The sequence below is a fragment of the Pseudoxanthomonas sp. CCNWLW251 genome, assembly GCF_037402255.1.
Classification (GTDB): Bacteria; Pseudomonadota; Gammaproteobacteria; order Xanthomonadales; family Xanthomonadaceae; genus Pseudoxanthomonas_A.
This window is the reverse complement of sequence record NZ_JBBEGA010000005.1, coordinates 57,276-170,975: the sequence shown is the minus strand read 5'-3', so window position 1 is coordinate 170,975 and position 113,700 is coordinate 57,276. Positions and strand designations below refer to the sequence as shown.

The 113,700-nt window shown below is 67.3% G+C and carries 105 protein-coding genes, 1 tRNA gene and 1 pseudogene (2 of these 107 running past the window's edge); 63 read left to right on the top strand and 44 right to left on the bottom strand.

The annotated features are described in order from the left end of the window. Window positions 1-1,400: the 3' portion of a DNA polymerase I gene (gene polA, locus WBN46_RS17335; RefSeq protein WP_337732665.1), read on the top strand. Its footprint begins 1,366 nt before the window's first position; only the last 1,400 of its 2,766 coding nucleotides appear in the window; the start codon falls outside the window, past its left edge; it ends in the stop codon at window positions 1,398-1,400. Between the two features lie 366 nt (window positions 1,401-1,766). Then, on the top strand, window positions 1,767-2,255 hold the full coding sequence (locus tag WBN46_RS17330; protein WP_337732664.1) for a YetF domain-containing protein: 489 nt from the start codon (window positions 1,767-1,769) through the stop codon (window positions 2,253-2,255). Window positions 2,256-2,427: 172 nt separating this feature from the next. Here WBN46_RS17330 and hemF read toward each other — a convergent pair whose 3' ends face one another. From hemF to WBN46_RS17315, 3 genes are read right to left on the bottom strand one after another with little or no spacing between them, the layout of a single operon-like run. Beyond that, window positions 2,428-3,357, bottom strand: a complete 930-nt coding sequence (gene hemF, locus WBN46_RS17325) for an oxygen-dependent coproporphyrinogen oxidase (protein ID WP_337732663.1) — start codon at window positions 3,355-3,357, stop codon at window positions 2,428-2,430. Window positions 3,358-3,367: 10 nt separating this feature from the next. Then, window positions 3,368-3,937, bottom strand: coding sequence for a hypothetical protein (locus WBN46_RS17320; protein ID WP_337732662.1), 570 nt, complete (start codon window positions 3,935-3,937; stop codon window positions 3,368-3,370). 3 nt (window positions 3,938-3,940) lie between these two features. Further along, entirely contained in the window at window positions 3,941-6,307 is a 2,367-nt protein-coding gene (locus WBN46_RS17315; RefSeq protein ID WP_337732661.1) for a S9 family peptidase, read from the bottom strand. A 162-nt stretch (window positions 6,308-6,469) separates the two neighbouring features. Between WBN46_RS17315 and WBN46_RS17310 the strand changes: the two genes are divergently transcribed. Both WBN46_RS17310 and WBN46_RS17305 read left to right on the top strand, forming a co-directional pair. Then, window positions 6,470-6,727 carry a YcgL domain-containing protein gene (locus tag WBN46_RS17310; protein WP_337732660.1) on the top strand — a complete coding sequence of 86 codons (258 nt, stop codon included), beginning with the start codon at window positions 6,470-6,472 and terminating at the stop codon, window positions 6,725-6,727. After that, window positions 6,720-10,016, top strand: coding sequence for an ankyrin repeat domain-containing protein (locus WBN46_RS17305; RefSeq protein WP_337732659.1), 3,297 nt, complete (start codon window positions 6,720-6,722; stop codon window positions 10,014-10,016). The genes WBN46_RS17310 and WBN46_RS17305 overlap by 8 nt, the downstream gene beginning before the upstream one ends. Here WBN46_RS17305 and WBN46_RS17300 read toward each other — a convergent pair. Next, window positions 10,013-11,809, bottom strand: coding sequence for a monovalent cation:proton antiporter-2 (CPA2) family protein (locus tag WBN46_RS17300; protein WP_192202864.1), 1,797 nt, complete (start codon window positions 11,807-11,809; stop codon window positions 10,013-10,015). The two genes, WBN46_RS17305 and WBN46_RS17300, sit on opposite strands and share 4 nt — an antisense overlap. Window positions 11,810-11,925: 116 nt before the next feature. Between WBN46_RS17300 and WBN46_RS17295 the strand changes: the two genes are divergently transcribed. Then, window positions 11,926-12,816 carry a hypothetical protein gene (locus tag WBN46_RS17295; protein WP_337732658.1) on the top strand — a complete coding sequence of 297 codons (891 nt, stop codon included), beginning with the start codon at window positions 11,926-11,928 and terminating at the stop codon, window positions 12,814-12,816. Window positions 12,817-12,978: 162 nt separating this feature from the next. Here the strand turns inward: WBN46_RS17295 and WBN46_RS17290 are convergent, their stop codons facing one another. Further along, window positions 12,979-13,848, bottom strand: a complete 870-nt coding sequence (locus WBN46_RS17290) for a DUF2306 domain-containing protein (protein WP_337732657.1) — start codon at window positions 13,846-13,848, stop codon at window positions 12,979-12,981. 182 nt (window positions 13,849-14,030) lie between these two features. On the opposite strand from WBN46_RS17290, the gene WBN46_RS17285 reads away from it, so the two are divergent. Together WBN46_RS17285 and WBN46_RS17280 are read left to right on the top strand one after the other, a co-directional pair. Next, window positions 14,031-15,995, top strand: a complete 1,965-nt coding sequence (locus WBN46_RS17285) for a winged helix-turn-helix domain-containing protein (RefSeq protein ID WP_337732656.1) — start codon at window positions 14,031-14,033, stop codon at window positions 15,993-15,995. Between the two features lie 195 nt (window positions 15,996-16,190). Next, on the top strand, window positions 16,191-17,057 hold the full coding sequence (locus tag WBN46_RS17280) for a protein tonB (protein ID WP_337732655.1): 867 nt from the start codon (window positions 16,191-16,193) through the stop codon (window positions 17,055-17,057). A gap of 94 nt (window positions 17,058-17,151) precedes the next feature. Here WBN46_RS17280 and rho read toward each other — a convergent pair whose 3' ends face one another. Both rho and trxA read right to left on the bottom strand, forming a co-directional pair. Further along, on the bottom strand, window positions 17,152-18,840 hold the full coding sequence (gene rho / locus WBN46_RS17275; RefSeq protein ID WP_337732654.1) for a transcription termination factor Rho: 1,689 nt from the start codon (window positions 18,838-18,840) through the stop codon (window positions 17,152-17,154). A gap of 213 nt (window positions 18,841-19,053) precedes the next feature. Further along, window positions 19,054-19,395 (bottom strand): thioredoxin TrxA, encoded by a 342-nt coding sequence (gene trxA / locus WBN46_RS17270; RefSeq protein ID WP_055939299.1) that lies wholly within the window; start codon window positions 19,393-19,395, stop codon window positions 19,054-19,056. 225 nt (window positions 19,396-19,620) lie between these two features. Here trxA and rhlB point away from each other — a divergent pair, with 225 nt between their 5' ends. From rhlB to ung, 5 genes are all read left to right on the top strand, one after another. Beyond that, entirely contained in the window at window positions 19,621-21,318 is a 1,698-nt protein-coding gene (gene rhlB / locus WBN46_RS17265; protein WP_337732653.1) for an ATP-dependent RNA helicase RhlB, read from the top strand. Between the two features lie 104 nt (window positions 21,319-21,422). Beyond that, complete coding sequence (gene ftsE, locus WBN46_RS17260; protein ID WP_192202871.1) at window positions 21,423-22,109, top strand: cell division ATP-binding protein FtsE; 687 nt, start codon at window positions 21,423-21,425, stop codon at window positions 22,107-22,109. After that, complete coding sequence (ftsX, locus tag WBN46_RS17255; protein ID WP_337732652.1) at window positions 22,106-23,050, top strand: permease-like cell division protein FtsX; 945 nt, start codon at window positions 22,106-22,108, stop codon at window positions 23,048-23,050. The genes ftsE and ftsX overlap by 4 nt, the downstream gene beginning before the upstream one ends. A 14-nt stretch (window positions 23,051-23,064) precedes the next feature. After that, a complete protein-coding gene (locus tag WBN46_RS17250) occupies window positions 23,065-23,904 on the top strand; it encodes a response regulator (protein WP_192202873.1) in 840 nt (279 codons plus the stop codon). Window positions 23,905-23,921: 17 nt separating this feature from the next. Then, window positions 23,922-24,629 carry a uracil-DNA glycosylase gene (gene ung, locus WBN46_RS17245; RefSeq protein WP_337732651.1) on the top strand — a complete coding sequence of 236 codons (708 nt, stop codon included), beginning with the start codon at window positions 23,922-23,924 and terminating at the stop codon, window positions 24,627-24,629. 109 nt (window positions 24,630-24,738) lie between these two features. Here ung and WBN46_RS17240 read toward each other — a convergent pair whose 3' ends face one another. Next, the gene (locus WBN46_RS17240) at window positions 24,739-25,296 is read right to left on the bottom strand and encodes a DUF2059 domain-containing protein (RefSeq protein ID WP_337732650.1); all 558 of its coding nucleotides are present in this window, start codon (window positions 25,294-25,296) and stop codon (window positions 24,739-24,741) included. A 123-nt stretch (window positions 25,297-25,419) separates the two neighbouring features. Here WBN46_RS17240 and arfB point away from each other — a divergent pair, with 123 nt between their 5' ends. Continuing rightward, a complete protein-coding gene (gene arfB / locus WBN46_RS17235; RefSeq protein WP_337732649.1) occupies window positions 25,420-25,854 on the top strand; it encodes an alternative ribosome rescue aminoacyl-tRNA hydrolase ArfB in 435 nt (144 codons plus the stop codon). 4 nt (window positions 25,855-25,858) lie between these two features. Beyond that, window positions 25,859-26,455, top strand: coding sequence for a lysophospholipid acyltransferase family protein (locus WBN46_RS17230; RefSeq protein ID WP_305079813.1), 597 nt, complete (start codon window positions 25,859-25,861; stop codon window positions 26,453-26,455). 345 nt (window positions 26,456-26,800) lie between these two features. Here the strand turns inward: WBN46_RS17230 and WBN46_RS17225 are convergent, their stop codons facing one another. The 3 genes from WBN46_RS17225 to WBN46_RS17215 form a co-directional block, all read right to left on the bottom strand. Further along, window positions 26,801-29,857 (bottom strand): TonB-dependent receptor, encoded by a 3,057-nt coding sequence (locus WBN46_RS17225; RefSeq protein ID WP_337732770.1) that lies wholly within the window; start codon window positions 29,855-29,857, stop codon window positions 26,801-26,803. 132 nt (window positions 29,858-29,989) lie between these two features. Then, window positions 29,990-31,051 (bottom strand): FecR domain-containing protein, encoded by a 1,062-nt coding sequence (locus WBN46_RS17220; protein WP_337732648.1) that lies wholly within the window; start codon window positions 31,049-31,051, stop codon window positions 29,990-29,992. Continuing rightward, on the bottom strand, window positions 31,029-31,625 hold the full coding sequence (locus WBN46_RS17215) for a sigma-70 family RNA polymerase sigma factor (RefSeq protein WP_337732647.1): 597 nt from the start codon (window positions 31,623-31,625) through the stop codon (window positions 31,029-31,031). Before WBN46_RS17215 ends, WBN46_RS17220 begins: the two co-directional genes overlap by 23 nt. Before the next feature lie 47 nt (window positions 31,626-31,672). Here WBN46_RS17215 and WBN46_RS17210 point away from each other — a divergent pair. The 11 genes and pseudogenes from WBN46_RS17210 to WBN46_RS17160 all read left to right on the top strand — a co-directional run. Next, window positions 31,673-32,515 (top strand): annotated as a pseudogene (locus tag WBN46_RS17210) (cyanophycinase); the annotation flags it as partial. Window positions 32,516-32,716: 201 nt separating this feature from the next. Then, the gene (locus WBN46_RS17205) at window positions 32,717-33,697 is read left to right on the top strand and encodes an isoaspartyl peptidase/L-asparaginase (protein ID WP_337732769.1); all 981 of its coding nucleotides are present in this window, start codon (window positions 32,717-32,719) and stop codon (window positions 33,695-33,697) included. A 50-nt stretch (window positions 33,698-33,747) separates the two neighbouring features. Then, on the top strand, window positions 33,748-34,488 hold the full coding sequence (locus WBN46_RS17200; RefSeq protein WP_337732646.1) for a TonB family protein: 741 nt from the start codon (window positions 33,748-33,750) through the stop codon (window positions 34,486-34,488). Between the two features lie 258 nt (window positions 34,489-34,746). Beyond that, the gene (locus tag WBN46_RS17195) at window positions 34,747-36,480 is read left to right on the top strand and encodes a hypothetical protein (protein ID WP_337732645.1); all 1,734 of its coding nucleotides are present in this window, start codon (window positions 34,747-34,749) and stop codon (window positions 36,478-36,480) included. A 74-nt stretch (window positions 36,481-36,554) separates the two neighbouring features. Next, window positions 36,555-38,654 (top strand): gluconolaconase, encoded by a 2,100-nt coding sequence (locus WBN46_RS17190; protein WP_337732644.1) that lies wholly within the window; start codon window positions 36,555-36,557, stop codon window positions 38,652-38,654. A gap of 116 nt (window positions 38,655-38,770) precedes the next feature. Continuing rightward, a complete protein-coding gene (locus WBN46_RS17185) occupies window positions 38,771-39,196 on the top strand; it encodes a YciI family protein (RefSeq protein WP_337732643.1) in 426 nt (141 codons plus the stop codon). Window positions 39,197-39,206: 10 nt separating this feature from the next. Continuing rightward, the gene (locus tag WBN46_RS17180; protein WP_337732642.1) at window positions 39,207-39,614 is read left to right on the top strand and encodes a VOC family protein; all 408 of its coding nucleotides are present in this window, start codon (window positions 39,207-39,209) and stop codon (window positions 39,612-39,614) included. Between the two features lie 209 nt (window positions 39,615-39,823). Further along, on the top strand, window positions 39,824-40,354 hold the full coding sequence (locus WBN46_RS17175; protein WP_337732641.1) for a hypothetical protein: 531 nt from the start codon (window positions 39,824-39,826) through the stop codon (window positions 40,352-40,354). Window positions 40,355-40,420: 66 nt separating this feature from the next. After that, window positions 40,421-41,725, top strand: coding sequence for a DUF2235 domain-containing protein (locus WBN46_RS17170; protein ID WP_337732640.1), 1,305 nt, complete (start codon window positions 40,421-40,423; stop codon window positions 41,723-41,725). Window positions 41,726-41,822: 97 nt separating this feature from the next. Further along, complete coding sequence (locus WBN46_RS17165) at window positions 41,823-42,107, top strand: hypothetical protein (RefSeq protein ID WP_337732639.1); 285 nt, start codon at window positions 41,823-41,825, stop codon at window positions 42,105-42,107. Then, window positions 42,108-43,760, top strand: coding sequence for a prolyl oligopeptidase family serine peptidase (locus tag WBN46_RS17160; RefSeq protein ID WP_337732638.1), 1,653 nt, complete (start codon window positions 42,108-42,110; stop codon window positions 43,758-43,760). 7 nt (window positions 43,761-43,767) lie between these two features. Here WBN46_RS17160 and WBN46_RS17155 read toward each other — a convergent pair whose 3' ends face one another. From WBN46_RS17155 to WBN46_RS17140, 4 genes are all read right to left on the bottom strand, one after another. Beyond that, the gene (locus tag WBN46_RS17155; RefSeq protein ID WP_337732637.1) at window positions 43,768-44,142 is read right to left on the bottom strand and encodes a YciI family protein; all 375 of its coding nucleotides are present in this window, start codon (window positions 44,140-44,142) and stop codon (window positions 43,768-43,770) included. Window positions 44,143-44,231: 89 nt separating this feature from the next. Next, window positions 44,232-44,480 (bottom strand): DUF3297 family protein, encoded by a 249-nt coding sequence (locus WBN46_RS17150; RefSeq protein WP_337732636.1) that lies wholly within the window; start codon window positions 44,478-44,480, stop codon window positions 44,232-44,234. Window positions 44,481-44,530: 50 nt separating this feature from the next. After that, window positions 44,531-45,241 carry a DUF6445 family protein gene (locus WBN46_RS17145; protein ID WP_337732635.1) on the bottom strand — a complete coding sequence of 237 codons (711 nt, stop codon included), beginning with the start codon at window positions 45,239-45,241 and terminating at the stop codon, window positions 44,531-44,533. Window positions 45,242-45,366: 125 nt separating this feature from the next. Then, window positions 45,367-45,966, bottom strand: coding sequence for a fasciclin domain-containing protein (locus tag WBN46_RS17140; RefSeq protein WP_337732634.1), 600 nt, complete (start codon window positions 45,964-45,966; stop codon window positions 45,367-45,369). A gap of 174 nt (window positions 45,967-46,140) precedes the next feature. Between WBN46_RS17140 and WBN46_RS17135 the strand changes: the two genes are divergently transcribed. After that, window positions 46,141-46,695 (top strand): hypothetical protein, encoded by a 555-nt coding sequence (locus WBN46_RS17135; RefSeq protein WP_337732633.1) that lies wholly within the window; start codon window positions 46,141-46,143, stop codon window positions 46,693-46,695. A 110-nt stretch (window positions 46,696-46,805) separates the two neighbouring features. Next, window positions 46,806-49,283: a mechanosensitive ion channel domain-containing protein gene (locus WBN46_RS17130; RefSeq protein ID WP_337732632.1), complete on the top strand. Its 2,478-nt coding sequence runs from the start codon at window positions 46,806-46,808 to the stop codon at window positions 49,281-49,283. A gap of 6 nt (window positions 49,284-49,289) precedes the next feature. Here the strand turns inward: WBN46_RS17130 and WBN46_RS17125 are convergent, their stop codons facing one another. Both WBN46_RS17125 and WBN46_RS17120 read right to left on the bottom strand, forming a co-directional pair. Continuing rightward, entirely contained in the window at window positions 49,290-50,390 is a 1,101-nt protein-coding gene (locus WBN46_RS17125) for a cytochrome c peroxidase (protein ID WP_337732631.1), read from the bottom strand. A gap of 74 nt (window positions 50,391-50,464) precedes the next feature. Next, on the bottom strand, window positions 50,465-53,020 hold the full coding sequence (locus WBN46_RS17120) for a hypothetical protein (protein ID WP_337732630.1): 2,556 nt from the start codon (window positions 53,018-53,020) through the stop codon (window positions 50,465-50,467). Between the two features lie 196 nt (window positions 53,021-53,216). Here WBN46_RS17120 and WBN46_RS17115 point away from each other — a divergent pair, with 196 nt between their 5' ends. Then, on the top strand, window positions 53,217-53,651 hold the full coding sequence (locus WBN46_RS17115; RefSeq protein WP_337732629.1) for a VOC family protein: 435 nt from the start codon (window positions 53,217-53,219) through the stop codon (window positions 53,649-53,651). 61 nt (window positions 53,652-53,712) lie between these two features. On the opposite strand, the gene motB is transcribed toward WBN46_RS17115, so the two are convergent. After that, window positions 53,713-54,702 (bottom strand): flagellar motor protein MotB, encoded by a 990-nt coding sequence (motB, locus tag WBN46_RS17110; RefSeq protein WP_337732628.1) that lies wholly within the window; start codon window positions 54,700-54,702, stop codon window positions 53,713-53,715. A gap of 9 nt (window positions 54,703-54,711) precedes the next feature. Next, on the bottom strand, window positions 54,712-55,566 hold the full coding sequence (gene motA, locus WBN46_RS17105; RefSeq protein WP_337732627.1) for a flagellar motor stator protein MotA: 855 nt from the start codon (window positions 55,564-55,566) through the stop codon (window positions 54,712-54,714). Window positions 55,567-55,729: 163 nt separating this feature from the next. Here motA and WBN46_RS17100 point away from each other — a divergent pair, with 163 nt between their 5' ends. Together WBN46_RS17100 and WBN46_RS17095 are read left to right on the top strand one after the other, a co-directional pair. Further along, complete coding sequence (locus WBN46_RS17100; RefSeq protein ID WP_337732626.1) at window positions 55,730-56,125, top strand: BlaI/MecI/CopY family transcriptional regulator; 396 nt, start codon at window positions 55,730-55,732, stop codon at window positions 56,123-56,125. Between the two features lies 1 nt (window position 56,126). Further along, window positions 56,127-57,956, top strand: a complete 1,830-nt coding sequence (locus WBN46_RS17095) for a M56 family metallopeptidase (protein WP_337732625.1) — start codon at window positions 56,127-56,129, stop codon at window positions 57,954-57,956. A gap of 82 nt (window positions 57,957-58,038) precedes the next feature. On the opposite strand, the gene WBN46_RS17090 is transcribed toward WBN46_RS17095, so the two are convergent. The 5 genes from WBN46_RS17090 to msrB form a co-directional block, all read right to left on the bottom strand. Beyond that, window positions 58,039-58,338: a DUF4031 domain-containing protein gene (locus WBN46_RS17090; RefSeq protein WP_337732624.1), complete on the bottom strand. Its 300-nt coding sequence runs from the start codon at window positions 58,336-58,338 to the stop codon at window positions 58,039-58,041. After that, window positions 58,335-58,742 carry a DUF3037 domain-containing protein gene (locus WBN46_RS17085; protein WP_337732623.1) on the bottom strand — a complete coding sequence of 136 codons (408 nt, stop codon included), beginning with the start codon at window positions 58,740-58,742 and terminating at the stop codon, window positions 58,335-58,337. Before WBN46_RS17085 ends, WBN46_RS17090 begins: the two co-directional genes overlap by 4 nt. Continuing rightward, window positions 58,729-59,502: a HipA family kinase gene (locus WBN46_RS17080; RefSeq protein WP_337732622.1), complete on the bottom strand. Its 774-nt coding sequence runs from the start codon at window positions 59,500-59,502 to the stop codon at window positions 58,729-58,731. Before WBN46_RS17080 ends, WBN46_RS17085 begins: the two co-directional genes overlap by 14 nt. 166 nt (window positions 59,503-59,668) lie before the next feature. Continuing rightward, window positions 59,669-60,724 (bottom strand): CorA family divalent cation transporter, encoded by a 1,056-nt coding sequence (locus WBN46_RS17075; RefSeq protein WP_337732621.1) that lies wholly within the window; start codon window positions 60,722-60,724, stop codon window positions 59,669-59,671. Between the two features lie 89 nt (window positions 60,725-60,813). Then, on the bottom strand, window positions 60,814-61,281 hold the full coding sequence (msrB, locus tag WBN46_RS17070) for a peptide-methionine (R)-S-oxide reductase MsrB (RefSeq protein ID WP_337732620.1): 468 nt from the start codon (window positions 61,279-61,281) through the stop codon (window positions 60,814-60,816). A gap of 100 nt (window positions 61,282-61,381) precedes the next feature. On the opposite strand from msrB, the gene WBN46_RS17065 reads away from it, so the two are divergent. Then, the gene (locus WBN46_RS17065; protein ID WP_337732619.1) at window positions 61,382-62,182 is read left to right on the top strand and encodes a hypothetical protein; all 801 of its coding nucleotides are present in this window, start codon (window positions 61,382-61,384) and stop codon (window positions 62,180-62,182) included. Window positions 62,183-62,235: 53 nt separating this feature from the next. Here WBN46_RS17065 and WBN46_RS17060 read toward each other — a convergent pair whose 3' ends face one another. Both WBN46_RS17060 and WBN46_RS17055 read right to left on the bottom strand, forming a co-directional pair. Then, the gene (locus WBN46_RS17060; protein WP_337732618.1) at window positions 62,236-62,808 is read right to left on the bottom strand and encodes a DUF3016 domain-containing protein; all 573 of its coding nucleotides are present in this window, start codon (window positions 62,806-62,808) and stop codon (window positions 62,236-62,238) included. Between the two features lie 109 nt (window positions 62,809-62,917). Further along, window positions 62,918-63,826: an AraC family transcriptional regulator gene (locus WBN46_RS17055; RefSeq protein WP_337732617.1), complete on the bottom strand. Its 909-nt coding sequence runs from the start codon at window positions 63,824-63,826 to the stop codon at window positions 62,918-62,920. Between the two features lie 199 nt (window positions 63,827-64,025). Between WBN46_RS17055 and WBN46_RS17050 the strand changes: the two genes are divergently transcribed. From WBN46_RS17050 to WBN46_RS17035, 4 genes are all read left to right on the top strand, one after another. Next, window positions 64,026-64,760: an SDR family oxidoreductase gene (locus WBN46_RS17050; RefSeq protein WP_337732616.1), complete on the top strand. Its 735-nt coding sequence runs from the start codon at window positions 64,026-64,028 to the stop codon at window positions 64,758-64,760. Between the two features lie 101 nt (window positions 64,761-64,861). Then, entirely contained in the window at window positions 64,862-65,896 is a 1,035-nt protein-coding gene (locus tag WBN46_RS17045; RefSeq protein ID WP_337732615.1) for an aldo/keto reductase, read from the top strand. Between the two features lie 207 nt (window positions 65,897-66,103). Next, window positions 66,104-67,390, top strand: a complete 1,287-nt coding sequence (locus tag WBN46_RS17040; protein WP_337732614.1) for an amidohydrolase family protein — start codon at window positions 66,104-66,106, stop codon at window positions 67,388-67,390. Between the two features lie 10 nt (window positions 67,391-67,400). Continuing rightward, entirely contained in the window at window positions 67,401-68,057 is a 657-nt protein-coding gene (locus tag WBN46_RS17035; RefSeq protein ID WP_337732613.1) for a DsbA family oxidoreductase, read from the top strand. Window positions 68,058-68,081: 24 nt separating this feature from the next. On the opposite strand, the gene WBN46_RS17030 is transcribed toward WBN46_RS17035, so the two are convergent. The 3 genes from WBN46_RS17030 to WBN46_RS17020 all read right to left on the bottom strand — a co-directional run bounded on the left by WBN46_RS17030 (window position 68,082) and on the right by WBN46_RS17020 (window position 69,665). Further along, window positions 68,082-68,579, bottom strand: coding sequence for a DUF1579 domain-containing protein (locus tag WBN46_RS17030; RefSeq protein WP_192202910.1), 498 nt, complete (start codon window positions 68,577-68,579; stop codon window positions 68,082-68,084). A 93-nt stretch (window positions 68,580-68,672) separates the two neighbouring features. Next, window positions 68,673-68,885, bottom strand: a complete 213-nt coding sequence (locus WBN46_RS17025; protein ID WP_142126021.1) for a hypothetical protein — start codon at window positions 68,883-68,885, stop codon at window positions 68,673-68,675. Window positions 68,886-69,020: 135 nt separating this feature from the next. Continuing rightward, window positions 69,021-69,665, bottom strand: coding sequence for an arylesterase (locus tag WBN46_RS17020; protein ID WP_337732612.1), 645 nt, complete (start codon window positions 69,663-69,665; stop codon window positions 69,021-69,023). An 88-nt stretch (window positions 69,666-69,753) separates the two neighbouring features. Here WBN46_RS17020 and WBN46_RS17015 point away from each other — a divergent pair, with 88 nt between their 5' ends. Then, entirely contained in the window at window positions 69,754-70,476 is a 723-nt protein-coding gene (locus tag WBN46_RS17015; protein ID WP_337732768.1) for an ABC transporter ATP-binding protein, read from the top strand. Further along, window positions 70,473-72,974, top strand: a complete 2,502-nt coding sequence (locus WBN46_RS17010) for an FtsX-like permease family protein (protein ID WP_337732611.1) — start codon at window positions 70,473-70,475, stop codon at window positions 72,972-72,974. The genes WBN46_RS17015 and WBN46_RS17010 overlap by 4 nt, the downstream gene beginning before the upstream one ends. Before the next feature lie 123 nt (window positions 72,975-73,097). Here the strand turns inward: WBN46_RS17010 and WBN46_RS17005 are convergent, their stop codons facing one another. The 4 genes from WBN46_RS17005 to WBN46_RS16990 all read right to left on the bottom strand — a co-directional run bounded on the left by WBN46_RS17005 (window position 73,098) and on the right by WBN46_RS16990 (window position 76,693). Further along, window positions 73,098-74,321 (bottom strand): RtcB family protein, encoded by a 1,224-nt coding sequence (locus WBN46_RS17005; protein ID WP_337732610.1) that lies wholly within the window; start codon window positions 74,319-74,321, stop codon window positions 73,098-73,100. A gap of 199 nt (window positions 74,322-74,520) precedes the next feature. Continuing rightward, a complete protein-coding gene (locus tag WBN46_RS17000) occupies window positions 74,521-75,639 on the bottom strand; it encodes a slipin family protein (RefSeq protein ID WP_337732609.1) in 1,119 nt (372 codons plus the stop codon). A 426-nt stretch (window positions 75,640-76,065) separates the two neighbouring features. Then, window positions 76,066-76,136: transfer RNA gene (locus tag WBN46_RS16995), tRNA-Ser, on the bottom strand. A gap of 431 nt (window positions 76,137-76,567) precedes the next feature. Beyond that, on the bottom strand, window positions 76,568-76,693 hold the full coding sequence (locus tag WBN46_RS16990; protein ID WP_255431495.1) for a hypothetical protein: 126 nt from the start codon (window positions 76,691-76,693) through the stop codon (window positions 76,568-76,570). On the opposite strand from WBN46_RS16990, the gene WBN46_RS16985 reads away from it, so the two are divergent. From WBN46_RS16985 to WBN46_RS16965, 5 genes are all read left to right on the top strand, one after another. Next, window positions 76,692-76,859 (top strand): hypothetical protein, encoded by a 168-nt coding sequence (locus WBN46_RS16985; RefSeq protein WP_337732608.1) that lies wholly within the window; start codon window positions 76,692-76,694, stop codon window positions 76,857-76,859. The genes WBN46_RS16990 and WBN46_RS16985 overlap by 2 nt on opposite strands. A 72-nt stretch (window positions 76,860-76,931) precedes the next feature. Beyond that, entirely contained in the window at window positions 76,932-77,945 is a 1,014-nt protein-coding gene (locus WBN46_RS16980; RefSeq protein ID WP_337732767.1) for a class I SAM-dependent methyltransferase, read from the top strand. Between the two features lie 4 nt (window positions 77,946-77,949). Next, window positions 77,950-78,657, top strand: a complete 708-nt coding sequence (locus tag WBN46_RS16975; RefSeq protein ID WP_337732607.1) for a pseudouridine synthase — start codon at window positions 77,950-77,952, stop codon at window positions 78,655-78,657. Continuing rightward, window positions 78,654-79,340, top strand: a complete 687-nt coding sequence (locus tag WBN46_RS16970; protein ID WP_337732606.1) for an HAD family phosphatase — start codon at window positions 78,654-78,656, stop codon at window positions 79,338-79,340. The genes WBN46_RS16975 and WBN46_RS16970 overlap by 4 nt, the downstream gene beginning before the upstream one ends. Before the next feature lie 155 nt (window positions 79,341-79,495). Further along, window positions 79,496-79,918 (top strand): transposase, encoded by a 423-nt coding sequence (locus tag WBN46_RS16965; protein ID WP_337732605.1) that lies wholly within the window; start codon window positions 79,496-79,498, stop codon window positions 79,916-79,918. Window positions 79,919-79,996: 78 nt separating this feature from the next. Here WBN46_RS16965 and WBN46_RS16960 read toward each other — a convergent pair whose 3' ends face one another. Together WBN46_RS16960 and WBN46_RS16955 are read right to left on the bottom strand one after the other, a co-directional pair. Beyond that, window positions 79,997-80,542, bottom strand: a complete 546-nt coding sequence (locus WBN46_RS16960) for a DUF1415 domain-containing protein (RefSeq protein WP_337732766.1) — start codon at window positions 80,540-80,542, stop codon at window positions 79,997-79,999. Window positions 80,543-80,552: 10 nt separating this feature from the next. Then, entirely contained in the window at window positions 80,553-81,035 is a 483-nt protein-coding gene (locus tag WBN46_RS16955) for a YajQ family cyclic di-GMP-binding protein (protein ID WP_192202915.1), read from the bottom strand. Between the two features lie 78 nt (window positions 81,036-81,113). On the opposite strand from WBN46_RS16955, the gene WBN46_RS16950 reads away from it, so the two are divergent. Continuing rightward, window positions 81,114-81,998 (top strand): DMT family transporter, encoded by an 885-nt coding sequence (locus WBN46_RS16950; RefSeq protein WP_337732604.1) that lies wholly within the window; start codon window positions 81,114-81,116, stop codon window positions 81,996-81,998. Between the two features lie 24 nt (window positions 81,999-82,022). Further along, complete coding sequence (locus tag WBN46_RS16945) at window positions 82,023-82,580, top strand: DUF1453 domain-containing protein (RefSeq protein WP_337732603.1); 558 nt, start codon at window positions 82,023-82,025, stop codon at window positions 82,578-82,580. A gap of 70 nt (window positions 82,581-82,650) precedes the next feature. Here WBN46_RS16945 and WBN46_RS16940 read toward each other — a convergent pair whose 3' ends face one another. Continuing rightward, complete coding sequence (locus tag WBN46_RS16940) at window positions 82,651-83,286, bottom strand: OmpW family outer membrane protein (protein ID WP_337732602.1); 636 nt, start codon at window positions 83,284-83,286, stop codon at window positions 82,651-82,653. 323 nt (window positions 83,287-83,609) lie between these two features. Here WBN46_RS16940 and WBN46_RS16935 point away from each other — a divergent pair, with 323 nt between their 5' ends. From WBN46_RS16935 to lpdA, 9 genes are all read left to right on the top strand, one after another. After that, complete coding sequence (locus tag WBN46_RS16935) at window positions 83,610-84,059, top strand: DUF1801 domain-containing protein (protein WP_337732601.1); 450 nt, start codon at window positions 83,610-83,612, stop codon at window positions 84,057-84,059. A 5-nt stretch (window positions 84,060-84,064) separates the two neighbouring features. Next, window positions 84,065-85,099, top strand: a complete 1,035-nt coding sequence (locus tag WBN46_RS16930; RefSeq protein ID WP_337732600.1) for a LacI family DNA-binding transcriptional regulator — start codon at window positions 84,065-84,067, stop codon at window positions 85,097-85,099. Between the two features lie 276 nt (window positions 85,100-85,375). Beyond that, entirely contained in the window at window positions 85,376-88,354 is a 2,979-nt protein-coding gene (gene pgmB / locus WBN46_RS16925; protein WP_337732599.1) for a beta-phosphoglucomutase, read from the top strand. Between the two features lie 74 nt (window positions 88,355-88,428). Beyond that, window positions 88,429-90,831: a TonB-dependent receptor gene (locus tag WBN46_RS16920; protein WP_337732598.1), complete on the top strand. Its 2,403-nt coding sequence runs from the start codon at window positions 88,429-88,431 to the stop codon at window positions 90,829-90,831. Window positions 90,832-91,002: 171 nt separating this feature from the next. Beyond that, entirely contained in the window at window positions 91,003-92,244 is a 1,242-nt protein-coding gene (locus WBN46_RS16915; protein ID WP_337732597.1) for an MFS transporter, read from the top strand. A 76-nt stretch (window positions 92,245-92,320) separates the two neighbouring features. Then, the gene (locus WBN46_RS16910; RefSeq protein ID WP_192202921.1) at window positions 92,321-92,776 is read left to right on the top strand and encodes a DMT family transporter; all 456 of its coding nucleotides are present in this window, start codon (window positions 92,321-92,323) and stop codon (window positions 92,774-92,776) included. 3 nt (window positions 92,777-92,779) lie between these two features. Then, window positions 92,780-93,301 carry a DNA-deoxyinosine glycosylase gene (locus WBN46_RS16905; RefSeq protein WP_337732596.1) on the top strand — a complete coding sequence of 174 codons (522 nt, stop codon included), beginning with the start codon at window positions 92,780-92,782 and terminating at the stop codon, window positions 93,299-93,301. Between the two features lie 207 nt (window positions 93,302-93,508). Continuing rightward, on the top strand, window positions 93,509-94,936 hold the full coding sequence (locus WBN46_RS16900) for a dihydrolipoyllysine-residue acetyltransferase (protein ID WP_337732595.1): 1,428 nt from the start codon (window positions 93,509-93,511) through the stop codon (window positions 94,934-94,936). A gap of 77 nt (window positions 94,937-95,013) precedes the next feature. Further along, window positions 95,014-97,155, top strand: a complete 2,142-nt coding sequence (lpdA, locus tag WBN46_RS16895) for a dihydrolipoyl dehydrogenase (RefSeq protein ID WP_337732593.1) — start codon at window positions 95,014-95,016, stop codon at window positions 97,153-97,155. Between the two features lie 72 nt (window positions 97,156-97,227). Here lpdA and WBN46_RS16890 read toward each other — a convergent pair whose 3' ends face one another. Beyond that, a complete protein-coding gene (locus WBN46_RS16890; protein ID WP_337732591.1) occupies window positions 97,228-97,431 on the bottom strand; it encodes a DUF2061 domain-containing protein in 204 nt (67 codons plus the stop codon). Window positions 97,432-97,602: 171 nt separating this feature from the next. After that, window positions 97,603-98,538: a hypothetical protein gene (locus WBN46_RS16885; protein ID WP_337732590.1), complete on the bottom strand. Its 936-nt coding sequence runs from the start codon at window positions 98,536-98,538 to the stop codon at window positions 97,603-97,605. A gap of 416 nt (window positions 98,539-98,954) precedes the next feature. On the opposite strand from WBN46_RS16885, the gene WBN46_RS16880 reads away from it, so the two are divergent. The 9 genes from WBN46_RS16880 (at window position 98,955) to WBN46_RS16840 (ending at window position 106,121) form a co-directional block, all read left to right on the top strand. Then, a complete protein-coding gene (locus WBN46_RS16880; RefSeq protein WP_337732589.1) occupies window positions 98,955-99,326 on the top strand; it encodes a hypothetical protein in 372 nt (123 codons plus the stop codon). 24 nt (window positions 99,327-99,350) lie between these two features. Further along, window positions 99,351-100,148, top strand: a complete 798-nt coding sequence (gene atpB, locus WBN46_RS16875) for a F0F1 ATP synthase subunit A (protein WP_241045911.1) — start codon at window positions 99,351-99,353, stop codon at window positions 100,146-100,148. Window positions 100,149-100,212: 64 nt separating this feature from the next. Beyond that, entirely contained in the window at window positions 100,213-100,512 is a 300-nt protein-coding gene (atpE, locus tag WBN46_RS16870; RefSeq protein WP_055939490.1) for a F0F1 ATP synthase subunit C, read from the top strand. Window positions 100,513-100,617: 105 nt separating this feature from the next. Further along, a complete protein-coding gene (locus WBN46_RS16865; protein ID WP_142126044.1) occupies window positions 100,618-101,088 on the top strand; it encodes a F0F1 ATP synthase subunit B in 471 nt (156 codons plus the stop codon). A gap of 17 nt (window positions 101,089-101,105) precedes the next feature. Continuing rightward, window positions 101,106-101,633, top strand: a complete 528-nt coding sequence (locus tag WBN46_RS16860; RefSeq protein WP_192202929.1) for a F0F1 ATP synthase subunit delta — start codon at window positions 101,106-101,108, stop codon at window positions 101,631-101,633. 46 nt (window positions 101,634-101,679) lie between these two features. After that, complete coding sequence (atpA, locus tag WBN46_RS16855) at window positions 101,680-103,227, top strand: F0F1 ATP synthase subunit alpha (protein ID WP_192202930.1); 1,548 nt, start codon at window positions 101,680-101,682, stop codon at window positions 103,225-103,227. A gap of 81 nt (window positions 103,228-103,308) precedes the next feature. Continuing rightward, complete coding sequence (atpG, locus tag WBN46_RS16850; RefSeq protein ID WP_192202931.1) at window positions 103,309-104,172, top strand: F0F1 ATP synthase subunit gamma; 864 nt, start codon at window positions 103,309-103,311, stop codon at window positions 104,170-104,172. Between the two features lie 39 nt (window positions 104,173-104,211). Beyond that, window positions 104,212-105,618 carry a F0F1 ATP synthase subunit beta gene (gene atpD, locus WBN46_RS16845; RefSeq protein ID WP_142126048.1) on the top strand — a complete coding sequence of 469 codons (1,407 nt, stop codon included), beginning with the start codon at window positions 104,212-104,214 and terminating at the stop codon, window positions 105,616-105,618. An 80-nt stretch (window positions 105,619-105,698) separates the two neighbouring features. Next, entirely contained in the window at window positions 105,699-106,121 is a 423-nt protein-coding gene (locus WBN46_RS16840) for a F0F1 ATP synthase subunit epsilon (protein ID WP_142126049.1), read from the top strand. A 60-nt stretch (window positions 106,122-106,181) separates the two neighbouring features. Here WBN46_RS16840 and WBN46_RS16835 read toward each other — a convergent pair whose 3' ends face one another. Beyond that, window positions 106,182-106,559, bottom strand: coding sequence for a GtrA family protein (locus WBN46_RS16835; protein WP_337732588.1), 378 nt, complete (start codon window positions 106,557-106,559; stop codon window positions 106,182-106,184). 147 nt (window positions 106,560-106,706) lie between these two features. Between WBN46_RS16835 and glmU the strand changes: the two genes are divergently transcribed. Then, a complete protein-coding gene (glmU, locus tag WBN46_RS16830) occupies window positions 106,707-108,074 on the top strand; it encodes a bifunctional UDP-N-acetylglucosamine diphosphorylase/glucosamine-1-phosphate N-acetyltransferase GlmU (protein ID WP_337732587.1) in 1,368 nt (455 codons plus the stop codon). Between the two features lie 298 nt (window positions 108,075-108,372). Here the strand turns inward: glmU and WBN46_RS16825 are convergent, their stop codons facing one another. The 5 genes in view from WBN46_RS16825 to WBN46_RS16805 are tightly spaced (at most 52 nt apart) and all read right to left on the bottom strand, a layout consistent with a single transcriptional unit that may run on beyond the window. Continuing rightward, a complete protein-coding gene (locus WBN46_RS16825; protein ID WP_192202936.1) occupies window positions 108,373-109,701 on the bottom strand; it encodes a HAMP domain-containing sensor histidine kinase in 1,329 nt (442 codons plus the stop codon). Beyond that, on the bottom strand, window positions 109,698-111,035 hold the full coding sequence (locus WBN46_RS16820; RefSeq protein WP_337732585.1) for a sigma-54 dependent transcriptional regulator: 1,338 nt from the start codon (window positions 111,033-111,035) through the stop codon (window positions 109,698-109,700). Before WBN46_RS16820 ends, WBN46_RS16825 begins: the two co-directional genes overlap by 4 nt. A gap of 3 nt (window positions 111,036-111,038) precedes the next feature. Next, window positions 111,039-112,253, bottom strand: coding sequence for an ABC transporter permease (locus WBN46_RS16815; RefSeq protein ID WP_337732584.1), 1,215 nt, complete (start codon window positions 112,251-112,253; stop codon window positions 111,039-111,041). Window positions 112,254-112,305: 52 nt separating this feature from the next. After that, a complete protein-coding gene (locus WBN46_RS16810) occupies window positions 112,306-113,529 on the bottom strand; it encodes an FtsX-like permease family protein (protein WP_337732583.1) in 1,224 nt (407 codons plus the stop codon). Window positions 113,530-113,552: 23 nt separating this feature from the next. Further along, window positions 113,553-113,700: the end of an ABC transporter permease gene (locus tag WBN46_RS16805; protein WP_337732582.1), read on the bottom strand. Its footprint extends 1,163 nt past the window's final position; only the last 148 of its 1,311 coding nucleotides appear in the window; its start codon lies off the right edge, out of view; its stop codon occupies window positions 113,553-113,555.

Below are 113,700 nucleotides of genomic sequence, written 5' to 3'. Positions count from 1 at the left end.
AGCGCCACCTTGGCTACGACACCATCAAGTACGAAGATGTCGCCGGCAAGGGCGCCAAGCAGATCCTGTTCTCGCAGGTGGCCATCGACGATGCCACCCGCTACGCCGCCGAGGACGCCGACATCACCCTGCGCCTGCACCGCGCGCTGACGCCGAAGCTGGCAGCGGAAGCCGGACTGGAAAGCGTCTACCGCGACATCGAGATGCCGCTGGTCCCCGTGCTGGCGCGCATTGAGGCCAACGGCGTGATGATCGATGGCGATGAACTGCGCCGGCAGAGCGCCGACCTGTCCAAGCGCATGCTGGCCGCGCAGCAGAAGGCCACCGAACTCGCGGGCCGCACGTTCAACCTCGATTCGCCCAAGCAGCTGCAGGCGCTGCTGTTTGACGAGCTCAAGTTGCCGGTGCTGGTGAAGACGCCCACCGGCCAGCCCAGCACGAATGAGGAAGCACTCGAAGCCATCGCCGACCAGCACGAACTGCCTCGGGTGATCCTGGAATACCGTGGCCTGGCCAAACTGCGCAGCACCTACACCGACAAGCTGCCGGAGATGGTCAATCCCGACACCGGTCGCGTGCACACCAGCTACCACCAGGCCGGTGCGGCGACGGGACGGTTGTCGTCCACCGATCCCAACCTGCAGAACATCCCGATCCGCACAGAGGACGGGCGCCGCATCCGCAAGGCATTCGTCGCGCCGCCGGGCCGCAAGCTCGTGGCCTGCGATTACTCGCAGATCGAGCTGCGCATCATGGCCCACCTGTCGCAGGATCCCGGGCTGGTGCGCGCGTTCGAGTCCGGCGCCGATATCCACAAGGCGACGGCGGCGGAAGTGTTCGGGCGCAAGCTGGAAGACGTTACCGGCAACGAGCGCCGCGCCGCCAAGGCGATCAACTTCGGTTTGATGTACGGCATGAGCGCCTTCGGCCTGGCGCGCCAGCTGGGCATCGGCCGTGGCGAGGCGCAGGACTACATCGCGCTGTACTTCAGCCGTTACCCCGGCGTGCGCGACTACATGGAGCGCACGCGCCAGCAGGCGCGCGAACACGGCTATGTCGAAACCGTGTTCGGTCGCCGCCTGTACCTGGAGTACATCAACAAGGGGACGCAGGGCCAGCGCGCCGGCGCCGAGCGCGCGGCGATCAATGCGCCGATGCAGGGTACGGCGGCGGACATCATCAAGCGCGCGATGATCGGCGTGGATGCATGGCTTGCGGATCACCGCGACCAGGCGCTGATGATCCTGCAGGTGCACGACGAACTGGTGTTCGAAGCCGACGCCGGCTTCGTGCCGACTTTGCTGAAAGAGGCGACAGCGCGGATGGCTGCCGCAGCGCAACTGAGCGTTCCGCTGGTGGTCGACAGCGGCGTGGGCGACAACTGGGAAGAGGCCCACTGAGCGGGCCTCAGGACGGATTTCCTTCCGGAACATGGACTTGCGGAAGCTTCAGGAAAACCCTGTCAGGTATATTTGTATACTGACGAGTTCAATAAACTGAATTCCTCCTGAATCTTACGGTTTTTTAACCGGAATCTTCACGAACCATCCATGTCCGGAGTGGTCATATAGCCCGTGACAGATGCAACGTCTGTCACTGATCTCTCCCATCCCCTGGAGCGATCTCCCCCGGAGCGACGACCCCTCCCCAGGTCCCGCTCCCTGGCCCCGCCGATCTCCCCCTGGTCTGCGGGGCTTTTTATTGCCTGTCGTTTGCCCGCGTCGCGTGCGCTACCGTGCGCGCAGTCCTTCGCCACCGGGTGACGCATGAGCGCAACGTTCGCCGAGATGTTCCAGCTGGCCATGCCGTGGTGGGCGTTCGTGCTGCGGGCGTGCGTGGTCTACTTCATCCTGCTGGCGATGCTCCGTGTGTCCGGAAAGCGGTCGATGGGCCAGTTCACGCCGTTCGACATCCTGCTGGTCGTCCTGCTGGGCAATGCGGTGCAGAACGCGCTGCTCGGCGCGGATACGTCGGTGGGCGGGGGTCTGTTGCTCGCGGCCACGCTGATCGCGTTGAACTGGATCGTGGGCCTGGTGTCGGCGCGTTCGCCGAAGGTGGAGCGCTGGGTGGAGGGCGCGCCGGTATTGCTGGCGCGCGACGGGCAGGTCTACCGCGACGTGCTGCGCCGTGAGCTGATCAGCCGCGAGGATTTCGAGAAGGCGATGCGCGAAGCCGGCTGCCTGGACATGGCCGACATCCGGCTGGCGGTATTGGAGAACAACGGGCACATCACGGTGGTGGGCAGGCAAGCCTAGCTCCCTGCAGGAGCGACGTGAGTCGCGACCGTGGAAATGAAACGTCGTTGACGTTTGTCTTATCCGCACCGCGCGGGAAACAGGGAATTCTTGGCCCGCGTGGCCCCGGCCGAGCCCCACACATTGGATGGCGTGCGGTCGCGACTCACGTCGCTCCTACAGAAGAGCAGGCTCAGGCGAACTCGGCCAGCCAATCACGTGGTCGCAGGTAGTCCGCCAGCCGCTGCTCGTCGCTGCCGTCTTCCGGGGCGTAGCCGTATTCCCAGCGCACCAGGGGGGGCAGGCTCATCAGGATGGACTCGGCGCGCCCACCACTCTGCAGGCCGAACAGTGTGCCGCGGTCGTAGACCAGGTTGAACTCGACGTAGCGGCCGCGACGATACAGCTGGAACTGTCTTTCGCGTTCGCCGTAGGGCGCGTCCTTGCGGCGGGCAACAATCGGCAGGTAGGCGTCGAGGAAACCGTCACCGACGGCGCGCAGGTAACCGAAGTCGCGCTCGAAATCCCCGCTCAGATCGTCGAAGAACAGACCGCCCACGCCACGCGTCTCGTTGCGGTGCTTCAGGAAGAAATATTCGTCGCACCAGCGCTTGTGTGCGTCGTAACGCGCCTGGCCGCCGAAGGGCTCGCACAGGTCGCGTGCGGTCCGGTGCCAGTGATGCACATCCTCGTCGACCGGATAGAACGGGGTCAGGTCGAAGCCGCCGCCGAACCACCATGCCACGGTCTCGCCGTCGCGTTCTGCGCGGAAATGGCGGACGTTGGCGTGCGTGGTGGGCAGGTGGGGGTTGCGGGGGTGGAACACCAGCGACACCCCGACCGCGCGCCAGGAGGCGCCTGCGAGTTCAGGCCGGTGCGCGGAGGCCGAAGGCGGCAACCGGTCGCCGGATACATCGGAGAAACCGATGCCTGCCTGCTCGAACACCGCGCCGTCGCGCAGCACGCGGGTGCGTCCGCCGCCGCGGATCGGTGACGCATCGCCGGGTGGCCGTGCCCAGGCATCCTCCCGGAAGCGCGCGCTGCCGTCGGCGGCTTCGATGGCGGCACAGATGCGGTCCTGCAGGTCGGTCAGATAGTCGCGGACGGGCGTGATGTCGTTCATGCCGCGCATTCTACCGGGGCGTCCGGATCATCCCGAATTCCGCCCGCACGTCGCGCCTGCACAACTGCCAGACCACCAGGCCGTGCAGCACGGCGAACGCGAGGGCGGTCGCCCAGAGCATGGCCAGCGCCAGCAGTCGCAAGCCGGCCAGCTCGTTCCGCATCTCTTCGGTGCCGGGCTGGGATGGGAGCGACTGGATCCAGGAAAAAGCGGCGTCGATCACCGCGATGCCGGCGAAATTGGCCGCCGCGCCAGCCACCATGAAGAACACGAAACCCCACCAGCCCCAGGTGCGGCGACGGAGCAGGCCCACCGCAACCGCCAGGAAGGCGATGCAGACGCCCAGGAAGCCGACGGCGATCGCGGTCAGGTGCGTGAGCACCCACAGCGCGGGTGCGGGGGTCGACCGCGAAGCCAGGAAGCCCAGCACCGTCGCGGTATCCACCTGCCCGAGCAGCAGCCACGCCGCGATCACCTGCACCGCCGCGTACAGCGTGGCGACGATGCCCATGGCGATCGACACCTTCGCCGTGACGGTGACGAAGCCGGCGCGGGCGATGGCGTTCGGTGAAGACGCCATCGCCTACTTGAGAGTCTGCTCGAACAGCTTCAGCACACGCTTGTACTCATCCAGCCACGAGTCCGAGCGGGTGAAGCCATGGCGTTCGAGCGGATAGGCAGCGAGTTCCCAGTTGTCCTTGCGCAGTTCGATCAGCTTCTGCGTCAGCACGACGGAGTCCTTGAAGAACACGTTGTCGTCGATCATGCCGTGCGCGATCAGCAGGCGGTCCTGCAGTCCGGCGGCGTATTCGATCGGCGACGAGGTGCGGTAGGCCTCGGGATCCAGCTCGGGCGTGTTGAGGATGTTGCTGGTGTACTCGTGGTTGTACTGCGTCCAGTCCACCACCGGGCGCAGCGCGGCGCCGGCCTTGAACGTGCCGGGCTCGCGGAACAGCGCCATGAAGGTCATGAAGCCGCCGTAGCTGCCGCCGTAGATGCCGGCGCGGTCGCGGTCGCCCTGCTTCTGCTCGACCAGCCAGTCCAGTCCATCGAGATAGTCCTCGAGTTCCGGATGGCCCATGTTGCGGTAGATCGCGGTGCGCCAGTCGCGGCCGTAGCCCTCGCTGGCCCGGTAGTCCAGGTCGAGCACGATGTAGCCGCGCTCCACCAGCAGATGGTGGAACATCTGTTCGCGGAAATAGTTGGGATAGCGCGCGGTGACGTTCTGCAGATACCCCGCGCCATGCACGAACATGACGATGGGGTAGCGCTTGCCGGGTTCCATCGTCTTCGGGCCGTAGTACTTGCCCCAGACCACGCCGGCGCCATGCTTCGACGGCACCTGCACGTACTGCGGCTCGATCCATTCGCGCGCCTTGAACGCCGCGCTGCGGGTGTCGGTGAGCGGCTTCGGCGTGCCGCCGTCCATGCCCACGACGGACAGTTGGGCCGGCGTGTAGCTGCGGGAGTGGCGGACCAGCAGCTGGCGTCCGTCCGGCGATGCACTGAAACTCTCCACGCCGTCCAGCGCGGTGACTTCGCGAAGGCCGTTGCTGGCAAGGTCGAGCTTGCAGACTTCGTAGTCACCCGGCCAGTCGCGGTTGCACAGGAAGAGGAACCCGTTGCCGTCGGGCGTGATCTCCGGTTCCGACACTTCCCATTTGCCGGAAGTGCGTGCGCGTGGCTTCTCGTTGCCGGTCGCCGTATACAGGTGGGCGTAGCCGGATTCTTCCGACAGCAGCCACAGCGTACGGTTGTCCGGCAGCCAGCCGAACTGGTTGAAACCCCAGTTGATCCATGCAGCGTCGGTCAGACGGTGGCGCGGCAGCAGGCGGGCGCCCGGCAGGTCGACTGTGGCGATCCAGCGATCCTTGTTGTCGATGGCATGTACCTGCACCGCGACCTTGGTGCCGTCATTCGTCCAGGCGATCGCGCTGCCGTTGCTGTCGTTCTCCACGCGCACGTCGCGGTTGCCCGTCAGGGGCTCCTTGCCGGCCTTCTTGCGCAGCGCGGCCAGGGGATCCTTGTCGATGCCCGGCAACGGATCGAAGGCGAGCGGCTTCACGCTGCCATCGGCCAGGTCCACGCGCCACAGAGCGTGCGGCAGCGGCGCATTGCGACCCACGCGCGTACGCACATCCTGGAACTCTTCATAGCCGGATTCGGTGACGTACTTCGGCATCTTGCCGCCCTGGCCGGCATCGGCCCCCTTCTTGCGGGTCACCACCAGCAACCAGCGGCCATCGGGAGAAAGCGAACTGCTTTCGATCTCCACCTCGGCGCCCAGGTAGACCGGGGCGGGCGCGCGGGTGGGGTCCGCCTTGCGCCAGGCCTCCGCCTGCTTCTGCGCGGTTTCGCGCTGGGCACGGTCGTCGGCCAGCGTGCGGATCGTGCGCAGTTGCTGCTCGCGCAGGGCGTCGGCCTTCGGTGCGGCCAGCGGATCGCGTTCCGCCTTCAGTTCGGCGACCGTCGTCGTGCCGGTGCCTGCGGCCCAGCGATACCACGTGCTGCCCACGCGCCAGATCACGGCGCCGTCATGGGTGAAGCGTGCCTGCTGCTCGGCTTCGTTGGTGCGCGTGACCTGCGTGAGCGTGCCGCTGCGCAGGTCGCGCACAAACAGGTCGCCGTTGCGCGACAGCAGCATGCGCTGGCGGGTCGCGTCGTAGACGGGATTGCCGGTGTCGAGTCCTGCGCGCTGGTCATCGGCGATGCGCCGCGCGGCGCTGCCGTCCAGTGCCTGTTCGAAGGTGTCGCGTACCACGCTGGCGTCGCGCTTGAGTTCGTACTGCACCTGCTTGCCGTCCCATGCCCACCACGCGCGCTCGACCGGGGGGCCGATCCAGTCCGGCTCGGCCATCGCCTGTTCGATCGTGAGCGGTGTGGAGGTCTGGGCGTGTGCCGCGGGGACGAGGGCGAACGGCAGCAGCAGGGCAAGCAGGGCGGGGCGCATCAGGCATCCGTTAGTGCGAGGTGAAGGGGCAAGATTACCAGCCCCTCCGCCGCACTCCTGCCGCCGATGGTCATGCATCGCGTGAACGCCGTGCGGGTTTCGCACATGGGGCATTTCCCGCACAATCCCCGCTTGTCCACTCGCGGGGCGCGATACGCGCGAATGCAAGCCTACGTCTACAAGACCGAGCGCAAGGCCGACACCTTCGTCTACCTGGCGAAGCGCGACGACTTCACCCTCGTGCCCGAGCCGCTGCGTACCCAACTGGGGCCCCTTTCGTTCGTGCTGGAAGTGGCGTTGACCCCCGACCGCAAGCTGGCGCGCGAAGACGCCAAGGTAGTCCGCGAGAACCTGACCGCGCGCGGCTTCCACATCCAGTTCCCGCCCCAAGCCGATCCCACCGTTCGCCCCAATGCCTGATTTCCGGCTGCAGCCCCGTCCTGTCGCCCTGGTCGCCTTGCTGGCGGGCCTGCTGCTGGCCGGCATTGGCGGATGGGTGGGCGGGATTTTCGCTGCCGTGGCGGCATGGCTGGCGCAACCGGCCGTGGCGCTGGGCGTGTCGTGGCTGCGGGGCACCCGCGTGCTGGCGCCCTCGCATGCCTGGCGCGAGGACGTGCCGGCCCTGGTGCTGGCGTGGGCGGTCGCGTTCGCGGGTACGGCCCTGCTGCTGGCGTGGCCGTTGGCCTCGTTGCGCGACAGTGGCAGCCTCCCGGCCGCGCTGGGTGTCAGCGCGGTGGTGGGTGCGGTGATCGTCGGGCTGTGGCGGACCTGGCCCCTCTGGCATGGCCTGGAGCGTGATGGTGGCGCCCTGTCCGCGCACTGGCGTGGCCTGGTCGAACGCGACTTCCATGCGTGGCGCGGCCTGGCGGTGGCGACGCTGTTGACGCTCGCCGTGGCCGGTGGCCTTTCCCTGGCGTGGACGGACCTGGTGCCGGACGCTGCGCGTACCGGTGCCGCCGTGGCGTATGCGCTGCTGTTGCCGCTGGTGCACTGGGGCGTGCAACGGCTGGACGGGGCCGGTGTGTTGCCCGTCGTGGAAATGCCCGGGAGCGACGCCGTTGCCCTCCACGCAACGGACGTGGAGGAGGCGCCTGGACACGGCCTGGACCTGGAGCAGGCGTTGTTCGATGCCGCCCGCGCCGGACGCGTGGACCGTGCGCTGGAACTGATCGAGGCCGGCGCGGATCCGCATGCCGTGCCGGCGGAAGGCTCGCGCGACCAGCGCAGTCTCGGGGCTCTGGCGGCCGTGCTGCCCGACCTCCGTCTGCTGCGCACCCTGATCGCGCATGGCGTGGACCTCAACCATGCGCATGCCGGCGTGACGCCGCTGCTGGCCGCGACGCGCGACAGCTGGCACGGCCGCCCGGACGCGGTCACCACGCTGCTGGCCAACGGCGCCGATCCGCGCATCGCCGACGCGGATGGCAACACGCCGCTGCATCACGCCGCCCGCAGTTCCGATCCCGGCGTGGTCGCATTGCTGCGCGACGCCGCTGCGGAACTGGATGCCTTGAACCATGACGGCCTCACTCCGCTGGGCGTCGCCTGTGTGGCCGGCAACTGGAGGCTGGCGAAATTCCTGCTGGAGCGGGGGGCGCGTCCGGATCCGCAGGGCGGGCAACCCGTCCTGCTGGCGGCGGCCTCGACCGAAGAAGACGACCCTGCCGGCGTGCAACTGCTCCTCAAGCACAAGGCGAAGGTGGATGCGCGCGACGCCCAGCGCCGCAGCGCGCTGCATGAAGGCGCGTATGCAGGCCATGCGGAAATCGCGGCATCACTGCTGGCCGCCGGTGCCGATGTGCATGCGCGCGATGCACAGCAGCGCACGCCCTGGCTGGAAGCCGCGCGCGGAGGACACCTGGGCGTGCTCGAAAAGCTCGCCGAGGCGGGAGCCGACCGGCAGGCGGTCGACGCGGATCGCAGGAATGCGCTGATGCTCGCATGCACCGCCGAACATGCTTCGCCGGCGCTGGTGCGCCGGCTGCGGCAATGGGGCATCGATCCCGAAGCCACCGACGCCCAGGGCCGGCGCGCGGTCGATCTTGCTGCCGAAGCGGGGCGCTGGGCGCTGGTCTCGGCCCTGGACCCCGGCTATGCGCTGCCCACCGCCGTGGCGACGGCGGATGACGAAACGCCGCCCGACCGTGCGCCGGTGGCACTGCTGCGCGAGGGCCTGGCGAGCGGCCAGGTGGAGGGCATGGAGGCGCTGGCGCGCCTGAGTTCGCGCGATGAGCTCGGTGCCCTGCTGCACGACCCGGAGATGCAGCGTCCGACGCGTCTGGCATGGTTGCTGCGGCAGGGTGCCGATGCCGACCATCGCAACGCGCAGGGCGACACCCTCGCATTCGCCCTGCTGTCCCAGGGGCCTGCGGGCATGCCCGCGTTGGCGACATTGATGGCGCGTGCGGTTTCGCCGGCCGGTGCCGGGGGCCTGGCGCGCTTCATGGCCGCCTGCGCGGCGGACGACCAGGCGGCGCGGACGCTGGAGTCCTGCGCACTGGACCTGCTCGAGCGCGGCGCGGATCCGTTCGCCGCCTCCCCGCAGGGCGATCCTGCGCTGTCGCTGGCGGTGCGCCTGGGTTGGCAACGGGTGCTCGACCGGCTGCTGGATATCGGCGTGGACCGCGAGGCGCGCGACAGCCACGGCATGACCGCGCTGCACTTGGCGGCAGTACTCGGCCGCGAGACCGCGCTGAAACACCTCATTGCCAAGGGTGCGTCGCCCGAGTCGCGCGCGGCCGATGGGCAGACGCCGCTGGGTGTCGCGCTGGCGTGCGGACGCCGTGACCTGGCCGACTGGCTGGACTGGCGCATCTGGTCGCTGCCGCGTCGCGCGCTGCGTCCCGCCGACCTGCCGGCGGCGGCCATGGCGGGTGATCGCGATGCCGTGCGGCGGTTGCTCGATCTCGGCTTCGACGTGGACTCGCCCGACGCCCAGGGCTGCACGGCGTTGCTGCGTGCCGCGGGCGGCGGATTCACGCCCACGGTGGAACTGTTGCTCGCGCGTGGCGCCGATGCGCAGCGTGCCGCCAATACCGGCGCGACGCCGCTGTCGGCCGCGGTGAGCATGCGCCAGGCCGACATCGTCAGTGCATTGCTTGGCGCAGGCGCCGACATCGAATACCGGCTGCCCGGTGGGGTGACCGTGCTGATGCTGGCGGCGGCGCTGGGCCTGCCCGAAATCGTCGCCCGCCTGATCACCGCCGGCGCCAACGTGCATGCCGGCGATGCGCAGGGACTGACGCCGCTGCATTGCGCCGCCCTGTATGGATTCACCGCGCGCGAGAAGCCGCGCCTGGTAGCGTTGCTCGACACCCTGCTGCTGTCCGGCGCGGAATCCGAACAGGTCGCGGCGGGATCGGTGACGCCGCTCCTGTTGCTGCTCGGTTCCCGGGCGGAGCCCGGCACCGCCTGCGACGAGGAAGTCGTGCTGGCCGGCCTGGAACGCCTGCTGGACGAAGACGTTTCGCTCGACGTGCAGGATCCGCGCGGCTTCGGGCCGCTGCACCTGGCGTCGCTGCATGGCCTGCTGCGCGTGGTCAGTCGCCTGCTCCGCGCCGGCGCCGATCCGGAGCTGCGCGATGCCTTGAACCGCACGCCGCGCGAGATCGCGGTGATGCGCGGCTTCATCGACGTGGCGGCGGAATTCGTTCCCGCCACGCCGGGCGCGGGCGCATCGATGGCCCGCTTCCTGCGCGATCGCGGTTAACGTGCCGGCGGCGGAACGTCTTCGCCTGTCGCGTCGGCTTCGAAGAGTTTCTCCAGGTCGCTGATCGCATCGCGTGCAGTCTGGATCACCGCACCGTCGTCGTCGTACACCAGGTACTGGGCGCGCATCAGGCTTTCGTCGTGCTGGCGGAAGCGGCGGGTGTGCTCGGCGGCGGTCTCGGGCGGTATGCCCAGTTCCACCAGTACCTGCTGCGCCATCTCCAGGCTTGATCCCAGCGTTTCGCGATAGGCCTCCGCGCTCAGGTCCATCAGGCGCCACGCGTGCTGCCGGTTGCGCGCCCGCGCCAGTACGCGCGCCTCGGGGAACATGCGCCGGATCAGCCGTGTCGCCTTGATGTTGGTGTCGGGGTCGTCCATCGCCACCACGAAGACCTTCACATGCTGCGCGCCGGCCGACCGCAGCAGGTCGGGGCGCGTCGGGTCGCCGTAGTAGAGCCGGATGTTGCCGAACCGCCGCAGCGTGTCCACCGTCTCGGGACTGTTCTCGAGCGCGACGAACGGGATGCGCTGCGCCGTGAGCAGGCGCGCGACGATCTGGCCGAACCGGCCCATGCCCGCGATCAGGACTTTCGGCTGCTCGTCCGGAATGTCGTCGAAGGCACGGGTCGCCGGTCCGGATCGCCGCACGTGCGCCGGCAGGCGATGCAGGCCCAGCAACAGCACCGGCGTCAGCGCCATCGAGATGCCCACGATGGCGGTCAGCTGGTTGCGCAGTTCGGCGTCCATCAGACGCACGCGCGCGGCTTCGCTGAACACGACGAAGGCGAACTCGCCCCCCAGCCACAGGGTGCCGGCCAGCATCAGCGCGCCGCGCGGATCCAGCCGTCCCGGCCAGCGCCCGACACAGAACAGCAGCGTGAACTTCACCGTCAGCAGGATCAGCACGCCGGCGGTGATCAGTTCCGGCTGCTTCACCACCGCGTCCAGGTCGATGTCCATGCCGACGGCGATGAAGAACAGGCCCAGCAGCAGCCCCTTGAACGGATCGATCTGCGATTCCAGTTCGTGGCGGAATTCCGAATCGGACAACAGCACGCCGGCAAGGAACGCGCCAAGGCCGGCGCTGAGGTCGGCCAGTTGCATGAACCATGCGATGCCCAGCACCACCAGCAGTGCGGTGGCGGTGAACACTTCGGGCATGCGGGTGCGCGCCACGATGCGGAACAGGTGCCGCAGCAGCAGCCGTCCGCCGACGATCACGATGGCGACGGCGCCGACCGCATGCAGCACCATGGTCCAGGTCAGCGTTTCGTTCTTGGCGCCGCCCAGCAGCGGGATGGCGGCAAGCAGGGGAATGGCGACCAGATCCTGGAACAGCAGGATCGCGAAGCCGAGCCGGCCGTGTTCGGTGGTGAGTTCCTTGTGTTCGGACAACAGCTGCAGGCTGACGGCCGTGGACGACAGCGCGAGTCCCAGCCCTATCACCAGCGCGGTCTTCCAGTGATGTTCGAAAAGCAGCGCGACCCCGCCCAGCACCAGCGCACTCAGCATCACCTGCAGGCCGCCCGCGCCGAACACCGGCTTGCGCATCACCCGCAGGCGCGACGGCGACAGTTCCAGGCCGATGACGAACAGCATCATCACCACGCCGATCTCGGCGGCATCCAGGATGCGGTCGGCATCCCGCACCAGCGCAAGCCCGTCCGGACCCAGCACCACGCCGGCCACCAGGTACGCCAGCACGGCCCCCAGGCCAAAGCGCTTGAACACCGGCACCGCGATCACCGCGGCCAGCAGGAATACCAGCGTCAACTCCAGACCACTACCGTGCATGCGTCACCTCGCGCGGATAGTATGCGGCGGACGGAGCTGGTCCGAACCCATTCTCGGAAACCGAAGCGGGTGGCGTGCGGCCAGGGCACGATGATCCATGGACAAAGGAGGAGGTAGTGAAGCAGGGCATCGGGTGGGGCATGGCCATGGTGGCAGGGATGCTGGCAGTGTGGAATCCGGTTTGCGCCAAGGAGAGGACCGACACTGTCGAGGGCAGTGATCTGCGCAATCAGGTGGTGGGCAGCATGCTCCTGACCGGCAAGCTGGTCGTAGGCGCCGACGGCGCGATCAACGCTTACGCCATTGACGGTGCCCACAAAGTGCCGCCGCAGGTATTACAACACGTGGCGCGGCATGTTCCGAGCTGGCGGGTGATGAAGACCGGAGGTATCCCAGTGGAGCAGCGCTTCAGTGTGCGGGTCATGGCCACGCCGCAGGGCGGCGACAACTACGCGTTGTCACTGGTAGGTGCTGCGATCGCCAGGCAGCCGAATCCAGACGAAGACATCGCTGTTGTTGGCCGCCGCGAACGCCCCGAATATCCTCGCGCGCACCGAAACATCGGCGTCAGCGGCACGGTGTACATGGCGCTAAAAGTCGGGCGCGACGGCAAGGTGCAAGACCTGATGGCCGAGCAGGTCAACCTGGATTTCGTCGGCTCGCCGACCGAGGTCGCGCAAGTGCGGGCGGACTTCGCAGCACATACGGCGGCTGCGGTGCGGCGATGGAAGTTCCGCCTGCCGGCGTCGGGTCCTCTCGCCGCCGAGTCTCATGTAGTGGTGCGTGTCCCGGTGCGGTACACAATGGAACAGGTGCCGGGCTACGGGGAATGGGAGTACTACGTGCCCGGACCGCAGCGTGCGGTGCCATGGTCGGATCAGGATGGCATGGCGATCGGCGCCGGCGAAGCTGGCGTGCCCAAGCTGGTCGGGGTAGGCCCTTACCTGGAGATGCCGCTCGAACCCCGTCGCGGGTTGCGTGCATCAGGCGCATACACCATTCCTTAGTCCATCCCGTCCAGGAGGAACCTTCAATCGACTCGCTTGCCCGTTGTCGCCATCGGTATCTCGTCGGATAGAAGCGTTCGCTCATTGCTTCACGGAACAACAGATCTCGTCATCCGATCTGGCGAGGTTCATTCCACGACGAGTTTCGTCCTCCCGCCGCCATCAACCCGCCAGGACATGCAGCAGGTGCTTCCCGTACTTCCCGGTGGGCGTGGCGCTGACCATGACGACCGCATAGGCGAAGATCAGAGCGATCGCGGTGAAGGCGATCACCGCCGGCCACGCCAGGCGGCGGGGTAGCGCGATGCGCTTGTGCTTGTTGCGGATGAAGAATTCGGCGACCAGTAGATTGGGAACGAAGAACAGATAGAGGATCGCGTAGTCGAACAGGCCGCTGGTGGTGCCTGTACCGATGCCGGCGCCGCCGGTCAGGTCCTTCCACGCGCGGAACTCCAGGTCGAATACCCATGAGCCCAGCACCATCGCGAACAGGCGGATGGCCCAGGCGCGATGCAGCTCGAACCGTTTCGCCCGCGCATGCAGGTATGCCATCACCGCGCTCAGCATCAGCACCGCGCCCCAGATCGCGAACGCGATGGAGGCGGCCGGCGTGTAAGCACCGTGCGTCAGGATGAACGACATGCCGCCGACGCCCGCCAGGAGGCCTGCGCTCACGTAGACCCGCCCCATCCAGCGATGCACGGCGCGATGGCGGGTGCGGATACGCGCCGACAACAGGATCGGCCAGGCCAGCACCAGCACCGTGCCCGTGACGAAGTGGACACCGATGCCGATGTTGGCGATCCAGTCGGAGGCGGTCTGCATCGGCAGGCCGTCCATCAGGGCGCGCCACTGCTCGAAGTTCTTGAACGTCGCCCCGGTGGCCCGGAGCGCGATGTAGGCACCGAAGGCCAACAGGCCGATCAGGGTCACGAAACGGAAGACGCGAGCGATGCCGCGGAGCCCTCGTTCCGCGACGGAGGCCTGCGGCGCCCCGGTCCGGTCCATGCGCATCGTGCCTTGCTCACTCATGGCGTTTCCTTTCCGGGCTGTTCCGGGTCGCTCCCGGCGCCGACAGCGTCCGGTCGTGGCGAGGGGATGTCGTTAGGGGAGTCGCAGGGCGCGATGAGGAAAGCTCAGGAACGCCGGTGGCCGGCCCGAGCGCGTCGGCACCTATACTGGATCGGGCGGGGCAGGCTCCGCCGGGGGACCGCATGCCGCAACCTGATCCGAGCCGCCTGGTCTTCGACGACGTGGTCATCGACTTCGCCGGTCGGCGGCTGATGCGCGCGGGCGGCGAGCAGTCGCTGGAACCCAAGGCCTTCGCCGTGCTCGCGCTGCTGGCAGGTTCGCCCGGCCGGGTGTTCACCCGGGAGGAGCTGTTGGATGCGGTCTGGGGCCATCGCCACGTCACCCAGAGCGTGCTTAACCGGATCATGAGCCTGCTGCGCCAGGCGCTGGGCGAGGACGCCCAACACCCGCGCCTGCTGCATACCGTGTATGGGATCGGCTATCGCTTCGATGCGCCGCCGGTCGATAGCGTCGCAGCGCAAGAAGCACCGACGGCCGCACCCCGTTTGCGCTGGGTGTGGATCGTGGCCACGGCGGCCCTGGTGCTGCTGATCGTGGCGATGACCGCCTGGATGCCGCGCGGCGCCATTCGCAACACGTCCAGCGTGGCGGCCGGGGCGCAAGCACGGCCTTCGCTGGCCGTCCTGCCGTTCGCCGACCTGTCGCAGGCGCGCGATCAGGCCTACATGGCCGACGGCCTTGCCGAGGAAATCCGCAACCAGTTGGCGCAGTCTCCCGCGTTGCGCGTGGTGGGCCGTACCTCCAGTGCGGCGGTCAACCGCAGGCGCGATGACCTGCGCGCCGTCGGCCATGCGCTTGGTGTGGCCTATCTGCTGGAGGGCAGCGTGCGCCGCGAGGGGAGCCACCTGCGTGTCACCGCGCAGTTGATCCGTGCCGATGATGGCTCCCACCTGTGGTCGAAGACCTACGCGCGCGAACTGCGCGACGTATTCGCGGTGCAGGACGAGGTTGCGCGCGATGTGGCGCGAGCGCTCAGCGTGAAGCTGGATGTGGCCAGGTTCAACCGCGAACAGGGCGGCACCACGCAGGTCGACGCTTACGAACGATTCCTGCGCTGGCGCAGCATCGTGATGCGCGAGCAGTTCGACTTCGAACACGACCGCCTGCGCCTGCAGCTCGCGCGCGAGATGGTGGCGCTGGATGCGCAATGCGTGCTGTGCTGGGATGCGCTCGCGGTCTCGCTGAATGCCATGGCAGAGGAACTTGACGACGTGCAGGCCGATCGGTTGCGTGCAGAGGCGTTGCAGATCCGGAACCATATCGCCCGCATCGCGCCTGAGAGCTGGGTGGCCAGGCGCGACCGGTCCAATGCGCTGTGGCGCGAAGGCAGGCGGGCCGAGGCCATCGCGCTGGCCAGGCAGATCACCGATGCCGGACCGTTGACCAAGGAGCGCACGTGGGACTACGCCTACATGCTCTATGCGATGGGCCATCTGGAGGACACCATCGCGCTGGTGGAGCAGGTGCGTGCCACCGAACCCAGGGCGCTGTTCCTGTCGCGCGACCTGCAGTACGACTACACCGCCGCGCGTCGCTACGCGGACGCGGAAGCCGAATACCAGCGCGGTCTTCGGCTGGAGGGCAGCCAGCGCGAGCCGGATTACGTGGCTTTTTTCCGCCAGCTCGCGGGCCGGCGGCCCGGAGGGACGCCTGAGCTGCAAGCCCTGCATCGCCGTTTGCTGCGGTACGACGGTCTCGATACGCCATTCTTGCGCGATCTGGGCGAAGTCCTGGACGACCGGGAAGCGATGCTTGCGCTCGTACGCCGTGCGCTGGCGGACGATGCTTACGCCGGCGGAGTCGAGGTCGCGTACGCACGCACGAGCGTGGCAGACGCACTGGGGGATGCGGGCCTGGCGGTGAGGTCGTTGCGCAGGGAACTCGAAGCCCGGCCCGGATTCGAGGACGGCACCATGGCGCAACACGCCTACGTCGCCTTCTGGAACGTGCCGTACTCCGGTGCACGCGCGCACCCCGACTTCAAGGCGTTGCTCGTGAAAGCCGGCGTGGTCGACTACTGGCGGCAGACTGGCCGGTGGGGCGACGGTTGTGGTCCGGTGGGAGCCGACGATTTCCAGTGCCGATGAGCGCAACCCCCTTTGCCTGGCCGCGCGTTGGCACTTGCACTTGCCTGCCGGAGGCGGTCGTCATCGCGCTTCCCGTCCCTCGTCGTGTGCACAGGGCCGGTTCCGGCCTTGGCCGTGCATGCGTTGTCTCGTGGCGATAGTATGCGGCGGAAGGGCCCGCACCGGGCCGCATTTCCACGGATGAGGGAGAGGATGATGAAGCAAGGAATCATGTGGCGCGCCGCGATCCTGATTGCCGCCTTGATGCTGGCACAGCCAGCCTTGGCCCAGGGGGCGGCGGCCGTGCGCAAGCAGGTGGAGGCCAGCCTGCGGGTGACCGGATCGATCACCATCGCCACCGATGGCAGTGTCGAGCGCGTGGAGCTGGATGCGCCGGAAGCGTTGCCCAAGGGCATCGCGGCGTTCGTCGGCGGCAATGTCGCGGCGTGGCGCTTCGAACCCGTGCTGGTGGATGGCAAGCCACGCCGCGCGTTGACGAAAATGAGTGCGCTGGTGGTGGGCAAGTCGATAGGTGATGACCAGATGCAGGTGTCCATCCGCGGCGCGGACTTCGGCGACTATGCAGCGACTCCCGAGGCCGAGCGCGTTGTTGCGCTCAAACTCAAGCCGCCGAGCTACCCGGCCGGTCCGGCCCGGAGTGGTGCACAGGGCACCGCCTACCTGCTGGTCAAGGTCGAGCGTGACGGCAGCGTCGGCGAAGTGGCAACCGAGCAGGTCAATCTGCGCATCGTCACCAACGAGGCGCAGATGAACCAGTACCGCGAACGTTTCGCCACCGCCGCGATGGCGGCGGCCCGGACATGGACGTTTACCCCGCCGACCGTAGGCGAGGAGGCAACGCAACCGTACTGGGTGGTGCGTGTGCCCGTGGACTTCACCTTCAGCGGCCAGCAGCGCCAGGGCAAGTGGGAGGTTTACGTACCCGGCCCGCGATCACGTCCGATCTGGGCGCCGGATGAAGATCAACCCGGATTCGCTCCTGGTGCGCTCGCCGAGGGTGGCGTCCACCTTGCCGGCAACAAGAGCGGCCCCCGGCTGCTGACCCCACTGGATGGCGCCTAGCATGGCGTGAATGCCGTCGCGGCCGATACGCGCGCGGAAGCCAACGAAAAAGCCCCGCATCGCGGGGCTTTTTCTTGTCTGCTGTCGGAGCGGCTCAGCGCTTCATCGAGCTGAAGAACTCGTCGTTGGACTTGGTGTTCTTCATCTTGTCCAGCAGGAACTCCATCGCCGCGATCTCGTCCATCGGGTGCAGCAGCTTGCGCAGGATCCAGATCTTCTGCAGCAGTTCCGGTTCGATCAGCAGGTCTTCGCGGCGCGTGCCGGAGCGGTTGATGTCGATGGCCGGGTAGACGCGCTTCTCGGTGATGCGGCGGTTCAGATGCACTTCGCTGTTGCCGGTGCCCTTGAACTCTTCGTAGATCACCTCGTCCATCTTGCTGCCGGTCTCGACCAGCGCCGTGGCGATGATGGTCAGCGAACCGCCTTCCTCGACGTTACGCGCGGCGCCGAAGAATCGCTTCGGGCGGTGCAGGGCGTTGGCGTCCACGCCGCCGGTCAGCACCTTGCCGGAGCTGGGCACGACGTTGTTGTAGGCGCGGGCCAGGCGGGTGATCGAGTCCAGCATGATCACCACGTCCTTCTTGTGCTCGACCAGGCGCTTGGCGCGCTCGATCACCATTTCGGCAACCTGCACGTGGCGGGCGGCCGGTTCGTCGAAGGTCGAAGACACCACTTCGCCACGCACGGTGCGCTGCATTTCGGTGACTTCTTCCGGACGCTCGTCCACCAGCAGCACGATCAGGTGCACGTCCGGATGGTTGGTCGTGATGGCGGTGGCGATCTGCTGCATCATGATCGTCTTGCCCGCCTTGGGCGGCGACACGATCAGCGCGCGCTGGCCCTTGCCCTGCGGCGCCATCAGGTCGAGGATGCGGCCGGCGATGTCTTCCGACGAGCCGTTGCCGCGCTCCAGGGTGAAGCGGCGGCGCGGGAACAGCGGCGTCAGGTTCTCGAACAGCACCTTGTTCTTCGACGCCTCCAGCGGCTCGCCATTGATCGTGTCGATGGTCGACAGCGCGAAGTAGCGCTCGCCGTCCTTCGGCCAGCGGATGCGGCCGGCCAGGTGGTCGCCGGTGCGCAGGTTGAAGCGGCGGATCTGGCTGGGACTGATGTACACGTCATCGGGGCCGGCCAGGTAGCTGGCCTCGGCCGCGCGCAGGAAGCCGAAGCCGTCCGGCAGGATTTCCAGCACGCCGTCGGCGGCCACGCCCTCGCCATGGCGGGTCAGCACCTTCAGCAGGGCGAAGATGACGTCCTGCTTGCGGGCACGGGCCACGCCTTCCTGGATGTTCAGCTGCTCGGCGATGTCCAGCAGCTTCGGCGCCGGCATGCGCTTGAGATCGCCCAGCGAATACTGGGGGAACCCTTCGGGCACGTTCGGCATGGCGCGCGGCACAAAGGCGTCCTGGCCATTGCCGTTGCCATCCTGCGGCAGGCCGTCGTTGCCCTGGCGCTCGCGGTTGCGCTCGCGGCGGTTGCGGAAACGGTCACGGCGATTGTTGTTGTTGAAGCGGTTGCCGTCGCGCTGGTCGCCGCCGTCCTGCTGCTGGCCGCCCGCCTGGTTCTGCGGCACCGGCGCGTCGCCGCCACCGTCATGGGCCGGGCCGGGCCCCGTAGGGGTGGGGGCGCGCTCGCTGGTCACCGGCGGCAGCGGGAGCTGCGGCGCCGGGTCGATGCGCTCTGCCGGTGCGGCGGCGGTATCGGCGGGCGTGGTCTTCGGGACGCGGGCTTTGCGCACGCGCTTTTCGGCGGGAGCGCCGGTTTCGTTGCTGCTGTCGGACAAGGTGCGATTCCTCGCTAGGTGGCGAGCGCCGGCGTTGCGGCGGCGGGGTGAAGTGAAGAGTGGGTATTCAGATCAGATGGGTGCGGCGCATCCCCTGCGCCGGATTTCGGGTTCGACACTACCACCGGCCCGGGAGGGCGGCAAGCCGCGTGGGGGCGATGGGTTCAAGCGGATTCAGCCTGGGCCCCCGCCTGGACGGGGGCTCACGGGGCATCAGGCGGCCTGGGTGCCCAGGGCCTTGTCGATCATCTGGGTCAGCTGCCCCTTGCCGACGGCGCCGATCTGGGTGGCCTGGATCTGGCCATCCTTGAACAGCAGCAGCATCGGGATGGAGCGCACGTGGTACTTGATGGCGGTGGCGCGGTTCTCGTCCACGTTCACCTTGGCGACCTTCAGCTTGCCGCCGTAGGTCTCGGCCAGCTCGTCGAGCACGGGCGAGATCATCTTGCACGGGCCACACCATTCGGCCCAGAAGTCCACCAGTACGGGTTCGCCGGACTGCAGCACGGCAGCATCGAAATCGGCATCGCCGACGTGGGTCACTTTGTCGCTCACGGGGATCTCCTGCGGAGTCCGCGGCCGGGCGCGGACGGGTTCGGGCCGGGACGGCCACCACTATTGGGGTAAACTGGGGCGTTCCGCGACCTTTTCAAGGTTACCCAGGTGGTCGCGCAACCCGGCACAGGGGGCGCAGTGTGCGACGCCGGTACGGCCGATGCAAGCACACCCACCGCATTCATAAGAGACGCGCGCGGAACACAGCGACGCAAAGAAGAAGGCATGAGCGACAAACCGTTAACCGATATCACTTTCTCCTCGTTCGACCTGCATCCGGCGCTTCTGGCCGGGCTGGAAGCCGCAGGTTTCTCCCGCTGCACGCCCATCCAGGCGATGACGCTCCCGGTTGCCCTCGCGGGCCGCGATGTGGCCGGCCAGGCGCAGACCGGCACCGGCAAGACGCTGGCGTTCCTGGTGGCGGTGATGAACCGCCTGCTGATCCGCCCGGCGCTGGCCGATCGCAAGCCCGAGGATCCGCGCGCGCTGATCCTCGCGCCGACCCGCGAACTGGCCATCCAGATCCACAAGGATGCCGTGAAGTTCGGCGCCGACCTGGGGCTGCGCTTCGCGCTGGTCTACGGTGGCGTGGACTACGACAAGCAGCGCGAGATCCTGCAGCAGGGCGTGGACGTCATCATCGCCACCCCCGGTCGCCTGATCGACTACGTCAAGCAGCACAAGGTGGTCAGCCTGCACGCCTGCGAGATGTGCGTGCTGGACGAAGCCGACCGCATGTTCGACCTGGGCTTCATCAAGGACATCCGCTTCCTGCTGCGGCGCATGCCCGAGCGCACCACCCGGCAGACGCTGCTGTTCTCGGCCACGCTGTCGCATCGCGTGCTGGAGCTGGCCTACGAGCACATGAACGAGCCCGAGAAGCTCGTCGTCGAGACCGAGTTCATCACCGCGGCCAGGGTGCGCCAGAAGCTCTACTACCCGGCCGATGAAGAAAAGATCCCGCTGCTGATCGGCCTGCTGTCGCGCAGCGAAGGCGCGCGCACCATGGTGTTCGTCAACACCAAGGCGTTCGTCGAGCGCGTGGCGCGCGCGCTGGAACGGGCCGGCTACCGCGTCGGCGTGCTGTCCGGCGACGTGCCGCAGAAGAAGCGCGAATCGCTGCTGAGGCGATTCCAGGCCGGCCAGCTCGAATTGCTGGTGGCCACCGACGTGGCCGCGCGCGGCCTGCACATCGATGGCGTGTCGCACGTGTTCAACTACGACCTGCCGTTCGATGCCGAGGACTACGTGCATCGCATCGGCCGTACCGCGCGCCTGGGCGCCGAGGGCGATGCGATCAGCTTCGCCTGCGAGCGCTATGCGATGTCGTTGCCCGACATCGAGGCCTACATCGAACAGAAGATCCCGTCCGAGCCGGTCACCGCCGAGCTGCTGACCGCGCTGCCGCGTCCGGAGCGTCCGAAGCCGGCAGCGGGCGAGGGCGATGACGAAGAAGAAAGCGTCAGCCAGATCTTCCGCGAGGCCCGCGAACAGAAGGCGGCCGACGAAGAGCGTCGTGGCGGTGGCCGCAAACCCGGTGGATCCGGTGGCGCGGGTCGTCGCGAAGGTGCTCGCCGCGACGGTCCGCGTTCGGCCGATGGCAAGCCGCGTCCGACGCGCGCACCGCGTCCGCCTCGCCCCGAAGGCGAGGCTGTCGTCGCCGTGGCGGCCGCAGCGGCACCGGCGGCGCATCCTGCCGAAGTGGCGCGTCCCGAGGTTGCCGCGTTGCCGGAAGGCGAGCGCAAGCCGCGCAAGCGCCGCCGCCGCCGTCACGGCCGTCCGCTCGAAGGGGCCGAAGGCGCCGTGGCGAACGTCGCGCCGTCCGCACCGAAGCCCGCGTCCGCACCGAAGCCGGCCGACGAGAACGCGGGTTTCCTGACGCGGCTCGGACGCAAGATCCGCTCGCTGGTGTCCGGCGGCTGAGTCGCATCGCTGCGCGTGAGGAGAAGAAGCCGGGCATGTCCCGGCTTCTTCTTTTGTGCGGCAGCATCGCCAGTGTCTTGATCGGTCCGGCATAATCGACGGACATGAGCGTCCTTCGATTCGAAAACGTCAGCAAGCAGTACCCCGGTGGCCATGCGGCACTGGAGGACGTCAGCTTCGAGGTGGCCGAGGGCGAGATGCTGTTCGTCACCGGCCATTCCGGCGCCGGCAAGAGCACCCTGCTGAAGCTGATCCACCTGAGCGAGCGGCCCAGCCGCGGTGCCGTGGTGTTCGGTGGCAGGAACCTGCTGAAGGTCCGTGGCGGGCGTATTCCGCTGCATCGCCGTGATGTGGGCGTGGTCTACCAGGACCACCGGTTGCTGACCGACCGCACGGTGATGGAGAACGTCTCGCTGCCGCTGATCCTGCGCGGCGACCGACGGGGCGACATCGGCAAGCGCGTGCGCGAAGTGCTGGCACGGCTGGGCCTGGGCCATCGCGAGAAGGCGCTCCCCACCCAGCTGTCCGCCGGCGAGCAGCAGCGCGTGGGCATCGCGCGCGCCATCGTCGCCGAGCCGCGCCTGCTGGTGGCCGACGAACCGACCGGCAACCTGGACCCCACGCTGGCGGCCGAAATCATGTCGCTGTTCGCATCCATGCCGGAACGTGGCACCAGCGTGCTGGTGGTCAGCCATGACCTGTCGCTGCTCAAGCGGATGAAGAAGCGCGTGCTGATCCTGGACCACGGCAAGCTGGTCGACGACATTTCGCCTGCGGACCTGGCCGAATGAGCGATCTCGAGAACACCCGCGTGCGGCGGCGCTCCGGCGCCGGCATCTGGCTGGACCAGCATCTCTACAGCTTCGTTTCGAGCCTCGGCCGTGCGGTGCGGCGCCCATGGGCCACGCTGCTGACCATCGGTGTGATGGCGGTGGCATTCGTGCTGCCGTTGGGTCTGTGGCTGGCCCTGCAGAACGTGGGTCACTTCGCGGGCGATGTGCAGCAGTCGCGCGAGATCGATCTCTTCCTCGCGCCGGAGACACCGGTTGCGCGTGCGGAGGCGTTGGCCGAGGAATTGCGGGCACGCACCGATGTCGCCAGCGTGGCGGTACGCACGCCCGAAGAGGGCCTGGCCGAATTCCGCGAGCGCAGCGGGTTGAGCGCGTCGCTGGACCTGCTCGATGGCAATCCGCTGCCCAGCCTGTTGGTGGTCGTGCCCGAAGGCGACGAGGCGCGGCTTGTCGCTGCGCTCGAAGCCTTGCCGGAAACCGATCTGCTGCAGCACGACGCGGCATGGCGCGAGCGCCTGGCCGGATGGATGGGCTTCGGCAAGCGACTGGTCTGGGTGCTCGCTGCGCTGTTCGGACTGGGTGCTTTGCTGGTGGTGGGCAACACGGTGCGCCTGGACATCCAGTCGCGGCGCGAGGAAATCGGCGTACTGCAGTTGCTGGGCGCCAGTGATGGCTTCATTCGACGTCCGTTCGTCTACCTGGGCGCCTGGTACGGCCTGGCCGCAGGCGCGTTGGCGCTGGGCCTGCTGACGTTGGCGGCATGGGCCCTGCAGGCGCCGCTGGCTGCGCTGGTGCGCAGCTACGGCAGCCCGTTCTCGCTGGTCGGGCTGGACCCGCTTGGCGCGACGGCCGTCGTGGCGGCGGCTACGGTCATCGGCTGGGTGGGGGCATGGCTGGTGACGGGCCACTTCTTGCGTCAGACTCGACCGACTGAAACCTGAGATTCCTCCCCTTCATGGCCCAAGAGCTCCGGCACCTGATCAGCGACGCGCCCCGCGTGATGGTGGTGGACGGGTCCAAGCTGGTCCGCAAGCTGATTGCCGACGTGCTGCAGCGCGAGTTGCCGGGGGTGCAGGTGATCGGCTGCTCGAGCGTCGCCGAAGCGCGCAATGCACTGGCGGGCGGTGAAGTGCACCTCGTCACCACGGCGCTGGCTCTGCCCGATGGCGACGGACTGGAGATCGCGCGCAGCGTGCGCGAGGCGGCGGGACAGGCGTACGTGCCGGTGATCGTGGTCTCCGGCGATGCCCAGCAACATCTTGAAGAGCGTCGCTTCACCGAGTTCGTCACCGATTACTTCGACAAGTCGCTCGGCCACGAAGCACTGGCGACCTTCATCCGGGGTTACGTGCAGCCGGAACCGATCGTGGGTGCCACGATCCTGTACATCGAAGACAGCCGCGTCGTCGCCGAGACCACGCGGCGCATGCTGGAGCGCCAGTCGCTCAACGTGGTGCACGTGCTGAAGGCCGAGGACGCGTTCGCCCTGCTCACGGCGGAATCATTGGGCCTGTCCACGCACAAGTTCGACCTGGTGCTGACCGACGTCATCCTGAAGGGCGAGTTGAGCGGTCGCGACATCGTGCAGCGCATCCGCGTGGACTTCGCCTACGGCAAGCGGCGGTTGCCGATCCTGGTGATGACCGGCGACAGCAACCGCGACAACCAGGCCGAACTGCTGCAGGCCGGCGCCAACGACCTGGTGCTGAAGCCCATCGCCGAACGCCTGCTGGTGACCAAGGTGCTGTTCCAGCTGCGCCTCGCGCGCATGGACGAATCCCGCAGCCTGGTCTGAGGCGCGCGCGACACCGCATGACCGACGACGACCGCATCAAGCTGGAGCCTTCGTGGAAGGCGCACATCGGCGACTGGCTGCAGCGGCCGGACATGCGCGAGCTGTCGGCCTTCCTGCGCCAGCGCAAGGCCGTGGGTGCGCGCATCTATCCGCCCGGGCCGCAGATCTTCGCCGCGTTCGACGCCACGCCGTTCGATGCAGTGAAGGTGGTGATCCTCGGCCAGGATCCGTACCACGGACCCGGCCAGGCGCATGGCTTGTGCTTCTCGGTGCTGCCGGGGGTACCGGTGCCGCCGTCGCTGGTGAACATCTACAAGGAAATCAATGCCGACCTCGGCATTCCGCCGCCGGATCACGGCTGCCTGCTGCCGTGGGCACGCCAGGGCGTGCTGCTGCTCAATGCCGTGCTGACGGTCGAGGACGGTCGTGCGGGTGCGCACCAGGGCAAGGGCTGGGAAGGGTTTACCGACCATGCCATCGAGACGCTGGCACGCGAGCGCGAAGGCCTGGTGTTCCTGCTGTGGGGCAGCTACGCACAGGCCAAGGGCAAGGTCATCGACACGCGTCGCCATCGCGTGCTGCGCGCGCCACATCCCTCGCCGTTGTCGGCGCATCGCGGGTTCCTGGGCTGCGGGCATTTTTCCGCGACCAACCAGTACCTGGCGCAGCGCGGACACGCGCCGATCGACTGGCGGTTGCCGCCGCGCGACCAGTTGGTGCCCTGAAGCAAGCTGTGCGCTGGGATGTGGGAGCGACGTCAGTCGCGATGATTTACTCGTAACGCTTCATCGCGACTGACGTCGCTCCCACGCCGCACACGCCTGTTTCCAGGCGTCAGCGCGTACGGCGGCGCTTCTGCGGTGGTGAGACCGGAGGCGGCGGCGTGACCGGGATGTTCTTGATCTCGCCCTGCAACTCTTCCAGCATCGGCACCATCTTCTGCTGCACGGCGGTCATGATGTTCTGCATCAGCGCGGGGCTCTTCTCGAGCATGCGCTGGCCGGCGGCGCTTTCGTAGAACTTGGTGATCGCGCGCACGTCCTCGCGCGTGTAGGTCTTCTTGTAGACGTCCAGATATACAGGGCGCATCTCTTCCCACGACAGCGCCTTGCGCACGATCTCCCGGGTCTTTGCCTGGATCCGGGCGACCTCGGCCTTCTGTTCCTCGGTCATCTCCTTGCCGGCGAAGTGCTTGTCGAACTCCTGCTGCTGCACCGCTTCCATCTGCGGAATCATCCCGGCCAGCAGACTCTCGGCACGGGACGCCTTCAGCAGGCGGTCGATGTCGGTATCGGAAGGCTCGGCGGCGAAGGCTGGACCGGCCAGGGCCAGCGCGAGGACCAGCAGCGCGCGAAGGAACGGGTGCGCCGCGTTCAGCGAGGGTCGAATCATGCGGTAGGGACGGCGTGGAGCGGGGCCACAGGGTGCCTGCCCGGGAGTAAATCTGGTGTTAATCGTCGGCAAATCCACCCCCCCGCGCTGCGAACGGACACGCATCCTGACTACAATCCCCACATGGGGAGCAATGCACTCGAGATCACGCCCACACTGGCGATTCCGGACGACGAACTGGTCGAGCGCTTCGTGCGCGCCAGTGGCGCCGGCGGCCAGAATGTCAACAAGGTATCCACTGCCGTGGAACTGCGTTTCGACGTGGCCGGCTCGCCGTCGCTGCCCGACGCGTTGCGCGAGCGCCTGCTGGCCAAGCGCGACCGTCGCCTGACCGACGAGGGCGTGCTGGTGATCGATGCGCAGCGTTTCCGCACGCAGGACCGCAACCGCCAGGACGCACGCGAACGGCTGGCCGCCATCATTGCCGCCGCGCTGGTGGTGCCGAAGAAACGCGTGGCCACCCGGCCCTCGCGCGCCGCCAAGGCGCGTCGGCTGGATGCCAAGCGCGAGCGCAGCCAGATCAAGCGCGGCCGCTCGCAGAAGAACCAATGGGAGTAATTGTTTGAGCGACGACATCATTCCGCGCATCCCGCCCAACATGCCGCAGGTGCCGCCGAACCGGTTCACCCGCTGGCTGGGTCGCACGTTCCTGCGCACGTTCGGCTGGAAGATGACCGGCACGCTGCCGGACATCCCGAAGCTGGTGATGATCGTGGCGCCGCATTCGTCCAACTGGGACGGCATCTGGGGCATGGCCGCGAAGATCGCGATGGGCTTCCAGGTGCGCGTGCTGGGCAAGGCGCAGCTGTTCTGGTGGCCGCTGTCGCCGCTGCTCCGGAAGCTGGGCGTGGTGCCGGTGGACCGCAGCTCGCCGCAGGGCACGGTGGAGCAGGCCGTGCGCATGCTGCGGCAGTCCGAGAAGATGTGGTTCGCACTGACGCCGGAAGGGACGCGCAAGCGCGTGGACAAGTGGAAGGGGGGCTTCCTGAAGATCGCCCACCAGGCGCAGGTGCCGATCCTGATGGCGTACTTCCACTATCCGGAAAAGACCATCGGCATCGGCGACGTGTACTACCCCACCGGCAACATGGACATCGACATGGCCGCGATCCGCGATTGGTACCGGCCGTGGCAGGGGAAGAATCGCGGGACGGTGTGAGGCTGCAGGCCGGGCAAGCGGCCATCCGATCCACACGCGTTGATGCCAATGGATCCCCGCGTTCGACGGGATAACGAAGTGACCACGCCCCGTCGTCCCAGCGAAGGCTGGGACCCATCTTGATTCTGCTCTTGCACGGGTTGGCCCCGGGTAACGCGTGCAAGGGCAGTGAAGCCGCTGCGGGAACACCTCGGGTTGACCAGGTGGCAACGGCGCAATGGATCCCAGCGTTCGCTGGGATGACGGAACCCGTCACCACGGGCGCGCCGGGTCGCGATGGCGTTCCATCAGATAAACAAAAGCCCGCCTTTCGGCGGGCCTTGTTCCTGTCCGTGGCGCAATGCCTTACAGCGGCTCGCCGCCCAGCTTCCAGGTGATCTGCAGGTAGTAGCTGCGGCCCATGGAATCGAACCAGGACGTGTCGTAGTACGGATAGTTGGACCACGTCGCGTCGCGCGGCGGCATCTTGTCCAGCAGGTTGTTGACGGTCAGCGATACCCGCAGATGGTCGGTGACGTCGTAGCGGCCGCCGGCATTGAAGCGCCAGGTTGCGCCGGTCCACGCGTCGTTGCCGTAGTTGGCCACCTTGCCAAGGTAATTGCCGAACAAGCTGGCACCCCACGCATTGCGGTCCCAGCTCATGCCCAGGTTGCCCTTGTGGCGCGGCAGGGTGGTGGCGCTGAAGCTGACGTCGAGCATGTCCTCTTCCGGGTCGCCTGGGTACTGCTGGCGCGTGTGCTCGTCGGCCCAGGTGTAGCTGCCGGTGAAGCGGAAGTCGCCGGCACTGGCCGTCTGCAGCCGGTAGTTGGCGGTCAGGTCGATGCCCGAGGTTTCCTCGTTGGCGATGTTGATCGGACTGAAATGCACGCTGGTGATGTAGCCGTCGGCATCGCGGATCACGCGGGCCAGTGCGTCCACGCAGGTCGGCGAGTTGATATCGACGCTTTGCCCGCTGTCGGTGACACCGAGGCGGCAGTCGGCCTCGGTGCTGCGCAGCAGCTCGCGGTCCTGCGTCTGGACCTGGTTCATCACGCGGATGCGGTAGTAGTCCACCGCCAGGTCGAAGTTGGCGCTCGGCGACCAGACGAAACCGACCGAGGCCGAGCGGCTGGTTTCGACATCCAGGTCCATATTGCCGGTGTAGACGTCGAACGTGGAGCCATCCCAACTGCCGTCGTCGTAGCACTCGTCGTTGCTGTAGCCGGGTTCGTCGGACCGGCACATGTAATAGTCGGTCGCGTAGCGGGTGCGGTAGTAGTCGTCGCCGGCGAACAGGTAGTGCATGTCCGGCGCCCGGAAGCCTGTGCCGTAGGAGCCGCGCACCAGCAGGGTGTCGACCGGGCGCCATTCCAGGCCCGCGCTGTAGGTGAACTTGCCCGGGTTCTTGTTGCCGTAGCTGTAGCGGTCGTATCGTCCCGCCAGGCTGGCTTCCAGCGTGGACGCCACCGGCAGGCGCAGCTCGGCCGCAGCGCTCCAGCGGTTGCGGTCGCCGCTGCCGTCGCCGTAGCGCGGGCCGTAGTAGGCGTCTTCGGTCAACGCCAGCGGATCGGGGTTGATGCGGTAGGACTGGCGGCCGTACTCGATCGCCGCCGCGAAACCAGCATCGCCGGCCGGCATCGAGAACAGGCTGGAGTTGTCCGTGGTGAAGCTGACGTTGTCGTTCTTCGCCACGGGATGCCAGGTGGACATGGCGCCGATCGAATCGAACTCGGCCGTCGTCAGCGGCCGGAACAGGCGCGAAGGATCGGCGTTGTAGATGGCGTAGCCGTCGTCGTCGTAGCCCAGCAGCGGGCCGAGGAAAAGTTCGTTGGCCGCCGCCGCGCGGATGCGTGGCATCTCCACGTCGGCCTTGTACTCAGAGTGGTTGTAGGCCGCTTCCCAGTTCCATGCCTCGCCGAAGCCGCCAGTGAAACCCGTGGTCACCGCCAGCGTCTTCTGCGTGGTGGTGTTCATGCGGTTGCGCAGGCCGCCGATCTCTTCCGGCGTGAACTGCCGGGACCAGATCTCGTACCGCTCCGTGGCGGCGTTGTAGAAGACCTTGTTGCGGTAGTTGTTGGTCGAAGCGGGATCGTGGAATTCCCAGCCCATGTGGTCGCTGGCCGCGAGGTTGCCGTTGGTGCCGGTCAGCAGCTTGACGGTCTGGTGGCCGGCCTGCACGTCGGCGAACCAGGACAGGTTGTCGTTGATCCGGTACTCGAACGCGCCGTAGGCGGTGATGCCGCGGCGCTCGTTCTGGATGGTGCGGTAGGCGATGGCGCGATCGCTGCCGCAGTACGTGCCGTAGTCGGGGTCCTCCGCCAGCACGGTGGTGCCTTCGTTCAGGCCGGCCATGCCGGCGCAGCCGTCGGTGGGCGCGACATTGAGGTCGTTGTCCCAATCGTAGAGCTGGGCGGTCATGCGGGGGAGACGACGTTCCTCCGTCGGCGCATCGAAAGTGGAGTCCTGGTTGCGGCGCTCGAAGCCCCACAACGGTCGCTTGTCGAGCAGTTCCACGCCGACGATGCCGCTGAAATCGCCACGCTCGAAGCCGGTGGTCAGCGTCAGTTTGTGCGATTCGCCGCCGCCGCGCTCGGTATCGCCATAGCGGTAGTCGATGATGGTGCCGTCGGTGGACTTCTTGAGGATGAAGTTGATCACGCCCGCCATCGCGTCCGAGCCGTAGACGGCGGACGCGCTGCCGGTCAGCACCTCCATGCGCTCGATCATGCCCAACGGGATGTTGCCGATGTCGGTGAAGTTGCTGCGCCCGTTCAGCGGCAACGGGAAGTCGGCGACGCGCCGGCCGTTGATCAGCACCAGCGTGTGGTTGGGGCCGAGGCCGCGCAGATCCACCGCTTGGGCACCCGGCGTGGACTGAGCATTGGTGGTGTTCTGCTGGCCGTAGACGCTGCCGCTGTTCTGGCTCAGCGAGCGCAGGACATCGGCGACCGAGGTCAGGCCCGCAGCTTGGATCTGTTCGGCGGTCACCACGGTGATCGGTGCAGGGCCTTCGATCTCCGCCCGCTTTATGCGCGAGCCGGTGACCTGCAGGGTTTCCAGCTGGGTCACGGGCTCTTCGACCTGCGCGGCGCCTCCACCGGGAGGTGTTTCCTGCGGTGCGGGACGCGGGGGCGGTGCGCGGCGCGGAGTGGCGTCGGCCTGCACGATCAACACGGCGCCGGAAGCGTCGCGCTTGGCCTGGAAACCACTGCCCTGCAGCAGGCGATCCAGCGCCTGGTCGGTCGACGTGGCGCCCTGCACCCCGGTGGTGCGCCGGCCCTTCAGCTGATCGGCGCGATAGACCAGCTGCGTGCCGGACTGCTTGGCCAGCGTGTTGAGCGCTGCCGTCAGTTCGCCCGCAGGCAGGTCGATGCGGCCCGGGGCCGCCTGGGCCTGCGCGGCGAGTGCCGCGCTACAGGCCATGCTCAACAGCAGGACTCGCACTGGGTACTGCATCGACGACTCTCCCCGTGGTGCTCGGAATGGCACCTCTCGCTATCAGGACGAACGAGCCGCGCAAATCCCCCCATGACCTTCGTCGTGGCGTGCGCGGCCCTAGCGTGTGTGCAGCACGATGCGGTCCGGATGCCGTTCGGCGCGCACCGGGAATCCCTGTTCCAGGAGATGCGCGAAGCCGTCGGCGTTGGACCAGCGGAAGTTGCCGCCCACGCGCAGCTCGGCGACGGTGGCGTCGGCCAGTTCCAGCTTGCGGGTGTTGAAGCGGTTGAACTCGGCGGCAGCCTCCGCCAGCGAAGTGTCGTCGAAGGTCAGGAAGCCCTCGCGCCATTCCAGGTAGCGCTCCGCATCGGCCACCGGCAGCGAGCGCACCAGCACGCCGTTGCGGCCGGCGGTCGCCACGCTGCCGGCCGGCAGCAGGGCCACCGGCTGCGCGCGGCCATCGCGGCCGGCCCGGCTTTCCAGCCGCACCTTGCCTTCCGTTACCACCACGCGCACGGCCTCGGTATCGCGTCGCACGGAGAAGCGCGTGCCCACCGCCGCCACGCGGCGGCCCTCCGTTTCCACCACGAACGGGCGCCGTGTATCACGGGCCACGTCGAAGAAGGCTTCGCCCTGCACCAGGGAGACGTGCCGTTCGCTGCGGCTGATGCGCAGTTCCAGCCGGCTGTCGCTGCTCAGGGTGGCGGTGGAGCCGTCGGGCAGCGTCACGGTCTGTATCTGGCCGACGGTACTGGCATAGGTGCCCTGCTCGCGACCGGTCATCTGCCAGCCACCCCAGGCGGCGGAGCCCAGCGCCAGGACGGCCAGCGTCGCCGCCATGCCGTGCCGCCATCCGCCACGCCGCGCCCGGTCGTCCCGGTAGCGTGGCGCGAAGGCGACGTCCCGCAGGTCGGGAACCCGGTCGGGTGATCCTTCCGGCACGCGCGCACCGGACCCGATGCGCGGCGGTGGCGAGCCCGCGGGAAGACCCGCCGCCAGCGCCTGCAGGCGACCGGCTTCGCGCCACGCCGATTCCAGCCTCAGCCATGCCACCTTGTGCTGCGCCGATGCGGCCAGCCATGCGTCCAGCGCACGCTGGTCCTGCGCGCTCCAGTCATCGCCATCGCGACGGACCAGCCAGTCGGCTGCGGCCTCTTCAATCCGACTGCTGTCGGTCATGTCCCTCGTCCTCGTCCATGACGGGCCGGGCAGCCGTCCGCGCGACCGGCCCACGCACGGCATCGCCGCCGTACAGGTGGTCGGCGAGCAGGCGCATCCCTTTGGCCAGATGTTTTTCCACGGTCTTCTCGCTGATGCCCAATTGCCGGGCGACGTCCTTCTGCGGCAGTTCCTCCACCCGCCGCAGCCACACCACCTCGCGGCAACGGTCGGGAAGCCGGTCCAGGGCCTCGACCATGCGCTTGAGCGCCTGTCGGGTCCCGGTCCACCGCTCGGGCGACACCTCGTCGATCAGGTAGACGTTCGAGGACTCGAAATCACCCACCGACTCGATCGACACCACCCGGCTGCGGCGCAGGCGGTCGGTCATCAGGTGGCGGGCGGTGGCGAACAGGAAGGCCTTCGGCGCGTCCGGCCGTGCGCGGGCCGCCGCTTCGTAGACGCGCGCGTAGGCCTCCTGCCGCAGGTCATGCCATTCGTCGCGATGTGGCCATGCGCGTTGCAGGAACAGCACCAGTGCCCGTTCGTGGACGAGCACCTCGCGAACGAACCAGTCGTCTAATTCGGTGGGCATGGCCGCACTCTAGCCGATCACGCACGCCGTAAGCGCGGTCCATCCGGATGGGGGGAAGTGCGCGCCGGTTCGTCTCTCCTTGGCATCGGTGCGTGGCATCCTGCCGCCACCTTCGACGTGGGAGTAGCGGCATGGTGTCTGTCCTTGGTGCAGTGCGGCGTGGCGTGGTGTGCATGCTCGCGCTGGCATTGTCGTTGCCTGCGCTGGCGGGCAAGCCGGCGCATTACGTACTGGGCGACACCGGTGCGAAGACCCCGGGGAAGGTGCAGCCGGGCCTGCTGCTGATGGGCGGTGGCGACCGCAACTTCGATGCGATGCGCTGGTTCATGCAGAAGGCGGGCAACGGGCACATCGTGGTGCTGCGCGCATCGCAGGCCGGCGAGATCGGTGAGGAATTCTTCAACGAAGTGGGCGGCATCGCGTCGGTGGAAACGTTCGTCTTCAGCGATCGGGACGCGGCGACGGATCCCGCCATGCTGCGCAGCCTGAAGCGCGCCGACGGCATCTTCCTGGCGGGCGGCGACCAGTCGCGCTACGTGCGCTACTGGCGTGGCACCCCGGTGGGCGATGCGCTGGACGCGCACGTGCGCGCCGGCAAGCCGCTGGGCGGCACCAGCGCCGGACTCGCCATGCAGGGCGAATACCTCTATGGCGCGATGGACGGCGGCAGCCAGATCAGTCCGCGCGCGCTGGCCGACCCGCTCGGCCCGGACAACACCATCGAAACGGATTTCCTGCATCTGGCGTTGCTGAAGGGCGTCATCACCGACACGCACTTCAGTGAACGCAACCGCCTCGGCCGTCTGGTCGCGTTCGTCGCCAAGGCCGAAGCGATGGCGCAGCGTCCGCTCATCGGCCTGGGCGTGGATGAGGACGCCGCGGTCGCCGTGGAAGGCGATGGCCGTGCGCGCGTATACGCCACCGCGCCCGGTGCGGGTGCCACGGTGGTGAAGGGCGGCTTCGCGCAGAAGCAGGTCGAAGACGAGGCGATGAACCTCGATCGTGTCGACACCGTCATCGCCGGCGTCGACTCCGTGCTGCACCTGCCGAGTGGGCGCGTCGAGAAGCCCGCCGCCGAACGCCAGTACGCCGTGCGCAACGGCGTGCTGGTCGCGCTGGAGTCGCCGGTGCTGGTGATCCATGGCGGTGCCGGTGTCGAACGCGCGGGCATGACGCCGGCCGACGAGGATGCCGCACGCAAGGCACTGGAAGCGGCGCTGCGCGCGGGCCATGCACAACTCACCGCAGGCAAGCCGGCGCTGGACGCGGTGACCGCCGCGATCACCGTGCTGGAGGATGCACCGCAGTTCAACGCGGGCCGTGGTGCGGTATTCACCCACGATGGCAAGAACGAACTGGATTCCTCGATCATGGACGGTGCCACCGGCAAGGCGGGCGCGGTGGCCGGGGTGCACCGGGTCAAGAATCCGATCACGCTGGCACGCGCAGTGATGGACAAGTCGCGCCACGTGATGATGGTCGGCGGCGGCGCGGAAGCCTTCGCGAAGGAGCAGGGCATCCCGCTCGTCGACCCGTCGTACTTCCGCACCGAAAAGCGCTGGCAGCAGTTGCAGAAGGCGCTCAAGGAAGAAGCGCAGGCGCAGGCGGCCAACGCGCCGCTGGACCTGCCGGGCAAGGCTTACTTCGGCACGGTCGGCGCACTGGCGCTCGATGCGAAGGGGCAGCTGGCCGCAGGCACCTCGACCGGCGGCATGACCAACAAGCGCTACGGCCGCGTGGGCGATTCGCCCATCATCGGTGCGGGCACCTGGGCCGACGACCGTTGCGCGGTCTCCGGCACCGGCTGGGGCGAGTACTACATCCGCGCCGCCGCCGCCCACGAGATCTGCGCGCGCGTGCGCCTGGCCGGACAGGGCATCGCACGCGCGGCGGACGGCGTGATCAACCGCGACATCCCGAAGGCCGGCGGCGACGGCGGCGCCATCGCCCTCGGCGCGGACGGCAGCATGGCCTTCCCCTTCAATACCGAAGGCATGTACCGCGGCTGGATCGGTGCCGATGGCGTGCCGCATGTGGCGATCTACAAGGAAGACCCGCTGCCTGCGCGCTGAGGGCGGATGGATGGCGGTATGCTCGGATTGGTCGATCAGGGAGGGGAGCCATGCGCATGATGTTGGGAGCGGGACTTCTGGCCGTCGCCATGGGGGCCACGGCGGCGAGTAAAGAAGCAGAGCCTGTTCGGTTCCATGCCAATGCGCGCGTCGAGCTGGACGCACATGGCGTACCGCGGCAGGTGCAGGTGAACGAGAAGCTGCCGCCCGCCATACGCAGCGTGGTCGAGCAGCAGGTCATGCAGTGGCGGTTCGAGCCGGCGCGGGTCAACGGTGTGGCGATGGCGGGCGTCACGCATGTGTTCCTGGATGCTTGCCTGGCCCCGCTTCCGGGCGACGGCATGAGCGTGGCGATGAACTACCGGCACCATGGCCCCGGTTATGCCAGTGGCGCACCGTTGCTGTCGCCTCCCCGTTTTCCGCCCAGCGCCGCTCGCTACAACCAAGAGGGCAGCTTCAGGGTGGTGGCGCAGATCGGAGAGGATGGCCGGGCGAAGATCGCATCGGTCGAAACGGTGTCGGGTTCACTCAAGCCGTTCGAGCAGGCGTTGCGTGACTGGGTGACGTCGATGCGCTACTTGCCAGAGGAAGTGGACGGCAAGCCGATCGCTACTCGAGTGGTATATCCCGTCGCGTTCTCGCTCCCCAATGTATCCATCAAGCAGCTCAGAGAAGAGCAGCGCGACGCCGCCAGGCAATCCGCCGAGTGCCAGGCGGCCGTGGGTGAAAGCAAAGATCCTCAACGGCCCGTTGTGCTGGATTCGCCGTTCAAGTTGAAGGAAGCCGGCTGACGCCTCCGCGCGGGATCTCGCCGTCGGCGGTCGCGGCCACGACCGCCCTCTGCTCGTCGTTGGAGTGAGGGCCGCAATGTGACTCATGTCGCAAATGTGAACTCTGTAAGTTAGGATACAGATCACATTTGCGGTCGACCCCTCCTTGCCTGGACGGCGTCCTGGGTCGGCTTGCCACAGGGGGCAAGTAACAGGGTCCGTGTCGGATGGACCTGCGGAGCGCCTCTTTCACAGAAGCGTCAGGGGATCCGTTCGTCGATGTCGTACCACGCTATTGATGGCCTGCGCCCGAGCGGCGCTTTTTCTGCACGTCCGTCGTCTTCCACTGTCGCCCTGGTCACCCCGAAAGCCCGCCGCTGGCGGCGTCGCGCCGGGCAGGCTGGCCTGCTGCTCGCGGGCCTCGTGACGGCGGGTTCGGCGCTGGCGCTGATCACCGGCACCTGGACAACCAACGGGTCCGCCTCGGCCACCACCGCGGTCAACGGCATCACCGTGACGTGGACTGGCGCAGCCGACAGCGCGTACTCCAACGGCAGCTTCAACGCGACCAACGACAGTCGCTGGACCAATCCCTACGGCGGCACGGTCACCAACGGTGCCTCACTGACGTTGCTGCACGAAGTCGGCAGCCGGAACTATACGGTCACCTTCAGCAAACCGGTGGACAACCCGGTGCTGCACATCGATCGTCTGGGCGGCGCCATCGGCTCGGACCCCAACAGTTCGCGCTGGACCTTGACCAACTCGGTGTCCCAGAGCGGGACCGTCTCGCTGACGCGGCTCAGCGGCAATCCGCAGTTCCTGGTGAACGGCAACACCATCGTGCGCGACACCAGTAACGGCTTCTCGGGCGAAGCCGATGCGGAATGCCGGACGGGCAACACGGCATCGGTCGCTCGTGGCACGGCCTGCGGCTCGGTCCGCTTCAACGGCACCGGCATCACCAGTCTGACCTTCAACGCGGGGTTGCAGGGGCCCACCGGAGGCGATCAGCTGGAACTGCGCTGGAGCTTCGAAGGTTCCAGCGTGATCGTGCGCAAGCAGTCCGCGGGCGGCACCGGCACCTTCGGCATCACCGCCAGCAACGCGGTGTCGCAAGCCTTCAACCTGACCACGACGGTGCAGAATTCGCCGGTGGCATCGGTGGTCTATCCCGTCACCAATCACGCGGCTGCGATCACGCTGACCGAATCCAGCGTTCCCGCCGGCTACGTACTCACCACCGGTGCGTGTACGGACCAGAGCGGCGCCGCTGTGGCCTCCACCGTCGATACGGCCACCCGGCAGCTCACTGTTCCCGCCGCGAACTACCGCGCCAACCAGACCATCACCTGCACGCTGACCAACAGCGCCACGGCCACGCTGGCCGTGGCCAAGAAGTGGGTCAACGCGGCGATCAACGATACGGCCGTGCTGTCGGCGACCGGCGGTGCCAACAACGCCACGCTCTCATCCACCGCCGACAATGCATCGGAGATCGACACTGGAACCGCCGTGCAGGTGGTGCCGGGCAATGTCATCACCCTGGCGGAAACGCTGGGTGCGGGCAATGCGCGCACCTACACTGCGAGCACCTGGAGTTGCAGCGGTGGCAACCTCAGTGGCAGCACGCTGACACTGACCAGCGCGCATGCGGGCCAGGCCGTCGTCTGCACGGTCACCAACACCGGGCGCGTGGCCGATCTGTCGGTGGTGAAATCGACCACGGCCGGCCCTTCCCTCAGTGGCGAGGTGCGCAATTTCACGCTGACGGTATCGAACGCAGGCCCCAACGCCGCGGACGGTGCACTGGTGAGCGATGCTTCCGGCGGCGGTCTCGGCTGCGCGGTGGCCGGTACTTCCATCACCTGCAGTGCCAGCGGTGGCGCTGCGTGTCCGGGCGCAGCAGCGCTACCCGGCCTGGTAAGCGGTGGCGTGGTCGTGCCCACCCTCCCTTCCGGAGGACGGGTCACGTTCGTCGTGCCTTGCCAGGTGACGGCGACGGGCCTGTAGGTCCGCGCGACGCGCTTCCCAAGCGGGCGTCGAATCCCCATCATGCGGCGTCGTTTCTCGGGCGTCCTGATGCAATGAGTCGTACTGCCTGGCTGTGGGTGGTGGTCGTGCTTACCACCGCCGCCCTCGCCGCCACCTTCCTGTTCACGCCGCGTTTCCCGGTTCCGGTGCCTGACGCCGGCCCGCCGGCCACCCCGTTCGGCTGGCCGGGACAGCTGTCGCTGACGGCGGGCGATGGCGTGCGCGGCCTGCGGGAAGGCGTGGGGTTGCAGGCCCGCTTCGATGACCCCTGGGGCATCGTGGTGATGGAGGACGGCACCCGTTATGTCGCCGATGCGGGCGACAACAACCGCATCCGCCGCATTGCGGCCGACGGCACGGTCACCACGCTGGCAGGCGGGCGCGAGGGGTTCGCCGACGGCACCGGTCCGGCCGCCGCCTTCCACACACCGTCGGCGTTGGCGCGCGACGGTGACGGCAATCTCTATGTGGCGGATACCGGCAACCACGCCATCCGCAGGATCACGCCGCAGGGCGAGGTGACCACGGTCGCGGGCACGGGCGAGGCGGGGTACCGCGATGGGCCTGCGAGGCAGGCGCAGTTCAATGGCCCCATCGGCGTGGCAGTGGACGGCAGCGGGCGCATCTATGTGGCCGACACCTACAACGACCGCATCCGGCTGATCTCGCGCGAAGGCGACGTCACCACGCTGGCGGGCGGAGAACATCCCGGATTCCTCGATGGTTCGGGAACGGAGGCGCGGTTCGACACGCCGACCGGCATCGCGGTCGATGCGACCGGCGTGGCCTGGGTCGCCGATCTCCGCAACAATGCCATCCGCCGGATCGCGCCGCAGGGCGGCGTCAGCACGTTGCCGATGCAGCAGGACCTGCCGGCGCTGGCCGGCCCGCGCCGGCCCTTGAGCCTCGCGTTGACGCGCGATGGCCAGCTGTACGTCGGCGAGATGTACAGCGGGCGCGTCATGCAGGTGATGCGCGACGGTCGCTGGCATGCGTTGGTGGGGCATGTGCCGGACCAGCGCCTGTCGCGCACCGCCGGCCTGGCCGTCGATGCTTCCGGCGATGTGCACTTCACCGATGCGGGAAGCCATCGCGTGCACCGCATCACGCCACTCGCACCGGGCGCCGTCCCGATGGCGGCGACGGCGGGGCCTGCGACGGACGATCCATTGCCGGATACCGCGGGCCGCTGGCCCTTGCAGCCGCAGGACGCCTGGCACGAGGTGGTGGGTACGCTGGGCGAAGTCCGGGGCGACTACGAAGGCGAGAGCCGCCACCATCTGCACGGCGGACTCGACATCCGCGGCGACATGGGCGCCACCGTGCTGGCCATCGCCGACGGCAAGGTCAGCAGTCCGGCCGCGGCGTGGGGTTTCGATGGCCTGGGCGAAGGACTCGGCGTGGGCCCGCTGGACTACATCCATATGCGCGTCGGCCGCACACCGCGCGGCGACCTGCTGGATCCGGTCCGCTTCCAACTGCTGCGGGATCTCAGCGGCGATCCCAGTCGCATCCGGGTGCGCCGCGGCACGCGCTTCGAGGCGGGCGATGCGCTGGGAACGATCAACCGCATGGCGCACGTGCACCTGTCGATCGGGCCATCGGGCTACGAACGCAACGCCATCGCGCTCGGTTTCACCGGTTTCACCGATGCCTATCCGCCGCGCATCGACGATGTCGCGCTGTTCGATACGCTCGACCAACCCATCGACCAGCGCCAGGAAGATCGCGTGCTGGTGCCGCGCGCGCTGCAGGGCGTGCGTATCGTGGTGGACGCGTGGGACCAGGTGGACCGCAACCTGCCGCGGCGCCGCCTCGGCCTGTATGCGCTGGGCTACCAGGTGCTGCATGACGACGGCACGCCCGTCGCCGGCTTCGAGGTGCCGCGCATGACGCTGGACTTCCAGCGCCTGCCGTCCGATGACGCGGTGCAGGTCGCCTACGCACCAGGTAGCGGCATCACCGTGCATGGCAGCGCCGTGACACGGTTCAAGTACAGCGTGACCAACACCGTGCGCGATGGCGCCTGGGGCGAAGGCACGTGGCAGGCGGGCGAACTGCCGGCGGGCGACTACCTGCTGCGCATCACCGCGCGCGACTACAGCGGCAACGAGGCGCAGGGCCGCCGCGACCTGAAGCTGCGTCTCCAGTAGGGCGCGTCCCGACCCGCCGCCGTCGGTCGCGCGGGATCGTGTCGATCCACGCCACGCCCGTTCGTCGTCTCCCTGAAAGCGGCGGAAGGTCCCGACCGCGTGACAGGAGATCCTCAATGAAAGTCATGGTCATCGTGAAGGCCAGCCCCGCGTCCGAAGCCGGTGAAATGCCCGACACCGAACTGCTGGCCGAAATGGGCAGGTTCAACGAAGCGCTGGTGAAGGCCGGCATCATGCTGGCGGGTGAAGGACTGCATCCGTCCTCGCGAGGCGCGCGGGTGCGCTTCGAGGGCAGGCAACGCAGCGTCATCGATGGGCCCTTCGGTGAAACGAAGGAGCTGGTCGCCGGCTTCTGGCTCTGGCAGGTGCGCAGCCTCGACGAGGCGATCGAGTGGATCAAGCGCGCACCGTTCGACGGAGGCACGGAGATCGAGGTGCGCCCGGTGTTCGAGGCCGATGATTTCGGCGACGCGCTGACGCCGGAACTGCGCGAGCAGGAAGCGCGCCTGGCCGCGCAGATCCAGGCATCCACCCACCGTTGAGGCAACCGCCATGAGCACCCAGATCTTCGTCAATCTTCCCGTGCGCGACCTGGCCGCATCCAGGGCCTTCTTCAATGCGCTCGGTTATCCGACCAATCCGCAGTTCACCAACGAGGATGCTGCCTGCCTCGTCATCAGCGACACCATCCATGTGATGTTGCTGGTGGAGCCGTTCTTCCAGGGCTTCACGCGCAAGACGATCTGCGATGCGCGCACCCACACCGAGGTGATCCTGTGCCTGTCCGCCGACAGTCGTGCCGCCGTCGACGACATGGTGGGCAAGGCACTGGCCGCCGGCGGCAGCGAACCCATCGAGGCGAAGGACTACGGCTTCATGTACCAGCGCGGCTTCCAGGACATCGATGGCCACCTGTGGGAAGTCGTGCACATGGACGAAGGCAAGATGCCCGGAGATTGAAGTACATGAATGTAGCCGATGAGGCGTGCTGATTTGAATGCGAAAGCTTGCGCAGGCGACACATCTGAAGTACAGAAGAGCCGACGCATGACGCGAGAGGTGCACGAATGCAGGGCAGGAGGCCGACACTCCACGGACGTTCTTCGGGCCATGCGCGATCGCTGGCGCTGGTATCGGCGATGATCGTCTCAACCGCAGGATGCCAGGGCATGGCGATGACGCAGGAATCGGGTTTGGGGGAAACGAGGGCTGGCGACACGGCTGCGTCGGAGTGGCCCTTGAAGTTCTTCCAGCACAACTTCGGCGCGCACTGTTTCGACACCATCGGCTGCAAGATCGTATACAGCGGTTTCGTCCATGGCGTTGACCACGACGACGAGGTAAGCCCTCCCATTTCGTCCTATCGCGCAAGTCACGAGAAGCTTCTCAGTGCGGGGCACATCGCCAGGCGCAATTTTCCGGCGCCGGCGAAAGTGCAATGGCGCTCTAAGGATGGCGTGCCGCATGAAGCCGAAGTCGATATCGGTGAGATCTTCAAGGACCGCGTCGTGCTGCACAACGTGCCGCGCGACGAGATCTATGGAGATCTGGGCGATCCGGACATCATCCTTGAAGTGAACGATCGCACCATCAATGTCTACATGCGCGCCTTCGTGCCAACGAAGACATTGCAGGTGCCGGGCAACAAGTACAGCGGCTTCCGCGACGATCTGATCCTGGCCTGGACGAAAACCTACTGACACACCTCCAGGGAGTGGAGCATGGGCGGCGAACGGCATCCTGATGGTGTAAGCACGGTACCGGCGATGGCATCGGATCTGGCGACGTTCCCGGACGCCAGCAGGCAACTCGCGAGCTTCTCGGCGCCGTTGCTCCGCGACGGCGATGCGCCGGACCATCGGCTGTTCGTCGCTGCCTTCGACGGCACCGGCAACAGCATGTACAAGGATGCGCCGGAGAACCACACCAACGTGGCCCGCATCGCGAAACAGCTTGAGCAGGCAAAGGATCCGGCGATCGGCTTCGGATACGTCGAAGGCCCGGGTACGCAGGGCGGACTGGGCGGTGTCATCGACCAGGCAACCGGCGGCACTTACGAAGCCCGCATGGAGGAAATGTACTTCCAGTTCATCCAGCAGGCCTCGGCTTGGCTGCGGGACAATCCCGGTGCCGACATCCGCATCGCCGCCATCGGATTCAGCCGTGGTGCCGAGCAGGCGGCGGGCTTCACGCGCCTGGTGGAGGAGCGGGGCATCCAGGATCCGAGGGGCATGGACGTCGTGCGCGACCGTAACGGTCACATCGAAAGGCTCGAGCCCACGCGTCCCAATCTGCGCGAACCCGGCACCGTCATCCAGGCCGTCGGCCTGTTCGATCCGGTTGGCACGGGCGAGCCGCGCGACCACGACCGCCGCCTGCCGCCGTCCGTGGTGTCGGGCTTCCAGATCACGGCCGACGACGAGCGGCGCAATTTGTTCCAGTCCACGCGTGTGATGGATCCCGGGGTGACCGACGGTGGGCGCTTCCTCAACGTCACCGTGGCAGGTGCGCACAGCGACATCGGCGGCGGCTATTCCCAGGACGGCATCGGCATCCGCAGCGGCAACCTGATGATCGATTACCTCAACGCACTCAGCGACACGCCCTATCTGGAGAAGCGCGAAGAGCCGACCGATCCGGCGCGCAACGTCATCCATCGCTCCGAAGAGCACCAGTTCTTCTATCGCACCTCGATCTACGACAAGGCGGGCGCGCGCGGCATGCAGGAGGAACTCGCGCCTGGAGCCCTGTGCAGGATCGACTGCCTGGATGCGCAGCCACGCAACGAAGCGCTGGCGCGCGAACTGGCCTGGCGACCAGTCGAGATCGGCCCGGTGCCGCAGACCCGTTCGGACACCGCAGTGCCTGCCCGTGCAGGCGACATGGTCGGACCGTTGCTCGACGCGGCGAAGCGCGGGGATGGCGCGGCGATCGAACGCATCTCGCGCGACGGACTGCAAGGGGCGGCCGGGCAGGCCTGGCTGCAGGCCGGGCAGCAGCGGCTGGAGGCCGCCTCCCTCGTGCAGGCGCCCGCCATCGAGCGGGCGCAGGAGCCGGCGCTGGCGCGTTGAGGCCCGCTTCGCAATGCCGTGACCGCGTGCGCTTGTCCCTCACCGTGCCGCTGCGCTTTAATCCGCGCGGGGACACGTGATGCCACGGGAGGCGTCCATGGAGTGGGGAGTACGCAGTGCGGGCATCCTGCTGGGGTGTCTGCTGGCGCCCTTGGCGCATGCGCAGGTCGAGCTTGAGCCGTTCCTGAAAAAGGACGTACTGGAAACCCTGAAGATCTCGCCGACGGGCGAGTACTACGCGATGACGGTGCCGCTGGAGGACCAGACCATCCTGGCCGTCATCCGGCGCAGCGACAAGCAGGTCACCTCCAAGGTCAGTGCCGGCCGTGACAGTGTGATCAATGGCGTGTGGTGGGTCAGCGACGAGCGCGTCGTCGTCTAGGTGGCGAAGAAGTACGGCTCGCGCGACCAGCCGTATGCGACCGGCGAGCTGTACGCGACCAACGCCGATGGCAGCGCGCGGCGCCAGATCTTTGCCCGCTACGGGCTGGAGGGCACGGAGCTGCAGCCGCGGGCCGCCTATCTGATCGACACCTTGCCGGATCAGTCGCGCAAGGTGCTGGTGGGGATGTACGCGCTGGACACCTCGTCCCCGAGCACGCGGGTGGAAATGCTCGATGTCTTCAGTGGCGACCTCGACACGGTGGCGACCGCGCCCGTGCGGAACGCGCGCTTCGTCGTCGACCCTGCCCGCCGGGTGCGGTTCGCGATCGGGTCCGGCGACGACAACATCAGCAAGCTCTACCATCGGGCGGACGATGATTCGCCGTGGACGCTGGTGAACGATGAAGGCAAGAGCGGGCACGTGGAGTGGCCGCTCGGTCTCTCGACCGACGGGCGCACCGCTTACCTGCAGGTGCAACAGGCGCAGGGGCCCGATGCCATCGTGGCGCTGGACACCACCAACGGTGGACGCACCCAGGTGATGCGCGACGCGGTGGTCGATCCGCACGACATCATCTATGCGGACGATGGCCGCACGCCGGTCGGCAGTTTCTTCATGCACGAGAAGCTGCGCACCGCGTTCTTCGACGAGGCATCCACCACCGCGCGCCTGTACCGCAAGCTGGAGCGCTCGTTCCCCGGCGCGTCGATCGAGATCACGTCGGGCACGCGCGATGGCCGGCTGAAGATCGTCCATGCATGGAGCGATACCAGTCCGGGCGACTTCTTCCTTTTCGATACGACGAACAACTCGGCGAACCTGGTCTTCAGCCGGCGCAGTTGGCTGGACCCCGCGAACGTGGCGCCGAGTGAACTGGTGACACTCCGGGCGCGTGACGGACTCCCCCTGCATGGCTACCTCACCCGGCCGCGCGGGCAGCACGCCGCGCCGTTGCCGCTGGTGGTGATGCCGCATGGCGGTCCGTTCGGCGTCTTCGACGGCTGGGAGTTCAACGACGAGGCGGAGATGCTGGCGCGTGCGGGCTATGCGGTGCTGCGACTGAACTATCGCGGTTCCGGCAACTACGGCAGCGCGTTCCAGCAGGCCGGCGCGCGGCAGTGGGGGCGCGCCATGCAGGACGACGTCACCGATGCCACGCGGTGGGCGATCGAACAGAAGATCGCCGACCCGCAGCGCATCTGCCTGTACGGCGCCAGCTATGGCGGTTACGCGGCCCTGATGGGTGTGGCGAAGGAGCCGGACCTCTACCGCTGCGCCGCCGGCTACGTCGGCGTCTACGACCTGGAGCTGATGCACAAGCAGAAGTCGCGCAGCGCGCGCTGGATGGGCACCTACATGGACGACTGGGTGGGTGACGACCGTGCGCGTCTGGTGGACGTCTCACCCACCGCGCTGGCATCGCGCATCCGGGTGCCGGTCTTCCTGGCGGCGGGCGGCAAGGACGAAATCGCGCCGCAGGCCCACAGCGAGCGCATGGAGAAAGCGCTCAAGGCCGCAGGGGTGCCGGTGGAAACCCTGTACGTGCGTACCGAAGGCCACGGCTTCTACGCCGAAGCCAACCAGCGTACCTACTACACGAGGCTGCTGGACTTCCTTTCGCGCCACCTGGGCGGCGCGAAGGCGAAGTAGGCGCGGGTCAGGCGCCCACGCGCCGACGTACCGCGTCGAAGTCGCGCACCGGCCGCACCTCGATGCTGCCGGTGCCGATCCACGGGAATTCCTGCGCGATCTTCACCGCTTCATCGATGCTGTCGGCTTCGATGAGGTTGTAGCCACCCAGGATCTCCTTCGTCTCGGCGAAGGGGCCGTCGACGATGCTGGTCTTGCCATCGCGCACGCGCACCGTGCGCGCGGTGCTCCCGTGTTCCAGCTGTTGCGATTCCACCAGCGTGCCCTGCGCCTTCAACTCGTCGGCGTGGGTGATGCAGCCATGCATCATCTGGTCGAACGCGCCGGCGGGCAGCGCATCGAGCAACTGGTCATCCGTGTAGACCATCAACAGGAACTTCATGCGCCCTCCCGGCGTGCCATGCAGGCCGGGATTGTGCCACGGTGCGCCGACCGGCGACGTTCAAGCCGCGCGCGACGGCGCCGCCACGTTCATTCGCTGGCGGGCGAACGGAACCATGCCTCCACCGTGCCCTTGACCTTCATCGTCATCGGGTTGCCGCGGCGGTCCTTCGACTTGCCCACGGGGACGCGCACCCAGCCTTCGCTGATGCAGTACTCCTCCACGTTGTCGCGCTCCACGCCGTTGAAGCGGATGCCGACGCCGCGATCCATCGCCTCGGCGTTGTAGAACGGGCTGCGCGGGTCGGAGGCCAGGTGGTCGGGAGGCGTGTCGGACATGGGAATGCGTCGTGCGGATGGGAGGCGGAAGGATAACCGAAGCGCGGCGGCTACCAGGCCACGCGGTTGCGGCTGCAGATGAGCGTGGCCTGCAGGGTCAGCCTTCCGGATCGCGGGTCGGCGCGCAGCTGCCCGGGATGGGGGACGGCCGGGGCATGGAACGCAGCGCCGTCATGGAAGACCAGCCGGTTCCATTTCGCCGGCACGGTGAGTACATGGGTGAACCACGCATTCGAGCCATCCGGATAGCCCGCCGGCAGGGCGTAACGCTGCGAGAATTCTTCCGGTGGCAACGCATCGGCATCGTGCTCCATCTGCTCCACCTGATGCGGCGAGATACGTGGCAGGAAGAACTGCAGGCCACCCAGCCCGGGGTCCTGGAAGAGGAACAGTTCGGCCATGGCGGCGCACTGGTCCGCTTCGAACGTACGCACGCGCCGGGGGATCCAGTGCGCGGGGGAAAGCGTGGCCGGCGGCGACGTCAGCAATGACAGCCGGCCCGCGCTGAACAGCACGCGGCGTGCGCCGAGCGCGCGGCGCGCGTGCTCGCGGAACACGTCGTGCAGCAGGTGGATGAATTCCTCCGGCATGCGCAGCTGCGCACCAGGAAACACGGATGCCGGTGCCGGCTGGAAATCCTCGCGGTAGGCTTCCGCGTAGGCGGGCAGGCGGTCCGGTGCGAGCAATGCATCGTCGATGACCACGCAGGCATGGCCGTGGCCGATCGCCAACCGCTGCACCACGGGACGGGGGTTGAACATGGCGCGGCCTCCCCGGCAGGCCGGCGTGCGGGCCGGCTCCGCCACGATAGACCCTGGCCGTGCCGGTGACAAAAAACCCGGGGCGGCCCACCACGGCCGCGCCCGGCGGTGCTGCCGTCAAGGAATTACGGCATCAGCACCTTGTCGACCACGTGGATCACGCCGTTGGTGGCCTTCAGATCGGCGGTCGTGACCTTGGCCGTGTTGCCCTTCGCATCGGTGAGGGTGACGCCGCCGTCGGCCAACTGCGCCTTCAGTTCGCCGCCCTGCACGGTCTTCAGCGTGGCGGTGCCGCCGCCCGCTTCGATCTGCTGCGTCAGCGCGGCGGCATCCACATTGCCGGCCACCACGTGGTAGGTCAGCACGGTGGTGAGGTCGCCCTTGCTTTCGGGCTTCAGCAGGGTGTCGACGGTGCCTGCGGGCAGCGCGTCGAAGGCGGCATTGACGGGGGCGAAGACCGTGAACGGACCCGCGCCCTTCAGCGTGTCGACCAGGCCCGCCGCCTGCACCGCGCTGACCAGCGTGGTGTGGCCGGGCGAACCGATGGCGAGATCCACCACATCGTTCTGTTCGGCAGCGGGCGCGGCCATATCGGCCGTCACGTCTGCAGCGGCTTCGGGTACCGGCATCGGCGCGGCACCTGCTTCGGCATCGGCGGTCTTCGGCGAACAGGCCGTGGCGGCGAGAGTGGCCGTCAGGACGACGGACAGGAAGGTGTACTTCATGATGTGCTCCAGGAGTGGGAAGAGGTGTCCTGCATTGCGGACACGCAGTTCCTTACGACGCGCTCACCCGACTGGATGCATCACGCGTTCTTAATGTCCTGCACGGTGCGGCACCGCTTCCCCGGACGCGGCCGGCGCGGCATGCTGTGCACCAACTTCCCTCATCCGACGCCGATGTCATCGCCCGACCACGAATTCGACCCCGACGACAACTTCCGCCATGCCTTCGATGACGAGGACGACATGGACCTGGACGACACCGAAGCACTGGTGTGGAACCTGCTGGTCCTGATCAACCCCGGCGACGAGGAAACCGCATTGCGGCAGTTCGCGGCCTACCGCGAAGCGGGTGGCGACGAAGGCGTCGAACCCGACCAGGTGTTGTGGACGCTGAAGGACGCCATCGACTGGACCTCCGGTTTCTACGTGGACTGGAAGGATGCGGAGTCCTTCATCGACTGCGTCAACCAGCTCGCCGCGCGTTACGCCATCGAGATCGACTGGGGCGGCGACACCAGCGACGAGGACTTCCTGGACGATACCGACGTGCCCGCGCTCATGGCCACCGCCCATGACCGCCTGCGCGAGCACGGCTACACCTTGTGGAACTGGAATACCGGCGGGGATGCGTACGCGGGCTGGATGGCACTGCGCCGCGACGACGAAGGCATGCAGCAACTGGCCGCAGTGATGGGGGTCGAGATCCGCCCGGGTAGCGACGCGTTCTGAGCCATCGTTGACCATGGCCACGACGGCGCGCGGGTTAGACTGCGGCCGTCGTCGCCGGCCATCGGGGCCGGCTCCACCTTGAAGCGAGCGCCATGTTGCCTGGAGCGATCATGCCCGTGATGCGCCTGTTGCTGGCTTGCCTGTGCTGCCTGCTGCCGGCGTTCGTGGCTGCGCAGGATGCGACCATCCTGCTGTCCCCCGCCAAGCCCAAGGCGCCGGAGGCCATCGCACTGGCCGACATTCCGGGGCGCGCCGATGCGGACGAACGTTACGCAGAAGAAGTGACGCTGCGCGCAGCCAACGTGGATCCGCTGGGCCGGTTGGTGCCGCGGCTGGCCGCGATCGAGCAGTCCGTGGACCAGAAGACCCGCCTGTTCCGTTATGGCGAGTTGCGCACGCTGCCGGTGCTGCGACTGGAAAGCATGGAGCGGCACTGGAAGTTCGATGCGCGGCAATACGCGCGCTGGCGTGCCGACATGCAGGCGCTGGTGGGGCCCTATGCGCAGGACGCCTCGGAGCTTGCGCTGCGGCGCGCGGACTGGGACCTCACGCGCGAGGCGATGGCGCCCGGGAGCACGCCGGAGGCCCTGCGTATGCGCGTCGACGCCGTCGCCGATCGCCTGCAGCAGGCCGAGCAGTCGCTTTCTTCGCCGCTCGCCGAGCAGATCGGATTGGGTCGTCGCGCCAACCTGCTGGCTGCGCGCATCCAGTCCGGCCAGAGGTCGGTCGAAGAAGCCATCGCGTATGCGGACCGTCGGCTGTTGCGGCTCGATGCGCCGCCACTGTGGCGCGTGCAAGGCACCACGACGCTGCGCCAGGACGTGACGGACAAGCTCGGCCGCGACATCCAGTCGGAAAACAGCTTCGTCGCCCAGTACGCGGCGGCGGACGTGGGCAACCAGCGGCTGCTGCACATCCTGCAGGTGCTGCTGCTGGTCGTGCTGCTGTGGGTGGCGTGGCGCCATCGTCGCGAGGGCGTGGACCCGACGTCGGTCCTGGCGACCGATGCCGAGTCGCGCGTGATCCGCCGGCCGTTCTCCACCTGGCTGCTGCTCTCGATGATCGGCACGCTGCTGCTGGAGCCAAACGCGCCGCTGTTCCTGCACCAGATCGCCATGCTCGTCGCCCTGGTGCCGGTGCTGCGCCTGATGCCGCAGCAGGGACGGCGCCTGCTCGGCCCGTGGCCGTACCTGGCCACCGGGTTCTATCTGTTGCAGCGGCTGTCCGTACTGCTGATGGCCAGCGACTATCTCTACCGCATGTACTACCTGGGGCTGGCGGCGTTGGCGCTGCTGGCGACGGGGTGGCTGCTATGGCGTTCCCGCGGGCAGCAGTTCGCGGGGGTGGCGGGACGGGCGGGTCGGCTGGTGCATGCGCTGGCCTGGGTTGGCGTGGTGGTGCTGGTCGTCTCGATCGGGGCCAACGTGCTGGGCAATGTGTCGCTGGCGGAAATGCTGGCCTCGGGCATCATCGAGAGCGGCTACTTCGCCCTGGTGCTGTACGCGGCGGTCACGGTGTTCGAGACGTTGCTGCGCCGGCTGGGTACGCGCCGCGAGGTCAGGCGGCTGTGGCTGATGCGCCGGCATGGCGGCAACGTGCTGGAATCGCTGGCACGGTGGGCGCGCGTGGCGGCGGTGATCGGCTGGATCATCTACACGATGAACCGCTTCCGCATCTTCCGGCCGGTATACGACCTGACGAAGACGATCGTGACGCACCGGTTCGAGTACGGCGAGCTGTCGATCAGCCTCGGCCACATACTGGTGTTCTGCATCGGCGTGGTGCTGGCGGTCTGGACCGCGAGAACGCTGCGCGCCCTGCTGCGGGAAGAAGTGCTGCCGCGCATGTCGTTGCCACGCGGCGTGGACAACAGCGTGGCTTCGCTGAGCTACTACGCGCTGCTGCTGCTCGGCCTGCTGGCGGCGCTCTCGGCGGCCGGTTTCAAGATGGGCCAGCTGGCGTTCCTGTTCGGTGCGCTCGGCGTGGGCATCGGACTGGGCCTGCAGGACGTGGTGAAGAACTTCGTCTCCGGCCTGATCCTCATGTTCGAGCGCCCGGTACAGCCGGGCGACGTGGTGGACATCAGCGGCACGGCGGGCCGCGTGCGCAACATCGGCATGCGCGCGACCACGGTGCGCACCTTCGATGGCGCCGACGTGGTGGTTCCCAACGGCATGCTGTTGTCCGACAAGCTGACCAACTGGACATTGAACGACCCCACCCGGCGCATCGACATCGACCTGGGCGTCGCCTACGGAACGGATGTCACGCAGGTGGTGCAGCTGTTGCAGGAAACCACGCGCGCGACGCAGGGCATCGCGGACGATCCCGCACCCGCCGTGCTGTTCACCGGGTTCGGTACCAGTTCGCTGGACTTCGCGATCCGGGCATGGACACACGACTTCGACAACTGGTCGACCCTCCGCAGCGAGTTGATGACGCGCCTGCACGCCGCGCTGGAAGCGGCGGGTATCGAGATCCCCTTCCCGCAGCAGGACCTGCACCTGCGCACGGTGGCGGATGACGTGCTGCAGTCGCTGGGGCGTCCCGGGCGCGGCCCGGAACAGGGCGATCACGACGCGCGCTGAGTGTCGTCAGAGCGTTTGCAGGAACTCGGTGATCGCCTCGAGTTCGGTCTTGTGCAGGTCCAGAGGCTTGAGCAGGGGATCGGTCTGCGGGAACAACGGGTCGTCCTGCTGGTCCGGCTTGCGCGCGGGCCGTGGCATGCCGACGTTGTACATGTTCACCACGCCGCGCAACTCCATGAAGCCGCCGCTGTGCATGTAGGGGCCCGTCTTACCCACGCCACGCAAAGTCGGTGTGCGGAACTTGCCGCTGTCGGCGGGATCACCGGTCACCCGGTAGCGCCCCAGGTCCTCTTTCGGACGACCACGGAAGTGCAGTCCGAGATTATGGAAACGGTTGTCCGTCAGTGCAGGGCCACTGTGGCAGTTCATGCAGCGGGCCTGCGTGCGGAACAGATGCAGTCCCCACAGCTGCTGGTCCGTCAGTACATCACGCCGACCTTCCAGGAAGCGGTCGAAGCGGTTGAAGCGGGGCACCAGGCTGCGCTGGTAGCTCGCCAGCGCCTGCGCCACCCGGGGCATGGTGACCTTCCTTTCGCCGAACGCGCGCGCGAACGCAGCGGGGTAGTCGGTTTCCCGGTTGAGACGCTTCTCCAGTTCGCGGGGGGCGAAGGCCATCTCCGCGGAATCCTGGATCGGATGCAGTGCCTGCGCCTCCAGCGTTGCGGCGCGACCATCCCAGAACAGCGGGGTGGAGAAGGCGGCCATCGACACGTTCATCGCGTTGCGTTTGCCCGCCTGCCGATCGTGCCCGAACGACACGCTGCGTCCATCGCCCCAGCCCAGTTGCCGGTCGTGGCAACTCGCGCACGCGATCTGTCCGCTGCGCGAGAGGCGCGGGTCTTCGAACAGCCGCTTGCCCAGCGCGATCTTGTCCGGCGTCTGCGGGTTGTCCGCAGGCGCCGGCGGCACGTCAGGCAGCGGCGCGAGCTCCTGCCACGACGCGCCTGCGTCGACCGTGGGGGCAGGCCATTCGTTGATCGGCAGTGCGTAGATGCGGCGCAGACAATCGGCGTCGATGCGGGGTGCGCTGATGGCGATGCGCTGGCGGCATTCGGCGAGGCTTTGTTGTGGTGGAGCCGCGGAGGGCTCGATACGGGTCTGCGCCATCCCTACGCACAGCCACATGACGGGCAAGGGCAGGAACAAAAGAAGAGCAATGCCAGGGCGTGTCGTCTGCACGGCTAGAACCTGTAGCCCAGCTCCAGCCAGAACGTGCGCCCTGGATCGTAGTCTTCCCCGTCAATCCGGTTTTCACGGTTGAACACGTTGTGCACCTCGACCCGCGCGTAGGCATCTTGTCCACCGGACAGGTCGAGGCTGTACTCCAGCATCGTGTCCAAGACGAAGCTCTTCGAATAGCTGACGTCCTCGTATACGTCGATCCAGCCGTCGCCATATGCTTCTTCCGAGACCTTCGTCGGCTTCTGGTAGGCCGCGCGATAACGCAGGAAGTTGCTCCACAGCAAGCCCCATGCGGGTAGCCGGGTCTGGGTGGCGAGACGCACCGTCCACGGACGATTGTAGCTGTCTGCGGGAAGCTCGTAGCGACGCATGGTGTCGCCAGCGTACCGGACCAGGGCGTTGTACGCCTGGCTGTCGAAGGTCGTCGAATAGTCCTGGTACGCCCCGGTGTAGGACCTGCGGGTGTCGGTACGGTCCAAGGCGAACTGCGCCATCGTGGTACTCCCTGCCCACGACCAGGGCGAGCGCGTGCCGATGCTGAGCGTGTAAGTGTCGCTGCGCGCGCGACCGACGTTCTGGTACTCGTAGACGCGCGCGGCGTAATTTCCAGTGGTGTCGTCGCTGGGCAGGTAGACCCGCATGACTTCGTCTTCGTACTGTCGATTGACGTACTTGGCGTTGACATCGTAGTTGCCAAGTACCTGATTGAAGCCCAGAGAGAGTTCGTCGCTGTAGGGCGTGTCGATCTCCGCGTAGCGCGTCGCGTTCAGCGTCTGCACGGGCGTGCCCCAGATCAGGCGATTGGCACCCGTGCCGGTCCGGGTCTGCACCAGTGTCAGGCCATCGCGTCCGTCGCGCAGCTTGTATGCGAACAGGTTGCGACCGTAGTAGCGGTTGGCGCCTGCGGTAAGCAGGGACTTCCGGTCGCCAAGGATGTCCCAAGACATCGCGAATCGCGGCGCGACGGTGGTGTCAGCGACCATGCTGCTGCCATCCACGCGTACGCCGGGGCGGAAGCTCCAGTTGCCCATGCGGATATCGTCGTGCAGGAAGGCTGCCCAATCGGTGGACTTGGCCTCGAAATAGCCTGCCAGATAGGTGGTCTTGCGCGTCAGATACTGGCCGCGGCCACTGTAGAAGGGTACGGGTGACAGCGAGCAGGCAACGCTGTCGGTCGCACCGGTGGCATCTACGCAGGTGGTGGTGGCGGCTGGCGTAATGTAGGAGGTGAAGTCGCGAAGGCGCTGGTATGTTGCCTTGCGGTCGGAGGCCTCCATGCCGAACTGAAGGCGATGCTCCATCCTGCCGAAGGCAAAGGGATCACGGTCCACTTCAAGCTTGTAGCCCATGCTGCGATTGGTCTGCTCGACGTTGCCCCAGTTGCCTTCGGTACTCAGGCCCGTGGTGCTGGTGCCCCAGTTCTTGTCTTCGGACCAGCGCCAACTGAACCAGTAGTCGCCGTCGCTGACGCGCGAATCATCGAGGTCGCTGTAACTCAGGGTGTTCTTCAGCGTCCAGGCGCCGCGGTCGAGCGTTGCGCGCAGGCTGATCAGTGGGCCACCCTGTTCCAGGTCGAACCAGGAATCCTTCGCATTCTGGATGAAGTAGCGCTCGCGCGTGGGGGCATAGGTGAAGTTTCCTTCCAAGGCCAGTCCGCCGCCGTTGTGCCAATCGGCACGCAGGCTGATGCTGGTGTTCTCGCGTTCCTGATCCTTGATGGCGTCATCGTGCTCGGACGGCACGCCGCCGGTTTGGCCGCGCAAGGGAATCACCGATCGCGTGCGGCTGATGTTACCGATCAGGCCGATGCCGGATTGCGTCCTGCCCTCCAACATCAGGCCCAGCTGGTATTTGTCGTATTGGGGCTGGTTGGCTGCCGTGGCAGAGTCTTCGAACGTCTGCTGGTAGTCGTCGCGGACGTACGCTTTGTTCCATGCAGAACGCGTCATGCGGTAGGTCACTTTGCCGCCGAACTCATCATCCGCTTTGCGGCTCTCGGCCACGATCACCCCGCCATTGAAGCCGCCGAAGCTCGCAGGTACGTTGCTGTCGTACACGGTAAGGCTGCCGATCAGGCTGGCGTCCACGGCCAGGCCCTGGGTATGGCTGGGTGGATCGGCAAAGTGGTTGGGATTGTTGCTGGCCGGGTCCAAGTCGTTGGTGAAGTTGGCGCCGTCCAGCTGGAACGCATTCTGGTAGTACAAACCGCCGTTGATGCTGATGTCGGCAGGTCGGATCTCGCCCATGTTGCGGGACGTCATCGCCGTATCGTCGAACTGCACATTCGGATTGATCCGCAGCAACGTGCCGATGTCGCCGTTGCCCTTGGCCTGCTCGTCGATGTAGCGCTCGTTGAGCACCATGCCTTCCTGGTACGGGAACAGGCGCTGGCCCACGACTTTCAGCGTGTCCAGGGTGGTGGGCTTGAGGTACTCCGGCGTGGTCGCCAGCGGTGCGGCGGCGGGAGCGGGAGCGGGAGTATCGGAAGGTGCGGTCTCGGCCGCGTGCGCGCCGGCGGACAACGCCGACAGGATCGCCAGGGTCAAAGGTTTCATCGAGTTCTCGGAGCGGGTGGGGGCCCGAAGGGCGCATTCCGCTGGCGGTGAGAACTTCGACGAAGCAACTCGGTGCTGGCTGATCGGCGCGGATTGTGCGCGCTCCGTTCAGCTGCGTCAACGCCACGATGCCGCACCGCGTGTCGAAATCCCGGCGCGCGGATCGTCGCGTCTGCAACTACCCGGGAGTCCGACGATGCCGCGTCCCTTCGATGTCCAGCGAATCGATCATCTTGTCCTGCGCGTGAGCGACCTCGCGCGCAGCATCGCGTTCTACCGCGACGTCCTGGGTTGCGGCGTGGAACGGCAACGTGGACACCTGGGGCTGGTGCACCTGCGCGCGGGTGCATCGATGATCGATCTGGTGAGCGTGGACGGGAAGCTGGGTGCGCGCGGCGGCGCGCCGGCTGGCCGCGAGGGGCGCAACGTCGATCATCTCTGCCTGCGCATCGAGCCGTTCGACGAGGCCGCACTGGTCGAGCACCTCGCGCGCTTCGGCATCACGCCCGCCGGGCCGGCGGACACCAACTTCGGCGCGGAAGGCGAGGGACCGTCGCTCTATTTCAACGATCCCGACGGCAACACGCTGGAACTGAAAGGCCCGGCAATCGTACGGGAAGGAGACGCATGACCGCCGCAATCATGGTGGGCGGGCAGATGCGAGCCGTCCCTGCCGGGATCACGCATGCGTGTCAGGGGCGTGCGGACGCGACGGCGACCTGTGGTGCGGGTGGAGGCGTGATGCTGGCCGTGCGTTCCGGCATCGCGGTATCCGCGTCCGGCAGCGGCGCGCCGGGTGTCAGCATTCCGCCTTCGCCCTGCATTGCCTGCTCCGCCGCCTTCGTCATCACCACGATGCTGATGCGGCGGTTGATCGGGTTCTGCGGGTTCTGCTTGTCGAACAGCACGGACGACGACAGCCCGACCACGCGCGACACCTTGTCCTCGTGCATGCCGCCGGCCACCAGCGCGCGCCGCGCGGCATTGGCACGCTCGGCGCTGAGCTCCCAGTTGGTGTAACCGCGATTGGACGTGTACTGCGTGGTATCGGTGTGCCCGGTGATGCTGACGTGGTTCGGCACCTGGTTGATGAAGCCGGCCAGCTCGGCCAGGATCGTCTGCGTGTAGGACTTCAGCACCGTGCCGCCGAGGTCGAACATCGGCCGGTTCTGCTGGTCGACGATCTGGATGCGCAGGCCTTCGGGCGTCAGATCCAGCAGCAACTGGTCCTTGAACGGTTCCAGTGCCTGGCTCTTGCCGATCGCTTCCTCCAGCGCCTGCATCAGGGTTTCCAGGCGCTGCTTTTCCTGCGCCTTCTGCTGCTCCTCGGCCGCCTGCTGCGCATCGCCGGGTGGCTTGGCGAACGGGTTGTCGTTCTCGCCCTTGGGCAGGTCCATCGTGCCGCCCAGCTTGATCATCGACGTGCTGGCCCCCCCGGGACCGGCGGGGCCGGGCGCGGGCGAAAAGCTCTTGCCGCTCAGCGGGCTGGGGTTCCGGAAGTATTCCGAGATCGCCGCGCGCTCCTTGTTGGTGGTGGCGCCCATCAACCACATCACCAGGAAGAACGCCATCATCGCAGTCACGAAGTCCGCGTAGGCGACCTTCCACGAGCCGCCGTGATGGCCGCCACCGGCGACCTTCTTGATGCGGCGGACGATGATGGTGGGGCGTTGCTCGCTCATCGCCGTGGCTTACTTGTTGGCCTTGAGGTGCGCTTCGAATTCGACGAACGGCGGGCGCACGTCGGATGGCAGCGTCTTGCGGGCGAATTCCAGTGCCACGGCGGGGTTGTAGCCGCGCAGGCACGCCAGCAGCGCGGTCTTCACCGATTCGTACATGCGGCTGTCCTGCTCGACCTGGGCCTCGATGGCGGCGGCGAGCGGCGAGACGAAGCCGTAGGCGAGCAGGATGCCGAGGAAGGTGCCGACCAGTGCCGCCGCGACATGCGCGCCGACCGCGGCGATGTCGCCGCCGATCGAACCCATCGTCACGATGATGCCCAGCACCGCCGCCACGATGCCGAAACCGGGCAGGCCGTCGGACATCTTCTGCAGTGCGTGCGCCGGCGCCATCGCCTCGTGGTGGTGCTTTTCCAGCTCCAGCTCCAGCAGCGGTTCCAGCTCGTGCGGCTCGATGTTGCTGCCCACCATCAGGCGCAGGCATTCGGTCAGGAAGTCGAGCAGGTGGTGGTCGGCGAGGATCTTCGGGTACTTCTGGAACAGTGGGCTGTTGGTCGGGTTCTCGATGTGCTCTTCCAGCGACATGAAGCCGTCGCGGCGCGCCTTGTTGAGCATCTCGTGGATCAGCGTCAGCACGTCCAGGTAGTCGGCCGACTTGTACTTCGCGCCCTTGAACACCGACAGGGTGGCCGCGATCGTGCCCTTGACCACCTTGGTCGGATTGCTGGCCATGAAGGCGCCCAGGGCCGCGCCGCCGATGATGACCAGCTCGAACGGCTGCCACAGGGCGCCCAGCTTGCCGTGCGAGCCGAGGTAGCCACCGATCACGCTCAGGGTGACGATGATGAAGCCGACGATGATGAGCATGGCGGGGCGCGCACACGGTGGGGTTGTCCAAGGATCGGCCTGGCCACCGGTTTCTTGAGCCGCGACCGCCTGTCGGCCGGCGCACGGGAATGACCTTCGGCAGGGTTGACTACAGTTGTCGTCACGGGCATGTTGACGACAACTGTAGTCACAAGGCGATCCCATGCCCGGCAAGGCCCGCAAGTCCATCGGCGACCAGGAGCTGGCGCTGCTGCAATACCTGTCCGACCACGGCGAGGCTAGCGTGGGCGAAGTGGCGGCCGCGTTCGGCGAGACCCGCGGCCTGGCCCGCTCCACGGTGCTCACGATGATGGAGCGCCTGCGTGCCAAGGCCTACCTGCGACGCCGCCAGGTGGAGGGCGTGTACCGGTACGCGCCGGTCGCGCAGTCCAATGAAGTGATGCGCCATGCGGTCGGCAGTTTCGTCGAGAAGACGCTGCAGGGCTCGCTGTCGCCGTTGGTGGCGTGGATGTCCCAGCGCACCGAGGTGAGCGACGACGAACTGGCGGAACTGGAGGCGATGGTCGCGAGCCTGCAGTCCCGGCGGAAGGAGGGCTGACATGGATCTTGTCGCATGGGCGGACAGCCTGCTTTCCCGCTTGCTCGACGTCGGCATGCAGTCGCTGCTGCTTGCCGCCCTGGTGTGGGCCTTGTGCCGCTACCTGCCGCGCCTGGATGCGCGCACACGGGCCTGGCTGTGGTGGCTGGTGGCTGCGCAGATGGTGGTGGGGCTGGTGTGGCATGCCCCCGTTGCGCTGCCCTTGCTGCCGGCGGAGCCCGTGGCAGCCCAGATGGCGATGGCGGCCGCGGGAGATGCCTCGACTGCCTTCACGGCGGCGGGACCGGCGGTGACCGTCACGTCGCCGACGGCATCGACGCAGGAGACCTCCCTCGATGCCGGGGTACTGCTGCTGGTGGCATGGCTGGCCGGCGTAGCCGTGATGCTGGCCAACACGATGCGCCAGGCGTGGCAACTGCGGCGCCAGATCGCGCGCGCGCGGCCGTGCCGGGATCGCCACGTACGCGAGGAGTACCACGCGCTGGGCCGTCATCTCGGCATCCCGGTCTTGCCGATGTTGCAGGTCAGCGACGACATCGACTCGCCGCAGCTCGCGCGGCCGTGGCGGCCGGTGCTGATGTTGCCCGCTGCCGCTCTGCAACGCATGAATGCAGACGACCTGCGCATGTCGCTGCATCACGAACTGGCCCACCTGCAGCGACGCGACCTGTGGTGGGCGTGGATGCCGGCACTGGCGCAGCACCTGTTCTTCTTCCACCCCGTCGCACACCTCGCGGCACGCGAATACAGCCTGGCGCGTGAAGTCGCCTGCGATGCCGCCGTGCTCGCGGACGAGCGCCACGCTCCCCGCGATTACGGGCGCCTGCTGGTGAAGCTGGGTGTTTCCACCGCTCCCTCGCCGGCGTTGGCTGGCGCCTCCCCCACATTCCGCATCCTCAAGAGGAGACTGCTCATGCTGCAGCACACCGCTTCCCCCCTGCGCACCAGCGCCCTGGCCGTCACCGTCGGCATCGTGTTGCTGGGCGTGGTGCCTTATCGCGTGATCGCCAGCAGCACCCCGGTCGCGCCGGTGGCCGCCGCAGTGCCGGTGGCAGCGACGCCCGTCGCGGCACCCGTGATCGCGGCGCAGGCCGATCCTGTCGCCGTGCCCACGCCGGAGGCAGCCCCGCGTGCCGTCGTGGTCGCGGCAGCGCGCGACATGCCGGCACCACCGGCACCCCCTGCGGCGCCCCGCGTGCACGCACCGGCGGCGCCCACTCCCCCCGCGCCGCCCCCGATGCGTGGCACGTGGAGCATCGGCGGCGCACGCGATGGCGACGCCTACGTGCTCATCCAGGACAACGAAGTGACCATGGCCGGCCACAGCGACGACATCCGCATCGCCAGGACATTGCAGCAGGGCAAAGCGCCCGTGCTGTGGATGCGCGAGGACGGCAAGCAGTACATCGTGCGCGATGCCGCCACCGTGCAGCGGGTGAAGGCCGCGCATGCGCCGGTCGAGGCATTGGGCGCGCAGCAGGGCAAGCTTGGCGAACAGCAGGGCGCACTGGGCGAGCGGCAGGGAGAGCTGGGCGCAAAGCAGGGCGAACTGGGCCGGAAGATGGCCGCCATCGCCACCGAACGCGCGTCGGCCGCGCTGCAGGGCAGTCGCGCCAGCGATGCGGAGACCGACCGCCGCCTGGACGCGCTCGCCCAGCAGCAGGAAGCGCTGGCGCGCCAGCAGGAAGTCCTTTCGCGCCAGCAGGAGCCCCTCGCACGACAGCAGGAAGCGCTGAGCCGCAGGCAGGTGGCCGCGACGGAACAGATGCAGCGCGAAGTGAAGCGCTTGCTGGACGACGCCATCCGCAGCGGGAAGGCGCAACAGCTCTGACGCAGATCGCGGCGCCGGGCTTTTGCCCGGCGCCTGCATGGGGTGGGCTCCAGCAGAGGTGCGGTCGGGGCTGAAGCCCCTCCTACAGGAAGCGTTCTCCCTCCGCCGCGCCGCTCCACTGCGAACGCGCGAGACGGATGATCGCGCGGACCTGTTCGCGGTCGCGGTGGCGGGAAATGGCAATGGCGCCGAGCCGCAATGCTTCTTCGCGCAGTTCTTCGGTCAGGTCGTAATGCGCCCCGCTGCGCTTGTCCTGGAAGGCGCGGCGCGGCATCCCCAAACGTTCCGCCATCGCATGCAGCTCTTCCAGCGTGTCGGCCATCATGTGTGCCCAGCGACGACCGCGCCACAGGGTGACGGCGTCATCCACGTAGACGCTCATCGCGGCGCGGTCGCCTTCGGCGGCCGCACCATGCGATCCATCAGATGCTCCAGCGTTGCGGGAAGATCGCCGCAACGGCCCATGTGCACCGATGAGGTCTGGATGATCGAACTCCGTTTCGCCGTGAGCCAGTGGAAGCGCGCGCGCGCCGGCAGCAGCCCGATCGGCGCGGCCGCTTCGCCGCCGCGGCAGATGGCGGGAATGGTGTCCAGGTGGCGGCGCAGCGATTCGATGTCCAGCGTGGGGTCGAGGGCCTGCAGGCGGGCTTCGTCCAGTTCGATGCGCGCTTCCAGGAATCCCGCCCGTTCGCACGACAGGATGACGCCGACGTTGACGAACTCTTCGCGCTCCACGCGCGGCACCACGCGGATCACCGCATAGTCGTAGGTGTCATGCGCGCGCATGGATCGCCCCCTGCACGAACGCGTCACGCTGTGCCAGACGTCGGATCAGGTAGTCGGTGTAGGCCGCGCGCTGTGCCGGCGGATCGCCGAAGCTGTCCGGTCCCTGCAGCCAGGCGTCGGGGACCTCCGCGACGATCCCCGCCATCACGGCATCCGGCAGGCGCTCCGCCATGGCCGCATCGATGTCCGCCAGGCGCGAGGCCCAGCGCAGCAGCACGTGGTCGCGGATCAGCGGGAAGGGCTTGCCGGCGCCCGACACGTCGCCGTCCCAGCCGTGGTGGAAGTACAGCGACGCCCCGTGGTCGATCAGGTACAGCCGCCGGTGCCACATCAACAGGTTGGTGTTGCGTGCCGTGCGGTCGACGTTGCTGATGAAGGCATCGAACCAGACGATCCGCGAGGCAAGATCCGCATCCGGCTGTTCGGCCACGGGATCGAAGTTCACCGCGCCTGGCAGGTAGTCCATGGCCAGGTTGAGCCCGGCGCTGGCCTTGATCAGGTCCTGTATCTCCGGGTCGCCTTCGGTGCGCGCCAGGTCGGCATCCAGTTCCATCAGCGCCAGGTCCGGCATCGGCAACTGCAGCGCTTTCGCCAGGCCGCCGGCGATCAGTTCGGCGACCAGCGCCTTGGGTCCCTGGCCGGCACCGCGGAACTTGAGCACATAGAGGCCGTCGTCGTCGGCCTCGACCACGGCCGGCATCGAGCCGCCTTCGCGCAGCGGGGTGACATAGCGGGTGGCGGTACGGAGGGGCAGCGTCATCAGGCCGCTAGGATACCCGTGTGGGAGGGGCTTCAGCCCCGACCGCAGGAACCCGGACGCCGAGGAACCCTGTCCATCCGTGCACCGCGTGCCGCACATTGCACAGGACACGCTTCATCGTGTCCTGTGACGTCCGTGTCGGGGTTGAAGCCCCTCCCATGCGTGCTCAGGTCGAACGCGCCACGCCCATGCGCCGCAACATCAGATAGACCGCCACGCTGGACGCCACGCCGAGCAGCAGCGCGAACGCAAGGCCATGCGTGCCGTGCGCGAACGGAAGACCGGGCAGGTTCATGCCGAAGATGCCGGCCACCAGGCTGGGCGGGAGCAGCAACGCCGTGATCATCGAGAGCACGTACAGGTGGCGGTTGGTGCGTTCGGCCAGCTTCGCGGCTACTTCGTCCTGCAATAGGCGCGCGCGTTCCTGCAGCGTGCCCACATCGCCATCGAGGTCGTCGAAGCGCTGGTTGAGACGCGAGACGGAGGACAGAAGTTCGTGCTCGGCATCGGCGGGATGGCGCTGCTCGAACTGCTTGAGCACGCGCCGCATGGCGGTGAGCGGGCGGTGCAGGCGGACTGTCTGGTGGCGCAGCTGCGCCAGGTCGCGGCGTTCTTCGCCGATGCTGTCGGCCAGCACGCGGTCCTCGATGCGGTCCAGTCGCACGGAAAGGCTGTCGCTGCTGCGCTCCACCGTGTCGGCGAAATGGTCGGCGATCACTTCGAGCAAGCGCACCGTGGAGCCGGCGCGCAGGCCGCCCGCCATGCCGCGGCGCGCCGCCTCGACCGAGCGCAGTGCCTGCCGCCGTGCGGTGACCAGCAGGCCGGGCGTCGCGGCGAAGTGCAGCCAACCGATGCCGTCATCGCCACGCAGCTGGCCTTCGGCCGCGAGGTCGACGCCACGCTGGTGCACCCAGTCGACGAATACGCCGTGCGCGGCATCGTCTTCCAGTTGCAGGTTGACGTGGGTATCGGGCGACAGCAACGCGGCGCGCGCGTCGTCGGGGATCGGCAGCATCGCGACCACCTGCGCGCTGCGTGCATCGCTGAGGTCCAGGTGCAACCAATGCCAGCCATCGGCAGGGGCATGCAGCGTGTCGAGCCCGCACTTGGCCGCGTCCAGTACCCGTGCCTGGCCGTCGGCATCGAAACGATAGAGCCAGAGCGCGCCGGGCAATCCGGCAAACGGCGATGCAGGCGCTTCGGGAGCGGCGGACAGCGGCATGTGTTGCACCCGTGCGGCAGCCGGGAGACGGTTGGGTGACGGTCAGGCTACCGCCGTCATGTGCCGGTCTTGTGACAGGCGACGGGCGCCTATCCGGCGGGCTGCGCTTCCGCGCCGCCACGCTGGAGCAGGTCGGGCAACGCGTCGCCGATGGGCGTGAATGCCAGCGACGCCGAATTCAGGCAGTGGCGCTCGCCGGTCGGCGGCGGGCCATCGGGAAACACGTGGCCCAGGTGACTGTGGCAGCGTGCGCAGACGATCTCGGTGCGGACCATGCCGTAGCTGCTGTCGCGGATGCGGCCGACATGCGCCTCGTCCACGGGCTGGAAGAAGCTCGGCCAGCCGGTGCCGGAATCGAACTTCGCGCTCGAGCGGAACAGCGGCAGCCCGCACAGCCGGCAGGTGTAGACGCCGTCCTGCTTGTTGTCGAGGAACACGCCGCAGAACGGCGCCTCGGTTCCATGGTTCAGCAGCACGCGGCGCTCTTCATCACTCAGGTCCGCTATCAGGCGCTCGCGTTGCGCGTCGGTGGGGGGCGTCAGGTCGAAGATCGTCATGATGGGAACTCCGCGGGAAGATGGCCCCGATATGGTGCCGCCATCGTCATGCTGCAACCCTGGGTTACCATCCGGATCGGTTTCAGGGAGGTAGGCACGGATGCGCTTGTCTTGTTCATTGCCCGGGTGGGCGCTGCTGCTCCTGGGGGCGGCGACGCCGGTACTGGCGCAGCGAGTGCCGCCCGCCCCCGGCTGCCTCGATGCGCGCCAGATGGCCGAAGTGCGGCAGGCCTCGTCCCGCCAGCTTGCGGTGCAGGGACAGGATGGCCAGCGCTTCCGCATCACGCTGGGCGAAGATTGCCCGGGTGCAGGCGAAGCGAGCGCCGTGCTGCTCGCCCGCGAGGGCTGGGTCTGCGGTGCGGGCGGCGAGCTCGTCCGCATCGGTGCGTCGGTCTGTGCCGTGGCCGGGGTGGAGCGGATCGACGCGCGTGCCTACGCCGCGATGGCGCGCGAGGCGTCCATCCGGAGCGCGGGCGACGACGTGAAGACGCTGGAGACCGTGCAGGTGCGGGCACCGCAGCGCAAGGGTTTCGCGGGCTCGCCAAGTTTCTGCTTCAATCCGCGCTACCTGCGTGCATGGTCGGAGGACAGCAAGGGCATGCTGGTGGAACTCTCGCCACGCCGCTCCGGCGGCCATCGCTACTACCGCGTGGAACTGGCGCAGACGTGTCCCGACCTGGATTCGGCGCCGGCCATTGTCTTCCGGTCCGGCGTGGGCATCGGCCTGATCTGCGGCAATCCCGGTGATCGCGTGATCGCCCAGGACAGCGGGGGTGGCAGCGTCTTCGACGCCGGGGATCCGGGTTTCGTGTTCGCGGACGATCCGCGACGGTCGGGGCGCATGGGCATGCGTGTGCAATGTTCGGTAGCGGCGGTGTATCCGCACGAACCGGAGGCCTGAAACGCACGGGCCCCGCAGGGTTGGACGCAGGGCCCGGATGCGATGACGCGGGGTCAGGGCGTGGCAGTGACGGCCTGGCCGCTCCGGAACTCCTTGCGCAGCCAGTCGTCGATCAGCCGCTTCTCGTAGCGCAGGGTGTCGTTGTTGTTGAGGTTGGGACCCATCAGGAACCCGTGGTCGACCAGCTTGCGCTCGCCTTCGGCGATGACCTGGCCATCCGGCCCCTTCACGCTGAAGCTCAGCGCGATGCGCGGCGGGTAGATGTCCTTGACGATGCGGATGTCGTTCATGGCCGATCGCGCCGATGGCTCGTAACGGCCTGCACGGTCGATGTCGGTGATCACGACGTCCAGGGTCTGGCCGCGGGCGAGCTGCTGGCCGGCTTCGTCACGGAGATACTTCGCCAGGTCGGTGACCCAGGTGCCGCGCTCCGATTCCCAGCGACTGCCGCTGTACTTGATCTCGCTGAACTGCGCGGGATCGGTCCAGCTCACGCTGACAGCGCCGCCTTCGGTTGGCAGGCTGCGCGGAATGCCGGGATCGGTGACGTTCTTCTGGCGTGCCATGCCGGGCACGGCGGTCGCCAGTGCGACGATGGCGATGAGCAACAGGGCGGGCGTCTTCATGGCCGTTCCTCGGTAGGTGTCACATTCGAGTGTGCGCCTGCTCCCGGGGGTGCGGCAACGTCGGAGCCGGGTCTGTCGCGGCGGCGTTCAGCCGCTGTTTCCACGCCCGTCAGAGGTTGCGCAGGCGCTCCACGTCGCGGACCGGCGGTGCGCCGAACATGCGGCTGTATTCGCGGCTGAACTGGGACGGGCTCTCGTAGCCCACGCGATGGCCGGCGCTGGCGGCATCCATCACTTCGCTCAGCATCAGGCGGCGGGCCTCCTGCAGGCGCAGCTGCTTCTGGTACTGCAGCGGGCTCATCGCGGTGACCGCCTTGAAGTGGTGGTGCAGGGCGGAGGCGCTCATGTGCACTTCGCGGGCGATGTGGTCGATGCGCAGCGGTTGCGCGTAATGCTGCCGCAACCAGTGGATCGCCTTCGCCACGCGCTGGCCCTGGCTGTCGGCGATGCCGATATGGCGCAGCATGGCGCCCTGCGGACTGCACAGCACGCGGTAGAGGATCTCCCGCTGCACCAGCGGCGCCAGCAGCGCGATGTCCTGCGGTGTGTCGAGCAGCTTCACCAGGCGGATGGCCGCATCCAGCATCTCCACGCTGCTGGGCTGCAGGAACAGGCCTCGCGAAGGTGGCGGCAGCGGTGTCTTCGCCGATTCCGCTTCGGTGACCATCTCGGCGATGGTGGCCGGCGAGAGTTTCAGCACCAGGCACAGGTAGGGTGCTTCGGACGATGCCCGGGTGACCTGGCCGGTCACCGGCAGATCCACCGAGGCCACCACGAAACGGCTGGCGTCGTACTCGTACACCTCGTCGGCAAGGATCGCCCGCTTGGCGCCCTGCACGATCAGGCACAGTGCGGCTTCCTGCACGCCGCGCATCGGCAGCGGCATGGGCGCGCTCAGGCGGGAGAACTGCAGCGCGGGGATCGCCGTGGCGTGGAGTCCGTCGTTGCCGGTGGATCGTTCAATCAGGCCGGCCAGTTCGCGGACGCGGTCATCGAGTAGTGGGGCGGCTTCGGGCATGGGAAGGCCTGTGGAACGTGCGTGGGGGATGGAAACGAGTCTACGCAACGGGCTGGGGGAGGGAATGGGGTGCGGGCGGCCTCCGCAGGATCAGGCAATGATCGCGGAGGAACCGGATATCGAAATCCCGGCCGGGAGGAACAGACTGCGCTCCGCTCCGGCGCAGCCCGCGCCGTGCTTCCCCCAAACGAGGTGCTCCATGTCCGGAATCGAAGGAAAAGTCATCGCCATCACCGGTGCCAGCAGCGGCATCGGCGAAGCCGCCGCGCGTGAACTCGCGCGCCGTGGCGCCCGCGTCGTCCTCGGCGCGCGCCGTACCGACCGGCTCGAACAGCTGGTCGCCGGCATCGAAGCCGAAGGCGGCACCGCCCGCCAGCGCGCGCTCGATGTCACCCGCCTGGACGACATGCAGGCGTTCGTCGATTTCGCCCGTGCGCAGTTCGGTCGCCTCGACGTGATCGTCAACAACGCCGGCGTCATGCCGCTGTCGCCGCTGGCCGCGCTGAAGATCGACGAATGGAACCAGATGATCGACGTCAACATCCGCGGCGTGCTGCACGGCATCGCCGCGGCGCTGCCGGTGATGCAGGCGCAGGGTGGCGGACAGGTCATCAACATCGCCTCCACCGCGGGTCACCGCGTATGGCCCAGCGCCTCGGTCTACTGCGCCACCAAGCACGCGGTGCTGGCCATCTCCGAAGGCCTGCGGCAGGAACACGACAACCTGCGCGTCACGGTGGTGTCGCCGGGCGTGACCACCAGCGAACTGGCCGAGACCACCAGCGATGCCGGCATCAAGGCGTGGCTGGAGGACTTCCGCCAGGTCTCGATTCCTGCCGAGGCCATCGCGCGCGCCATCGCCTACGCGGTGGAGCAGCCCGACGACGTGGACGTCAGCGAGATCATCGTGCGCCCGGCGGCCAGCCCCAACTGAGTTTTCGTCGGCAGGCAACGGAGTTTTCCACCGCCAGGGGTTGCCGCTGTCGCGGCAGGGGAGTGCAATGGCGCACTCCCCCGCTTCTGGAGCATCCGCTCATGGAATACCGTTACCTCGGCGCGTCCGGCTTCCGCGTTCCCGTCCTCTCCTTCGGCACCGGCACCTTCGGTGGCCAGGGCGCGTTGTTCAGTGCCTGGGGCAGCACCGACGTGGCCGAGGCGCGCCGACTGGTCGATGTCTGCCTCGATGCGGGCTTGAACATGTTCGACAGCGCCGACGTCTATTCGAAGGGCGCTGCGGAGGAGATCCTCGGCGAAGCCATCAAGGGCAGGCCGCGTGATGCGCTGATCATCTCCACCAAGGCCACCTTCCGCTTCGGCGACGGCGAGAATCAGGTCGGTTCCTCGCGCCATCACCTGATCAACGCCGTCGATGCCGCGCTCAAGCGCCTGGGCACCGACTACATCGACCTGTTCCAGCTGCACGGCTTCGATGCGCGTCCGCCGGTGGAGGAAGTGCTGTCCACGCTCGATACGCTGGTGAAGGCGGGCAAGATCCGCTATCTGGGCGTGTCCAATTTCTCCGGCTGGCACCTGATGAAGTCGCTGGCCGCCGCCGACCGCCACGGTTGGTCGCGTTACGTCGCGCACCAGGCGTACTACTCGCTGGTCGGCCGCGACTACGAATGGGAGCTGATGCCGCTGGCCGCCGACCAGGGCGTCGGTGCGGTGGTGTGGAGTCCGCTGGGCTGGGGCCGTCTGACCGGCAAGATCCGGCGTGGCCAGCCGCTTCCCGAGAACAGCCGCCTGCAGTCGCAGACGGCGAACGACGCCGGCCCGCAGGTCGACCTCGAATACCTGTACGACGTGGTCGACGCGCTGGACGAAGTCGCGCAGGAAACCGGCAGGTCGATTCCGCAGGTCGCGCTGAACTGGCTGCTGCAACGCCCCACGGTCAGCACGGTGGTGATTGGCGCGCGCAACGAGGAACAGCTGAAGCAGAACCTGGGTGCGGTCGGCTGGAATCTCACCCAGGACCAGGTGGCGAAGCTGGATGCCGCCAGCCAGCGACCCAAACCGTATCCGTACTGGCACCAGGCCGGCTTCGCGTACCGCAATCCCACGCCGGTCTGAAGCACCGGCGCCTCGCGGGCCGGGCCACCCGGTCCGCCGCGCGCCGAAACACCCTGTAGGAGCGATGCAAGTCGCGACCGCAGATCCGAGGCGACTGCGATGCCTGACCCCCTGGCGACGGCGGCCGTGAGGATACGGTCGCGACTTGCGTCGCTCCTACAGGGCGGGCTTGCTACAGTCGCGCGATCCTCTTCCACTGGAGCCCCGATGCGCCGCCTTTCCCTGCTGGCCATTGCCGCCTTGCTTTCCACCGCTGTGCCCGCGCTCGCGGCCACCACCTACGTCAAGGCCGGCCGCCTGCTCGATGTCGAATCCGGTCGCCTGCTGGCCGACCAGGCCATCGTCATCGAGGACACGCGCATCACCGCCATCGGCCCTGTCGCGAGCACGCCGGTACCGGCCGGTGCGACGGTCCATGACCTGTCGACGAAGACCGTGCTGCCCGGCCTGATGGACGCGCACGTCCACCTGCATGGCGACGCCGACCTGCAGGGCTATCGCCGCCTGGCCATCTCGCTGCCCGCCGCTGCGATCAAGGGCGCGAAGAACGCGCGCACCACGCTGCTCGCCGGCTTCACCACCGTGCGCGTGCCCGGCTCGCCCGGCTACGCCGACGTGGCGCTGCGCGATGCGATCGCGGCGGGGGAAGTCGAAGGTCCGCGCATCCTCGCGGGCGGTGTGTCCATCGGCATCACCGGCGGACACTGCAGCGACAACAACCTGCTGCCGGCCGAGTACAAGGCCGTAGGCGAGGGCGTGGCCGACGGTCCGTGGGCCGCGCGGCAGAAGGTGCGGCAGAACGTCAAGTTCGGCGCCGACTTCATCAAGACCTGTTCCACCGGCGGGGTGCTGTCCAAGGGCACCGAGGTCGGTGCGCCGCAGTATTCGCTGGAGGAACTGAAAGCGCTCGTGGATGAAGCGCATGCGCTGGGCCGCAAGGTGGCGTCGCACGCGCATGGCGCCACCGGCATCCGCAATGCGCTGCTGGCCGGCGTGGATTCCATCGAGCACGCCAGCTTCATCGACGATGAGGGCATCGCGCTGGCGAAGAAGAACGGCACCGTACTGGTGATGGACATCTACAACACCGAGTACATCCTCGGTGAGGGCGAGAAGGCCGGCTTCCTGCCGGAATCGCTGGAGAAGGAGCGCCGCGTGGGCGCCACCCAGCGCGAGAACTTCCGCAAGGCGCACCAGGCCGGCGTCGTCATGGGATTCGGTACGGATGGCGGCGTCTATCCGCATGGCCTCAACGCGCGCCAGTTCTCGCGCATGGTGCAGTTCGGCATGACGCCGCTGCAGGCGATCCGCTCGGCCACGCTGGTCAATGCGCGGCTGTTCGGCATCGAGAAGGAGGTCGGCGTCCTCAAGCCGGGCTACTACGCCGACCTGATCGCGGTGGATGGCGACCCGCTGCAGGACGTGGCGGTGCTTGAAAACGTCGGTTTCGTGATGAAGCAGGGACGTGTCTACAAGAACACCGCGAGCGAGTGAGGCGCAGCGCATGTCCACGCCCGTGAAGATCGATTTCGTGTCCGATGTGGCCTGCCCCTGGTGCGCGGTCGGCCTGGCCGCGCTGGAGCGCGCCATGGCGAACATCGGCGGCGACCTGCAGGTGGAACTGCACTTCCAGCCGTTCGAACTCAATCCCGACATGGCGCCGGAAGGCGAGTCCATCGCGGATCATCTTGGCCGCAAGTACGGTCTGACGCCCGAGCAGCTGGCGCAGAACGGCGAGGCGCTGCGCCAGCGCGGCGAGGCGCTGGGCTTCGTCTTCGACCTGCAGAAGCGCGACCGCATCTACAACACCTTCGACGCGCACCGCCTGCTGCACTGGGCGGGCGGACTCGGCGCCCCGCAGCAGCGTGCCCTCAAGCATGCGTTGCTGAATGCATACCATGGCGAAGGAAGAAACGTGTCCGACCACGACACGCTGGCCGCCATCGCGGGATCCGCCGGACTGGATGGCGCGGCAGCGCGGCATATCCTCGACACGGATGCCTTCGCTGCACAGGTCCGCGAACGCGAACACTTCTACCAGCGGCAGGGCATCCGCGCGGTGCCGTCGGTGATCTTCAACGACCGCCACCTGGTGCAGGGCGGGCAACCGGTGGAGGTGTTCGAACAGGCGCTGCGCCAGCTGTCGGATATCGCGGCCTGATCGCTACCGCCCTGCAACGGCTGCCTATCCGACGCGGGTGTACTGCGTCTCGACCGCCCGCATTTCCTCGCCCTGCGGGGTGATGTTGAACATGGTGATCACCAGCGTGTCAGGGTCGGGTTGCTCCAGCGTCGTGCGCCAGCCCCAGCGCGGACCACCCTGTCCGTCGCCGTAGCTGCCCAGGACGTTGGGGCTCGGTGCGCTGCCGGCGCCGGTCGAGAACATGATGTTGGTGCCCGTGCCGAAACTCTCCACCCAGGCGGATTCCCAGTGGCCATCGTCCAGGTGGTAGCCGTACAGCACGATGCCTTCGATGGGCTCGTCGTTGAAGCGGCTCTCGTACTCGTGCATCAGGAAGCGTCCGCCCAGCACGCTGCGGATGCGTCCCCGCTGCGGGGCCTCGCAGGCCAGTTCGTCCGGCGTGAACCACAGGCGGAAGCGGCCTTCCCACTCACCGGCCATCTGCGCCAGTTGCCGGTGCCGACCTTGCGCCAGCGACTCTTCGAACGCGTGCTTGCCCATGGCGCTCTCTCCAGGTGTGTGCCGCGGATCATGCCATCCGGTGACGGAGGGCGGACAGCGGCGCGCAGTCGCCCGCGCGCCCGGAGCGGTGTTTCAGCCGTGGCGTGCCAACAGCACGGACTCGTTGCTGGGCATCTCGACCACCACGGCGGTCGGGATGCCGTGATGCTGGTGCAGGGTGGCCGCGAGCAACTTGGCGTTCTCGCGCGCGTCGCCGAGGTTGTCGAACCAGTCACGGCCGAACTGGCCTTCGTACAGCTGCCAGCCGCTGGCATCGGCGGCGATGGTGAAAAGCAGGCGGGGCATTGCGTACTCCAGTCAGCATGCCGGGCAGGGAACCGGCATGGGGACTGTGCGCGAATGTGCCAGTTATCACATTCGGCGGACTGCTCGTATCGGCGTAGGAAAATTCCTACCGCCGTGTAGGTGCAACGCCGGTCCTCAGCGCAGCAACGGCTCCAGCGCCGTCCAGACGTGGTCGCGCAGTTTCGGCTGGGCGCTGGCGACGGGGTGCAGGTTGTCGGCCTGGTAGGCATTGCGGTCCAGTGCGATGGGTTCCAGCAGGAACGGCAGCAACGCGGTCCGGTACTGCTTGGTCAGCGCGCTGAAGTTCTGTTCGAAGCCGCGCGTGTAATCGGGGCCGTAATTCGGCGGCATCCGCATGCCGACCAGCAGCACCTTCGCCTTGCCTGCCTGCGCAGCCTTGATCATCTTTTCCAGATTGGCGCGCGTCTGCGCCAGTGGCAGGCCCCGCAGCCCGTCGTTCGCGCCCAGCGCGATGACCACGACGGCGGGCTTGTGGCGTTGCAGTTCCGCCGCGATGCGCGCCGCCCCGCCTGCAGTGGTCTCGCCACTGATGCTGGCGTTGACGACGCGCCAGCCCGGCTTCGTCCTGCCGATCCGGTCCGCGGTCAGCGATACCCATCCCTGCGACGGCGCCAGGCCGTATGCCGCCGAGAGCGAGTCGCCCATCACCAGGACGGTGCGCGTGCCCTTCGCGGGCGCGGCCTGCGCACTCTGCGCTGCGGCGGGACGTGCGAATAATGCGACGAGCAGAAGCAGCGCCAAGCCCATGGCCCATTGCATGCGTACGTCGCTGGCCCCATACCTGTTCAAATTAAGAAACATTTAATCCCTGCTCCCGATGATCCACGAAATGACCGACGAGACGATCATGGCCGACGCCAGCAGACTCCCCACTGAAGCCCCCTCCATTGCGCGCCATGCCGTGCTCGACGTGCAGGGCTTGGGCAAGCATGTGCCGCTGCCCGACGGTGCCCTGACGATACTCGACGACATCGGCTTCCGCATCGAGCATGGCGACACCGTCGCCATCGTGGGGGCGTCCGGCTCCGGCAAGAGCACGCTGCTGTCGCTGCTGGCCGGCCTGGACGTGCCCAGTGCCGGCACGGTGACGCTGGATGGCGAGCGCCTTTCGGACATGGACGAGGACGGTCGTGCGCGCGTGCGCGGGGAGAAGGTCGGCTTCGTCTTCCAGAGTTTCCAACTGCTGCCGTCGTTGACGGCGCTGGAAAACGTCATGCTGCCGCTGGAACTGCGCGGTGACACCGATGCGGAAGGCCCTGCCCGGCAGATCCTGGAAAAAGTCGGCCTTGGCCAGCGCCTCGGCCATTATCCGCGCCAGTTGTCGGGTGGCGAGCAGCAGCGCGTCGCCCTGGCGCGCGCGTTCGTCACGCGGCCCTCGCTGCTGTTCGCGGATGAACCCACCGGCAACCTCGACACGCATACCGGGCAGGCCATCATCGAGCTGCTGTTCGCGCTGAACACTGATGCAGGCACCACGCTGATCCTGGTCACCCATGACGATCATCTCGCCGAACGCTGCCAGCGCCGCCTGCGCCTGGATGCCGGTCGCCTGCAGGGTTCTGCGGCATGAAGACGCTCGCGCTGGCCTGGCGCCAGCTGCGGCGCGACCTGGTGGCGGGAGACATCCGCATCCTGTTCGCCGCGCTGGTGCTCGCCGTGGTGGCGGTGACGTCCGTCGGCTTCGTCACCGACCGCGCGGAGCGCGCGCTGGCGATCGAGGCGAACCGGCTGCTCGGTGGCGACGTGGTGGTGCGCGGCGATGCCCCGCCTTCGGACGCACTGCGTGCGCTCGCCCGGGCACCCGGCCTGCGGGTGACCGAGACGCATGAACTGCAGAGCATGGTACGCGCGGGCGAATCGCTCTCCCTGGGCGACCTGCGTGCGTTGGGCGAAGGCTTCCCGCTGCGCGGCAACTTCCACCTGGTGGATCGCGCGGGTGGCGTCGAACGCGACGCTGCAGGCATTCCGGCACCCGGCACGGTGTGGATCAGCCAGGCCGGCGCGGAGACGCTGGGTGCGAAGCCCGGCGACGGGATCGGCATCGGCACGCGCACGCTGAAGCTGGCCGCGCTTGTCACCCAGGAGCCGGATGCCGCGCTGGACTATTTCAACGTCGCGCCGAAGGTCTTCCTCAATCTTGCCGATCTGCCGTCCACTGATCTGGTGCAGGAAGGCAGCCGGCTGCGTTACCGACTCGTCGTTGCCGGCGAGGCGGCGGCGGTGGAAAGCTTCACGGCGGCCGCAAAGCCACAACTCGCGCGTGGGCAACGGATGGAAACCATCCAGGACGCACGGCCCGAGGTGCGTTCCGCACTTGATCGCGCGAGTCGTTTCCTCGGTCTCGCCGCGCTGGTCTCCGTGGTGCTGGCGGCGGTCGCCGTGGCGATGGCCGCGCGCCGGCACAGCGAACGGCACCTGTCCGGCACCGCGGTGATGCGCTGCCTCGGCGCCCAGCAGCGCACGCTGGTGGGCATCCATGTCGGCGAACTGGTGCTGCTGGGCCTGGCGGCGTGCACCGTCGGCGTACTGATCGCCTTCGGCCTGCAGTGGGGCATCGGCAGCTGGCTGCAGCAGTCGCTGAAGATCGACATTCCGCCAGCGGGCCTGATGCCGGCGCTGCAAGGTTATGGCGTGGGCATGATCGTGCTGCTCGCGTTCGGCGCGCCGCCGGTGCTGGCGCTGCGTCGCGTGCCGGCATTGCGCGTGTTGAGGCGTGATCTAGACCGTACCGAACCGAGCGCATGGCTGGTCGCGCTGACCGGCTTCGTCGGTCTGGGCGCGCTGCTGTGGTGGAAGGCAGGCTCGCCCGCCTTGGGCACGGCGATGCTGGTCGGCATCGTCAGTACGCTCGCCGTGCTCTCGCTGCTGGCCTGGGCGATGATCCTGCTGGTGCGTCGCCTGCGTTCGCGGCTGCGCGGCAGCCTGCGTTACGGCCTGGCCAATGTCAGCCGCCGGGCGGGAACGTCGATCGCGCAGGTGTCGGCGCTCGGCCTCGGCCTGATGGCACTGCTGTTGCTGACCTTCGTGCGCACCGACCTGCTGGATCGCTGGCAGCTCGCGCTGTCAGCCAATGCGCCCAACCGCTTCATCATCAACGTGCAGCCGGACCAGGTGGATCCGGTGAAGACCTTCATGCAGGCGCGCGGGCTCTCGGCGGTGGACCTGTATCCGATGATCCGTGGCCGGCTGGTCGAACTCAACGGCAAGCCGAGCAGTGGCGCAGACTACGAAGAGGCTGACGAGCGCACGCAGCGCCGCGCCGAGCGCGAGTTCAACCTGTCGATGGCGACGACACTGCGCGACGACAACAAGGTGACCGCCGGCGAGTTCTGGACCGGACGTACACCGTCTTCACCGGAGTTGTCGGTGGAGGAGGAGTTCGCCGAGGCGTTGGGATGGAAGGTCGGTGACCGGGTGGCGTTCGATATCGCCGGCCAGCGCTTCGAGGGCCGCGTCACCAGCCTGCGCAGCGTGGACTGGGAAAGCTTCCGTCCGAACTTCTTCGTTGTCGCCTCGCCGGGTGCGCTCGATGGCTACTCCGCCAGCTACATCACCGCCGTCAGCGTGCCGTCGGGAGATACTGCCTTCACGCGCGAGCTGGTCGACCAGTTCCCCAACCTGTCGGTGATCGACGTGGAGGCGGTGCTCAACCAGGTGCGCAGCACGGCCGAGCAGGTCTCGCAGGTGGTGCAGGTGGTGTTCTGGTTCTCGCTCGCGGCGGGCCTGCTGGTGTTGATGGCGGCGGTGAGCGCCAGCCAGGACGAGCGACTGCTCGAGGGCGGCGTGATGCGCGTGCTCGGCGGCAGCCGCCGCCAGCTGCGGTTGGCGCAGGCCTCGGAGTTCGCCGCCATCGGCCTGCTGGCGGGTCTGGTGGCTGCGATAGCGGCGTCCGTGTTGTCGGGCGTGGTGGCTACGCAGGTATTCGACCTGCCCTGGAAAGCGAACTGGCAGCTGGCGGCCATCGGTGGCGGGCTGGGCATGCTCGCAGCCCTTGGTGCCGGCTTGTTCGCCACGCGCAAGGTGCTGGATGCGCCGCCGTCGGTGACGTTGCGCGAGCTGCAGGGATAGCGCCTGTAGGAGGGGCTTCAGCCCCGACCTGACCATCAGGGATGGCGGTCGGGGCTGAAGCCCCTCCTACAAAAAAAAGAGCCATCCGTTGCTGGATGGCTCCGAGGCAGCGTCAGGAGACTTTCACCCCTTGATGCAGACGACCTGGCGAAGCGTGTGCACCACTTCCACCAGGTCGTTCTGCGCGGCCATCACGGCGTCGATGTCCTTGTAGGCCGCCGGCGATTCGTCGATCACGCCGGCGTCCTTGCGGCATTCGACGTGCGCGGTCGCCTCGCGGTGCTGCGACAGCGTGATCTGCTGGCGCGCGGCGGTACGGCTCAACACGCGGCCGGCCCCGTGGCTGCAGCTGTGGAAGCTGTCCGCGTTGCCCTTGCCGCGCACGATGAAGCTCTTCGCGCCCATGCTGCCGGGGATGATCCCCAGCTCGCCGGCACGCGCGCTCACCGCGCCCTTGCGGGTCACCAGCAGATCCACGCCGCCGTGCATTTCCTTCTGCACGTAGTTGTGGTGGCAGTTGACCGCCATCTTCTCCAACTGGAACTTCGGCAGGCGGTGGCGCATCTCGGCCAGCACGCGCGACATCATTGCCTCGCGGTTCTCGCGCGCGTAGTCCTGCGCCCACGACACCGCTTCCACGTAGTCGTCGAACAGGGGCTCGCCTTCCATGAAGAAGGCCAGGTCCTTGTCCGGCAGGTGGAAGCCGAGTACGCGGTGCGCCAATTGCTCGCGTGCGCGCTCGATGAAGTACGTGCCGATCAGGTTGCCGGTGCCGCGCGAACCGCTGTGCAGCATCACCCACACCGCGTCGGCCTCGTCCAGGCAGATCTCGATGAAGTGGTTGCCGCCGCCCAGCGTGCCGATCTGGCGGTCCAGCTTGTCCGTGCGGATCTTGCGGTGCTTCTGCTTGATCGCCTCCAGGCGCGGTTCCAGCCCCGACTGCGCGATCCGCGTGGCGATGCTGTCCGGCAGCTTCCAGTGCTCGCCACCACGCCCGTTGCCCACCGGTACGCTGCGTTCGATGCTCGAACGCAGTTGCGCCAGGCTGTCCGGCAGGTCCTTCGCGCGCAGCGTCGTACGCACCGCGGCCATGCCGCAGCCGATGTCCACGCCGACGGCGGCCGGGATGATGGCGCCGCGGGTCGGGATGACCGAACCCACCGTGGCGCCCTTGCCCAGGTGCACGTCGGGCATCACCGCGACCCACGGGCCGACGAACGGGATGGCCGCGATGTTCCGCAGCTGCTCATGGGCACCCTGGTCCAGGGGCACGCCGCGCACCCAGCCCTTGATCGGCGTGGTGCTGCCCTCGGCGTGCAGAAGTTCGAATTGGGAATGCATGTTCATGTGTTCACTCCATTGAAAGGATAAAGCCCCTTCCCCCGCGTGCGAGGGAAGGTTGGGATGGGGGCGAACTACGCCGCAGCGCCGTCCTCCGCCGAAAGCCGGACCACGTCCTCGCGCTCTCCTTGCGCCGACGCGTGCCGTGCTCCGGCGGCCCCCACCCCAGCCCTCCCCCGTGAACGGGGGAGGGGGCAGGTTTCCGCTACTTCAACGTCACCAATTGCTTCAGCACGCCATCCAGGCCGCCGAACACGGTGAGCTTGTCGATCTTCTCGGTGACCTTTTCCAGCGCCTCGAGCTCCTTCAGGCGCATCAGCACCGGCGACTCGTCGATCAGCTTCGCGGTGTTGAGCAGGGAACGCGTGGCGTTCGCCTCCTCGCGACGGCGGATCACGTTGGCCTGCGCCGTCTTCTCCGCCTGCACCACCCCGTTGAGGATCTCCTTCATCTCGCCCGGCAGGATCACGTCCTTCACGCCCACGCCCAGCACTTCCACGCCGAAGCCGGTCACCTGGCCGCGCACGTACGCGAAGATGTCGGCGTCCAGCGAGGCCTTGTCGCCCAGCAGTTCGTCCAGCGTCTTGGCGGAAACCGCCTTGCGCAGGCCGTACTGCAATTCGCGGTAGACGAAGTCGCCCACCTTCGCGACCTTGGTGCGCGCCGCCACCACGTCGGTGACGCGGGTGCTGGCGGCCAGGTTCACGCGCAGGCTGACCTTGTCGCGGGTCAGCAGTTCCTGGCCCGAGACTTCGATCGACTGCACGCGGAGATCCACGATGTCCACCACCACGTTCTTCTGGAAATTCCAGAAGGCGTAGCTGCCCGGGGCGAGCGAGCGATCGAGCTTGCCGTCGATGAAGACCAGGCCCGCGAATTCCGCCGGCACATCGGCCACCACCGCCAGCTTCGACAGCGCGCCCAGCTGGCGCAGGCGTCGCGCCACGGCGACGTCCACGTCCGGCGTGGCGAGTGACACGGCTTGCACCTCGACCTTCACCAGGCCGATCCAGTACAGACGCCGCGTGCCGGGCGGCAGCACGTCTTCCAGCTTGCCGTTCTTCAGCACCAGACCGACCTGGTCCACGCCGATGTCGGCGAGCACGAAGACATCGCCCAGGCCTTCGCCCAGGCGCGCGATCAGCGCGTCGACGTCATGGCCGGCGTATTCTGGCGCAGCGATGTTGAAAGTGCGTACCTCGATGCGACCCATCGGGTCGAACCAGCGGTACACGCCCGGCACGAGCAGCTGCTCGAACCGACGGTTGCGATACACCAGGCCGCGCTCGCCGTCACCGATCACGACCCTCTTGGTCCAGAACATGGCGTTGTTCTCCTTGTTGGCTCTGGTGGTTCGATCCAGTTGGCAAACATCGTCGCGGAGGATCGATTCCCGCGACGATGGTGTGCCGTCCGCGACATGCGGATGGCGGAGAAGGGTGGAAACGCCCTTGACGGAGACGGTGCGGGCGGCCGGCGCTGTTGGCGGAAGCATCGTGGCGCTGAGGCGATCCGCAGATCGCATCAAAGGCCGCGCGCCTCCGCGTCGAGGGCGCGGTGCCGGCTTCGTCCCCGCTGCGACATGCCGTCTTCCTGCAGTCCATCGCGGGAGGACGTCACGCCGCACAGGGCGTTTCCTGGGTGGGACTTGCGTCCCTGTCTCCAGATTTACAGTCTGGTGTTGGAGCGGGAGTCGAACCCGCGACACTCGGATTAACTGTCCGATGCTCTATCCATCTGAGCTATCCAGTGGTGGCGTGCCGGAATCGAACCGGCGACTTCGGGCAGCGCCCGCTGCTCTATCCAACTCGAGCTAACGCCATCGAGAAACACCTTCTCCCACGCTTCGGCATACGCTGCGGCAGCGCCGCGCGCACCGGACGGGACGCTAGCCCGTACCGCTGTAGCGTGTTCGATCGATGCTCCCCATTGCCGGCTGTCGCCAACCGGCAATCCGTTCGGGCGCCATGCGCCCTTGTTGATGTTCTTCCCACGCGCAGCCCGCGTCGGGGCATCACGACGCAGCGCACAGGCGCCGGTCGCAGCCGCACCCCTGCCTCGGGGCGCGCACGCGCGCTACCCGGATGCCCCAGGGCGGAAACGAATTTCCGTGATGGAAAGAAACGAACCTCGATGCATGCGCATCCTCCGCGAACGCTGGAAACAAAACGCCCCCGGGGCTTGCGACCCGAGGGCGTTCGCGTTTCCTCGGGAGATCGGGGTGGCCGATCTCCCTGGGAGTCAGCCGGATGTCAGGTGGCCAGATGCCGCGCGGGTTCGTTGCCGGGCTTGGCATCGAACGCATACGCACGCACGCGCAGGCCGCAGCGCGATGGCTGCAGGTCAAGCGTGTTGGCGATGGAGTGCGCGGGCTTCATGGAAATCATTCTGGTGAAAAAACAGCCGCAGGGGCCGAAGGCCGCGCACGATACGCGGGTTGTTTTCGTTGTGCAACATTTTTTTAACTGCGGTATCGCCAGCCCGACAAGCGGCATTCCTTCCATGCTGCGCGCATACGCGGAACCGCCGCGTGCGCACGGGTAGAATTGCGCCCTGCTTCCCGTTGATGGTGTTCCCTTGGCCTCCCGATATTCCGATCCCGCGCTGGATGCGTTGATGCTGCCGTTCGCGCAAGGGCAGCTGGCCTGGCCGGCGGGTCCGGTGTTGTTCCTGCGCGCGCGCGATGGCGCTGCACTGCGCCAGTTCCCGCTTGCGCAACTGGTATGCGAACAGAGTTTCCGGCCCGATGCCGAACTGCTGGAGCGTGCGGGACTTCAGGTGGTGGCCGATGCCGCTGAGGGCGACACGCGCTATCCCCTGGTGCTGGTGCTTCCACCACGCCAGCGCGAAGAAGCGCGTGCACTGCTGGCGCGGGCCGTCGAGCGCGTCGCACCGGGCGGCATCGTGGTCGCCGCGATGACCAACAACGAAGGCGCGAAATCTGGCGAAGCCGATCTGAGGCAACTCGCAGGCCTCGCGGGAACGCTGACAAAATTCCACTGCCGCACGTTCTGGACAAGGACCCTCGGAGACAGCACCGACGAGGCGTTGCTGGGTCAATGGTCGGCGCTCGATGCGCCTCGCCGGATCGAAGGCGGGCGCTACCTCAGCCGTCCCGGTGTATTCGCCTGGAACCGCATCGATCCGGCGTCTGCGTTGCTGGTCGAGTGCCTGCCGACCGATATCGCCGGCCACGGCGCCGACCTGGGCGCGGGATGGGGATTCCTTTCGCTGGCCTTGCTCGCTCGCAATCCCGGTATCACCGCACTCGATCTCTACGAGGCCGAAGCGCGAGCGTTGGCGTTGGCGAAGGCGAACCTCGCGGACACCGGGTCGACCGCAACGCTCGGTTTCCATTGGCACGACGTTACCGCAGGACTGCCGAGCCGCTACGACTTCATCGTCAGCAATCCGCCGTTCCACACGCAGAGCCGTGCGGATCGCCCCGATATCGGCCAGCGCTTCATCACCGCCGCCGCGGCCGCGCTCAAGCCGGGCGGCCGGTTGTGGCTGGTGGCCAACCGCCACCTGCCGTACGAGCAGACCTTGAACGACAGCTTCGGCGACGTGCGCGTGGCCGGCGAGCGTGACGGTTTCAAGGTGATTGCCGCCATCAAGGCGAGGCGGTGAACGCATGAAGATCGTCAAGCACATCGCCAACCTGGGGTATGGCAGCCGCAAGCAGGTCCAATGGATGTTCCGCGAGGGACGCATCACCGACGCCGCGGGCGAGGTGCTGTACGCCGATGATCCGGTCGACCACGACAACATCCGCGTGGATGGCGAGCCGCTCGATCCTGCGCCGGGGCTGGCGATCCTGTTGCACAAGCCCGTCGGCTACACCTGCTCGACCAAGGACACCGGCCGCATCGTCTACGACCTGTTCCCGTCGCGTTTCCGCGATCGCTCGCCGGTGCTGTCCACGGTGGGGCGACTCGACCGCGAGACCAGCGGCCTGCTGCTGCTCACCGACGACGGTGGACTGCTGCACCGGATCATCTCGCCGAAGGCCAACCTGCCCAAGGTCTACGACGTCACGCTGGCGCAGGATTTGCGCGGCGACGAAGGTGCGGTCTTCGCCAGTGGCACGTTGATGCTCGAATCGGAGCAGACGCCGCTGGCACCGGCCGGCTTGCACGTGATCGACCCGCGCCATGCGCAGGTCACGCTCACCGAAGGTCGTTACCACCAGGTGCGTCGCATGTTCGCCGCCGTCGGCAACCATGTCGAGGCGCTGCATCGCAGTCGCACCGGGGGACTGACGCTGGGCGACCTGGAGCCTGGGCAGTGGCGCCTCCTGGGCGAGGATGACCTCCGCCAGCTGTTCGAGGGAAACGCGTGAGTCCTGCACGCCTGCCGTTCGTGCCCGAGGCGGTGATCTTCGACATGGACGGCCTGATGCTGGACAGCGAACGCGCGATCATCGGTTGCCTGGCGGAAGCCGCGCGCGAGCTTGGCCACGATCTGCCCGAGGTGCTCTGGCTGTCGATGGTCGGCCACAGCGAGGCCGTCTGCCGCCACCTGCTGGACGAAGCCATCGGCGAAGCGCAGCGCGAGCGCGTGCTGCAGCGTTCGCACGTGCTTTACGAGGCGGTGGTCGCGGCGGGCGTACCACACCGTCCCGGCATCGTCGAGATGCTGGATTTCCTCGATTCCCGCAGGATTCCACGCGCCGTCGCCACGTCGACGCGTCGTCCGCTGGCGCTGCGCAAGCTGGATGCCGCCGGCCTGCTGCCACGGTTCGACGCCATCTGCACCAGCAGCGATGTCGAGCATCCCAAGCCTGCGCCCGATGTCTATCTGCTCGCGGCACGCTCGCTCGGCGTCGATCCACGGCGGTGCCTGGTGCTGGAGGATTCGCCCACCGGCGTGCGCGCCGCACTTGCCGCCGGCATGCATCCGATCCAGATCCCGGACCTGCTGGAACCGGACGACGCCGTGCGTGCGCTTGGGCACACCATCCTGCCATCGCTGGACGATGCACGCATGTTGCTGGAGCAGCGTTTGCTTGGAGAGGTTTTGTAGGAGCGACGTGAGTCGCGACCGCACGGCAAATTCCCACTCGAATGCGCGAGGTCTCCTGATATGGCGGCCCTTGGTGTGATTGCATGCTCACCGGCATGGATAACGCCGACTGCCTGCGACGAACTGGAGGTCACGCCGATTTGCGTCACGGACGCATGTCAGCGGAAGGACAGGTCTACCTGGTCACCTTCGTCACGCATGACCGCCGACCGCTGTTCTCCGATACCGCCGTGGCCCATGATGCCGCGCGTGCGGCCACCGACAGGCGGCTTTGGTATCGCTCCCGGCTGTTGGCATGGGTACTCATGCCGGATCACTGGCATGGGCTGATCGAGTTGGGAGCTATGGAATCCCTGTCCGTCTGCGTGCAGCGCCTGAAGACCAATACGTCACGCGCGGCGGCCAGGCCTGAAGGTCCGCGACGCGTGTGGGCGCCTGGCTTCCATGATCGTGCGATCCGTTCGGATGACGGCCTGCGGGCCGCCGCGCGCTATCTTGTCGCCAATCCATTGCGCGCTGGATTGGTCGACAGGATCGGGAGCTATCCGTACTGGGATGCGGTGTGGCTCCAGGCCTAGAGAAGCGATGAAGGAGCCCTGGGGCGGACGGTCGGCGGTCGCGACTTGCGTCGCTCCTACAGAAGAGACAGACCTCTCTCACTCCCCGAACAGCTTCGCCCATCCCGCATGCCCCAGCGAGTCCAGCGTCTTGACGTTGCGCTCGACGATGACGTCGGCATCGGGGAAGGCTTCCACCGCGCGGTCGATGCTGGCTTCGCGCAGCAGGTGCAGGGTGGGGTAGGGCGATCGGTTGGTGTAGTTGCTGATGTCGTCCGGGGCGGTGCCGGCGAACTGGTAGTCCGGGTGGAAGCTGGCCACCTGGATCACGCCCTGCAGGTCCAGTGCCTCGACCGCGGCGTCGGTGTTGTCGAGGAAATCGTTGTAGTCGAGGAAGTCGGTCAGCACGTCGGGATGGATGATCAGCGTGGTGTCGACCTGTTCGGGGTCCGCATCCCGCAGCAGCACCAGTTCTTCCGCCAGTTCTTCCAGCAGTGCCTCCGGGGTGCTCGCATCGCTGAGCACGAAGCGGACCTGCTGCTTCACGTACACCGCTTTCGCGAACGGGCACAGGTTCAGGCCGATCACTGCGCGCTCCACCCATTGGCGGGTGGTGGCGATGGGGTCGGCCACGCCGCTGGCGATGTGCGGAACGTCAGTCACGGAAATTGTCGAACTGCAGCGGCAGCTCGAACTCGGTTTTCTTCAGCAGGGCGATGACATCCTGCAGGTCGTCGCGCTTCTTGCCGGTCACACGCAGCTTCTCGCCGTTGATCTGCGCCTCCACCTTGAGCTTGGCGTCCTTGATCGTGGAGACGATCTTCTTCGCCAGCTTCTGTTCGATGCCCTGCTTGACGGTGACCTTCTGGCGCGCGCCGGCCAGGTTGGTGTCCACGTCGCCGAACTCGAGGCAGCGTACGTCGATCTGGCGGGCGATCAGGCGGGCACGCAGGATGTCGGTCATCTGCTTGAGCTGGAAGTCGCTCGGCGCGGACTGGGTGATGAGTTTGTCTTCCAGCTCGAACTTCGCTTCCACGCCCTTGAAGTCGAAGCGGGTGGAGAGCTCGCGGTTGGCCTGGTCCACGGCGTTGGTCAGTTCGTGGGCGTTGACTTCGGAGACGACGTCGAAAGAGGGCATGGGGGGTCTTCCTGTCTGATGCGCCGCCATTCTAGCGTGCCGCCCTCGCCGCCGAGCGCCGGCCGGTGATAATGGCGCATGTCCGCGCCCCGCCCCTCCCTCGCTTCCGCCATCCTGCTGATGCTGGCGGCCGTCCTGATGTTCGCGTTGATGGACGCAGGGCTGAAGCTGCTCTCTGCGCACTATCCGCCCTTGCAGGTCGCTGCGTTGCGCGGCCTCTCCTCGCTGCCCCTGGTCGCGTTGTGGGTGCTGGCCACGGTGCCGCCGCGCTCGTTGCTGCGCGTGTACTGGCCGCTGCATCTGCTGCGCGGCGTGCTGGGCATCGCGATGATGGGCGGGTTCGTCTACGGCTTGCGGACGATGCCGCTGTCCACGGCGTACGCGATCACCTTCGTCGCGCCGCTGCTGGTCACGGCGATGGCGGGTCCGTTGCTGAAAGAGCGCGTGGGACCGGCACGCTGGGTGGCGATCTTCATCGGCCTGGTGGGAGTCCTGGTGATCCTGCGACCCACCGGCGAGGGCATGCTGACCCAGGGTGGGCTGGCAATCCTGCTGGCCGCGATCTGCTATGCGCTGGGTGCGGTCACCGTGCGCATGCTGGCGCAGCGCGACAGCACGCAGGCGATGGTGTTCTGGTTCGTCGTCCTGCTGTCGCTGGGCGCGTGGCTGCTTGCGCTTCCGGCGTGGAAGCCGCTGCAGCCCGCGCATGGCTGGATCATCGCGGGCGTCGGTGTCTCCGGTTCGCTGGCGCAGGTGGCACTGACCGAAGCCTTCCGCCGGGGCGAGGCCTCGCTGATCGCGCCGCTGGAGTACACCGCGCTGGTATGGGGCGTGCTGCTGGACGTGGCCTTGTGGTCGGTGCTGCCGGACGGGGTCACCTGGATCGGCGCCGGCATCATCGTCGCCAGCGGGCTGTACCTGCTGCGGCGCGAAAAAGTCCATGTGGAAGCCGAACACCCCTGACGCACGTTGCGGCATGATGCGCGCATGCCCATCGTCCTTGTCCTGCTTTTCGTCTTCCTGCTGCTGGCGTTGTGGGCGGTGCTGTTGCCCGTCTCCTTGTGGCAGCGTTACCGCTACGGCCGAGCGCGCCGCATGGCACGCAGCTGGTTGCTGACGCTCAACGCATGGAGCCTGCTGGTGTCGGTGGCGATCTTCATCGCGGTCAGCGCGTTCGGCCTGTTCTGGTGGCCGGACAGCCTGGTCGGTGCCGGAGTGGGACTGGCTGCCGGCAGCTTGCTCGGCCTGGTGGGCGTATGGCTCACGCGCTGGGATGTCGCGCCGCAGGGCGTGTTCTATCAGCCCAATGCCTGGCTGGCGTTGCTGCTGGTCGCCATCGTGGCCGGGCGCATCGTGCTGGGATTCGTGCAGATGGCGCAGTACTGGCGGAGCGGCGGCGTGCCGGCGACCCATGCGCTGTTGAGCGGCCACGGCAGCCTGCTGGCGGTGGCCGGCCTGCTGCTGGGCTACTACCTGGTTTATGCCTGGGGCGTGAAGTGGCGCGTCACGCGCTTGCAACGCCTGCGCGGCCACGTCGCGCGGTGATCCGTCCCGCCCAATGAAAAGGCGGCGGGCCCGAAGGCCCGCCGCCGCATCGACGCGTTGGAGCAATGGATCAGAAGCGCGCGCCGATACCCACGCCCACGACCCAGGGGTCGATCGTCAGTTCTTCACCGGTGCCCTGGCCTGCGACACGCACGCCGGCATCGCCCTTCATGTAACGGGCATCCGCACGCGCGAACCAGCGCTCGTTGATGTTGAAGTCCATGCCGGCCGTTGCGATGGCGCCCTTGGCGGTTTCCAGGCCCACGTGCGCGCCATCGCCGCCGATGGTCTCGTCACTGAAGTTGGACTCGTAATAGCCCAGCCCCACGAACGGACGCATCACGTTGTCCGGCGTGCCGAAATGGTACTGGCCGCTCAGCGCGATCGGCTGCTGGTCGACGGTGCCGATCTTGCCCGGGCCATCGGCCTTGACCCGGTGGTTGAACTTGTCGGCGGCGCCCCACAGCTCCACCGCGATGTTGTCGGTGGCATACCAGCTGGCGCTGATGACCGGCGTGACATCGCCATCGATCTTCAGCCCCGGCGCTGGATCGCGATCGGGCTTGAGGATGGCGGCACCGCCGACCACGGCGAAGCGCTTTCCGGTTGAGGACGAGGGGGCGTCCGTCGATGCGTCCTGTGCAAATGCGACGGGAGCGGCCATCAGGGTGGCAAGGGCAATAGTGAGGGTGCGAATGGACGTCATGCGGGTGTCTCCTGTTGTTTTCTTATGTCCCCGCTGCGCGGCGGCGCATCGGTTGCGTCGTCGCGATCAGGGCGAGCGCACCGTAACCACCAGCGCATGAACGTCTGCCACGTCTCGACGTGAACGAATAACGAACCGGGTGGAATCGAACGCGATTCTTCACCGTGCGTGCATGTCGCTGACCATGAGCTCGCGCATGCGCCCGGTCCAGCGGCGAGAGTCTTTCGTTGCCTGTCCCGGATCTGTCGCGCGCGATGCGGGTGGACTCCGAATGACGTGCGCGCCTGGCTGCGCTACTGTCGCAGGCACGAGGAGCGATGCCCATGGTCAGCAGCAAGGCGGAGACAGTCGAGGGCTATCTTGCGGAACTGCCCGAGGCACGGCGGCAGGTGGTGGCAAGGGTGCGCGAGCTGGTCAATCGCCATCTGCCCGAAGGCTACGCGGAGACGATGAGCTGGGGGATGATCAGCTGGGAGATCCCGCTCTCGCGCTATCCGACGACCTACAACAGGCAGCCGCTGCCGTACGTCGCGCTGGCGGCGCAGAAGCAGTACTACGCGCTTTACCTGACGGGCTGCCATGCGGACTCCAGCCAGGATGCGATCCTGCGTGGCGCGTACGCCGCCGCTGGCCGGAAGCTGGACATGGGCAAGTCCTGCCTGCGCTTCAAGACATGGGATGAGCTGTTGCCTGATGCCATCGGCGCGGTGATCGCGTCCACGCCGGTGGACGCGCATATTGCACAATACGAAGCCAGCCGCGCCCGGAAGTGACCCGCATGCCCCCTGCCAAACGCAAGCCGCGCACCGGACGCGCCAGGACGGACCTGCCGGAACCGGGCGGCCACCTGACGATGGCGGACCTGGCGAAGGTGGCAGGTGTTTCCGCCATCACCGTCTCGCGCGCATTGCGCGACAGCCCGCTGGTCAACGCCGAGACCCGCGAACGCGTGCGCCAGGTCGCGCAGCAGTATGGCTATGCGTTCAACGTGAGCGCACGCAACCTCAAGCTCCGCCGCAGCATGACCGTGGCCGTGGTGGTGGAGATGAAGCCCACCGTGGAAAGGCAGATGTCGGGGCCCTATCCGCTCGACCTGCTGGGCGGCATCACCCAGGAACTCACATCGACCGGTTACAGCGTGCTGCTGACCTCGCTGCAAGGGGGCGCGTTGCCGAACGTGCAGGCCGCCGATGGCGTGATCCTGCTGGGCCAGGGCGCGCACGAGGATGCGATGCACACGGTGCAGCGCTGGGGCCGGCCCATGGTGGTCTGGGGGGCGGTCAGCCGGCATGAGTCGCAAGTGGTCGTCGGCAGCGACAACCGTCGCGGCGGAGCGCTGGCGGCGGAGCGCTTCATCGCACTCGGCCGCCGCCGACCTGCGTTCCTCGGCGATCCCGCGCACGGTGAGTTCGCCGAGCGCCTCGAAGGCTTCACCGCAGCGCTGGCACGGCATGGCATCACGCCATTGACGCCCACCGTCGCCAGTTTCACCGTGGGGGCAGGCGCGGACGCCGTGCACGCCTTGCTGCAGGAGCACCCCCAGGTCGATGCGCTGTTCGCCGCCAGCGACCTGCTCGCCATCGGTGCGATCCGCGCGCTGATCGAGCGCGGCCGCCGCGTGCCGGAGGACGTGTCGGTGATCGGTTACGACGACACGCCCTTGGGTGCCACCTACGTACCGCCACTGACGTCCGTGCATCAGAACTTCATCGATGCCGGCGTGCTGCTGGCGCGCAAGGTCCGCACCCTGATCGAGGGCGAAGCGACCGCCTCCGAGACTCTGCCCACGCACCTGGTGGTACGCGCGACCTGAGCGCATGCCGCTGCTGCATCGCAGCGGCCACCCGGTGGACATTTTCGTCGGTCGCCTTGGGTGGTATCGCCTGCAAGCCATTGAAAAAGCATGTTGTTTTCCCGGAATTGCCCTCCGGGCTGCGACGTTTCAAGTCACTGTAGCGTTGCTCTGACATCGATAACTTGACATCGATAACAACGGCTCCTAGCGTGCCTCCGCCCGTGGTGCCACTGCGGGATGCGCCAGGCCAGAGCGGGGATGTCGGTGGAACAGAGGCAAAGCAATGCAACAGGAATGGACGCGGGCGCCGACGAGATGCGGCCCGATCCGTGGCGACTGACCCAGCGGGGCTTCGATGCGGCGCGTGCCGCCCGTGACGAGACCTTGTTCGCGCTGGCCAACGGCACGCTCGGCGTGCGCGGCGCCCTCGAGGAAGGCGACAGCGTCAGCGACGGCAGTTTCCTGTCGAGCGTGTTCGAGCAGAACCCGATCCACTACCACGAACGTTTCCCGGGCTTCACGCGCAGCACCGACACGCGCGTGCCGGTGGCAGAAGGCAAGCACATCCGGCTGCAGCTGGGCGATGCGCCGCTGCGGGTTGAGGAAGCGGCGTGGCTGGACTTCGAACGCACCCTGGACCTGGCTGCGGGCACGCTGGACCGCCGCCTCAGGCTGAAGACGCCGCAGGGCCACACACTGGAGATCCGTGCGCAGCGCGTGGTGCCGCTGGCCGAGCGCGCGCTGCTGGCGATCCGCTTCGAAGTCGCCTCGATCGACTATGCCGGTCCGTTGACCTTGCGTTCGTCGATCGAAACCGGGCGCCAGGCGATCGAACAGGGCGACGATCCCCGCATCGGCGTGGCCGGTGGCGAGGCGATGGACGTGTTCGACGAACATGCCGGTGCCGGCGGTGCATGGCTCACCCAGCGCACGCACCACAGCGGAATCACGCTGGTCTGTGCCCAGCATCACCGGTTGTCGCAAGGGGTCGCGTTCGCTTCAGCGGATGCCGGCGAAGGGCGCGTCGAGCAGTGCTTCGAGGCCGTACTCGCGCCGGGCGCGTCGGTGGTCGTCGAGAAGTTCGTCGCTTACGACGATGGCAACGGTACCGTGCGCGATGGCGTGCAGGCAGTGCTGGCGCGTGCGCAGGCCGCGGGCTTCGATGCGATCGCCCGCGCACAGGCGGAGACTTTGCAGGCGTTCTGGCAACGCGCCGGCATTTCGGTGGAGGGCGATCCGGCGGCCGAACTGGCGCTGCGCTTCAACCTGTTCCACCTGCTGCAATCGGCCGGTCGCGACGGCATCAACGGCACGGCGGCCAAGGGCATCACCGGCGAAGGCTATGAGGGCCACTGCTTCTGGGACACCGAGGCCTTCGTGCTGCCTGTGATGGCATTGACGGCGCCCGACGTGGCACGCGCCATGCTGATGTACCGCTTCCGCACACTGGATGGAGCACGCGACACCGCGCGTGCGATGAACCATCCGCGCGGCGCGCTGTACCCCTGGCGCACCATCGCCGGCCGCGAATGTTCCGCGCACTATCCCAGCGGTTCGGCGGCGTACCATATCAACGCCGCCATCGCGTACGGGATCGGGCTTTATCTCGACGCCAGCGATGATCTCGACTTCCTCAGCGAGGCTGGCGCCGAGATTCTTTTCGAGACCGCGCGGATCTGGCCGCAGGCGGGCCACTTCAATCCGCGGCTCGACGGTGCGTTCTGCATCCACGAAGTGACGGGCCCGGACGAATACACCACGCTGGTCAACAACAACTGGTACACCAACCGCATGGCGCAGCGGCACCTGCTGCGTGCGGTCCAGGCCTGGGCGCGGCTGTCGGCCGCGCGGCCCGCTGCGCTGGCGGAACTCGCCTCACGCATCGGGCTGGACGCCGACGAAGTCGCGCTGTGGCAGCGTGCCGCCGAGGCGATGTACCTGCCGGTCGACGACGCATTGGGCATCCATCCGCAGGACGACGATTTCCTCGGCAAGCCGCGTTGGCCGTTTCCGAAGCGCGAAGGGCCGCATCGCCCGCTGCTGCTCGACTACCACCCGCTGACGCTGTACCGCCACCAGGTCTGCAAGCAGGCCGACGTGGTGATGGCGATGGTGCTGGCCGGTGACGGTATCGCGCTGGGTGCGAAGCGTCGCGACTTCGACTACTACGAAGCGGTCACTACCCATGACTCCACGCTGTCGGCGCCCGTGTACGGCATCCTCGCCAGCGAGGTCGGGCACGACGAAAAGGCATGGCGCTATTTCGACGCCAGTCTGCGCGTGGACCTGGATGACCTGCATGGCAACACCGACCACGGCGTGCACATGGCGGCGATGGCGGGCAGCTGGCTGGGGCTGGTGCAGGGCTTCGGCGGGCTGCGCATCGTGGGCGGTCGCCTGCAGTTCGCGCCGACGCTGCCCACCGCCTGGAAGGGCTACGGTTTCAACCTGCGTTGGCGCGGTTGCGCACTGCGGGTGGACGTGGATGTGCGGGGCGTGCGCTATCGGCTGGACGAGGGTGACCTGCTCGCCTTCGCCCATGCCGGGAGCGAAGTGGTGCTGAAGCCGGGACGGGAAACCGTGTTGCCGCTTGCCGTGCCGTCGCCGCCGAAAGCCGTGTTCCCGCGTGCCTGCCGTGCCTTGGTCTTCGACCTGGACGGCGTACTGACCGACACCGCGCATACGCACTACCGGGCATGGAAACGGCTGGCCGACGAAATCGACGTCCCATTCGATCTGCTGGTGAACGAGCGGCTCAAGGGTGTGGACCGGATGGCTTCGCTGGAGATCATCCTGGAGCGCGCATCACGCGCCTACAGCGCAGACGAGAAGCGCGCGCTGGCCGATACCAAGAACGGTTACTACGTGCAGGAAATCGCCAGCGTGGGTCCGCAGGATCTGTTCGACGGTGTGCGCGAGGTGCTGGATGCCGCGCGTGCGGCGGGCCTGAAGCTCGGGCTGGCGTCCGCCAGCCGCAACGCGCCTGCGCTGCTGGACAAGCTGGGCATCGCCGACTGCTTCGACTACATCGCCGATGCCGGCCGCATCGCGCGCGCCAAACCGGACCCGGCCATCTTCCTGGACGTGGCCGCCGCACTCGGCGTGCCCGCGCACCTGTGCATCGGGGTGGAAGACGCCGCCGCCGGCATCGAGGCCATCCATGCCGCCGGCATGGCCGCCGTGGGCATCGGCGACGCCCGCGCGCTGCGCCACGCCGATGCCGTGATTCCCCGCATCGCCAAGTTCGACCTGAGGACGTTCGTTTCGCCTTGACCGCACACGGCCACAGAAGCCGCGGCGGCAGCCTGTCACTACAACAACAAACGCACTACGTGGAGGGAGAGACCATGCAACACACCAAGCACCCGATGCGCTACGCCCTGTCGGCCGCCATCGCGCTGGCGCTCGCGCCGGTACTGGCGGGCGCCCAGGAAGCCGCCCCGGCGCCCGCTAACGACGAGGCGACGACACTCGACGCCGTCATCGTCAGCGGTACGGCCAAGTTCAAGGGCCTGCGCAAACGCGACGCCAGCTTCTCGATCAGCACGGCCACGCCGGAGCAGATCCAGGAAACCGCGCCCACCAGCACTGCCGACCTGCTGAAGATCGTGCCGGGCGTCTGGGCCGAGGCCAGCGGTGGCGGCACCGGCGCCAACGTCTTCGTGCGCGGCATGCCGTCCGAGGGCGACGCACCGTTCTTCACCCTGCAGCTGGACGGCTCGCCGATCTTCCCGCCGCCGACGCTGTCGTTCCTCGAAAACACCACGCTGTTCCGCATCGACGACACCATCGCGCGCGTCGAAGGCCTGCGCGGCGGTCCCAGCCCGATCTACTCGAACGGGCAGCCCGGCGTGACGGTCAACTTCATCCAGAAGAAGGGCGAGGACACGCCGGAGGGCAGCGTGCGCCTGACGCTGGGTACCGACAGTCTGCGCCGGGTCGACTTCTACAGCGGTGGTCCGCTGAGCGCGGACAGCGGCTGGTACTACAGTGTGGGCGGCTTCTACCGCGAGACCGACGGCGTGCGCCAGACAGGCTTCCCCGTGGAAAAGGGTGGCCAGCTGAGCGCCACGCTGACCAAGCGCTGGGCCGAAGGCGAGTTCAACCTCTATGCGCGTCATACCGACGACCAGAACACCTTCTATACGGCGGTGCCGCTGGTTTCGCGCAACAACGGCAAGGACATTTCCAGCTTCCCGGGCCTGGACGCCACCACCGGCACGCTGGTCGGTGACGACTTCCGCCGGGTAACGCTGCCCACCGGCGTCGGCAACCAGACGATGACCCGCGACCTGGCCGATGGCCGGGGCGTGGACATCGACGTGTTCGGCGGCTCCTTGGACTGGTACGTCGGCAACTGGACCATCAGCGACAAGTTCAACTACCTCAAGGGCGACGCGCCGACCTACGCGCTGTTCACCGGTGCCAACCCGCAGACCCTGTCGTCCTACATCACCGACACCTACGGGGCGGGCGTCACCGGCACCGGCACCTTCGTCAATGGCGGCGGCACGGTGGATCCGAACCAGCAGGTGCTGACCGCAGGCTTCTGGGTGGTGGAGAAGGAGATCAGCTCGTTCACCAACGACCTGCGTTTCAGCGTCGATCTGACCGACAGCAATGCGCTGACGTTCGGCGTGTACTACGCGGACTACTCGTCCAAGGACCGTTGGTGGCTGGGCAACAACATGCTACTGACTGCGCAGGACAACGCGCGCCGCGTGAACCTGGCGCTGTCCAACGGGCAGGTGGCGACGCGTGACGGCTTCGTGGGCACGGCGTTCTACAACATCCGCGGCGACTACGACGGCCAGAACGCGGCCTTCTTCATCGCCGACGAATGGACCGTCAACGACCGCATCCGCCTGGATGCCGGCGTGCGCTACGAGCGGCAGGAAGTGAACGGCACGGTGTGGGATCCGGTCACGGTCGACCTGGACGGCAATCCGAACACGCTGTACGACAACAACACTTCGGTCTCGACCACGCCACGCAGCATCGACCAGAACGACAGCGACGTGTCCTGGACGGCCGGCTTGAACTACACGCTTAACGACAGCGTCAGCCTGTTCGGTCGCGTCAACTCGGGCTTCACCTTCCCGCAGTTCGACAACCTGCGCGACGGCGCCAACAACAAGACCGAGATCGACCAGTACGAGTTGGGCCTGAAGGCCGGCGGCGAGACGTACGAGATGTACCTCACCGCGTTCTACAACGACTTCACCGGCCTGCGCTACCAGGCGTTCGACAACAACGGCAACAACGTCGTCATCATCGGCGACTCGAAGGCGCGCGGCCTGGAGTTCGAAGGTGCGTGGCGTCCGGCGGGCGGCTTCGAGCTGGCGTGGAATGCGACCTGGCTGCGTGCCAAGTACGGCGACTTCGCCACCTACGATGGCAACCAGGTGGTACGCCAGCCGAAGTTCCGCGCGCGGCTGACGCCCAGCTACTACTGGTCCATGCCGTGGGGCGACCTGAAGGTGTTCACCACCTATACGCATGTCGGTGACCGCTACTCCGATCCCGCCAATGGCCAGGTGCTTCCCGAATACGACACCTGGGACATCGGGGCCAGCGCACACGTGGGCGAGAACTGGGAGTTCACCTTCTCGGGCCGCAACGTGACCGACGAGATCGCGCTGACCGAGGGCAATGCACGCGTGCTGGGCAATGCGACCAGTGGCGGCGTGTTCATGGGTCGCCCGCTGGAAGGCACGTCGTACCAGGCCTCCGTCGCCTATCGTTGGTGAGGCATCGGGGCCCGCCATGATGCGGGCCGTCCTCCACCGCCGCGCCGTCTCTCCCCGGCGCGGCGGTGGATACTGTTTCCCGCCGGGTGCCGCGTGGCGTGACCACGCGACCTCCCTCCGCGCACTCCGGGCCAGGCGGCCAGGAGGCGCTTGCGCTTACCGGTACCGCCCATGACACGCACCCGCATGATCCTGGCAATGATCCTGACCTACATGATCTTCGCCATGCTGTTGAATTCCGTGGGCACCGTGATCCTGCAGTCCATCCAGGGGTTCGGCATCACCAAGGCCGATGCCAGCCTGCTGGAGGCGTTCAAGGACCTGCCCATTGCGATCACCTCGTTCCTGGTCGCGTCGTTCCTGCCGAGGGTGGGCTACCGCCGGGCGATGATGCTCGGCCTGCTGCTGGTCGCCGCCGCCTGCATCGCGATGCCGCTGCTGCAGGCGTTCTGGGCGACCAAGCTGCTCTTCACGGCGGTCGGTGTGTCGTTCGCGCTGGTGAAGGTGTCGGTCTACTCCAGCATCGGCCTGCTGACCGACGACGCGAAGGCGCATGCGGCGCTCACCAGCACCGTCGAAGGCTGGTTCATGGTCGGGATCCTCGGCAGTGCCTGGTTGTTCGCGGCCTTCATCAATGCGGATGCGCCGGGCGATCCGGTCTGGCTGGATGTCTATTGGGTGCTTGCGGCGATGTGCGCAGCGGTGGTCGCGCTGCTCGCGACCAGTACGCTGGACGAGCGCGCCGCGCGCGACGGCCATGCGGCGGGGGAATCCTTCATCGACATGTTCCGCCTGCTGGCAATGCCACTGGTGGTGGTGTTCCTGGTGTCGGCCTTCCTCTACGTGCTGATGGAGCAGGCCATCAATACCTGGCTGCCGACGTTCAATCGCGAGATCCTGCACCTGCCCACCACGCTCAGCGTGCAGGCGGCCAGTATCTTCGCCGGGTCGCTGGCGCTCGGTCGCCTGGGAGGCGGCGTGCTGCTGCGGCGCGTGCCGTGGTTCTGGCTACTGTCCGGCTGCGTGGCGGCGATGGCAGCGCTGGTGCTTCTGGCGTTGCCGCTGGCGGCGAATGTGCAGGCACGCGACGGCATGACCTGGTGGAACGCGCCCGCGGCTGCCTATGTGTTCCCGATGATCGGCCTGCTGATGGCGCCGATCTATCCGGCGATCAATTCGGTGGTGCTCAGTGCACTGCCCAAGTCGCGGCATGCAGCGATGACGGGGCTGATCGTGGTGTTCTCCGCCCTGGGCGGAACCACCGGCTCCTACGTCACCGGCCAGTTGTTCGCGCATTTCGACGGGTCGCGTGCGTTCTATCTGCTGCTGGCGCCGATGGCCATGTTGCTGGTGTCGATGGCGCTGCTGCAGCGCGCGGTGTCGGGGAAGCGAGGCATGCCGCAACCCGCGTGACGTCAGCACCTTGACGCCGCGTGGCGGGTGGCTTCGCGTATCGTGTCCGCCTTCCGTTACCGAGACGAGACGACGCATGAACGCGACCGGCGTGGCCCTGGCCCTCTTCATCGGCATGCTGCTGCCGCTGCAGGCGTTGATCAACGCGTCGCTCGGCAAACAGACCTTTGGCCCCGTGTTCGCCTCGTTGGCGTCCTTCATGGTCGGAACCGGGGTGCTGTTGGCGTGGTGGTGGCTCAGCCGGCCGGTATTCGTGCCTGCCGCGCTGGGCAAAGTGCCGTGGTGGGCATGGACGGGGGGCATGATCGGGGCGGTGTTCGTTGCCTCGGCCACCCTGCTGGTGCCTCGCCTGGGAGCGGCGTCGTTGATCTGCCTGGTGGTGGCGGGACAACTGGCGGGTTCGGTCGTGCTGGACCACTTCGGGGTACTGCATGCGCGGCAACCGGTGGATGCGCTGCGTGTCGTCGGCCTGCTGCTGGTGGTCGCCGGCGCGCTGCTGGTGGTGAAGCCCTGGCAGTCGGCGGGCGGCTAATCCGTGGCGGGCCTGCTGACCGGGCTGCCACCCAGCGTGGGTGCGGGCTGTCGCGTACTCGTGCTCGGATCGATGCCCGGCGACGCCTCGCTGCAGGCCGCGCGCTACTACGCCCATCCACGCAACCGGTTCTGGCCGGTGATGGCGTCGATCTGCGGATTCGATCCGGTCGCCCCGTACGAGCATCGCCTCCGATATCTGCATGAGGCCGGCGTGGGATTGTGGGATGTCATCGGCCAGTGCGAGCGACGCGGCAGTCTGGATGCCGCCATCGTGCGCGGCAGCGAGGTCGCCAATCCACTGGAGGAGATGCTGGTGGCGCACCGCAGCATCGTGGCGATCGCGTTCAACGGGGGAAAGGCGGCGGAGGCCTTCCGTCGCCACGTGCAGCCGCAGCTGCCGGAGGCGTGCATGCCGGCTCTGTTCGCATTGCCATCCACCAGCCCCGCCAACGCAGCGATTCGCCACGACGCCTTGCAGCAAGCCTGGACCGCGATCTCGCCATTGCTGCACATGCCCGCCTGACAATGCGGCGGCGTATCGTGTGAGTCGAACGTCGAACCAAAGCGATACCACTGTGTCCGCAGGCTCGCGTGGCGCAGTCGTTTTCCTCCGCGCCGGCACGCAATGTCCCGCCGTGGACAGCAATTAGTCCGAAGGAATGGTTGGCGCATCGCGCCGCTGCGGACACAATAGGGGTTCCCCTCTTCAAGTCCGCACCGGAGTAACGCCATGTCCGACATCAAGGAAGCCAAGGTTCCCGACATCGGTGACTACGACGGTGTGCCGGTGATCGAGATCCTGGTCGCCGTGGGCGACACGGTGAAGAAGGACCAGGGCCTGGTCACGCTGGAATCGGACAAGGCGACGATGGAAGTACCGTCGGCCTTCTCCGGCGTGGTGAAGGAGATCAAGGTCAAGCTGGGCGACGAGATCGCCGAAGGCGCGGTGGTGGCGCTGATCGAAGTGAGCGAAGGCGCGGCCGAGGCGAAACCTGCCGCCGCACCCGCACCGACCGCCACCGCTGAAACCGGCGCGAAGGTCGAGCCGGTCGCGGTATCGCCGACACCCGACAAGATCACCCAGCGCGAGATCGCGCAGGAACGCGCCGCGCCGGCCGTCGCCCCCGCTGCCTCGCGTGTGCTGGACGACAAGCCCGGCATCGACCCGGAAGCCTCGCCGCCGCGCACGCCGCCGGTCGAATTCAATGCCGATCGCGTGCTTCCCGAGAAGGTCGCCTACGCCAGCCCCGCGGTGCGCCTGTTCGCCCGTGAACTGGGCGTGGACCTCAACCAGGTCAAGGGCACCGAGCGCGGTGGCCGGATCAGCAAGGAAGACGTGCAGAAGTACGTCAAGGGCGCGCTGGCAGGTGGCGTGTCGGCCCCCGTCGCGGCAGGCGCACCGGCCGCCGCCGGTGGCGGGCTCAATCTGCTGCCGTGGCCGAAGGTCGACTTCAGCAAGTTCGGCGAGACCGAGGTCGTCGCGCTGTCGCGCATCAAGAAGATCTCCGGCGCCAACCTGGCGCGCAACTGGGCGATGATCCCGCACGTCACCCAGCACGACCACGCCGACATCACCGACCTGGAAGCGCTGCGCGTGGCGCTGAACAAGGAAAACGAAAAGGCCGGCATCAAGCTGACCATGCTCGCCTTCCTGATGAAGGCCAGCGTGTCGGCGCTGAAGAAATTCCCCGACTTCAACGCTTCGCTCGATGCCAGCGGCGAGAACCTCACGCTGAAGAAGTATTTCCACGTCGGCTTCGCCGCCGACACGCCGAACGGTCTGGTCGTGCCGGTGATCCGCGACGTCGACAAGAAGGGTGTCAACGAGATCGCGCAGGAAAGCGGCGAGCTGGCCAAGAAGGCGCGCGAAGGCAAGCTGGGCCCGGCCGAGATGTCGGGCGGCTGCTTCTCGATCTCCTCGCTGGGCGGCATCGGCGGCGTGGCGTTCACGCCCATCGTCAATGCGCCGGAAGTCGCCATCCTCGGCGTGTCCAAGTCGTCGATCCAGCCGGTCTGGGACGGCAAGCAGTTCCAGCCACGCCTGATGCTGCCGCTGTCGCTGAGCTACGACCACCGCGTGATCGACGGCGCCGCCGCGGCGCGCTTCACCGCGTATCTGGCGCAGCTGCTGGGCGACATGCGCCGCGTACTCCTGTGAGTCCGTAGGGTGGGCCCCGGCCCACCGATCCGACCAAGCCACGGTGGGCCCAGGCCCACCCTACGAAAGAGAGCGGTATGGCGAACACGATTGAAGTCAAAGTCCCCGACATCGGCGATTACAGCGATGTGCCGGTCATCGAGATACTGGTCGCCGTCGGCGACACGGTGAAGAAGGACCAGGGCCTGGTCACGCTGGAATCGGACAAGGCCACGCTGGAAGTGCCGTCCTCGGCCGCCGGCGTGGTGAAGGAAATCAAGGTCAGGCTGGGCGATTCGCTGTCCGAAGGCAGCGTGGTGGCCGTACTGGAAGCCGAAGGCGCCGCGGCATCCGCGCCCGCGCCCGCAGCTCCCGCCAAGCCTGCGCCCGCACCGGCGGCGCCTGCCGCGTCGGCGCCCGCGCCTGCAGCACCGGCCGCGGCACCCGTGCCGTCCGGCGGTGGCGGATTGATCGAAGCCAAGGTGCCCGATATCGGTGACTACGATGGCGTGCCGGTGATCGAGATCCTGGTGGCCGTCGGCGACACGGTGAAGAAAGACCAGGGCCTGGTCACGCTGGAATCCGACAAGGCGACGATGGAAGTGCCGTCGCCTGCCGCCGGCGTGGTGAAGGAGATCAAGGTCAAGCTGGGCGATTCGCTGGCAGAGGGCAGTCTGGTCGCGATCCTGGAAGGCGAGGGCGCCGCTGCGGTGCCGGCCAGGCCTGCGCCGGTTGCGGCCTCGCCGGCGGCCCCTGCCGCACCGGCCACCTCGGCGCCGAAGCCCGCGCTGGGCACCGGCAAGCCCGCCGACATCGAATGCCGCATCGTCGTGATCGGTTCCGGTCCGGGCGGCTACACGGCGGCGTTCCGCGCCGCCGACCTCGGTCTGGACACGGTCCTCATCGAACGCTACGAAGCCCTCGGCGGCGTCTGCCTCAACGTGGGCTGCATCCCGTCGAAGGCGCTGCTGCACGCGGCGGCGCTCATTGACGAAGCCGCGCATTCCGACGACATCGGCATCAGCTTCGGCAAGCCGAAGATCGACCTCGACAAGCTGCGCGGCTTCAAGCAGGACAAGGTGGTCGGCCAGTTCACCAAGGGCCTGGCCGGCATGGCCAAGCAGCGCAAGGTACGCACGGTCACCGGCGTGGCGAAGTTCGTGTCGCCGAACGAGCTGGAGATCGTGGGCAGCGACGGCAAGACCCAGCTGCTGCGCTTCGAGCAGTGCATCATCGCCGCCGGTTCGCAGGCGGTGAAGCTGCCCAACTTCCCGTGGGACGACCCGCGCGTGATGGATTCCACCGACGCGCTGCAGCTGGCCGAGGTGCCGAAGAAGCTGCTCGTCGTCGGCGGCGGCATCATCGGCCTGGAAATGGCGACCGTGTATCGCGCGCTGGGCGCCGAAGTGACCGTGGTCGAGTTCATGGACCAGCTGATGCCGGGCGCCGACAAGGACCTGGTGAAGCCGCTGGCCGATCGTCTGAAGAAGCAGGGCGTGGCCGTGCAGCTGAAGACCAAGGCCGCCAAGGTCGAGGCGTCGAAGAAGGGCATCACCGTGCACTTCGAGAGCGCCACCGAAGGCCAGAAGCCGGAACTCGAGTCGGGCACGTGGGACCGCGTGCTGGTCGCGGTGGGCCGTTCGCCCAATGGCGGCAAGCTGGATGCCGACAAGGCCGGCGTCACCGTCACCGAGCGCGGCTTCATCCCGGTGGACGCGCAGATGCGCACCAACGTGCCGCACATCTTCGCCATTGGTGACCTGGTGGGCCAGCCGATGCTGGCACACAAGGCCACGCACGAAGGCAAGCTGGCTGCGGAAGTCGCTGCGGGCGAGAAGAAGGAGTGGGTGGCCCGCGTGATTCCGTCCGTGGCCTATACCGATCCGGAAATCGCGTGGGTCGGCGTGACCGAGACCGAAGCGAAGGCCAAGGGCCTGAAGACCGGCGTGGGCAAGTTCCCGTGGGTGGCGTCCGCGCGCGCGGTGGGCATCGGCCGCGGCGAAGGCTCGACCAAGCTCATCTTCGACGAACACACCCACCGCATCATCGGTGCCGGCATCGTCGGCGTGCACGCGGGCGACCTGATCAGCGAACTCGCGCTGGCGATCGAGATGGGCGCGGAAGCCGGCGACATCGGCGCGACCATCCACCCGCACCCCACGCTCAGCGAGTCGGTCGCGATGGCGGCGGAGGTCTACGAAGGCACCATCACCGACCTGTACATCCCGAAGAAGAAGTAAGCGACACCGGGTGCTTCAGGAACGGAAAGGCCGCGCGGATGCGCGGCCTTTCCGTTCCTGGCGTCGGGCCTGTCAGGCGGGCAAGGGCATTGCTTTGGACGCCCGCCGGGCTTCGATCCGTTTCCACACTTTTTCATGGAAGTGGAAGACCACGGTATTGGTCGCCGGCTCGATCAACGCCAGCATGCCGCCCACCAGCAGGCTGCCGGTAAACAGGTAGCCCAGGGTGAAGGCCACCGAGAAATGCAGGATCGCGAAGCTCAGGGTCTTGTTCACGGCGGGCTCCAGATGAGAATTGATCTCATTATGGGGTCCAAGCTGCCGCTGTCCAATGGAATGATCCGCTGCTACCGATAAATATTGCCTATCGGTCGGGGTGGGGTATCTGGATGGCTGGCCAAGGCGGCCCGGGCGTGTTCGGCGCCGGGCGTGCCTTGTGCGACCGGGTCAGAACCGGACCGACACGCCCGCCATCGGGCCATGCACCTTGAACTCGCCGGTGGCCTTGCCCGCGACGTCCACCGTGCCAATACCCGACTCCGCCGGCGCCTCGAACGAACCGCGATAGTCGTCACTGAGCTTCAGGCGGAACCAGTCGTAGCCCACATGCACGCCGATCCGCTCGGTGACCCGGTACTCGACCAGCAGGCCGCCGCGTTCGAAGTGTCCCTGCTCATTGATGAAGTTGCCCCAGCGCGTATCCAGATACTGTCCCTGCGCCTCGATGCGCAGGCGCGGCGTGGGCGACCACGCCACGCGGGTGTGCAGGTTCGGCGAGGTGCCATCGCGGTTCCAGTCCAGGTCTTCCCACTGCGGATCGATCTCCCCGGTACCCGTGCTGGTGGCGGTACCGCGCGCCGCCAGCGTCGCATGGGTGATGCCGGCACCGAGGCCCCACTGGAAGCGTGGTGTATCGACCATCGCGAACTCGTAGTTGAGGCTGGCCAGTTCGAAACTGATGCGGCCCGACACATCGACGGCAGGCACCTCCACCGGCTCGCCCGGGATCTCGACCTCGTCGAAGATCGTGCCGGGATCGACCCAATCGCCATCGAAGCCCCACGATTGATCCCGCCGATAGTCGTAGTAATTGAGCCGGAGCGACTGGCGGGGCGTCATGTTGAAGGCGAGCTCGCCGCGCGGGCGCCAGCGGCCGTCGGCATTGATCTCCCCGGCCGCACCCAACTCCTCCGTTCGCTCGCCATTGGTGGCCACGGCGTCGCCGGTGAAGCGGATGTTCGCCTCGGGATTGAATGCGGAGAGTCTCAGTTCGAAGCGGGCGTCGTCGGAAACCTCCTGTGCGGACGCGGTGGAGGTGGCGATGGCCAGGGACAGGCAGCAGAAGACCGATGCGGCGGTGCGATGGGGGATGTGGCGGCTCATGGGGTCCATGCGGTTGGGTGTGGGGAGCCCAACGTTTGCCATGCCCGGGTCGACAGGGAGTGAATTGACTGAACGAGTGGCGCTCTCCGCAGCGTTTCCCGCCGGAAAAAAGGAAGCCCCGGGGGCAACCGGGGCTTCTGGAGAACCTGCGACGGAGCATCGGACGAGGAAGTTGAGCGGCAGGCCTCAGAGGGACTGACAGGCGGTTTTCGTCAAAGTTCCGGGAAATCCTGCGGAAAATTCTGAACAGGGGAAACGGTTACAGCCTTGTCCCCGCTGGCTTTGGCGGAATCCGGCGCCGAACTCGCGGTTTCGACCTTTGGCTGTTGTCCCGGAAATTGTCCCGCTGCTATACTTTTGCGGCTCGGCGAGGCGCTTTACCGCCTTGTACCCCGCCAATTCCGTAGGGCTTTCGTGTGCTGAATTCCGTCGCTGCGGGCCGGCGGCTGGTGTTGCGCGCCGCCGTCTGGCAGACGGTCGCGGTACTGCTGGTCGCGCTGCTGTTCCTGCTCTGGGGCGTGCCCCAAGCGGTTGCGGCGGCCGTCGGAGGGTTGGCGATCGTGGCCGGCGCGCTGCTGGCGGCCTGGATGGCCTTCGGTGGTGGTGTGCTCGGCGCCGTCTCGGCGGTCCTGAGGCTGGCCGCGGGGATGGTGGTGAAGTGGGTCGTGGTGATCGGTGTGCTGGTCGTTGGCGCGGGGCTGTACAAGCTGCCCCCGCTGCCTCTCCTGGCAGGCGTGATCACCGGACTGGTGGCACAGGTGCTGGTCGCGACCGGCAAGCAGCGATAACCCAACTAGAAAGGTTTCCGACTCATGGCGGGCGAAGCTCTGACTCCCACCAGCTACATCCAGCATCACCTGAAGAACCTCACGGCTCAGGTGGGCGGCGATGGTCCGTTCTGGACGATCAATGTCGACACCTTCGTGACCGCCGTGTTGATGGGTCTGCTGATCGTGTTCGCCTTCTGGATGGCGACCCGCAAGGCCACGGCCGGCGTGCCGGGCAAGTGGCAGGCGTTCGTCGAGATCATGCTGGAGTTCGTCGACAAGCAGGCCCGCGACACGTACCACGGGACCAGCAAGCTGGTGACGCCCATCGCGATCACCATCTTCTTCTGGATCCTGATGATGAACCTGCTGAAGATGATCCCGGCAGACTTCATCGCCAAGCCGCTCGAACTGATGGGCGTGCATTACTGGAAGCCGGTGCCCACCGCCGACGTCAATGCCACCCTGGGCATGTCGATCAGCGTGTTCTTCCTGATGCTGGTCTTCGCGTTCCGCTCCAAGGGCCTGGGTGGTTTCGCCAAGGAATTCCTGACGGCGCCGTTCGGCAAGTGGATGATGCCGTTCAACCTGATCCTCAACATCGTCGAATGGGTCAGCAAGCCCATTTCGCTGGCGATGCGACTGTTCGGCAACATGTTCGGCGGCGAGATCGTCTTCCTGCTGATCTGGGTGCTGGGCGGCGCCGGCATCCTCGGCATGCTCGGCGGTGCGACATTCGGCCTGGGTTGGATGCTGTTCCACCTGCTGGTCATCCCGCTGCAGGCCTTCATCTTCATGATGCTGTCGATCGTCTACCTGAGCCTGTCGGAAGACAGTCACTAACGTTTCCGCTTCACCGTTTCCTTCGTACCATCACCTTTCAAGCACTTAAGTTCCGGAGATCACCATGGAAAGCATCCTCACCAACCTCGCCCAGGTCCAGGCTTCGACCGCCCTCGCCATCGGCATCATGATCGGCCTGGCCGCGCTGGGCGCGGGTCTGGGTCTGGCCATCATGGCCGGCAAGTTCCTGGAATCGGCTGCCCGCCAGCCGGAACTGATCCCGGTCCTGCAGGTGCGCATGTTCATCACCGCCGGCCTGATCGACGCCGCGTTCATCATCTCGGTCGCCGTCGGCCTGCTGTTTGCGTTCGCCAGCCCGTTCATCACGATCTTCACCGAGCAGCTGGCCAAGCTGGCGGGCTGATCCGTCGCGTGCACGCCTGACCCCGGGCATCCGCCCGCGGTCAGTCACCAGGCGTAGCTGGGCCGGCGCGATGTGCGCGGGCCCTTCATCACCGGCAGGTTTACGATGAATATCAATCTCACTCTGTTTGCCCAGGCGCTGGCCTTCGCCGGCCTGATCTGGATCATTGCGACCAAAATCTGGCCGCCGCTGCTGGCTGCCATCGAGGAACGCCAGCAGAAGATCGCCGAAGGCCTGGCCGCTGCTGACCGCAGCCAGAAGGATCTGGCGCAGGCCCAGGAAAAGGTCAACGAGGCGTTGAAGGAAGCCCGCGTCAAGGCCAACGAGATCATCGACCAGGCCCATGCGCGCGCCAACCAGATCGTCGATGCGGCCAAGAACGACGCGATCGCCGAAGCCAACCGCCAGAAGGCGCTGGCCGAAGCCGAGATCGACGCCGCCGCCACGCGTGCCCGCGAGGACCTGCGCAAGCAGGTGTCCGCGCTGGCCGTCAGCGGTGCCGAGAAGCTGTTGAAGCGCGAGATCGATGCCAACGCCCACAAGGCGCTGCTCGACGAACTCGCCGCCGAAATCTGATCCGGACGATCTGATCGATGAGCCAGGCCCTTACCGTCGCCCGCCCCTACGCCCGCGCCGCCTTTGCGACGGCGCGCGACGAAGGCAACTTCGCTGTCTGGTCGCAGGCGCTGGGTTTCGCCGCGCATGTCGCGGCGGACCCGCGCGTGGCCGCGCTGCTGCCCAATCCGCAGCTGCTGCCCGCCGACGCGGTGGCGCTGCTCGCGCCCGAGGGGGCCAGCGAGACGTTCGCCCGTTTCCTCGGCATCCTCGCCGATGCCCGCCGCCTCCCGCAGTTGCCGGAGATCGCCGGCCTGTTCGAGGACCTGCGTGCCGAAGCCGAACATATCGTCAAGGCGAAGGTCACCTCCGCCACGGCGATGCCGGCCGGTGAGCTGGACGTGATCAAGGCGGCATTGAAGAAGCGCTTCGGCCGCGAGGTCGAGGTGGAAACGGCCATCGACGCATCGCTGATCGGCGGCGCCGTGATCGATGCCGGCAGCGTGGTGATCGACGGCTCGCTGAAAGGCAAGCTGGCGCGCCTGCAGTCGGCGCTGACGCACTGAATTCCCATTGAACCGCCGCGCGCGAGCCGGCACACAGGACTTACCCATGGCTACCACGCTCAACCCCTCTGAAATCAGCGACCTGATCAAGACCCGTATCGAGAAGGTCAAGCTGGCCGCGGAGTCGCGCAACGAAGGCACGGTGACCTCCGTGTCCGACGGCATTGTGCGCATCTTCGGCCTGGCCGACGTCATGCAGGGCGAAATGATCGAGCTGCCCAACAGCACCTACGCACTGGCGCTGAACCTGGAGCGCGATTCGGTGGGCGCCGTGGTCCTGGGCGACTACGAGCACCTGCGCGAAGGCGACGTGGCCAAGACCACCGGCCGCATCCTGGAAGTGCCGGTCGGTCCGGAAATGCTCGGCCGCGTGGTGAACGCGCTGGGCGAGCCGATCGACGGCAAGGGCCCGCTGGGTACCTCGCTGACCGCGCCGGTGGAGCGCGTGGCCCCGGGCGTGATCTGGCGCAAGTCGGTCGACCAGCCGGTGCAGACCGGTTACAAGTCCGTCGACGCCATGATCCCGATCGGCCGCGGCCAGCGCGAGCTGATCATCGGTGACCGCCAGACCGGCAAGACCGCGATGGCCATCGACGCCGTGATCAACCAGAAGGGCACCGGCATCAAGTGCGTGTACGTCGCGATCGGACAGAAGGCCTCGACCGTGGCCAACATCGTGCGCAAGCTGGAAGAGAACGGCGCGCTGGCCCACACCGTGGTCGTCGCCGCCACCGCCTCCGAGTCGGCCGCGATGCAGTACATCAGCGCCTACTCCGGCTGCACCATGGGCGAGTACTTCATGGACCGCGGCCAGGATGCCCTGATCGTGTACGACGACCTGTCCAAGCAGGCCGTGGCTTACCGCCAGATCTCGCTGCTGCTGAAGCGTCCGCCGGGCCGCGAAGCCTACCCGGGCGACGTGTTCTACCTGCACTCCCGCCTGCTCGAGCGCGCTGCCCGCGTGTCCGAGGATTACGTGGAGAAGTTCACCGAAGGCAAGGTCACCGGCAAGACCGGTTCGCTGACCGCGCTGCCGATCATCGAAACGCAGGCCGGCGACGTGTCCGCGTTCGTGCCGACCAACGTGATCTCGATCACCGACGGCCAGATCTTCCTGGAAACCGACCTGTTCAACGCCGGCATCCGCCCGGCCGTGAACGCCGGTATCTCGGTGTCGCGCGTCGGTGGCGCTGCCCAGACCAAGATCATCAAGAAGCTGTCGGGCGGCATCCGCATCTCGCTCGCCCAGTACCGTGAGCTGGCGGCGTTCGCGCAGTTCGCCTCGGACCTGGACGAAGCCACCCGCAAGCAGCTGGAGCGCGGCCAACGCGTCACCGAGCTGATGAAGCAGAAGCAGTACGCGCCGATGTCCATCGCCCTGCAGGCGCTGTCCATCTACGCCGTCAACGAGGGTTACCTGGACGACGTGCCGGTCGGCAAGATCCTGGCGTTCGAAGACGCGCTGCACGCGCACTTCACCAATACCCAGGGCGCGCTGGTCGACACGATCAACAGCACCGGCAACTGGAACGACGAGATCGAAGGCGCCTTCAAGAAGGGCATCGCCGAGTTCAAGCAGACCGGTACCTGGTAAGCGTAGGGTGGGCCCCGGCCCACCATTCGTGAAGGCGGCGGGCCGGGCCCGCCCTACGAAGACGAATCAAGCGAGCAGAGCATGGCAGGCGGACGCGAAATCAAAACCAAGATCAAGAGCGTGCAGAACACCCGCAAGGTGACGCGCGCGCTCGAGATGGTCTCGGCCTCCAAGATCCGCAAGGCGCAGGAGCGCATGAAGACCTCGCGCCCGTACGCACGCGCGATGAAGCAGGTGATCGGCCACCTGGCGCAGGCCAACACCGATTACCAGCATCCCTTCATGGTGGAGCGCAAGGACGTCAAGCGCGTCGGCTTCATCATCGTGTCGTCCGACCGCGGCCTGGCCGGCGGCCTGAACAACAACCTGTTCCGCAAGATGCTCGGCGAGATCCGCCAGTGGAACGAGAAGGGCGTCGAGGTCGACGTGGTCACCATCGGCCAGAAGGCTTCGGTGTACTTCCGCCGGGTCAAGGTCGACATGCTGGCCAGCGTGTCGCACCTGGGCGATTCGCCCAAGCTCGACCAGCTGATCGGCGTGATCAAGGTGATGCTGGACGCGTACACCGAAGGCAAGCTGGATCGCGTGTTCGTCGTCTACAACGACTTCGTCAACACGATGACCCAGCGTGCGGCGTTCGACCAGCTGCTGCCGCTGCCGGCGGCGGAGACGCAGGTGGCGCACCACGACTGGGACTACATCTACGAACCCGATGCCGCGACCGTGCTCGACCACGTGATCACGCGCTACATCGAGTCGCTGGTGTACCAGGCGGTGCTGGAGAACATCGCGTCGGAACACGCGGCGCGCATGGTGGCCATGAAGGCCGCCAGCGACAACGCCAACAAGCTCATCGGTACCCTGCAGCTGGTCTACAACAAGGCCCGCCAGGCGGCGATCACCCAGGAAATTTCCGAAATCGTCGGCGGCGCGGCGGCAGTCTGACGCGCGTAGTCACAAGAATTCATCTAGAGGAATGCAGCAATGAGTCAGGGCAAGATCGTTCAGATCATCGGCGCGGTGGTTGACGTCGAATTCGCGCGCCACGAAGTGCCGAAGGTGTACGACGCGCTGAAGGTGGAAAACACCGCCATCACGCTCGAAGTGCAGCAGCAGCTCGGCGACGGCGTCGTCCGCACCATCGCCCTCGGCTCCACCGACGGCCTGAAGCGCAACCTGATCGCCGTGAACACCGACAAGGCCATCTCGGTGCCCGTCGGTGCCGGTACGCTGGGCCGCATCATGGACGTGCTGGGTAACCCGATCGACGAAGCCGGCCCGGTGCAGGCGACCGACCATTGGGAAATCCACCGCTCGGCCCCGTCGTACGAGGACCAGTCCTCGGCCAACGACCTGCTGGAAACCGGCATCAAGGTCATCGACCTGATGTGTCCGTTCGCCAAGGGCGGCAAGGTCGGCCTGTTCGGCGGCGCCGGCGTCGGCAAGACCGTCAACATGATGGAGCTGATCAACAACATCGCCAAGGCGCACAGCGGTCTGTCCGTGTTCGCCGGCGTGGGCGAGCGTACCCGCGAGGGCAACGACTTCTACCACGAGATGAAGGACTCCAACGTTCTCGACAAGGTCGCGATGGTGTACGGCCAGATGAACGAGCCGCCGGGCAACCGCCTGCGCGTCGCGCTGACCGGCCTGACCATGGCCGAGTACTTCCGCGACGAGAAGGACGCGTCCGGCAAGGGCAAGGACGTGCTGCTGTTCGTCGACAACATCTACCGCTACACGCTGGCCGGTACCGAAGTGTCGGCGCTGCTCGGCCGCATGCCGTCGGCCGTGGGCTACCAGCCGACGCTGGCCGAGGAAATGGGCGTGCTGCAGGAACGCATCACCTCGACCAAGACCGGTTCGATCACCTCGATCCAGGCCGTGTACGTGCCCGCGGACGACCTGACCGACCCGTCGCCAGCCACCACGTTCGCCCACCTTGACGCGACCGTCGTGCTGAGCCGCAACATCGCCTCGCTGGGTATCTACCCGGCCGTGGATCCGCTCGACTCGACCAGCCGCCAGCTGGACCCGAACGTCATCGGCCACGAGCACTACGACACTGCGCGCCGCGTGCAGTCGACGCTGCAGAAGTACAAGGAACTGAAGGACATCATCGCCATCCTCGGCATGGACGAGCTGTCCGAAGAAGACAAGCAGGCCGTGTCGCGCGCCCGCAAGATCGAGCGCTTCTTCAGCCAGCCGTTCCACGTGGCCGAAGTGTTCACCGGTTCGCCGGGCAAGTACGTCTCGCTGAAGGACACGATCCGCGGCTTCAAGGCGATCGTCGACGGCGAGTACGACCACCTGCCGGAACAGGCGTTCTACATGGTTGGCGGCATCGAAGAAGCGGTCGAGAAGGCCAAGAAGCTCGCCGAGAAGGCGTAAGCACGTAGGGTGGGCCCCGGCCCACCTTCGCGGCAACCGGTGGCGGGCCTCGGTCCGCCCCAAACGGCAAAGAGAGTTCCATGAGCACCATCCGTTGCGACATCGTCAGTGCCGAGCAGGAAATCTTCCACGGTGAAGCCACCTTGGTCGTCGCCACCGGCGAACTGGGCGAGCTCGGCATCGCGCCGAAGCACGCGCCGCTGATCACCCGCCTGAAGCCGGGCAAGGTGGTGGTGACGCTGCCGAGCGGCGAGCATCTGGACTTCGCCATCTCCGGCGGCATCCTCGAGGTGCAGCCGCAGGTCGTCACCGTGCTGGCGGATACCGCCGTGCGTGCGACCGACATCGACGAGGCGCAGGTGCGCAAGGCAAAGGAAGAAGCCGAGCGCGTGCTGTCCCACAAGGACCCGAAGATGAGCGTGGAAGAAGCCCAGGCCCAGCTGGCCATGAGCATCGCCCAGCTCAGCGCGCTGGAGCGCCTGCGCAAGAACCTCAAGCACTGAGGTCCACCGCCTTCGCTTCATCGGAACGCCGGCCTCGCGCCGGCGTTTCCGTTTCCGGACCTAGCGGTAGACGACGTGCCGCCACAGGAAGAACGCGACCACCGCCAGCACGCCCTCCACCAGCGGCTTGGCCAGCCAGGCGTGCGCCAGTCCCAGTGACGACGCCACCCAGGTGACCGCCAGCGTGCTGATTGTGGTCAGTGGCACCCACACCAGCAGGAACTTGGTGAAGCGCCACCAGCCCAGCCGCGCGGCACCGGCCTGCGCAAACGTCAGCCGGCCGTTCAACCAGAAGCCCAGCAGCGCGCCGCACGCGCGTCCGGCCAGGTTGCCGGGTGCGGCGGGTACGCCAACGGCGGTGAGCACGACGAAGACCAGCCAGTCCAGCAGCAACTGCGCCACGCCGACGGCGATGAAGCTTCCGCCTTGTCTGAACATCGCATGTTGGGTGAGGCGCTGAAGCATCGCCGTATGTTACCCGCCGTCTTGGGGCGGATGGCACGTGCGGGGGGCGGACTGCGTTGAAGGGGTAATTGCTACCATGTGGTCCTGCACGCGCTCGTCCACGACAAAGGAATTGCACGCATGAATCCACTCCACGTCGTCATCCTGGCCGCCGGTGAAGGCAAGCGCATGAAGTCCGCGCTGCCCAAGGTGCTGCAGCCGATCGCGGGGCGGCCGATGCTGGCGCACGTCATCGACGCGGCGCGCGCCCTGTCGCCCGCCGGGGTGCACGTGGTCCATGGCCACGGTGGCGACCAGGTGCAGGCGGCATTCGCCGACCAGGCTGACCTGCACTGGGCGCACCAGGCGCAGCAGCTGGGCACCGGGCATGCCGTGGTGCAGGCCATGCCGGAGATTCCCGACGGTGCGCGCGTCCTGGTGCTCTATGGCGACGTCCCGCTGACCCGCAGCGAGACCCTGCAGCGCCTGCTGGACGCGCCCGCCCGCCTGGCGGTACTGGTGGCGGAGCCCGCCGACCCGAGCGGGTATGGGCGCATCGTGCGCGATGAAGCGGGGCGCGTGGCCGCCATCGTCGAACACAAGGATGCGGACGAAGACCAGCGCCGCATCCGCACCATCAACACCGGCATCATCGCCGCCGACGGCAGTGCCCTGAAGGGGTGGCTCACCCGACTGTCCAACGACAACGCGCAGGGCGAGTACTACCTGACCGACGTGTTCGCGATGGCGGCGGAAGAATTCACGCCTGCGGAGATGGTGCTGGTGGGTGAACCCATCGAAGCGGAAGGCGCCAACGATCCGTGGCAACTGTCGCAACTGGAGCGTGCCTACCAGCTGCGCGCCGCGCGCGCGCTGTGCACGCTGGGCGCGCGCCTGATCGATCCGGCACGTTTCGACCAGCGCGGCACCGTGCGTGTGGGGCGCGACGTGCAGATCGATGTGGACGTGGTGCTGGAAGGCGAGGTGGAACTGGGCGACGGCGTCATCGTGGGTCCGTTCACGCGGTTGAAGGACGTGACGCTGGCCGCCGGTACCCAGGTCCGTGCGCATTGCGACCTTGAAGGCGTGGTCAGCCAGGGTGCGGCGCTGATAGGTCCGTATGCGCGGCTGCGTCCCGGTACCGTGTTGGCCGATGGCGTGCACGTCGGCAATTTCGTCGAGACCAAGAACGCGCACATCGGTACGGGCAGCAAGGCCAACCACCTGACCTATCTGGGCGATGCCGTCATCGGCAGCGGCACCAACATCGGCGCCGGCACGATTACCTGCAACTACGACGGCGTGAACAAGTCGACGACGACGATCGGCGACCGCGTGTTCGTCGGTTCCAACACCTCGCTGGTTGCGCCGGTAACCCTGGCGGATGGCGCGACCATCGGTGCCGGTTCGGTGATCTCGAAGAACGCCCCGGCCGACACGCTGACGGTGGCGCGTGCGCGCCAGGTCAGCATCGAAGGTTGGCATCGACCGGTGAAGAAGCCGAAGTGATGTAGCGCGGGCTCAAGCCCGCCATTTGCGGACGTACATTGAGCGGGATCACGGCGGCCCGCCCTTACCCCTTACCCTCTCCCGGAGGGGGAGGGGGAGTCGGTGCTATGCGGGCTCGGCCTCGGATGCAGTAGCGTAGGGCGGGCTCAAGCCCGCCATTTGCGGACGTACATTGAGCGGGATCGCGGCGGCCCGCCCTCACCCCTTACCCTCTCCCGGAGGGAGAGGGGGAGTCGGTGCCATGCGGGCTCGGCCTCGGATGCAGCGGGAGGGCTCCGAAGCCTTCTCCTCGGAAAGATCAATTTTCGGGCAACTGGATCGCCACGCAAAGACCGCCGCCATCGCGGTTGTGCAGCGACAGACGCCCGCCGTGCGCCTCGATGATTTCGCGCGTCAGCGCGAGGCCCAGCCCGGTGCCGTTGCGCTTGGTCGAGTAGAACGGCACCAGCGCGTTCTGCAGCACCGCGTCGTTCATGCCGGTGCCGCGATCCATCACCTCGATGCGCAACCAGTCGGGAAGGCGCGTAACGCGGACCGATACGCCCTCCGGGGTGGTGCCCGATTCGTGCGCGTTCTTCAGCAGGTTGAGCAGCGCCTGTTCGAGCTGCGCCACATCGATGCGGCCATCGATGTCGGCCTCCGGCATCGTGAGCTCGAAGGCGATCTGCCGCTGCAGCCCTTCGAAGAAGGCACGCCAGTGCACCGTCTGCAGTTGCGGCTGCGGCAACTTGGCGAAGCGTGCGTAGCCGCGGATGAAGCCTTCCAGGTGGCGTGCGCGCTCCTCGATGGTGCCGAACACTTCTTCCAGCCGGTCGTGACGGCCACGCCGCACGAGCTCCGCGCCCGAGTGCGCCAGCGACGCCACCGGCGCCAGCGAGTTGTTGAGTTCATGGCTGATCACGCGGATGACCTTCTTCCACGTCATCACTTCCTGTCGCCGCAGCTCGCTGGTCAGCAGGCGCAGCAGCAGCAATTCGTGTGGTCGACCGTTCAGGCGGAAGTTCCTGCGCGCCAGGTGGTAGACCTGCTCTTCGCCGTCCTCTTCCTCACTGCCGATGGCGAACAGGCTGTCGCCGCCGCGGGCGAGGGCTTCGCGCATCTCGACGGGTGCGGATCCGATCAGTGCGTCGTAGTCCTGGCCTTCGAGTTTCCAGCCGCTGTGCAGCAGCTTGCGCGCGGCCACGTTGGCGAAGATGACCCGCCGGACGCCGTCGCCGCCGGGCGCGATCAACAGCATGGCCACCGGCGTGTTCTGCACCATGGTGTCGAGCAGCAGTTCGCGCTGGACCAGGCTCAGGCGCTGTTCGCGCAATACCTCGCCCAGCGCGGCATGGGACTGCACCAGCTCGGCGAGTTCGTCGTTCCCGCGCCAGTGGATGCCGAAGTTGTATTCGCCATCGCGATAGCTGTTGACGCTGCCGGCCAGCGCGCGGAACAGCGAGTACGTGCTGCGCAGCCCGCGATGGATCGCCCACATCGCCAGCGGCAACACCACGATGGCCGAGACCAGTACCGCGATGATGTCGTCGCCAAGCCAGTGCGACAGTGCGACCGGCAGCACCAGTGCCAGCGCCAGCAAGGGCAGCAGCCAGGACAGCACGCGACCGGCGAGGGAGCGACGGATCATGGGGTCTTGATGCCGAAGCGTTCCATGCGCCGGTACAGGGCCTGCCGGCTCATGCCGAGATCGGCCGCGGCCTGGGCGATGATGCCGCCGGCGCGCGCGAGCGCGGTTTCGATGTCGGCCCGCTCCGGTTCCGCCACGACCGTGTTGCGCACCGGTGCGGGCCGGGGCAGGTTGAGGTCGGTTGCCTCGATGCGGTCCCCCATCGCCAGCAGTCCGGCACGCTGGATGACGTTGCGCAGTTCACGCACGTTGCCGGGCCATGCGTGCCGGAGCAGCGCAGCGCGCGCGCTTTCACCCAGCGGCTTGTCGGCGGGACGGAAGCGCTCGGCCAACGGCAGGATGTCGCCGGGGCGTTCGGCCAGGGGCGGCAGCGCGAGTTCGATCGCGTTGAGCCGGTAGTACAGGTCTTCGCGAAAGGAACCCTCGCGGATCATCGTGGGCAGGTCGGCGTTGGTGGCGCTGATGACGCGCACCACGACCTGGCGTTCGCGATTGGAGCCGAGGCGCTCGAAACGCCCGGTCTCGAGCACGCGCAGCAGCTTCATCTGGCCCGCCAGTGGCAGGTTGCCGATCTCATCGAGGAACAGCGTGCCGCCGTCGGCCGCCTCGAACTTGCCCTCGCGTGCCTTGTTGGCACCGGTGTAGGCGCCGGCATCGGCGCCGAACAATTCGGCTTCGATCAGCTCGGAAGGCAATGCACCGCAATTGAGCGTCACGAAGGCGCCCGACTTCACGCTGGAGTTGGCCTGGATGATCTCCGCGATCTTCTCCTTGCCTGCACCGTTGGGACCGGTGATCAGCACCGGCAGGTCCGAACGCGCGACCTGGCAGGCGAGGGCGACGACGCGTTCGCTGGCCGGGTCCTCGAACACCAGGTTGCGCAGGTCGTACTTCGCCGAAAGCTGGTCGCGGCTGCGGCGCTCGCGGTTGCGGCGGCGATCGAGCTCATTGCGCGTCTCGGCAAGTTCCAGCAGCGTGTTGACGGTGGCCAGCAGCTTGCGGTCGTCCCAGGGTTTGGCCAGGTAGTCGGTCGCGCCGGCCTTGACCAGGTTCACCGCCGCTTCCAAATGCGTCCACGCTGTCAGCAGGATCACCGGCAGGTCGGGCCACTGCGCGCGGATCGCGGTGAACAGCTGCTCGCCTTCCACCCCGGACGTGGTGTCCTCGGTGAAGTTCATGTCCTGGATGACCAGGTCGACCGCCTGCTCGCGCAGCAGGGTCAGGCCCGCCTCGGGTGATTCGGCATGCAGCGTGTCGATGTCGTGCAGCGAGAACAGCACGTTCAAGGCCGTGCTGACGGCCAGGTTGTCGTCGATGACGAGGATCGTGGGCATGCGCTATAGCCTAACCGAAGGACTGCGGCTGACGAGGTGCGCCGGAATGCGGCGCACGAGACGGGCAGGCCACCCGGCAGCAAGTTGCACCGCAAGGGAAGTCCAGGCAATCGCCGCTGCATGCGTCCACGGTGACGCGGCCGTTGCGCGCCATCCGGGCACGAGCAGCGGGAACAGCCATGCCATGCACGCCAGCGCAGCCAGGGAGGCACCCGCTGCCAGCAGGAAATACTCCAGCCTCAATCGCAGGGCGAGCTGGGCACCGCTGGCCCCCATGGCCCGTCGAAGGCTGAACTCCTGCGCGTGCTCCTGGATCCAGCGATGGCCGCCCAGCACCAGCATGCCCAGTGTGAGCAGCCACCAGGTCGCGCAGGCGAGCGCCGACCGCCATGCGTCCGCTGCGGGCGCGCGCAAGGTCTGCTCGCGCAGCGTCGCCAGGCTGACGGGCATGGCGGAAACGGCGGTCGGGTACGCCGCCGACAACGCGGTACGGATGCGCGCCGTCATTGCCCCGGGATCGGGCCGGTGGCGGACCACGAACTGGGCCGCTGCCGTGTCCTGCAAGCGCACCGGCAACACCATGGCCGCACCGTCGGTGCCATGCGCCGTGGCCGGCAGCGGGATCCTGTCCACCACGCCGACGATGTGAAGCGGCACGCCGGGCATCACGTGCAACGTGCGGCCCAGTGGATCGGCATCGCCATACAGATGCTTCGCCAGCGCCACGGAGACGATGGCGGACGTCGGACCGGCGTGCAGCCGGCCCTGGTCGCCCGGATAGTCGTGGAACTCATCGACGAGAAAGCGGCGTCCGCTTGCTGTGGAGAGGCCGAGGGTATCGAAGAAGCCTTCATGGACGAGATAGAGGGAGGTCAGGTGGCGGGGGCTCCGGTCCGATCCGGTCCAGGCATGCACGCTCCATGCATTGCGTCCGTACGGGGCCTGGTTGCTTGCCGCCACCGAGACGACCCCGGGAATGGCGCGCAGCGTCTGCAGCACATGCTCGACACCCGGATCGTCTGCGGCAGGCAACTTGATCCAGGGCACCAGCATCAACGTGTTCTCGTCGATGCCACTGGGTTCGAAGCGTCGGGCCTGGAGCGCGGCGAACGTCTGCCAGGCATGGACGCACAGCACGACGCCGATGACGAGCTGCAACGCGAGCAGCCATGTGCCTGCGTGGTGACGTCCTAGCAGCAGGAATCCCGGATGTGGCATGAGCATTCCGGCGCCGCACACACCCGGAAGTGTGTGCGGCGACCCGTGCGCGTCAGGCAGTACGCGTCGCCACCGCCGGCGGCACCGACGCGGCCTTGCGCGCCGGCCCGTACACGGCGACCTGGCCCAGCAGCCACAGCAGCACGGCGCCGACGGGCAGGTACAGCAGCGGCAGGCGTGGCAGTTCGTACTTGCCCATCAGCAGCTGGTTGATGCCGTACGCCAGGATCATGCCGATCACGATGCCGATGGTCGCCAGCAGGAAGTTCTCGGTCTGGAAGTAGCGCAGGATCTGTCCTTTCGTTGCGCCCAGCGCGCGGCGGATGCCGATCTGCTTGGTGCGTTGCTGCACCCAGAAGCTGGCCAGGCCGACGATGCCCAATGCAGTGACGATCAGCAGCGAGACGATCACGGTGATGAGCAGCCATGCCATCGCGCGATCGCCGCGGTAGTAGTCGCTCATGATGTCGGTGAACGTGCCCCCGCGCAGGACCAGCCGCCGCGCGCTGTTCTTCTCCAGCGTGGCGATCGCGGCCTTCTGCACTTCGGCACGACGCTCCGGCATGGTGCGGATCACGAAGGTCCCCATGGTCAGGTCCTTCGCCGGCAGGATCATCGCGAAGCCCGCTTCCGCGATGCCACCGTTGTCGTTCGTGCGGATCAGCCGATCGACCACGCCGACCACGCGGTGCGGCACGTTGTCGGTGTTCCAGGCGTAGATATTCTTCCCGATCGCGCTTTCGCCGGGGAAGAGCTTGTTCGCCAGCTCGCGGCTCAGGATCACGGCGGGCATTGCGTACTTCGCATTCTGCTTGTTGATCTCGGTCCAGTTGACGTACTCGTCGGCGTTGAAGTCGCGTCCCTCGGCCAGCTTCAGGCCGAGCGTTTCGACCACCGCATCACCGAGATAGACGTTCGCCTGTGCGCTGGGGCGTTCCTGTTCCGGTTCGAGCTGGATGGAGGTGTTCCACGATGAATTGTCGAACGGCACGTGGTTGATGCTGCCGGCCGCCTTGACGCCTGCGAGCGCGCGCAGGCTGGCGACGTCCTGCTTCACCAGCGCGTCGGCGTCGGGATTTTCGCCGAGGTTGCCCATGCTGATCCGCACGATCTCCTCGTTGGCCATGCCGGTGGGGCGGTCGATGCGCTCCAGTCGCTGGGTGATGAGGAACACGGCGTTGCAGATGATGGCGCACGACAGCGCCACTTCCAGCACGATCAGTGCGGCGGCCGTCTTGTGGCGGGACAGGGTGGAAAGGATGGGGCGGATGTCCATGACGTGCCTCTTGGATGGATGGGTCACTGGCTCTTGAGCTGGATGGCGGGCGTCACCTGCATGGCGCGCCAGGCGGGCAACATGCCGGCGAGAAGGCTGGCGACGATCGCCAGCGCGAAGGTGGCCAGCAGCATCTTCAGGTCCATGTGCGCGAGGTCGGCGTAGCCGGCC

Coding starts and splice junctions, on each gene's coding strand:
- WBN46_RS17330 (WP_337732664.1), top strand. CDS start 1,767: ATGAGCGCAACGTTCGCCGAGATGTTCCAGCTGGCCATGCCGTGGTGG.
- hemF (WP_337732663.1), bottom strand. CDS start 3,357: ATGAACGACATCACGCCCGTCCGCGACTATCTGACCGACCTGCAGGAC.
- WBN46_RS17320 (WP_337732662.1), bottom strand. CDS start 3,937: ATGGCGTCTTCACCGAACGCCATCGCCCGCGCCGGCTTCGTCACCGTC.
- WBN46_RS17315 (WP_337732661.1), bottom strand. CDS start 6,307: ATGCGCCCCGCCCTGCTTGCCCTGCTGCTGCCGTTCGCCCTCGTCCCC.
- WBN46_RS17310 (WP_337732660.1), top strand. CDS start 6,470: ATGCAAGCCTACGTCTACAAGACCGAGCGCAAGGCCGACACCTTCGTC.
- WBN46_RS17305 (WP_337732659.1), top strand. CDS start 6,720: ATGCCTGATTTCCGGCTGCAGCCCCGTCCTGTCGCCCTGGTCGCCTTG.
- WBN46_RS17300 (WP_192202864.1), bottom strand. CDS start 11,809: ATGCACGGTAGTGGTCTGGAGTTGACGCTGGTATTCCTGCTGGCCGCG.
- WBN46_RS17290 (WP_337732657.1), bottom strand. CDS start 13,848: ATGAGTGAGCAAGGCACGATGCGCATGGACCGGACCGGGGCGCCGCAG.
- WBN46_RS17285 (WP_337732656.1), top strand. CDS start 14,031: ATGCCGCAACCTGATCCGAGCCGCCTGGTCTTCGACGACGTGGTCATC.
- WBN46_RS17280 (WP_337732655.1), top strand. CDS start 16,191: ATGAAGCAAGGAATCATGTGGCGCGCCGCGATCCTGATTGCCGCCTTG.
- rhlB (WP_337732653.1), top strand. CDS start 19,621: ATGAGCGACAAACCGTTAACCGATATCACTTTCTCCTCGTTCGACCTG.
- ftsE (WP_192202871.1), top strand. CDS start 21,423: ATGAGCGTCCTTCGATTCGAAAACGTCAGCAAGCAGTACCCCGGTGGC.
- ftsX (WP_337732652.1), top strand. CDS start 22,106: ATGAGCGATCTCGAGAACACCCGCGTGCGGCGGCGCTCCGGCGCCGGC.
- WBN46_RS17250 (WP_192202873.1), top strand. CDS start 23,065: ATGGCCCAAGAGCTCCGGCACCTGATCAGCGACGCGCCCCGCGTGATG.
- ung (WP_337732651.1), top strand. CDS start 23,922: ATGACCGACGACGACCGCATCAAGCTGGAGCCTTCGTGGAAGGCGCAC.
- WBN46_RS17240 (WP_337732650.1), bottom strand. CDS start 25,296: ATGATTCGACCCTCGCTGAACGCGGCGCACCCGTTCCTTCGCGCGCTG.
- arfB (WP_337732649.1), top strand. CDS start 25,420: ATGGGGAGCAATGCACTCGAGATCACGCCCACACTGGCGATTCCGGAC.
- WBN46_RS17225 (WP_337732770.1), bottom strand. CDS start 29,857: ATGGCCTGTAGCGCGGCACTCGCCGCGCAGGCCCAGGCGGCCCCGGGC.
- WBN46_RS17220 (WP_337732648.1), bottom strand. CDS start 31,051: ATGACCGACAGCAGTCGGATTGAAGAGGCCGCAGCCGACTGGCTGGTC.
- WBN46_RS17215 (WP_337732647.1), bottom strand. CDS start 31,625: ATGCCCACCGAATTAGACGACTGGTTCGTTCGCGAGGTGCTCGTCCAC.
- WBN46_RS17200 (WP_337732646.1), top strand. CDS start 33,748: ATGCGCATGATGTTGGGAGCGGGACTTCTGGCCGTCGCCATGGGGGCC.
- WBN46_RS17195 (WP_337732645.1), top strand. CDS start 34,747: ATGTCGTACCACGCTATTGATGGCCTGCGCCCGAGCGGCGCTTTTTCT.
- WBN46_RS17190 (WP_337732644.1), top strand. CDS start 36,555: ATGAGTCGTACTGCCTGGCTGTGGGTGGTGGTCGTGCTTACCACCGCC.
- WBN46_RS17185 (WP_337732643.1), top strand. CDS start 38,771: ATGAAAGTCATGGTCATCGTGAAGGCCAGCCCCGCGTCCGAAGCCGGT.
- WBN46_RS17180 (WP_337732642.1), top strand. CDS start 39,207: ATGAGCACCCAGATCTTCGTCAATCTTCCCGTGCGCGACCTGGCCGCA.
- WBN46_RS17175 (WP_337732641.1), top strand. CDS start 39,824: ATGGCGATGACGCAGGAATCGGGTTTGGGGGAAACGAGGGCTGGCGAC.
- WBN46_RS17170 (WP_337732640.1), top strand. CDS start 40,421: ATGGCATCGGATCTGGCGACGTTCCCGGACGCCAGCAGGCAACTCGCG.
- WBN46_RS17165 (WP_337732639.1), top strand. CDS start 41,823: ATGGAGTGGGGAGTACGCAGTGCGGGCATCCTGCTGGGGTGTCTGCTG.
- WBN46_RS17155 (WP_337732637.1), bottom strand. CDS start 44,142: ATGAAGTTCCTGTTGATGGTCTACACGGATGACCAGTTGCTCGATGCG.
- WBN46_RS17150 (WP_337732636.1), bottom strand. CDS start 44,480: ATGTCCGACACGCCTCCCGACCACCTGGCCTCCGACCCGCGCAGCCCG.
- WBN46_RS17145 (WP_337732635.1), bottom strand. CDS start 45,241: ATGTTCAACCCCCGTCCCGTGGTGCAGCGGTTGGCGATCGGCCACGGC.
- WBN46_RS17140 (WP_337732634.1), bottom strand. CDS start 45,966: ATGAAGTACACCTTCCTGTCCGTCGTCCTGACGGCCACTCTCGCCGCC.
- WBN46_RS17135 (WP_337732633.1), top strand. CDS start 46,141: ATGTCATCGCCCGACCACGAATTCGACCCCGACGACAACTTCCGCCAT.
- WBN46_RS17130 (WP_337732632.1), top strand. CDS start 46,806: ATGCCCGTGATGCGCCTGTTGCTGGCTTGCCTGTGCTGCCTGCTGCCG.
- WBN46_RS17125 (WP_337732631.1), bottom strand. CDS start 50,390: ATGGCGCAGACCCGTATCGAGCCCTCCGCGGCTCCACCACAACAAAGC.
- WBN46_RS17120 (WP_337732630.1), bottom strand. CDS start 53,020: ATGAAACCTTTGACCCTGGCGATCCTGTCGGCGTTGTCCGCCGGCGCG.
- WBN46_RS17115 (WP_337732629.1), top strand. CDS start 53,217: ATGCCGCGTCCCTTCGATGTCCAGCGAATCGATCATCTTGTCCTGCGC.
- motB (WP_337732628.1), bottom strand. CDS start 54,702: ATGAGCGAGCAACGCCCCACCATCATCGTCCGCCGCATCAAGAAGGTC.
- motA (WP_337732627.1), bottom strand. CDS start 55,566: ATGCTCATCATCGTCGGCTTCATCATCGTCACCCTGAGCGTGATCGGT.
- WBN46_RS17100 (WP_337732626.1), top strand. CDS start 55,730: ATGCCCGGCAAGGCCCGCAAGTCCATCGGCGACCAGGAGCTGGCGCTG.
- WBN46_RS17095 (WP_337732625.1), top strand. CDS start 56,127: ATGGATCTTGTCGCATGGGCGGACAGCCTGCTTTCCCGCTTGCTCGAC.
- WBN46_RS17090 (WP_337732624.1), bottom strand. CDS start 58,338: ATGAGCGTCTACGTGGATGACGCCGTCACCCTGTGGCGCGGTCGTCGC.
- WBN46_RS17085 (WP_337732623.1), bottom strand. CDS start 58,742: ATGCGCGCGCATGACACCTACGACTATGCGGTGATCCGCGTGGTGCCG.
- WBN46_RS17080 (WP_337732622.1), bottom strand. CDS start 59,502: ATGACGCTGCCCCTCCGTACCGCCACCCGCTATGTCACCCCGCTGCGC.
- WBN46_RS17075 (WP_337732621.1), bottom strand. CDS start 60,724: ATGCCGCTGTCCGCCGCTCCCGAAGCGCCTGCATCGCCGTTTGCCGGA.
- msrB (WP_337732620.1), bottom strand. CDS start 61,281: ATGACGATCTTCGACCTGACGCCCCCCACCGACGCGCAACGCGAGCGC.
- WBN46_RS17065 (WP_337732619.1), top strand. CDS start 61,382: ATGCGCTTGTCTTGTTCATTGCCCGGGTGGGCGCTGCTGCTCCTGGGG.
- WBN46_RS17060 (WP_337732618.1), bottom strand. CDS start 62,808: ATGAAGACGCCCGCCCTGTTGCTCATCGCCATCGTCGCACTGGCGACC.
- WBN46_RS17055 (WP_337732617.1), bottom strand. CDS start 63,826: ATGCCCGAAGCCGCCCCACTACTCGATGACCGCGTCCGCGAACTGGCC.
- WBN46_RS17050 (WP_337732616.1), top strand. CDS start 64,026: ATGTCCGGAATCGAAGGAAAAGTCATCGCCATCACCGGTGCCAGCAGC.
- WBN46_RS17045 (WP_337732615.1), top strand. CDS start 64,862: ATGGAATACCGTTACCTCGGCGCGTCCGGCTTCCGCGTTCCCGTCCTC.
- WBN46_RS17040 (WP_337732614.1), top strand. CDS start 66,104: ATGCGCCGCCTTTCCCTGCTGGCCATTGCCGCCTTGCTTTCCACCGCT.
- WBN46_RS17035 (WP_337732613.1), top strand. CDS start 67,401: ATGTCCACGCCCGTGAAGATCGATTTCGTGTCCGATGTGGCCTGCCCC.
- WBN46_RS17030 (WP_192202910.1), bottom strand. CDS start 68,579: ATGGGCAAGCACGCGTTCGAAGAGTCGCTGGCGCAAGGTCGGCACCGG.
- WBN46_RS17025 (WP_142126021.1), bottom strand. CDS start 68,885: ATGCCCCGCCTGCTTTTCACCATCGCCGCCGATGCCAGCGGCTGGCAG.
- WBN46_RS17020 (WP_337732612.1), bottom strand. CDS start 69,665: ATGCAATGGGCCATGGGCTTGGCGCTGCTTCTGCTCGTCGCATTATTC.
- WBN46_RS17015 (WP_337732768.1), top strand. CDS start 69,754: ATGGCCGACGCCAGCAGACTCCCCACTGAAGCCCCCTCCATTGCGCGC.
- WBN46_RS17010 (WP_337732611.1), top strand. CDS start 70,473: ATGAAGACGCTCGCGCTGGCCTGGCGCCAGCTGCGGCGCGACCTGGTG.
- WBN46_RS17005 (WP_337732610.1), bottom strand. CDS start 74,321: ATGAACATGCATTCCCAATTCGAACTTCTGCACGCCGAGGGCAGCACC.
- WBN46_RS17000 (WP_337732609.1), bottom strand. CDS start 75,639: ATGTTCTGGACCAAGAGGGTCGTGATCGGTGACGGCGAGCGCGGCCTG.
- WBN46_RS16985 (WP_337732608.1), top strand. CDS start 76,692: ATGGAAATCATTCTGGTGAAAAAACAGCCGCAGGGGCCGAAGGCCGCG.
- WBN46_RS16990 (WP_255431495.1), bottom strand. CDS start 76,693: ATGAAGCCCGCGCACTCCATCGCCAACACGCTTGACCTGCAGCCATCG.
- WBN46_RS16980 (WP_337732767.1), top strand. CDS start 76,932: ATGCTGCCGTTCGCGCAAGGGCAGCTGGCCTGGCCGGCGGGTCCGGTG.
- WBN46_RS16975 (WP_337732607.1), top strand. CDS start 77,950: ATGAAGATCGTCAAGCACATCGCCAACCTGGGGTATGGCAGCCGCAAG.
- WBN46_RS16965 (WP_337732605.1), top strand. CDS start 79,496: ATGTCAGCGGAAGGACAGGTCTACCTGGTCACCTTCGTCACGCATGAC.
- WBN46_RS16955 (WP_192202915.1), bottom strand. CDS start 81,035: ATGCCCTCTTTCGACGTCGTCTCCGAAGTCAACGCCCACGAACTGACC.
- WBN46_RS16950 (WP_337732604.1), top strand. CDS start 81,114: ATGTCCGCGCCCCGCCCCTCCCTCGCTTCCGCCATCCTGCTGATGCTG.
- WBN46_RS16945 (WP_337732603.1), top strand. CDS start 82,023: ATGCCCATCGTCCTTGTCCTGCTTTTCGTCTTCCTGCTGCTGGCGTTG.
- WBN46_RS16940 (WP_337732602.1), bottom strand. CDS start 83,286: ATGACGTCCATTCGCACCCTCACTATTGCCCTTGCCACCCTGATGGCC.
- WBN46_RS16935 (WP_337732601.1), top strand. CDS start 83,610: ATGGTCAGCAGCAAGGCGGAGACAGTCGAGGGCTATCTTGCGGAACTG.
- WBN46_RS16930 (WP_337732600.1), top strand. CDS start 84,065: ATGCCCCCTGCCAAACGCAAGCCGCGCACCGGACGCGCCAGGACGGAC.
- pgmB (WP_337732599.1), top strand. CDS start 85,376: ATGGACGCGGGCGCCGACGAGATGCGGCCCGATCCGTGGCGACTGACC.
- WBN46_RS16920 (WP_337732598.1), top strand. CDS start 88,429: ATGCAACACACCAAGCACCCGATGCGCTACGCCCTGTCGGCCGCCATC.
- WBN46_RS16915 (WP_337732597.1), top strand. CDS start 91,003: ATGACACGCACCCGCATGATCCTGGCAATGATCCTGACCTACATGATC.
- WBN46_RS16910 (WP_192202921.1), top strand. CDS start 92,321: ATGAACGCGACCGGCGTGGCCCTGGCCCTCTTCATCGGCATGCTGCTG.
- WBN46_RS16900 (WP_337732595.1), top strand. CDS start 93,509: ATGTCCGACATCAAGGAAGCCAAGGTTCCCGACATCGGTGACTACGAC.
- lpdA (WP_337732593.1), top strand. CDS start 95,014: ATGGCGAACACGATTGAAGTCAAAGTCCCCGACATCGGCGATTACAGC.
- WBN46_RS16885 (WP_337732590.1), bottom strand. CDS start 98,538: ATGAGCCGCCACATCCCCCATCGCACCGCCGCATCGGTCTTCTGCTGC.
- atpB (WP_241045911.1), top strand. CDS start 99,351: ATGGCGGGCGAAGCTCTGACTCCCACCAGCTACATCCAGCATCACCTG.
- atpE (WP_055939490.1), top strand. CDS start 100,213: ATGGAAAGCATCCTCACCAACCTCGCCCAGGTCCAGGCTTCGACCGCC.
- WBN46_RS16865 (WP_142126044.1), top strand. CDS start 100,618: ATGAATATCAATCTCACTCTGTTTGCCCAGGCGCTGGCCTTCGCCGGC.
- WBN46_RS16860 (WP_192202929.1), top strand. CDS start 101,106: ATGAGCCAGGCCCTTACCGTCGCCCGCCCCTACGCCCGCGCCGCCTTT.
- atpA (WP_192202930.1), top strand. CDS start 101,680: ATGGCTACCACGCTCAACCCCTCTGAAATCAGCGACCTGATCAAGACC.
- atpG (WP_192202931.1), top strand. CDS start 103,309: ATGGCAGGCGGACGCGAAATCAAAACCAAGATCAAGAGCGTGCAGAAC.
- atpD (WP_142126048.1), top strand. CDS start 104,212: ATGAGTCAGGGCAAGATCGTTCAGATCATCGGCGCGGTGGTTGACGTC.
- WBN46_RS16840 (WP_142126049.1), top strand. CDS start 105,699: ATGAGCACCATCCGTTGCGACATCGTCAGTGCCGAGCAGGAAATCTTC.
- WBN46_RS16835 (WP_337732588.1), bottom strand. CDS start 106,559: ATGTTCAGACAAGGCGGAAGCTTCATCGCCGTCGGCGTGGCGCAGTTG.
- glmU (WP_337732587.1), top strand. CDS start 106,707: ATGAATCCACTCCACGTCGTCATCCTGGCCGCCGGTGAAGGCAAGCGC.
- WBN46_RS16825 (WP_192202936.1), bottom strand. CDS start 109,701: ATGATCCGTCGCTCCCTCGCCGGTCGCGTGCTGTCCTGGCTGCTGCCC.
- WBN46_RS16820 (WP_337732585.1), bottom strand. CDS start 111,035: ATGCCCACGATCCTCGTCATCGACGACAACCTGGCCGTCAGCACGGCC.
- WBN46_RS16815 (WP_337732584.1), bottom strand. CDS start 112,253: ATGCCACATCCGGGATTCCTGCTGCTAGGACGTCACCACGCAGGCACA.
- WBN46_RS16810 (WP_337732583.1), bottom strand. CDS start 113,529: ATGGACATCCGCCCCATCCTTTCCACCCTGTCCCGCCACAAGACGGCC.